This window comes from Gottfriedia luciferensis, from assembly GCF_002156865.1.
GTDB classification, from domain to species: domain Bacteria; phylum Bacillota; class Bacilli; order Bacillales; family Bacillaceae_G; genus Gottfriedia; species Gottfriedia luciferensis.
The window spans coordinates 1-111,152 of the sequence record NZ_NCTA01000008.1; the positions used below are offsets into that span (position 1 = coordinate 1).

General features: G+C 33.6%; 107 protein-coding genes. 105 read left to right on the forward strand and 2 right to left on the reverse strand.

What is annotated here, in order from left to right; genetic code table 11:
* The first annotated feature begins 143 nt into the window (after window positions 1–143).
* Window positions 144–314 carry a hypothetical protein gene (locus tag B7R67_RS22075; protein WP_158095006.1) on the forward strand — a complete coding sequence of 57 codons (171 nt, stop codon included), beginning with the start codon at window positions 144–146 and terminating at the stop codon, window positions 312–314.
* Between the two features lie 389 nt (window positions 315–703).
* On the opposite strand, the gene B7R67_RS08260 is transcribed toward B7R67_RS22075, so the two are convergent.
* Window positions 704–2,404, reverse strand: coding sequence for an Rqc2 family fibronectin-binding protein (locus B7R67_RS08260; protein WP_088069353.1), 1,701 nt, complete (start codon window positions 2,402–2,404; stop codon window positions 704–706).
* Window positions 2,405–2,846: 442 nt separating this feature from the next.
* Here B7R67_RS08260 and B7R67_RS08265 point away from each other — a divergent pair, with 442 nt between their 5' ends.
* The 16 genes from B7R67_RS08265 (at window position 2,847) to spoVM (ending at window position 20,882) form a co-directional block, all read left to right on the forward strand.
* Window positions 2,847–5,519, forward strand: coding sequence for a cation-translocating P-type ATPase (locus B7R67_RS08265; RefSeq protein WP_088069355.1), 2,673 nt, complete (start codon window positions 2,847–2,849; stop codon window positions 5,517–5,519).
* A 147-nt stretch (window positions 5,520–5,666) separates the two neighbouring features.
* Window positions 5,667–6,536, forward strand: a complete 870-nt coding sequence (locus tag B7R67_RS08270; RefSeq protein ID WP_088069357.1) for a YicC/YloC family endoribonuclease — start codon at window positions 5,667–5,669, stop codon at window positions 6,534–6,536.
* Between the two features lie 151 nt (window positions 6,537–6,687).
* Window positions 6,688–7,305, forward strand: a complete 618-nt coding sequence (gene gmk / locus B7R67_RS08275) for a guanylate kinase (RefSeq protein WP_088069359.1) — start codon at window positions 6,688–6,690, stop codon at window positions 7,303–7,305.
* Window positions 7,306–7,308: 3 nt separating this feature from the next.
* On the forward strand, window positions 7,309–7,521 hold the full coding sequence (rpoZ, locus tag B7R67_RS08280) for a DNA-directed RNA polymerase subunit omega (protein ID WP_088069361.1): 213 nt from the start codon (window positions 7,309–7,311) through the stop codon (window positions 7,519–7,521).
* 377 nt (window positions 7,522–7,898) lie between these two features.
* Window positions 7,899–9,104: a bifunctional phosphopantothenoylcysteine decarboxylase/phosphopantothenate--cysteine ligase CoaBC gene (gene coaBC / locus B7R67_RS08285; RefSeq protein ID WP_088069363.1), complete on the forward strand. Its 1,206-nt coding sequence runs from the start codon at window positions 7,899–7,901 to the stop codon at window positions 9,102–9,104.
* On the forward strand, window positions 9,101–11,500 hold the full coding sequence (gene priA, locus B7R67_RS08290) for a primosomal protein N' (protein ID WP_088069365.1): 2,400 nt from the start codon (window positions 9,101–9,103) through the stop codon (window positions 11,498–11,500). Before coaBC ends, priA begins: the two co-directional genes overlap by 4 nt.
* Window positions 11,501–11,670: 170 nt before the next feature.
* Window positions 11,671–12,144 carry a peptide deformylase gene (gene def, locus B7R67_RS08295; protein ID WP_088069367.1) on the forward strand — a complete coding sequence of 158 codons (474 nt, stop codon included), beginning with the start codon at window positions 11,671–11,673 and terminating at the stop codon, window positions 12,142–12,144.
* Between the two features lie 8 nt (window positions 12,145–12,152).
* Window positions 12,153–13,097 (forward strand): methionyl-tRNA formyltransferase, encoded by a 945-nt coding sequence (fmt, locus tag B7R67_RS08300; protein WP_088069369.1) that lies wholly within the window; start codon window positions 12,153–12,155, stop codon window positions 13,095–13,097.
* Between the two features lies 1 nt (window position 13,098).
* The gene (gene rsmB / locus B7R67_RS08305) at window positions 13,099–14,445 is read left to right on the forward strand and encodes a 16S rRNA (cytosine(967)-C(5))-methyltransferase RsmB (RefSeq protein WP_088069371.1); all 1,347 of its coding nucleotides are present in this window, start codon (window positions 13,099–13,101) and stop codon (window positions 14,443–14,445) included.
* 35 nt (window positions 14,446–14,480) lie between these two features.
* The gene (rlmN, locus tag B7R67_RS08310; RefSeq protein ID WP_407920385.1) at window positions 14,481–15,539 is read left to right on the forward strand and encodes a 23S rRNA (adenine(2503)-C(2))-methyltransferase RlmN; all 1,059 of its coding nucleotides are present in this window, start codon (window positions 14,481–14,483) and stop codon (window positions 15,537–15,539) included.
* A gap of 4 nt (window positions 15,540–15,543) precedes the next feature.
* Window positions 15,544–16,296 (forward strand): Stp1/IreP family PP2C-type Ser/Thr phosphatase, encoded by a 753-nt coding sequence (locus B7R67_RS08315; protein WP_088069375.1) that lies wholly within the window; start codon window positions 15,544–15,546, stop codon window positions 16,294–16,296.
* 8 nt (window positions 16,297–16,304) lie between these two features.
* Window positions 16,305–18,281: a Stk1 family PASTA domain-containing Ser/Thr kinase gene (gene pknB / locus B7R67_RS08320; RefSeq protein WP_088069540.1), complete on the forward strand. Its 1,977-nt coding sequence runs from the start codon at window positions 16,305–16,307 to the stop codon at window positions 18,279–18,281.
* A 20-nt stretch (window positions 18,282–18,301) separates the two neighbouring features.
* Window positions 18,302–19,183 (forward strand): ribosome small subunit-dependent GTPase A, encoded by an 882-nt coding sequence (gene rsgA, locus B7R67_RS08325; protein WP_088069378.1) that lies wholly within the window; start codon window positions 18,302–18,304, stop codon window positions 19,181–19,183.
* A 2-nt stretch (window positions 19,184–19,185) separates the two neighbouring features.
* Entirely contained in the window at window positions 19,186–19,830 is a 645-nt protein-coding gene (gene rpe, locus B7R67_RS08330) for a ribulose-phosphate 3-epimerase (protein WP_088069380.1), read from the forward strand.
* 230 nt (window positions 19,831–20,060) lie between these two features.
* Window positions 20,061–20,702 (forward strand): thiamine diphosphokinase, encoded by a 642-nt coding sequence (locus tag B7R67_RS08335; protein WP_088069382.1) that lies wholly within the window; start codon window positions 20,061–20,063, stop codon window positions 20,700–20,702.
* Between the two features lie 96 nt (window positions 20,703–20,798).
* On the forward strand, window positions 20,799–20,882 hold the full coding sequence (spoVM, locus tag B7R67_RS08340; RefSeq protein WP_088069384.1) for a stage V sporulation protein SpoVM: 84 nt from the start codon (window positions 20,799–20,801) through the stop codon (window positions 20,880–20,882).
* 106 nt (window positions 20,883–20,988) lie between these two features.
* On the opposite strand, the gene rpmB is transcribed toward spoVM, so the two are convergent.
* Window positions 20,989–21,177: a 50S ribosomal protein L28 gene (gene rpmB, locus B7R67_RS08345; RefSeq protein ID WP_088069386.1), complete on the reverse strand. Its 189-nt coding sequence runs from the start codon at window positions 21,175–21,177 to the stop codon at window positions 20,989–20,991.
* 346 nt (window positions 21,178–21,523) lie between these two features.
* Between rpmB and B7R67_RS08350 the strand changes: the two genes are divergently transcribed.
* The 88 genes from B7R67_RS08350 to B7R67_RS08785 all read left to right on the forward strand — a co-directional run bounded on the left by B7R67_RS08350 (window position 21,524) and on the right by B7R67_RS08785 (window position 110,883).
* The gene (locus B7R67_RS08350) at window positions 21,524–21,886 is read left to right on the forward strand and encodes an Asp23/Gls24 family envelope stress response protein (RefSeq protein ID WP_088069388.1); all 363 of its coding nucleotides are present in this window, start codon (window positions 21,524–21,526) and stop codon (window positions 21,884–21,886) included.
* A 22-nt stretch (window positions 21,887–21,908) separates the two neighbouring features.
* Entirely contained in the window at window positions 21,909–23,597 is a 1,689-nt protein-coding gene (locus B7R67_RS08355) for a DAK2 domain-containing protein (RefSeq protein ID WP_088069389.1), read from the forward strand.
* Between the two features lie 599 nt (window positions 23,598–24,196).
* Window positions 24,197–24,859 (forward strand): L-serine ammonia-lyase, iron-sulfur-dependent subunit beta, encoded by a 663-nt coding sequence (gene sdaAB, locus B7R67_RS08360; RefSeq protein ID WP_088069391.1) that lies wholly within the window; start codon window positions 24,197–24,199, stop codon window positions 24,857–24,859.
* 17 nt (window positions 24,860–24,876) lie between these two features.
* A complete protein-coding gene (sdaAA, locus tag B7R67_RS08365; protein ID WP_088069393.1) occupies window positions 24,877–25,758 on the forward strand; it encodes an L-serine ammonia-lyase, iron-sulfur-dependent, subunit alpha in 882 nt (293 codons plus the stop codon).
* Window positions 25,758–27,806, forward strand: a complete 2,049-nt coding sequence (recG, locus tag B7R67_RS08370) for an ATP-dependent DNA helicase RecG (protein WP_088069395.1) — start codon at window positions 25,758–25,760, stop codon at window positions 27,804–27,806. The genes sdaAA and recG overlap by 1 nt, the downstream gene beginning before the upstream one ends.
* Window positions 27,807–27,907: 101 nt before the next feature.
* Complete coding sequence (fapR, locus tag B7R67_RS08375; protein WP_088069397.1) at window positions 27,908–28,477, forward strand: transcription factor FapR; 570 nt, start codon at window positions 27,908–27,910, stop codon at window positions 28,475–28,477.
* 14 nt (window positions 28,478–28,491) lie between these two features.
* Window positions 28,492–29,490 (forward strand): phosphate acyltransferase PlsX, encoded by a 999-nt coding sequence (gene plsX / locus B7R67_RS08380; protein WP_088069399.1) that lies wholly within the window; start codon window positions 28,492–28,494, stop codon window positions 29,488–29,490.
* A gap of 13 nt (window positions 29,491–29,503) precedes the next feature.
* Window positions 29,504–30,454, forward strand: coding sequence for an ACP S-malonyltransferase (gene fabD / locus B7R67_RS08385; protein ID WP_088069401.1), 951 nt, complete (start codon window positions 29,504–29,506; stop codon window positions 30,452–30,454).
* A complete protein-coding gene (fabG, locus tag B7R67_RS08390; RefSeq protein ID WP_088069403.1) occupies window positions 30,448–31,191 on the forward strand; it encodes a 3-oxoacyl-[acyl-carrier-protein] reductase in 744 nt (247 codons plus the stop codon). The genes fabD and fabG overlap by 7 nt, the downstream gene beginning before the upstream one ends.
* A 67-nt stretch (window positions 31,192–31,258) precedes the next feature.
* Window positions 31,259–31,492 carry an acyl carrier protein gene (gene acpP / locus B7R67_RS08395; RefSeq protein WP_025568936.1) on the forward strand — a complete coding sequence of 78 codons (234 nt, stop codon included), beginning with the start codon at window positions 31,259–31,261 and terminating at the stop codon, window positions 31,490–31,492.
* Between the two features lie 94 nt (window positions 31,493–31,586).
* Window positions 31,587–32,330, forward strand: coding sequence for a ribonuclease III (gene rnc / locus B7R67_RS08400; RefSeq protein WP_088069405.1), 744 nt, complete (start codon window positions 31,587–31,589; stop codon window positions 32,328–32,330).
* A gap of 113 nt (window positions 32,331–32,443) precedes the next feature.
* Entirely contained in the window at window positions 32,444–36,016 is a 3,573-nt protein-coding gene (gene smc, locus B7R67_RS08405) for a chromosome segregation protein SMC (RefSeq protein WP_088069407.1), read from the forward strand.
* Window positions 36,017–36,030: 14 nt separating this feature from the next.
* A complete protein-coding gene (gene ftsY, locus B7R67_RS08410; protein ID WP_088069409.1) occupies window positions 36,031–37,029 on the forward strand; it encodes a signal recognition particle-docking protein FtsY in 999 nt (332 codons plus the stop codon).
* Between the two features lie 167 nt (window positions 37,030–37,196).
* Window positions 37,197–37,529: a putative DNA-binding protein gene (locus B7R67_RS08415; protein ID WP_088069542.1), complete on the forward strand. Its 333-nt coding sequence runs from the start codon at window positions 37,197–37,199 to the stop codon at window positions 37,527–37,529.
* Window positions 37,530–37,545: 16 nt separating this feature from the next.
* Window positions 37,546–38,889: a signal recognition particle protein gene (gene ffh / locus B7R67_RS08420; protein WP_088069411.1), complete on the forward strand. Its 1,344-nt coding sequence runs from the start codon at window positions 37,546–37,548 to the stop codon at window positions 38,887–38,889.
* A gap of 135 nt (window positions 38,890–39,024) precedes the next feature.
* On the forward strand, window positions 39,025–39,297 hold the full coding sequence (gene rpsP, locus B7R67_RS08425) for a 30S ribosomal protein S16 (protein WP_025569022.1): 273 nt from the start codon (window positions 39,025–39,027) through the stop codon (window positions 39,295–39,297).
* 14 nt (window positions 39,298–39,311) lie between these two features.
* Window positions 39,312–39,539, forward strand: a complete 228-nt coding sequence (locus tag B7R67_RS08430; protein WP_025569023.1) for a KH domain-containing protein — start codon at window positions 39,312–39,314, stop codon at window positions 39,537–39,539.
* Between the two features lie 115 nt (window positions 39,540–39,654).
* A complete protein-coding gene (rimM, locus tag B7R67_RS08435) occupies window positions 39,655–40,170 on the forward strand; it encodes a ribosome maturation factor RimM (RefSeq protein ID WP_088069413.1) in 516 nt (171 codons plus the stop codon).
* A complete protein-coding gene (gene trmD, locus B7R67_RS08440) occupies window positions 40,170–40,916 on the forward strand; it encodes a tRNA (guanosine(37)-N1)-methyltransferase TrmD (RefSeq protein WP_088069544.1) in 747 nt (248 codons plus the stop codon). The genes rimM and trmD overlap by 1 nt, the downstream gene beginning before the upstream one ends.
* A 130-nt stretch (window positions 40,917–41,046) precedes the next feature.
* Window positions 41,047–41,391: a 50S ribosomal protein L19 gene (gene rplS / locus B7R67_RS08445; RefSeq protein ID WP_088069415.1), complete on the forward strand. Its 345-nt coding sequence runs from the start codon at window positions 41,047–41,049 to the stop codon at window positions 41,389–41,391.
* Between the two features lie 163 nt (window positions 41,392–41,554).
* Window positions 41,555–42,109, forward strand: a complete 555-nt coding sequence (gene lepB, locus B7R67_RS08450) for a signal peptidase I (RefSeq protein WP_088069417.1) — start codon at window positions 41,555–41,557, stop codon at window positions 42,107–42,109.
* 46 nt (window positions 42,110–42,155) lie between these two features.
* Window positions 42,156–43,055, forward strand: a complete 900-nt coding sequence (ylqF, locus tag B7R67_RS08455) for a ribosome biogenesis GTPase YlqF (protein ID WP_088069419.1) — start codon at window positions 42,156–42,158, stop codon at window positions 43,053–43,055.
* An 82-nt stretch (window positions 43,056–43,137) separates the two neighbouring features.
* Entirely contained in the window at window positions 43,138–43,899 is a 762-nt protein-coding gene (locus tag B7R67_RS08460) for a ribonuclease HII (protein ID WP_088069421.1), read from the forward strand.
* A gap of 14 nt (window positions 43,900–43,913) precedes the next feature.
* Window positions 43,914–45,791: a hypothetical protein gene (locus tag B7R67_RS08465; protein ID WP_088069423.1), complete on the forward strand. Its 1,878-nt coding sequence runs from the start codon at window positions 43,914–43,916 to the stop codon at window positions 45,789–45,791.
* Window positions 45,788–46,066 (forward strand): EscU/YscU/HrcU family type III secretion system export apparatus switch protein, encoded by a 279-nt coding sequence (locus B7R67_RS08470; RefSeq protein ID WP_088069425.1) that lies wholly within the window; start codon window positions 45,788–45,790, stop codon window positions 46,064–46,066. The genes B7R67_RS08465 and B7R67_RS08470 overlap by 4 nt, the downstream gene beginning before the upstream one ends.
* 165 nt (window positions 46,067–46,231) lie before the next feature.
* Window positions 46,232–47,392, forward strand: coding sequence for an ADP-forming succinate--CoA ligase subunit beta (gene sucC / locus B7R67_RS08475; RefSeq protein WP_088069427.1), 1,161 nt, complete (start codon window positions 46,232–46,234; stop codon window positions 47,390–47,392).
* 16 nt (window positions 47,393–47,408) lie between these two features.
* Window positions 47,409–48,323: a succinate--CoA ligase subunit alpha gene (gene sucD / locus B7R67_RS08480; RefSeq protein ID WP_088069429.1), complete on the forward strand. Its 915-nt coding sequence runs from the start codon at window positions 47,409–47,411 to the stop codon at window positions 48,321–48,323.
* A 68-nt stretch (window positions 48,324–48,391) separates the two neighbouring features.
* The gene (gene dprA, locus B7R67_RS08485) at window positions 48,392–49,276 is read left to right on the forward strand and encodes a DNA-processing protein DprA (protein ID WP_088069431.1); all 885 of its coding nucleotides are present in this window, start codon (window positions 48,392–48,394) and stop codon (window positions 49,274–49,276) included.
* Between the two features lie 238 nt (window positions 49,277–49,514).
* Complete coding sequence (topA, locus tag B7R67_RS08490; RefSeq protein ID WP_088069433.1) at window positions 49,515–51,590, forward strand: type I DNA topoisomerase; 2,076 nt, start codon at window positions 49,515–49,517, stop codon at window positions 51,588–51,590.
* A 116-nt stretch (window positions 51,591–51,706) separates the two neighbouring features.
* The gene (trmFO, locus tag B7R67_RS08495; protein ID WP_088069435.1) at window positions 51,707–53,011 is read left to right on the forward strand and encodes an FADH(2)-oxidizing methylenetetrahydrofolate--tRNA-(uracil(54)-C(5))-methyltransferase TrmFO; all 1,305 of its coding nucleotides are present in this window, start codon (window positions 51,707–51,709) and stop codon (window positions 53,009–53,011) included.
* Between the two features lie 64 nt (window positions 53,012–53,075).
* Window positions 53,076–53,975, forward strand: a complete 900-nt coding sequence (gene xerC, locus B7R67_RS08500; RefSeq protein WP_088069437.1) for a tyrosine recombinase XerC — start codon at window positions 53,076–53,078, stop codon at window positions 53,973–53,975.
* Window positions 53,976–54,017: 42 nt separating this feature from the next.
* On the forward strand, window positions 54,018–54,563 hold the full coding sequence (hslV, locus tag B7R67_RS08505) for an ATP-dependent protease subunit HslV (RefSeq protein WP_088069439.1): 546 nt from the start codon (window positions 54,018–54,020) through the stop codon (window positions 54,561–54,563).
* Window positions 54,564–54,574: 11 nt separating this feature from the next.
* Entirely contained in the window at window positions 54,575–55,966 is a 1,392-nt protein-coding gene (hslU, locus tag B7R67_RS08510) for an HslU--HslV peptidase ATPase subunit (RefSeq protein WP_088069441.1), read from the forward strand.
* Window positions 55,967–56,000: 34 nt separating this feature from the next.
* Window positions 56,001–56,780, forward strand: coding sequence for a GTP-sensing pleiotropic transcriptional regulator CodY (gene codY / locus B7R67_RS08515; protein ID WP_088069443.1), 780 nt, complete (start codon window positions 56,001–56,003; stop codon window positions 56,778–56,780).
* A 581-nt stretch (window positions 56,781–57,361) separates the two neighbouring features.
* Window positions 57,362–57,757 (forward strand): flagellar basal body rod protein FlgB, encoded by a 396-nt coding sequence (gene flgB, locus B7R67_RS08520; RefSeq protein WP_088069445.1) that lies wholly within the window; start codon window positions 57,362–57,364, stop codon window positions 57,755–57,757.
* 2 nt (window positions 57,758–57,759) lie between these two features.
* Complete coding sequence (gene flgC, locus B7R67_RS08525) at window positions 57,760–58,218, forward strand: flagellar basal body rod protein FlgC (protein WP_167374908.1); 459 nt, start codon at window positions 57,760–57,762, stop codon at window positions 58,216–58,218.
* 15 nt (window positions 58,219–58,233) lie between these two features.
* Entirely contained in the window at window positions 58,234–58,536 is a 303-nt protein-coding gene (fliE, locus tag B7R67_RS08530; RefSeq protein WP_088069447.1) for a flagellar hook-basal body complex protein FliE, read from the forward strand.
* A 76-nt stretch (window positions 58,537–58,612) separates the two neighbouring features.
* On the forward strand, window positions 58,613–60,211 hold the full coding sequence (gene fliF / locus B7R67_RS08535; protein ID WP_088069449.1) for a flagellar basal-body MS-ring/collar protein FliF: 1,599 nt from the start codon (window positions 58,613–58,615) through the stop codon (window positions 60,209–60,211).
* Between the two features lie 9 nt (window positions 60,212–60,220).
* Complete coding sequence (fliG, locus tag B7R67_RS08540) at window positions 60,221–61,240, forward strand: flagellar motor switch protein FliG (RefSeq protein WP_088069452.1); 1,020 nt, start codon at window positions 60,221–60,223, stop codon at window positions 61,238–61,240.
* Window positions 61,233–62,012 carry a flagellar assembly protein FliH gene (gene fliH, locus B7R67_RS08545; RefSeq protein ID WP_158095056.1) on the forward strand — a complete coding sequence of 260 codons (780 nt, stop codon included), beginning with the start codon at window positions 61,233–61,235 and terminating at the stop codon, window positions 62,010–62,012. The genes fliG and fliH overlap by 8 nt, the downstream gene beginning before the upstream one ends.
* Window positions 61,999–63,315, forward strand: coding sequence for a flagellar protein export ATPase FliI (fliI, locus tag B7R67_RS08550; RefSeq protein WP_088069456.1), 1,317 nt, complete (start codon window positions 61,999–62,001; stop codon window positions 63,313–63,315). The genes fliH and fliI overlap by 14 nt, the downstream gene beginning before the upstream one ends.
* Window positions 63,316–63,317: 2 nt before the next feature.
* Entirely contained in the window at window positions 63,318–63,761 is a 444-nt protein-coding gene (gene fliJ, locus B7R67_RS08555; RefSeq protein ID WP_088069458.1) for a flagellar export protein FliJ, read from the forward strand.
* A gap of 12 nt (window positions 63,762–63,773) precedes the next feature.
* Entirely contained in the window at window positions 63,774–64,382 is a 609-nt protein-coding gene (locus B7R67_RS08560) for a MotE family protein (protein ID WP_088069460.1), read from the forward strand.
* 30 nt (window positions 64,383–64,412) lie between these two features.
* Complete coding sequence (locus tag B7R67_RS08565; RefSeq protein ID WP_088069462.1) at window positions 64,413–65,732, forward strand: flagellar hook-length control protein FliK; 1,320 nt, start codon at window positions 64,413–64,415, stop codon at window positions 65,730–65,732.
* A gap of 3 nt (window positions 65,733–65,735) precedes the next feature.
* On the forward strand, window positions 65,736–66,182 hold the full coding sequence (gene flgD / locus B7R67_RS08570; protein WP_088069464.1) for a flagellar hook assembly protein FlgD: 447 nt from the start codon (window positions 65,736–65,738) through the stop codon (window positions 66,180–66,182).
* A 72-nt stretch (window positions 66,183–66,254) separates the two neighbouring features.
* Window positions 66,255–67,490, forward strand: a complete 1,236-nt coding sequence (locus B7R67_RS08575) for a flagellar hook protein FlgE (RefSeq protein WP_088069466.1) — start codon at window positions 66,255–66,257, stop codon at window positions 67,488–67,490.
* Window positions 67,491–67,534: 44 nt separating this feature from the next.
* Window positions 67,535–67,738: a flagellar FlbD family protein gene (locus B7R67_RS08580; RefSeq protein WP_088069468.1), complete on the forward strand. Its 204-nt coding sequence runs from the start codon at window positions 67,535–67,537 to the stop codon at window positions 67,736–67,738.
* Between the two features lie 4 nt (window positions 67,739–67,742).
* Window positions 67,743–68,171: a flagellar basal body-associated protein FliL gene (gene fliL, locus B7R67_RS08585; RefSeq protein ID WP_088069470.1), complete on the forward strand. Its 429-nt coding sequence runs from the start codon at window positions 67,743–67,745 to the stop codon at window positions 68,169–68,171.
* A 30-nt stretch (window positions 68,172–68,201) separates the two neighbouring features.
* Window positions 68,202–69,200, forward strand: coding sequence for a flagellar motor switch protein FliM (fliM, locus tag B7R67_RS08590; RefSeq protein ID WP_088069472.1), 999 nt, complete (start codon window positions 68,202–68,204; stop codon window positions 69,198–69,200).
* Window positions 69,190–70,395 (forward strand): flagellar motor switch phosphatase FliY, encoded by a 1,206-nt coding sequence (fliY, locus tag B7R67_RS08595; protein ID WP_088069547.1) that lies wholly within the window; start codon window positions 69,190–69,192, stop codon window positions 70,393–70,395. The genes fliM and fliY overlap by 11 nt, the downstream gene beginning before the upstream one ends.
* A gap of 22 nt (window positions 70,396–70,417) precedes the next feature.
* On the forward strand, window positions 70,418–70,780 hold the full coding sequence (locus B7R67_RS08600) for a response regulator (protein WP_088069474.1): 363 nt from the start codon (window positions 70,418–70,420) through the stop codon (window positions 70,778–70,780).
* Window positions 70,781–70,809: 29 nt separating this feature from the next.
* Window positions 70,810–71,457: a flagellar biosynthetic protein FliO gene (locus tag B7R67_RS08605; protein WP_088069476.1), complete on the forward strand. Its 648-nt coding sequence runs from the start codon at window positions 70,810–70,812 to the stop codon at window positions 71,455–71,457.
* A complete protein-coding gene (gene fliP, locus B7R67_RS08610) occupies window positions 71,454–72,119 on the forward strand; it encodes a flagellar type III secretion system pore protein FliP (RefSeq protein ID WP_088069478.1) in 666 nt (221 codons plus the stop codon). Before B7R67_RS08605 ends, fliP begins: the two co-directional genes overlap by 4 nt.
* Window positions 72,120–72,132: 13 nt before the next feature.
* Entirely contained in the window at window positions 72,133–72,402 is a 270-nt protein-coding gene (gene fliQ, locus B7R67_RS08615; RefSeq protein ID WP_088069480.1) for a flagellar biosynthesis protein FliQ, read from the forward strand.
* Window positions 72,403–72,406: 4 nt separating this feature from the next.
* Entirely contained in the window at window positions 72,407–73,183 is a 777-nt protein-coding gene (gene fliR / locus B7R67_RS08620; RefSeq protein ID WP_088069482.1) for a flagellar biosynthetic protein FliR, read from the forward strand.
* A 3-nt stretch (window positions 73,184–73,186) separates the two neighbouring features.
* The gene (gene flhB / locus B7R67_RS08625; protein WP_088069484.1) at window positions 73,187–74,269 is read left to right on the forward strand and encodes a flagellar biosynthesis protein FlhB; all 1,083 of its coding nucleotides are present in this window, start codon (window positions 73,187–73,189) and stop codon (window positions 74,267–74,269) included.
* 12 nt (window positions 74,270–74,281) lie between these two features.
* Window positions 74,282–76,318, forward strand: a complete 2,037-nt coding sequence (gene flhA / locus B7R67_RS08630) for a flagellar biosynthesis protein FlhA (protein ID WP_088069485.1) — start codon at window positions 74,282–74,284, stop codon at window positions 76,316–76,318.
* Complete coding sequence (flhF, locus tag B7R67_RS08635; protein WP_088069487.1) at window positions 76,315–77,502, forward strand: flagellar biosynthesis protein FlhF; 1,188 nt, start codon at window positions 76,315–76,317, stop codon at window positions 77,500–77,502. Before flhA ends, flhF begins: the two co-directional genes overlap by 4 nt.
* Window positions 77,499–78,353, forward strand: a complete 855-nt coding sequence (locus tag B7R67_RS08640) for a P-loop NTPase (RefSeq protein WP_088069489.1) — start codon at window positions 77,499–77,501, stop codon at window positions 78,351–78,353. Before flhF ends, B7R67_RS08640 begins: the two co-directional genes overlap by 4 nt.
* Window positions 78,354–78,360: 7 nt before the next feature.
* Entirely contained in the window at window positions 78,361–79,437 is a 1,077-nt protein-coding gene (locus tag B7R67_RS08645; protein WP_088069491.1) for a protein-glutamate methylesterase/protein-glutamine glutaminase, read from the forward strand.
* Between the two features lie 15 nt (window positions 79,438–79,452).
* Window positions 79,453–81,477, forward strand: a complete 2,025-nt coding sequence (locus B7R67_RS08650; protein WP_088069493.1) for a chemotaxis protein CheA — start codon at window positions 79,453–79,455, stop codon at window positions 81,475–81,477.
* A gap of 21 nt (window positions 81,478–81,498) precedes the next feature.
* Window positions 81,499–81,960: a chemotaxis protein CheW gene (locus tag B7R67_RS08655; protein ID WP_407920386.1), complete on the forward strand. Its 462-nt coding sequence runs from the start codon at window positions 81,499–81,501 to the stop codon at window positions 81,958–81,960.
* The gene (locus B7R67_RS08660) at window positions 81,960–82,601 is read left to right on the forward strand and encodes a chemotaxis protein CheC (protein ID WP_088069497.1); all 642 of its coding nucleotides are present in this window, start codon (window positions 81,960–81,962) and stop codon (window positions 82,599–82,601) included. Before B7R67_RS08655 ends, B7R67_RS08660 begins: the two co-directional genes overlap by 1 nt.
* Window positions 82,594–83,091 (forward strand): chemotaxis protein CheD, encoded by a 498-nt coding sequence (locus B7R67_RS08665; protein ID WP_088069499.1) that lies wholly within the window; start codon window positions 82,594–82,596, stop codon window positions 83,089–83,091. The genes B7R67_RS08660 and B7R67_RS08665 overlap by 8 nt, the downstream gene beginning before the upstream one ends.
* Window positions 83,092–83,113: 22 nt before the next feature.
* Window positions 83,114–83,881 (forward strand): FliA/WhiG family RNA polymerase sigma factor, encoded by a 768-nt coding sequence (locus B7R67_RS08670; RefSeq protein ID WP_088069501.1) that lies wholly within the window; start codon window positions 83,114–83,116, stop codon window positions 83,879–83,881.
* A 38-nt stretch (window positions 83,882–83,919) separates the two neighbouring features.
* Complete coding sequence (locus tag B7R67_RS08675) at window positions 83,920–84,480, forward strand: hypothetical protein (RefSeq protein WP_088069503.1); 561 nt, start codon at window positions 83,920–83,922, stop codon at window positions 84,478–84,480.
* Window positions 84,481–84,638: 158 nt separating this feature from the next.
* A complete protein-coding gene (gene rpsB / locus B7R67_RS08680; RefSeq protein ID WP_056470859.1) occupies window positions 84,639–85,337 on the forward strand; it encodes a 30S ribosomal protein S2 in 699 nt (232 codons plus the stop codon).
* 124 nt (window positions 85,338–85,461) lie between these two features.
* Window positions 85,462–86,346, forward strand: coding sequence for a translation elongation factor Ts (gene tsf, locus B7R67_RS08685; RefSeq protein WP_088069505.1), 885 nt, complete (start codon window positions 85,462–85,464; stop codon window positions 86,344–86,346).
* Between the two features lie 90 nt (window positions 86,347–86,436).
* Window positions 86,437–87,159 (forward strand): UMP kinase, encoded by a 723-nt coding sequence (pyrH, locus tag B7R67_RS08690; RefSeq protein ID WP_088069549.1) that lies wholly within the window; start codon window positions 86,437–86,439, stop codon window positions 87,157–87,159.
* Window positions 87,160–87,161: 2 nt separating this feature from the next.
* Window positions 87,162–87,719 (forward strand): ribosome recycling factor, encoded by a 558-nt coding sequence (frr, locus tag B7R67_RS08695; protein ID WP_088069507.1) that lies wholly within the window; start codon window positions 87,162–87,164, stop codon window positions 87,717–87,719.
* Between the two features lie 190 nt (window positions 87,720–87,909).
* Window positions 87,910–88,689: an isoprenyl transferase gene (locus tag B7R67_RS08700; protein ID WP_088069509.1), complete on the forward strand. Its 780-nt coding sequence runs from the start codon at window positions 87,910–87,912 to the stop codon at window positions 88,687–88,689.
* A gap of 17 nt (window positions 88,690–88,706) precedes the next feature.
* Window positions 88,707–89,495 carry a phosphatidate cytidylyltransferase gene (locus B7R67_RS08705; protein WP_088069511.1) on the forward strand — a complete coding sequence of 263 codons (789 nt, stop codon included), beginning with the start codon at window positions 88,707–88,709 and terminating at the stop codon, window positions 89,493–89,495.
* A 33-nt stretch (window positions 89,496–89,528) separates the two neighbouring features.
* Window positions 89,529–90,680, forward strand: coding sequence for a 1-deoxy-D-xylulose-5-phosphate reductoisomerase (dxr, locus tag B7R67_RS08710; RefSeq protein WP_088069514.1), 1,152 nt, complete (start codon window positions 89,529–89,531; stop codon window positions 90,678–90,680).
* Between the two features lie 13 nt (window positions 90,681–90,693).
* On the forward strand, window positions 90,694–91,950 hold the full coding sequence (gene rseP, locus B7R67_RS08715; protein ID WP_088069516.1) for an RIP metalloprotease RseP: 1,257 nt from the start codon (window positions 90,694–90,696) through the stop codon (window positions 91,948–91,950).
* A gap of 179 nt (window positions 91,951–92,129) precedes the next feature.
* On the forward strand, window positions 92,130–93,827 hold the full coding sequence (locus tag B7R67_RS08720) for a proline--tRNA ligase (protein WP_088069518.1): 1,698 nt from the start codon (window positions 92,130–92,132) through the stop codon (window positions 93,825–93,827).
* Between the two features lie 135 nt (window positions 93,828–93,962).
* Window positions 93,963–98,270 carry a PolC-type DNA polymerase III gene (locus B7R67_RS08725; protein ID WP_235822121.1) on the forward strand — a complete coding sequence of 1,436 codons (4,308 nt, stop codon included), beginning with the start codon at window positions 93,963–93,965 and terminating at the stop codon, window positions 98,268–98,270.
* A gap of 245 nt (window positions 98,271–98,515) precedes the next feature.
* Window positions 98,516–98,989, forward strand: a complete 474-nt coding sequence (gene rimP, locus B7R67_RS08730; protein ID WP_088069522.1) for a ribosome maturation factor RimP — start codon at window positions 98,516–98,518, stop codon at window positions 98,987–98,989.
* 16 nt (window positions 98,990–99,005) lie between these two features.
* Window positions 99,006–100,130 (forward strand): transcription termination factor NusA, encoded by a 1,125-nt coding sequence (gene nusA / locus B7R67_RS08735; RefSeq protein ID WP_088069524.1) that lies wholly within the window; start codon window positions 99,006–99,008, stop codon window positions 100,128–100,130.
* Window positions 100,131–100,138: 8 nt separating this feature from the next.
* Window positions 100,139–100,408 (forward strand): RNase P modulator RnpM, encoded by a 270-nt coding sequence (gene rnpM / locus B7R67_RS08740; RefSeq protein WP_088069526.1) that lies wholly within the window; start codon window positions 100,139–100,141, stop codon window positions 100,406–100,408.
* On the forward strand, window positions 100,405–100,704 hold the full coding sequence (locus B7R67_RS08745; RefSeq protein ID WP_088069528.1) for a YlxQ family RNA-binding protein: 300 nt from the start codon (window positions 100,405–100,407) through the stop codon (window positions 100,702–100,704). The genes rnpM and B7R67_RS08745 overlap by 4 nt, the downstream gene beginning before the upstream one ends.
* Window positions 100,705–100,727: 23 nt before the next feature.
* Window positions 100,728–102,905 carry a translation initiation factor IF-2 gene (gene infB, locus B7R67_RS08750; protein ID WP_088069530.1) on the forward strand — a complete coding sequence of 726 codons (2,178 nt, stop codon included), beginning with the start codon at window positions 100,728–100,730 and terminating at the stop codon, window positions 102,903–102,905.
* Window positions 102,906–103,071: 166 nt separating this feature from the next.
* Window positions 103,072–103,419 (forward strand): 30S ribosome-binding factor RbfA, encoded by a 348-nt coding sequence (gene rbfA, locus B7R67_RS08755; RefSeq protein WP_025568543.1) that lies wholly within the window; start codon window positions 103,072–103,074, stop codon window positions 103,417–103,419.
* 108 nt (window positions 103,420–103,527) lie between these two features.
* Window positions 103,528–104,439 carry a tRNA pseudouridine(55) synthase TruB gene (gene truB / locus B7R67_RS08760; protein ID WP_088069532.1) on the forward strand — a complete coding sequence of 304 codons (912 nt, stop codon included), beginning with the start codon at window positions 103,528–103,530 and terminating at the stop codon, window positions 104,437–104,439.
* 72 nt (window positions 104,440–104,511) lie between these two features.
* Window positions 104,512–105,459, forward strand: coding sequence for a bifunctional riboflavin kinase/FAD synthetase (gene ribF, locus B7R67_RS08765; RefSeq protein ID WP_088069534.1), 948 nt, complete (start codon window positions 104,512–104,514; stop codon window positions 105,457–105,459).
* Window positions 105,460–105,589: 130 nt separating this feature from the next.
* Entirely contained in the window at window positions 105,590–105,859 is a 270-nt protein-coding gene (gene rpsO / locus B7R67_RS08770; RefSeq protein ID WP_087998503.1) for a 30S ribosomal protein S15, read from the forward strand.
* 221 nt (window positions 105,860–106,080) lie between these two features.
* Window positions 106,081–108,195, forward strand: coding sequence for a polyribonucleotide nucleotidyltransferase (pnp, locus tag B7R67_RS08775; protein ID WP_088069536.1), 2,115 nt, complete (start codon window positions 106,081–106,083; stop codon window positions 108,193–108,195).
* 370 nt (window positions 108,196–108,565) lie between these two features.
* On the forward strand, window positions 108,566–109,546 hold the full coding sequence (locus B7R67_RS08780; RefSeq protein WP_088069537.1) for a polysaccharide deacetylase family protein: 981 nt from the start codon (window positions 108,566–108,568) through the stop codon (window positions 109,544–109,546).
* 98 nt (window positions 109,547–109,644) lie between these two features.
* A complete protein-coding gene (locus tag B7R67_RS08785; protein ID WP_088069539.1) occupies window positions 109,645–110,883 on the forward strand; it encodes a M16 family metallopeptidase in 1,239 nt (412 codons plus the stop codon).
* Window positions 110,884–111,152 lie beyond the last annotated feature (269 nt).

A 111,152-nucleotide genomic window follows, 5' to 3' on the forward strand; every position in this document is an offset into this window, starting at 1 on the left:
TGAGAATATCACAAGATATTCGAGATTTAGTAAAACAGGAAGATCCTCAGATGGAATCTTTAATTGAAGAAGGTATGAAGGAAAAAGCAAATGAATTTAGAAAAACAGGTGGAGAAATCTACCAATAAGGGTGTGAGCCTTTTATGAACAGGGTAGAAGAATTAAAAACAGAAATAAAACAATTAGAAATCATAATGAATCAGTTAAAAAAAGAGCTAAAAAACCTTCAAAAGAATTGTATTCACGATTTTAAAGCGAAAGATACGATACAAGAATGTAGTAAATGCAGCTTAATTGAAAGTTTATCTTGGTAAAATATAATTTCAGAAACAAGAAACTCGATAAGAGCCAATTAGGTGAACATTATTGATGAAAAAGTTATAACTTTTGATGATCTATTATCGAATATTAAAGTTAATATGTTTTGAGGAATATTTATAACTCCATCAAACTCAAATCATTTTATGAATACTTTTATTGAAGAATAAGTTGATTGGAACGAAAGGATGCTCGACTCCTATGGGAAATGCGGAAAGGCTGAGACCCCGCAGGCTTGCCGAGGAGGCTCAGGTTTCGCCCCATGGAAAGCGAGCATCCTGTAGTGGAAATGAACATCACTCAACTTCCTTTACGAAAATTTGAAAGTTATTTGACAAGATTATTTTTCAAAAGCTTAAAGGTGCCTATTTCAGGCACCTTTTTTTTATTTTTTTAATTTTAAAACAAGCTCTTCGTCAGGTGTTACATAGACTGTATTATTTTGTTCGTATATGACAAAACCAGGTTTTGAACCATTTGGTTTTTTTACATGACGAATTTCGGTGTAATCGACAGGGACTGAACTAGATTGTCGGGCTTTACTAAAATATGCTGCGATAATTGCTGCTTCTTTAATTGCCGTTTCACTTGGATCTTTCCCTCGGATGACGACATGGGAACCTGGAATATCTTTCGTATGGAACCAAAGCTCGTCTCTACTAGCAAGTTTATTCGTTAAATAATCATTTTGTTTGTTGTTCTTACCTACTAGTAAAAGTTCACCTGTCGATGAGATATATTCATCCAATGTTACTTTTTGTTTGCTTGTTTTTTGAGCTTTCTTCAATTTTTTCTTTTTAACATAGCCCGTTTCAGCTAATTCTTCACGAATTTCTTCTAAATCACGTGGTGAAGCAGATTCAATTTGCTGGATAACGGTTTCTAAATATTCATTCTCTTCAATCGTTAACTTTATTTGTTCTTCTATATGTGCTACTGAATTTTTAAGCTTCGTATACTTAGTAAAATAGGCTTGAGCATTTTCAGAAGGTGTTTTTAATGGAGATAAAGGAATGACCATTGTGCCTCCATTTTCATCATAATAATTAACTACTTCAATTTCCTTCATCCCTTTTTTAAGAGCGAACATATTTGCTGTAATTAATTCACCTTGTAATTGAATGTAATCTGCTTTATCAGTATCCTCTAAACTTTTACGTAGCTTTTTAATTTTTTTCTTATTTTTTGATAATTCATTTTGTAACAGCTTTTCTAAATCACCGCTTTGTTGCTTTACTCGATCTCTTTCAGCTTTTCCGAAGTAATAAACATCTAATAGTTCACTTAAGCTAGGGAAGATCGTTTGTTCAGCATTCAGATGAGATAAGTTTATGAAATAAAATAATTCTTTTGATTCCAAACGGAATAGGGAAGGAGATAGGTTACCTAATTGAATATCCTTCATAATCATGTTAAATGTATCAAAAAACTGTTCTTTTCCTTTAAAGACAATTTCATTTGCTAATAAAGGAGATATTCCTGAGAACTGTTGAACAATTGCTTGTGATGCAGACTCCTCACTATGATGAATAATCTGATAAAACTCCTCTTCGGAAATCGTTTGAAAAGGGTCTAACTTTTCTTGTTTTGGAGGAGAAATATATGTAGCACCTGGTTGGACAATTCGATGACGGTTAACTGCCATTGGAACATGTTTTATGCTATCTAAAATCATTTGTCGATCTTCATCGATTAAAATGATATTACTATGTCTACCCATTAACTCGATGACTAAAGTTCGATACTGTTCATCACCAATTTCATTTCTACTACGAACTTTAATGTTAACGATTCGCTCATGATCTAACTGTGTAATACTTTCAATGATCCCACCATTTAAATGCTTTCTTAAAAGCATAGTAAACATAGATGGTTCTGAAGGAGTATCGTAGTTTTGATTTGTAAAATGGAATCTAGCGTAGCTAGGATGAGCACTTAATATTAGTTTGTAATTTGCCCCGTTTGCTCTTACGGTAAGAAGTACTTCATAGTTACTTGGTTGTACAATTTTTGAAATTCTTCCAGTTGTTAGTTTTGAAGCTACTTCATTTGTCATAGCTCCTGTAAATAGTCCATCAAAAGACATATGTATCACGTCCTACTCTTAAAACACTAATTTTATTTTTAAAACTTTTTATTTAATCTCACCTAATAGTAATAAAGGAAGAATGTTGATTTCCACTACAGGTGCTCGCTTTCCATGGGCCGTGAACTTTAGCCTCCTCGTCGCATTCGCTCCTGTGGGTCTCAGTCTTCCCGCATTTCCCATAGGAGTCGAGCACCTTTCGTTCCAATCAACTACTCGAATACTATTCAATATTGTAATTCAAATTAAAGTTCAACTAAATGATGAGATTTTTTGCAGGACCTAAAACAACTTAAAAGTATAGATAGGTATCTTCCTGCCTTTTACTACTCTTAACATTTATTTTCATCATTATATCATTTATTTGGACGAGTCTGAATATGCTTTTATGAGAGGTAAGGGGGACAACTTACCTAATGTATAATTAGGGGTGAACGCGATAATGAATTTTTATCGGATGAGAGCGGAAGAAGTCATAAATGTTACGAATACGAATGTTTCCTCCGGTTTAACTGATGAGGAGGCAAGGAGAAGGCGCGCAACGTTTGGATCAAATGAGTTAAAGGAATCGGAGAAAACTTCCAAACTTGTATTATTTTTAAACCAGTTTAATGATTTTATGGTTTTTGTATTACTAGGAGCTACAATTATTTCAATCTTTTTAAAAGAAGTAGTAGATGCAGTTGCGATTATGGCCATTGTTTTAATTAATGGGATATTAGGATATTTTCAAGAGGCGAAAGCTGAACGGTCTTTGGAAGCATTAAAAGAACTTGCTGCTCCTCAAGTAAATGTTTTACGGAATGGACAGTTCGTTAAGCTCCCATCAAAAGAGTTAGTAGTAGGAGATATTATAAAGTTTTCTAGCGGTGATCGGATTGGTGCTGATATTCGCATAATCGAAGCATCAAGTTTATACATAGAAGAATCAGCACTTACCGGTGAATCGGTTCCAGTTCAAAAAAGGTTTGAATCAATCCAATTAGATGATATTGGAATAGGCGACCAAGATAATATGGGCTTTATGGGTACACTCGTCACTCGTGGTAATGGTAAAGGTGTAGTTGTTTCTACAGGGATGAAAACTGCAATGGGACAAATTGCAAATCTTCTTCAAAATACAGATGCGATCGTTACACCATTACAAAGAAGATTAGAACAATTAGGTAAAATCTTAATTATTGTTGCATTGTTTTTAACAGCTTTAGTAGTATTTATTGGCGTTTACCAAGGAAATGAATTATATCATATGTTTTTAGCAGGGGTATCTTTAGCTGTAGCTGCGATTCCAGAAGGTCTTCCAGCAATTGTTACAGTCGCATTATCCCTTGGTGTACAACGAATGATAAAAAAGAAAGCAATTGTTCGAAAGCTACAAGCTGTTGAAACATTAGGGTGTGCTTCTGTCATTTGTTCAGATAAAACGGGAACGATGACTGAAAACAAAATGACAGTTACAAATATTTGGTCAGGTGGTACTAGTTATGAAGTTTCTGGGAACGGTTATGCCATTGATGGTGTGATTACAAATAGTGAACGAACAATTAATCCGACTTTAAACAAACAATTATTTCAAACTCTAGTATTTGGTTCGATTTGTAGTGACGCGCAATTAATTCAAAAGAAAAAAGAAATGTTTTTAGATGGTGATCCAACTGAAGGTGCAATTGTAGTTGCTGGATATAAAGCGGGTGTAGATCGAGAATATATAAAAGGTAATTTCACAAGGATTCATGAAATACCTTTCGATAGTACACGCAAAATGATGACTGTCGTTGTAAAAAATAAATCAGGTGAACAATTTGTCATTACGAAAGGTGCGCCAGATGTATTACTTTCTAGATGCAAATCAATTTTATGGCACGAAAGAGAAGAGCAATTAAATACGTTTAGACAAAATGCAGTTGAAAATATCATTGAATCCTATGCAAATAATGCATTACGTACAATTGCAATTGCTTTTAAGCCAATTTCGGCTAATTCTGTACTAGATGATCGTGAGCTTGAAAATGATTTAACGTTTATCGGTTTACAAGGTATGATTGATCCTCCAAGACCAGAAGTTGCGCAAGCTGTACAGGAGTGTAAAGAAGCTGGAATTAAAACAATTATGATCACTGGTGACCATAAATTAACAGCGTCTAGTATCGCTAGAAAGCTAGGGATATTAAGAGAGAATGGTAAAGTAGTTGAAGGGAAAGAACTAGATTCTCTAACGGTGGAGCAAATTCGAGAGTTTGTAGAAGATACGGCAGTTTTTGCTCGGGTTACACCCGAACATAAATTGAAAATAGTCAAAGCATTACAATCGAACGGTCATATCGTTGCTATGACTGGTGATGGTGTAAACGATGCACCAGCAATTAAAGCTGCGGATATAGGAATTTCCATGGGGATTACAGGGACAGATGTAGCAAAAGAAGCTTCATCTTTAGTATTACTTGATGATAATTTTGCGACGATTAAATCTGCTATCAAAGAAGGGCGCAATATTTATAGTAATATTCGTAAATTTATTCGTTATTTATTAGCTTCAAACGTAGGCGAAATTTTAGTTATGTTGTTTGCAATGTTATTAGCTTTACCATTGCCACTTGTACCAGTTCAAATTTTATGGGTAAATTTAGTCACTGATGGATTACCTGCAATGGCACTAGGAATTGATTCAGCTGAAGATGATGTGATGAAGAGAAGTCCTCGATCGTTATCAGAAGGTATTTTCGCAAGAGGATTAGGATGGAAAATTATTTCTAGAGGATTTTTAATTGGTTTTGTCACTCTATTAGCTTTCATTATTTCCTATAACCAGCATCCAGAACAGTTAGAATATGCACAAACTGTAGCTTTTTCAACTTTAGTATTAGCACAGTTAATCCATGTATTCGACTGTAGAAGTGAACGCTCCATTTTCCATCGAAATATATTTGGAAATTTATATTTAATTGGTGCTGTAATTATCTCGATGCTTTTAATGTTAGTCGTTATTTATTACCCACCATTACAACCAATTTTTAAAACAATTCCAATTGTACCTAGAGATTGGTTCTTAATCGGAGGTCTTTCTTCCATTCCAACATTTATGCTAGCTGGAGCGTTATTTACAAAGAAAAAATAATTTACGAACAAAATGGATTACCAATTTAAAATATGTTATAATTCCTTAAGGTAGTAGAGGTACGCTCTATTACCTTTTCTCTTTTACATATTGAATGAAATGTAGTAATGATATTAGAGAGAAAATTAGTGTATTGGAAGTGGAACAATGGTTGTAAGTATGACAGGGTATGGTAAAGCCATTTTGTCAAATGAACAGTACAAAATACATATTGAAATGAAAGCAGTAAATCATCGATACTTAGAGACAATCGTTCGAATGCCTAGACAATTATTAGCTTATGAGGATGCGATTAAGAAAATCGTATGTGAATATACTAGTCGCGGACGAGTTGAAGTTTTTGTTACAATTGAAGGTTTGTTACAACGTACATTACAAATAGATGAAGGCTTAATTCAACAATATAAAAAAGCAATTGAAAATCTGTCAGGTGAAGTACAAAATCAATCGATTTATAATCCAATTGATTTATTAAAGCTACCTGAAGTAACTACTGTAAGTGAAGTAGAACAGATTAATGATAATTTCGAGGAATTATTATTAGCAACTACCGAAAATGCATGTAAGCAATTTTTTAATGTTAAATGCAAAGAAGGTGGACAACTTAAAAAAGATTTACTAGAAAGATTAGCAGCGATTGAAGAATGTAAAATACAAATTGCTGATCATTCACCTCTAGTTGTGAAATCTTATCGAGAGAAACTTCAAACCAAATTAGAAGAAATTGAATTAACAACGATTGATGAGCAAAGATTATTAACTGAAATTATGATTTTTGCGGATAGATGTGACATTTCAGAAGAATTAGTTCGACTAACTAGTCATTTAGAAATGTTTAATGAAACTTTACAGTTAAATGAATCAATTGGTCGAAAATTAGATTTCATTGTTCAAGAAATGAATCGTGAGGTAAATACGATTGGTTCTAAAGCAAATTCGTTAGATATTTCAAAACAAGTGGTTGAAATTAAAAATAATCTTGAAAAAATTAGAGAGCAAGTCCAAAATATTGAATAATATAAAAGATTTGTTTATTGAGGCTAATGTCCGGTAACAATGTGATTTAGAAGAATAATTAATTTGATTAATTGACTCTAGCACAAAAATGATACAATAGATTGATCTTTAACAATTTAAACTGTTTATGATTAGAAGGGTAGGGTCATGTATGAGGCATGAAAGAGGCTTATTAATCGTACTGTCTGGACCATCAGGTGTAGGTAAAGGTACAGTGCGTAAAGCTATTTTTGAAAATAAAGATTTAGATTTACAATATAGTATTTCGATGACAACAAGAAATCCTCGTGAAGGCGAAGTAAATGGCGTTGACTATTTCTTTACTTCAAAAGAAGATTTTAAGAATAAAATTGAAGAAAATAAATTTCTTGAGTGGGCAGAATTCGTAGGGAATTACTACGGAACACCAATCGATTATGTTGAAAAAACATTAAGCGAGGGAAAAGATATTTTTCTTGAAATTGAAGTTCAAGGTGCTCTACAAGTTAAAAAGGCTTTCCCAGAAGGAATTTTTATCTTCTTAGCCCCACCTAGTATGAGTGAACTACAAAATCGAATTGTAACAAGAGGTACTGAAACAGAAGAAATCATTATGAATCGTATGAATGCAGCGAAAGAAGAAATTGAAATGATGGATGCATACGATTATGTAGTGGAAAATGACAAAGTTGAATTAGCTTGTGATCGTATTAAAGCAATTATTTTAAGTGAACATTTAAAACGTGAACGAGTTGCAAATTATTATAAAAGAATGATGGAGGCAGAATAAACTATGTTATATCCTTCGATTGACCGTTTATTAACAAAATTAGATTCAAAATACACACTAGTAACAGTTGCATCAAAACGTGCTCGAGAAATGCAAGTAACTAAAGATACCCGTGTTGAAAAACCTGTGTCTGATAAATTTGTAGGAAAAGCATTAGAAGAAATAAACGCTGGACTACTATCTTATAGAAAACTTGAAGAAATTAAAGAAGACTAATATTTAACTGTGTGAAGAGGCTGTCCCAAAACATTTGCTTTTTTTCCATATGACTGTAAGGACAACATGGTGTTTAACACCTCCTTAAAGTTTAGTGGTAATTAAGTAAAATGGGGACAGTCTTATTTTTACGTTATCGTATAAATTTGGCAAAGAGGAAGATTTATTGAAGTAGATGCCAAATCAAGAAATGAAAGTATTAGTGCAAATACGTCTCTGTCTTCGCCAATCAGGCTCGCCAGTTGGCGAGTTTTCTTTAAATGAGCCAATAACATTTATTTCAAAGCCAATTGTGGTATCTTAGAAATAGTACATCCAAAAGACCTATTTTTTGACAATTAACATAGATAGAATAAGATTTGAAAGGGTGAAGGTGAATGGAACAAAAAAAGATTCTCCTATGTGTTACTGGTGGAATTGCAGTTTATAAGGCAGCGGCACTTACAAGTAAACTAGTTCAAGCTGGATATAACGTAAAAGTAATGATGAGTCCTTCTGCAACTAAATTTGTGACACCTTTAACGTTTCAAGCTTTATCAAGAAATGATGTTTATATAGATACTTTTGATGAAAAAGATAGTTCGAAAATTGCACATATTGATTTAGGGGATTGGCCGGATTTAATTATCGTTGCTCCTGCAACTGCAAATGCAATCGGTAAGCTTGCAAATGGTTTAGGCGATGAAATGATTCAGGCAACATTACTTGCAGCAACGAAACCAGTTTGGATTGCACCTGCAATGAATGTAAACATGTATAACCATCCAATCGTACAAAAAAATATGAATACGTTAAAAGAAATTGGCCACAGATTTATTGAGCCAAATGAAGGATATTTAGCGTGCGGATATGTTGGAAAAGGTAGATTAGCTGAGCCAGAAGAGATTGTTAATGATGTGACTGAATACTTTCAAAGAGAAACAAATCTCTTAAATGGTAAAAAAATCGTTATTTCTGCTGGACCTACTGTTGAAAAAATTGATCCAGTACGTTTTGTTTCGAATCATTCAACAGGAAAAATGGGTTATAGTTTAGCAGAAGTTGCTGTTTCATTAGGTGCAGAAGTAATTTTAGTATCTGGACCAACGAATTTAACTCCACCTCAAGGATGTAAACTAATACGAACTGAGTCTGCTGAAGAAATGTTTGATGCAATCTGGGCGAATTATGATGATGCAGATGTAGTCATTAAAACAGCAGCGGTTGCAGATTATACGCCATCCATAACGTATGATCAAAAAGTAAAAAAATCAGATGGCGATCTGTCAATTTCTTTTAAACGTACTAGAGATATACTTTTGACTCTAGGACAACATAAAACTCATCAAATTCTTGTCGGGTTTGCAGCAGAAACTGACCAAATTGATGAGTATGCAAAAAGTAAATTAGTAAAGAAAAATGCTGATATGATTGTTGCCAACGATGTAACAAAAGCCGGAGCAGGGTTTGGCTCTGATACAAATATCGTGACAATTTATCAACGAAATGGTGAAGTAAAGTCTCTTCCAATCATGTCAAAAAAAGATGTAGCAAAAGAAATACTTCTTGAAGTACATCGCTTACTTAAAGAGGAAGAAAGATGACATACGCTTCCGTTATCGTTGATGTTTCAGTAAGACAAACCGATCGGCCATTTGATTATAAAATCCCAGCGAGTTGGCAGGATGCAATCCAACCAGGTATGCGTGTATTGGTCCCATTCGGTCCGAGAAAAGTTCAAGGATTCGTATTGTCAATTAAAGAAACTACTAATTTAGAGAAGGTAAGGGAAATCGAAGAAGTGCTTGATGTCATGCCAGTATTAACTGAAGAGCTTCTTCTTTTAGGGTCTTATCTTTCTGATAAAACACTTTGTTTTCTAATTTCTGCTTATCAAGCAATGCTTCCAACAGCGATAAAAGCTGTATATAAAAAACATGTTCAGATTACATCTGATGAAGCATATGAAAAGCTAGTTCCAGAATTAGCGAATCTATTCGCAATTGTTAAGAGAAGAGAATGGACAGAAGTAGAAAGTCTTGTTAGTAAAATTTCTTTAGTTCAGCGTGCAATTAAAGAAGGCTTACTTGAAATTGATTATGAAGTGAAAAATAAAGCGAATAAAAAAACTGAACGCGTCGTCTCACTTTTAAAAGTATTAGACGAAGAATTAACGAATATTTCTTCACCTCAACAAAAAGACATTATTGAGTATTTGCGAATGAATGGTCAAACGAGTGTGAAAGAGTTAAAAGAATGTCTTCGAATCACGGATTCTCCGATAAAGACATTGGAAAAAAATGAAGTAATCAGTATCGCTACGGTCGAAGTTTATCGTGATCCATATGAGGGAAGGGAGATTGAAAAATCTAAGCCATTACCTTTATTGGAAGAACAGCATGCTGCTTATGAGCAGATTGTTTCCTCATTTAAAGAAAGAAAAAATAATGTACATCTTTTACATGGGGTAACAGGTAGTGGGAAAACAGAAGTGTATTTGCAAACAATTCAAGAGGTGCTTATAGAAGGTAAGGAAGCAATTGTATTAGTACCAGAAATTTCACTTACCCCACAAATTGTAGGTCGCTTTAAAAGTAGATTTGGTAATGATGTTGCAGTTTTACATAGTGGACTATCAATTGGTGAGAAATATGATGAGTGGAGAAAAATACAAAGAAAAGAAGTAAAAGTAGTAGTAGGAGCTCGTTCAGCTATTTTTGCGCCATTTGAAAACATTGGTATTATCATAATTGATGAAGAACATGAAACAACTTATAAACAAGATGAACATCCAAGATATCATGCACGAGATATTGCCATTTGGAGAGGGAATTATCATCAATGTCCGGTTGTGTTAGGAAGTGCAACACCAACTCTTGAATCGTTTGCTAGAGCTGGAAAAGGTGTATATGAGTTAAATACGATGTCAAAAAGAGTGAATCAAGGACCTTTACCTGAAGTAGAAGTTGTTGACATGAGAGAGCAATTAAGAATTGGAAATCGTACAATGTTTTCTACAGCATTAAATGAAAAAATAATTGATCGATTAGAAAAAAAAGAACAAATCATCCTATTTTTAAACCGTCGAGGCTATTCTTCATTTGTAATGTGTAGAGATTGTGGGTACACAATCCAATGTCCCCATTGCGAAGTTTCTTTAACATATCATAAACATAACCATCATTTGAAATGTCATTATTGCGGATATGAAACCTATATGCCAAAACAATGTCCATCATGCGAAAGCGAACATATTCGTTTTTTCGGGACTGGAACACAAAAAGTAGAAGAAGCCATTACAAAAGCTTATCCTGAGGCTCGCGTAATTCGGATGGATAATGATACAACAAGTCGAAAAGGCGCTCACGAAAAGATGCTTAAGCAGTTTGGAAATGGTGAAGCAGATATTTTACTAGGTACTCAAATGATCGCAAAGGGACTAGATTTTCCGAATGTAACGTTAGTTGGTGTACTAGCAGCGGATAGTTCACTTCATTTACCAGACTTCAGAGCAAGCGAACGTACTTTTAGTTTACTAACACAAGTAAGCGGAAGAGCGGGACGTCACGAAAAACCAGGTGAAGTGGTTATACAAACATATTCTCCCGAGCATTATAGTATTGAACTAGCTAAATCTCAAAACTATGTAGCGTTTTATGAGGAAGAAATGAAAATTAGAAGATCATTTCGATACCCTCCATTTTATTACTTAGTTTTAATCTCAGTAGCGCATGTAGATTTACTAAAAACTGTTAAAGTAAGTGAACAAATTTCAAGCTATTTAAGAGAACATTTATCAGAAAGCTCAATTGTACTTGGACCAGTAGCATCACCAATCGCAAAAATAAAAGACCATTTTCGCTATCAATGTGTGATAAAATACAAATCTGAACCTGTACTATATGACGTACTAAACAGAATTCAACAATACTACCAAGACGAAACAGACAAAGGGAAACTACAACTAACAATTGACTTTCAACCTACTATGTTTATGTGATCACGAAATGTGGAGCAAGTTTGTTCAGCTCTGAAGGGAATATCTCCAGTCAGGAATATTACGGAAGAGCTAACTTGCGGAACTAGACACCATAATAAACATGCTTAAGGAATAAATAGACAAGCATACACTACAAAAAATATTTAACAATCAAGATAGGAGTTGTGAATTTGGCTTTATTAAAAATCATCGAACATCCAAATGAAGTACTTGAGACACCTTGTGAAAAAGTGACGACATTTGATAAAAACTTAGTAAAACTTTTAAATAATATGTACGAGACGATGTTAGCTGCCGATGGTGTAGGTTTAGCGGCACCACAAGTAGGTATTTTACAACAAGTTGCAGTAATCGACGTTGAGGATGAAAACGGAAGAATTGATTTAATTAATCCTATTGTAATGGAAACAAAAGGTGAACAGACTGATGTTGAGGGCTGTTTAAGTTTTCCAAACTTATATGGTGATGTTACTAGACCTAATTATGTGAAAATTAAAGCTCAAAATAAACGTGGAAAATATTTTATGATTGAAGCTCGAGGGTTTTTAGCTCGTGCTCTTTTACATGAAATTGACCATTTAAATGGAATTTTATTCACTTCTAAAGTCTCAAAATACTATGAAGAAAGTGAATTAGAAGGGTAGGCAATAGCATGACTAGAATCGTTTTTATGGGGACACCTGATTTTTCAGTGCCCGTTTTAAGAAGATTAATTGAAGATGGATACGATGTAGTAGGTATTGTAACTCAGCCTGATCGACCAGTTGGACGAAAAAGAGTTTTAACACCACCTCCAGTTAAAGTAGAGGCATTAAAACACGATATTCCAGTTTTCCAGCCTGAGAAGATAAGACTTAAGGAAGAAACAGAAAAAGTATTAGCAATGAATCCAGATTTAATCGTTACAGCTGCTTTTGGTCAAATTCTTCCTAAAGAAATATTAGAAGCACCAAAGTTTGGTTGTATCAATGTGCATGCGTCATTATTACCTGAATTAAGAGGTGGGGCACCAATTCACTATTCTATTATTCAAGGTAAGAGTGAAACTGGTGTAACAATTATGTATATGGTCGAAAAATTAGATGCTGGCGATATGTTATCAAGGGTTGTAGTACCAATTGAGGAAAAAGATCACGTTGGTACACTTCATGATAAATTAAGTATTGCAGGTGCACAATTACTTTCAGAAACGATTCCACCGTTATTAAAAGGCGAAATAACTGCCAAAAAGCAAGATGAAAGCAAAGTGAGTTTTGCGAGAAATATTAAGCGTGAGGAAGAGCAAATCGATTGGTCAAAAAACGGTGAAGAGATTTATAATCACGTAAGAGGTTTACACCCATGGCCAGTAGCTTATACTACATTAAACGGAGAAGTTTTAAAAGTTTGGTGGAGTGAGAAAATAGAGTCAAATGAAAAAACTAATCCAGGTGAAATAATTGAAGTATTAAATGATGGCATACTCGTTTCGACGGGTAATCAAACTGCTATTAAAATAACAGATTTACAACCCGCAGGTAAAAAACGTATGGATGCTAAGCAATATATTAATGGAGCAGGTTCTTTTATTAAACGTGGGATGAAGTTAGGAGAATAAGATGAGTAAAAATGTACGAGAGATTGCCTTGGAGGCCCTTCTTTCAGTTTATAAAAATCAATCGTATAGTAATTTGTTAGTAAATAACTATATTCAAAAGTACGATTTATCTTCTTCTGATTCTGGACTATTAACAGAAATAATATATGGTACGATCCAAAGAGATCAGTTATTAGATTTTTATTTACAACCATATATAAAAAATCAAAAGAAATTAGAAGAATGGGTTTATATTTTAATTAAGCTTTCATTATATCAATTACACTTTTTAGATCGAGTACCTCCACATGCAGTTTTAAATGAAGCGGTAGAGATTGCTAAGAAGCGAGGGCATAAAGGGATTGCTTCTTTAGTGAATGGGGTCTTAAGAAACATTCAAAGAAATGGGTTAAGATCAATCGATGAAATAAAGGATCCGATTGATAAACTTTCGATTGAAACGAATCACCCACACTGGCTTATAGAACAATGGGTAAAAGAATTCGGAGAGGAAGAAACGAGAAAAATATGTGAAGAAAATATTCTTCCTCCGTTCCAAACTGCAAGAGTAAATACAATGAAGGCAACTAGAGATGAAGTTCTTAAAATGTTAGAAGATGAAGGCGTACATGCCGAAAAAGGGAAATTGTCACCTTATGCAATTGAAATCCAAAAGGGAAATGTTGCTTATTCAAATGCATTTAAAGAAGGATATCTTTCTATTCAAGATGAGAGCTCAATGTTAGTAGGTCAAGCGCTTGGTGTTGAAAATGGTGATAATGTTTTAGATACTTGTGCAGCACCTGGTGGAAAATCAACTCATATCGCCGAGTTATTGGGCGGTACTGGCTCAGTTACTTCATTAGATTTACATAAACATAAGGTAAAGCTAATAAAAGAACAAGCTAATCGATTAGGTTTAGAGAATATAGAAACAATAGCTCTTGATGCTAGGAAAGCACCTGAAGAGTTTGAAGGAAGATTATTTGATCGCGTATTAGTTGATGCTCCATGTTCTGGTTTAGGTGTAATTCGTCGTAAACCGGATATTTTATTAAAAAAGAATGCGACTGATGTTACTAATTTACAGAGAGTACAGAAGTCAATTCTAGAAGAAGCATCTAAGCTAGTTAAACCTGGTGGAACGCTAGTATATAGTACTTGTACGATTGGTCATGAAGAAAATATAGATGTAGTTGAATCATTTTTAGATGATCATCACGACTATGAATTAGATCATTCATTAGTTGAGCATTTACCGGAAACATTAAATGAAAATAAATCGGTTCAAAAAGGGTATATACAACTTCTACCACATTATTTTGGAACGGATGGATTTTTTATTGCAAGATTAAGGAAGAAGGTGTAACGTTGAAATTAGAAAATACTACAAATTCAGTCAAAATAGACAAAGTTCAAAAACCATCAATTTACTCGTTAAAAGTGAGTGATTTAGAAGACTGGTTAAAGGCTCAAAAGCAGCAGGCTTTCCGTGCAAAGCAAATTTATAATTGGCTTTATATACAACGAGTTGCAAGTTTTGAGGAAATGCAAAATATTCCAAAAGATTTACGAACTTTACTTGAAGAGAATTTTACAATTACTACATTAAAAACATTAGTAAAACAAACCTCTTCAGACGGTACAATGAAATTTTTATTTGAATTATATGACGGATATTCAATTGAAACTGTTTTAATGAGACATAATTATGGCAATTCTGTATGTGTAACAACACAAGTAGGTTGTCGTATAGGATGTACATTTTGTGCCTCGACTCTTGGCGGTTTAAAACGAAATCTGGAAGCTGGTGAAATTGTTGCACAAGTATTAGAAGTGCAACGTGCAATCGATGAAGTTGAAGAGAGAGTTAGCTCTATCGTTGTAATGGGTATAGGTGAGCCGTTTGATAATTATAATGGTTTAATGGATTTCTTAAGAATTGTGAATAGTGATAAAGGACTTAACATCGGTGCAAGACATATCACTGTATCAACAAGCGGGATCATTCCAAAAATCTATAACTTTGCAGATGAAGGACTTCAAATTAATTTTGCAATTTCATTACATGCTCCAAACAGTGAGTTGCGTTCTAAACTGATGCCAATTAATAGAGCATATAAATTACCGGATTTAATGGACGCTGTTCATTATTATGTTGAAAAAACAGGTAGACGTGTAACGTTCGAATATGGCTTATTCGGTGGTGAAAATGACCAAGTTGAGCATGCACAGGAACTTTCTAAGCTCCTTAAAGGTGTAAAATGTCATGTGAATTTAATTCCAGTAAACTATGTACCTGAAAGAAATTACGTAAGAACTCCTAAGGAACAAATCTTTGCATTTGAAAAAGTACTAAAGGACAATGGAATCAATGTTACAATTCGTCGTGAGCAAGGTCATGATATAGATGCAGCTTGTGGACAGTTGCGTGCAAAGGAGCGTAAAGAGGAGACGAGGTGAAAAAATGCAGACTTTTTTTCAAACTGATACGGGGAAAGTTCGTGGGCATAATGAAGATAGCGTAGGCATTTTTACGAATGATTCAGGGATCGTATTAGCTGTAGTTGCTGACGGAATGGGTGGTCACTTAGCGGGTGAGGTTGCCAGTATGATGGCCATCAATTTCCTCGAAGCGGAATGGAAAAATACTAGTAATTTTGAAACACCAATAGAAGCAGAATCTTGGCTAAAAAATATTGTATTTCAATTAAATACAAACTTATTAGTTCACTCAGAACAAAATGAAGAATGCAAAGGGATGGGTACAACACTTGAAGCGATTATCTGTACCCCTTTGTTCTTTACTGTGGCACATGTAGGAGATAGTCGAAGTTATTTGAAGAACAGTGAAGGGTTTAAACAAATAACAGATGATCATACTTTAGTTGCTGAACTTGTAAAATTTGGACAAATTTCAAGGGAGGATGCAGAACTTCATCCTCGTAAAAATGTAATAACAAGAGCTCTTGGTACTGAGGAAACTGTTAATGTTGACATTAAAACATTGACATGGGAAGAAGATGATTTACTAATCCTATGTTCAGATGGTTTATCCAATAAAATTTCAAATGAACAATTAGATGAAAAATTTAATGAGAATCTACCATTAGAAATAATCGGAAACCAGTTAATTCAGTTAGCGAATGAACTTGGTGGAGAAGATAACATCACGCTTGCCATTATTAAGTACGAATCTAGAGATAATGAGAAGGGGTGATGATGAACGTGATGATTGGTAGACGCCTAAACGACCGATATAAAATTTTAAAATTAATTGGTACTGGCGGTATGGCGAACGTTTATTTAGCCCGTGATATGATACTAGATCGAGATGTAGCAGTAAAAATGCTGAAAGCTGATTTTTCCAGCGACCCAGACTTTTTAAGAAGATTTCAACGTGAGGCATATTCAGTTACTTCGTTATCTCATCCTAATATTGTAAGTTCATACGATGTAGGAGAAGAAGACAGTTTACAATATATTGTAATGGAATATGTGGAAGGTGAAACTTTAAAGGAATATATTCAACATCATACTCCTATAAAGCCAAGAGACGTTATAAGGATAATGGAACAGTTAGCGTCTGCTATTGCACATGCTCATCATTTTCAAATTGTTCATAGAGATATAAAACCGCAAAATATTCTAATCAATAAAGATGGAAATGTGAAAGTAACTGATTTTGGAATCGCAACAGCTTCAACAGCAGCAACAATTACCCAAACAAATTCAGTCCTTGGTTCTGTACACTACCTTTCTCCTGAACAAGCAAGAGGTGGTGTAGCAAATAAGAAGTCTGATATTTATTCTTTAGGAATTGTTATGTTTGAACTTTTAACTGGAAAATTACCTTTTTCGGGTGAAAGTGCGGTTGCAATTGCATTAAAACATTTACAAAGCGAAGTTCCACCGCCAACAAGATTTAATCCAGAAATACCGCAAAGTGTTGAGAATATCGTTTTAAAAGCAACTGCAAAAGATATTTTTTATCGATATGATTCTGCAGACGAAATGAAGCTAGATTTACAAACTGCACTAGATAGTGATCGTATAAATGAAAAACCATTCGTTATTCCAGCAAATGATGACGAAACTAAAGTGATTCCGATCATTAAGGATATCCCTATGTCCGCAAATGATGATACAGTTGTCATGCCAATAAAAAAATCAACAAAAGAGAACGAGACTACTAAAAAAGAGTCTGATAAAAAAGAACCAGATAAATTAAAACGTAAAAAGAAAAATAAATTTGCAAAATTTATTATTGGAACTTTTATTGCACTACTAATAGGTGGTTTATTGGCAATAACCTTAATTCCTGCATTATTCTTACCAGAAGATGTAGAAATACCTGATGTTAAAAATATGACATATGAAAGTGCGGTTACATTATTAGCATCAAAAGGGTTAAAAATAAGTGATCCGAAAGAAATTTTTGATGATGAAATTGATGAAGGGAAAGTAGTAAAAACTTCACCGAATATCGGAGAAACTGTCAAAGAAAACTCTTCAATCACAATTTATAAATCAAAAGGTAAAAAAAGCAATGAAATGGAAAATCTTAAAGGATTTCAATATAATTCACTAAAGACCCGTTTAGAGGATGATTATCGTTCAGTCACAACTCATTATATTGAAAGTGATGAATCTGAAGGAGAAATTATCGATCAATCTCCTAATGTTGGTGCAGAAGTTGTTCCATCTGAAACGGATTTAGATATATGGATTAGTAAAGGTTCATCGAGTGTTATTCTTCGAGATTTAACTGGTATGTCCAGAAAAGATGTTGATAATTATGCAAATGATAATAATTTGAAGCTTAACATTAAAAAGACGGAATCAGATACTGTTCCTGAAAATCATGTCATTTCACAATCTCCAGCTGCTAACAGCCAAGTTAAAGAAGGAGAAACCATTAATGTAGTTATTTCTTCAGGGAAACCAAAAGAAAAAACGAAAAAAGTAACTATTAATGTACAAGTACCTTATACACCTACTAATCCTGATTCACCTCAGTTAATTGAGGTTTTTATTAAGGATAAAAATAATAATGGTGAAAAAGCTGCAATATCAAAACAGATCAAAGAAACTAATACAATTAATATAGAAGTAACAATTGATCCTGGAGAAACTGCTTCCTATAAAATTGTGAAAGATGGTACAGTTATTGCAGAAAGAAATGTACCTTATCCATCGACTTAAAGACCTGTAGGAGTGAGTATATGCCAGAAGGCAAAATCGTAAAAGCGTTAAGTGGGTTCTATTATGTTGAAACAGATGAGACAGTTGTTGCTTGTCGAGGAAGAGGGAATTTTCGAAATAAGAAAATTACACCTTTAGTTGGAGACGAAGTAGAATACCATGTTGAAAAAAGCGGAGAAGGTTATCTACTTGAAATCAAAGAAAGAAAAAATGAACTTGTTCGACCACCTATTGCAAATGTTGATCAAGCAATTTTAGTTTTTTCTGCAGTAGAACCAGATTTTTCTCCAATCTTATTAGATCGATTTCTCGTTTTAATTGAGTTTAATGAAATTAAACCATTAATTGTCATTACAAAAATCGATTTATGTACAGAAACTCAATTACAAATAATATATGATTATGTTTCTTATTATCGCCAAATTGGATATGAAGTATGTTTAACTTCTTCAAAAACTGAAGAAGGTTTAGAAAAAGTACTTCCTCATTTACCGAATAAAATTTCAGTATTTGCAGGTCAATCTGGTGTCGGCAAGTCTACCTTGCTAAATGCAATTAATCCTGAATTAGATTTAAAAACAGGCATAATTTCAACGCATTTAGGACGAGGAAAACATACAACTAGACATGTCGAATTAATTAAAATTGGTCAAGGGTTAGTTGCTGACACGCCAGGTTTTAGTTCCTTAGAATTTATTGGAATTGATGCTGAGGATTTATCCTATTGCTTTGTTGAAATGAGAGAGAAAAGTCAAGAATGTAAGTTTAGAGGATGTACACACTTAAAAGAACCTAAATGTGCAGTAAAAGCTGCTGTTGAAAGTGGAGAAATTGCTCCAAAACGATATGATCATTATGTATCATTCATTGAAGAAATAAGAGACAGAAAGCCGAGGTATTAGTCATGGTTAAAATTGCACCATCGATCTTATCAGCTAATTTTGCTAAACTTGGAGAAGAAATCTTAGATGTAGAACGTGGAGGGGCAGATTATATTCACGTAGATGTAATGGATGGTCACTTTGTACCAAATATTACAATTGGTCCACTAATTGTTGAAGCAATCAGACCTGTGACAAAACTGCCACTAGATGTTCATTTAATGATTGAAAAACCTGATCAATATATTGAGCAATTTGTTAAAGCAGGGGCAGATATTATTACTGTCCATGTTGAAGCTTGTACTCATTTACATCGTACAATCCAAAATATTAAATCATTTGGTATTAAAGCAGGAGTTGTTTTAAATCCAGCTACTCCTGTATCAACGATTGAACACATTATTGATGATATTGATATGGTTCTGTTAATGACTGTAAATCCTGGTTTTGGTGGCCAGAAATTTATTCATTCAGTTGTGCCAAAAATCAAGCAAGTTGCTAATATGATTAAAGAACGTAATTTAACAGTTGAAATCGAAGTAGATGGTGGTGTGGATGAACACACTGCAAAACTTTGTATTGAAGCAGGTGCTACCGTTTTAGTAGCTGGTTCAGCTGTTTATAATAAAGAAAACAGAAAAGAAGCTATAGCTAGAATTAGAGGATAATGCTATCATTTTGATTTGCATTCAGTGTGTAGACATAGTCTAATTTATCTGATTTTCAGACTGATTGAAAACGTTTGTCTTTCGAGGCGCAAAGCCTGGCGAGGAGCGGAGTTACCCTTAAACGGTAATGAGCACCACAGGTGGGCGAAGCAACGAAGAAAGCGAGCGTTTGGCGGGCAGTCTGAATGCAATCATTTTGATTGCATTTTTTTTTAAAGGTGGAATGTAAGTTGGATATACATATAGTTGGTGCAGGACCTAAAACGAATACAATTTCAACGTTATCAGATGATAACAAAAATTGCATGTTGATTGGTGTGGATAATGGAGCTTATTATTTAATTGAAGAAGAGTTAATTCCAGAGGCTATTTTTGGAGATTTTGATTCATTAAGTAATGAGAATTTAGCAAAAATAAAAGCGCTCGTTCCACATGTATTTATCTATCCTCCAGAAAAAGATGAAACAGATCTAGAATTAGCTCTTCAATGGGCTATTTCACAAAAACCAAAGAATATCTTCATACATTGCGTGACTGGAAGACGTTTAGACCATGAGTTTGGCAGTATTGCTCTTTTAATCAAGTTTAAGGACTCGGGCATTCCGATTAAGATTGTGGATGAATTTAACGAAATGTATGTAATGAACTCAGGAACTCATTTAATAAGTAAAGTGGCTCATTTTAAATACATTTCATTTTTTTCTTTAGGCAATCTAATCGAGAATTTAACGCTAATCGGGTTTAAATACCCACTGACTAACCATCTATTAGAAATTGGTTCTTCTCTTTGTGTGAGCAATGAACTAGCGCAGGATGAGGGGTCTATTTCATTTAGCAGTGGCATAGCATTAGTAGTAAGGAGCAAAGATTAACAACTTCATGTCATAGTTTTCACTCATCGCAAGTAGAATGTAATAGGATTAATCTTTTCCTTAAAATATGCTAGAAAAGCTTGTAGGAGGGAAAGCATGAGATTTTATACGATTAAATTACCCAAATTTCTTGGCGGACTCGTTCGCGCTATGTTGAGTACTTTTAGGAAAGAAGGTTAGGCAAGGGGTTCTGTTTTAAAATCGTAAAAGAATTAAATGCAGGTAGGTATCATAATAAAAGTAAAAAAGCATAGCTGTAAGCTATGCTTTTTAGTACGTTAATAAATTAAACGCGCTCAATTTTACCTGATTTTAATGCTCTCGCTGATACGTAAACACGCTTTGGTTTACCGTTTACTAAAATACGAACTTTTTGAAGGTTAGCACCCCAAGTACGTTTTGAAGCATTCATAGCGTGAGAGCGAGTGTTACCAGAACGAGTTTTTCTTCCTGTAATTACACAAACACGAGCCATCTATTTCCCTCCTCACAAAACACGGAATAACATTTCAATGATTATTTTCATTAAGAAACACTACTATAATTTATCATACCGTCCTCCGTAATGCAACAGTTATTGGTAAGTTGTTCAAGAAAAAAACCTTGACATTGAATTGTATGATATACTAAATATTATAGAGGGACCTTCGACTTATTTATGTGTAATTCAAAAAATTGTATTTTCTATAATTAACCATGAATATTTTAAAATTGTCTATAATAAAACTGAGTCAATAGAATTATTTTGGAAAAAGGTATACAATATTAAGTAAGTAGTATAACTAACTATACTTGGATTATCCAATAAGGGGGACCAAAAAATGTCATTAGAAATGAAAACTCAATATGGAACAATCGAGATTGGTACAGATGTAATTGCTACAATTGCTGGTGGAGCTGCCATAGATTGCTACGGTATTGTTGGAATGGCTTCTAAGAAACAAATTAAGGATGGTCTTACTGAAATCCTAAAAAAAGAAAACTTCACAAAAGGTGTTATTGTTCGCCAAATTGGTGAAGACGTAAATATCGATATGTACATAATTGTAAGCTATGGTACAAAGATTTCTGAGGTTGCTAATAACGTACAAAATAAAGTGAAGTACACGCTTGATCAAACATTAGGGTTATCAGTTGATTCTGTAAACATCTTTGTTCAAGGTGTAAAAGTTGCAAACCTGTAAGACGCATTAAGGAGGAGAATTTGTGTCGATAAAACGTATTGACGGTAAATTATTTGCAGATATGGTGATTCAAGGGGCAAATAATTTAACGAAAAATGTAAAATTTGTAGATTCATTAAATGTATTTCCAGTGCCGGATGGTGATACTGGTACGAATATGAATCTTTCGATTACTTCTGGTTCAAAGGAAGTAAAAGAAAAACCAAATAGTCATGTAGGTAAAGTTGGACAAAGCTTTGCAAAAGGCTTATTAATGGGTGCTCGTGGAAATTCTGGTGTTATCCTGTCTCAGTTATTTAGAGGTTTTTCTAAATCAATTGAAACAAAAGAAACAATTTCAACTGCTGAATTTGCTCAAGCTCTTGAAGCTGGTGTTGAGACAGCGTATAAAGCTGTAATGAAGCCAATTGAAGGAACAATCTTAACAGTAGCAAGAGAAACAGCAAAAAAATCAGTTGCAATTGCGAAAACACATGAGGAATTTATTCCTTTTCTTGAAGAAACAATTGCTGAAGCAAAGGCATCCTTAAATCGTACACCAGATCTACTTCCTGTACTAAAGCAAGTAGGGGTAGTAGATAGTGGTGGTCAAGGACTTGTACTTGTATATGAAGGTTTCTTGGCATCATTAAAAGGTGAAGAAATTTCGTTGGAAGGTGCAGAAGCGGCACTTTCGCTTGAAGAGTTAGTAGAGGCTGAGCATCGAAATGTTCAAAGTATGCTAAATACTGAAGACATTATTTATGGATATTGTACAGAATTTATGGTGAAATTTGAACAAGATAAATTACAAAAGCACCCTTTTGACATCGATACTTTCCGTAAAGAATTAAGTGCTTGGGGAGATTCATTATTAGTTGTTGCTGATGATGAAATTGTAAAAGTTCATATTCACGCTGAATATCCAGGAGAAGTTTTCAATTTAGGTCAACGTTTCGGAAGCTTTTTAAAACTAAAAGCGGAAAATATGCGCGAACAACATTCTAACTTACTACATGAAGAGGTTTCAAATGATTCTCCTTCTAAAAATGAGTCTGTTAAAATAACTGAAAAACAAGAGTTTGGAATTGTTACAGTAGCAATGGGTTCAGGTATTAAAACATTATTTGAAAGCATCGGTGCTACTGTAGTGATCGAAGGCGGTCAAACAATGAATCCAAGTACAGAGGACATTGTAAAAGCGATTGAACAATGTAATGCAAAAAATGTCATTGTACTTCCGAACAATGGGAATATAGTAATGGCTGCTGAACAAGCTGCATCAGTTGCAGAATGTAATGTTGCTGTTGTTCCATCTAAAACTGTTCCTCAAGGAATGACTGCTTTATTATCATTTAATCCAACTGCTTCGTTAGATGAAAATAAAGAAGGAATGAAAGAGGCATTATCGACAGTAAAAACTGGACAAATAACATATGCTGTAAGAGATACTGAAATTGATGGTGTAGAAATTACAAAAAATCATTTTATGGGTATTCTAGAAAGCAAAATTATTACAACTGACGCAGATCAGCTAGAAGCTGCAAAAAAATTATTATCAAAAATGATCGATGAAGACTCAGAAATTTTAACAATCTTATACGGTCAAGACGTTTCAGAAGAAGAAATTACAACATTAGTTGAATTTGCAGAAGAAAATTTTGATCACGTTGAAGTTGAAGTTCATAATGGAAATCAACCATTATATTCATTTATATTTTCAATCGAATAATAAAAAAAAGAAGAAGTGATGATGCTTCTTCTTTTTTTATTGTATTGAAATGGGAAAAACAGAAAAGACAGGGATAATAGATAGGACAGAAGTTATATTATAATCTAAAGTCTTTTAAGATCTTTCCTTTCCTTGTTCCTGCACTTAAGGAAAGAAATTAATAATGAATTTTATATGAGTATTTTAGATGTTTAAAGAAACACTTTCATATTTAAAGAAGTTGAATGGAATGGAAGGATGCTCGACTCCTATGGGAAATGCGGGAAGGCTGAGACCCCGCAGGAACGAACGTGACGAGGAGGCTCAGCTCACGCCCCATGGAAAGCGAGTATCCTGCAATGGAACTAAACAATCACAATACTTAATTACAAACAATTTTTAACTAACAAAAAAGAAGAAGTAATGAGACTTCTTCTTTTTTGTGTTAATTATTTAGATACTATTGTAAAATATCATAGAAGTCTTATGAATTTCGTATTACACTATAAGATGGACATTGTTATGTCTTTAATTCCATTTTTTTATATAGATGTTTTGATTTAACAATAGAAAAACTATATATAATTACGCTTTTACAATAACGTAATGGGGGAAACGTGATGAAATATAAAAGTGTTTTTGACATTATTGGTCCAATTATGATTGGTCCATCAAGTTCACATACAGCGGGAGCAGCTAAAATCGGTCGTGTAGCAAGAAATCTTTACGGAAAAGAACCAAAGAAAATCGTAATTTCATTATACGGTTCATTCGCTAAAACATACCGCGGACACGGTACAGACGTTGCACTTATTGGTGGGTTATTAGATTTTGATACTTTCGATGAGCGTATTCGAGAATCATTAAACATAGCAAATCAAAAAGGAATGTCTGTCGAATTCATCGAAGAAGATGCCGTAACTGAGCATCCTAATACAGTGAAAATTTCAATTGTTGATGATGAACAACCATTCGAATTAGTCGGTATTTCAATCGGTGGCGGTAAAATTGAGATTATTGAGTTAAACGGATTTGAATTAAAACTTTCAGGCAATTACCCTGCAATCCTAGTTGTTCATAATGATCGTTTTGGATCAATTGCAGGTGTAACAAATGTTTTAATGAAATATGCAGTGAATATTGGTCACATGGAAGTTTCACGTAAAGAAGTAGGACAAATTGCATTGATGGCAATCGAAGTTGATCAAGACTTAGATGAAAAAATATTACAAGAAATTGAATCATTACCACATATTATTCGTGTTACGAAAATGGTTGATTAAGGAGAGGGGGACAAAAAATGTTTAAAAACGTAGCTGAATTAGTAGAACTAGCTGAATCGAAAAACGTTAAAATTTCAGAAATAATGATTCAACAAGAAATGCTCTTTACTGGAAGAAGCCGTGAAGAAATCATTGGGAAAATGGAACAAAATCTTGTTGTTATGGAGAAGGCAGTCGAAAGAGGTTTAGCAGGGGTGCATTCACCAACAGGATTAACAGGTGGAGACGCAGTGTTACTTCAAAACTACATTGCCAAAGGAAACTACCTTTCTGGTCATTTACTTTTAGATGCTGTAAGTAAAGCGGTTGCGACAAACGAAGTTAATGCGGCAATGGGTACTATTTGTGCAACACCAACAGCAGGTTCTGCTGGAGTAGTTCCAGGAACACTTTTTGCAGTAAAGGAAAAATTAAATCCTTCTCGTATGCAAATGATTGAGTTCCTATTTGCATCAGGAGCTTTTGGGTTTGTAGTAGCGAATAATGCATCGATTTCAGGTGCAGCTGGAGGATGTCAAGCAGAAGTTGGTTCGGCAAGTGGGATGGCTGCAGCTGCGATCGTAGAAATGGCTGGAGGAACGCCAAGTCAGAGTGCAGAAGCATTTGCCATTACTTTAAAAAATATGCTTGGATTAGTTTGTGATCCTGTTGCAGGTTTAGTAGAGGTACCATGTGTTAAACGTAATGCTATGGGTGCTGCAAATGCAATGGTTGCTGCAGATATGGCTTTAGCAGGAATTACAAGTCGTATCCCTTGTGATGAAGTAATCGATGCAATGTATCGAATTGGTCAAACAATGCCATCTGCTCTAAGAGAAACTGCTGAAGGAGGATTAGCGGCTACGCCAACTGGACGTGAATTGGAAGCAAAAATATTTGGTGTTTCGCTAAAAAAATAGTGAGTATTGAACTTGATCAAAAAATATCTATATTAAGTGGTGTAGGTGAGGAAACCGAAGCACAGTTAAATGATATGGGTATTTATACTATCAATGACTTAATTGAATATTTACCGTATCGATATGAAGACTATCGAAATAAAGATTTATCAGAAGTGAAACATGAAGAGCGCGTGACAGTCGAGGGGATTGTTCATAGCGCTCCTCTTCTTCAATATTTTGGTAAAAACAAATCACGTCTAACATTTCGAGTACTAGTCGATCGATATTTAATTACAGTTATTTGTTTTAACAGACCGTATTATAAAACGAAATTAAATTTGAATGAACAAGTGACTGTTTCAGGAAAATGGGATCAACATAAACAAACGATCACATTAACCGACCTAGTTTTTGGTACCCGTACCGATAACCATGAAATTGAACCCGTTTATTCAATAAAAGGGAAAATGTCAGTTAAAACAATGCGTAAATTTGTTGAGCAGTCTTTTAAAAAATTTGGTCATTTAATAAATGATTTAATTCCTAATGAGTTCATTCAAAAATATAAACTGTTAAATCGTGCAGAAACAATGAGGTTGTTACACCACCCAATCGATGCAAATAGTTTAAAACAAGCTAGAAGAAGCTTTGTTTATGAAGAGTTTTTTCTTTTTCAATTAAAAATGCAAGCACTTCGAAAAATTCAGCGGAATCAATCAAAAGGTATTCCAAAGGTATTAAACCAAAACAAAATACAACAACTAATCCAATCCTTACCATTTCCACTGACAAATGCTCAAAATAGAGTTGTACAAGAAATTTTCAATGACTTAGAAAGTCCACATCGAATGAACCGCTTATTACAAGGTGATGTTGGTTCAGGAAAAACCGTTGTCGCTACAATTGCCTTATACGCATGTGCTCTTGATGGTTACCAAGGTGCTCTAATGGTGCCGACAGAAATACTAGCTGAACAACATTTTGAATCTCTGGCAAAAATGTTGCTACATACAGACATTCAGGTTGAACTTCTAACTAGTTCGGTTAAAGGGAAAAAACGCCGTGAAATTTTAGAACGGTTGAAAAACGGTGATGTACATATATTAGTTGGTACTCATGCTTTGATTCAAGACGAGGTTCAATTTAATAAACTGGGTATAGTTATTACGGATGAACAGCACAGATTTGGTGTTGGCCAACGAAGAGTTTTAAGAGAAAAAGGTTATTATCCGGATGTTTTATTTATGACTGCAACACCTATTCCGAGAACATTAGCAATAACTGCGTTTGGGGAAATGGATGTTTCGATTATTGATGAATATCCTGCTGGCCGAAAGAAGATTGAAACGTATTGGGTCAAACAAGAAATGTTTGAGCGTGTTTTGGATTTTATCGGTAAAGAAATTAGGAATTGTAGACAAGCATATGTAATATGCCCGCTGATTGAAGAGTCAGAAAAACTAGACCTACAAAACGCGTTAGACTTACACAGTGTGCTATCTTTTCACTATAAAGATCAGGCGAAAGTCGGATTGATGCATGGAAAACTATCTTCTAGTGATAAAGATGATGTGATGAAGGCATTTGCCGCTAACGAGGTTCAAATATTAGTATCAACGACAGTAGTAGAGGTAGGAGTAAACGTACCAAATGCAACAGTAATGGTGATTTATGACGCCGATCGATTTGGACTATCACAATTACATCAGTTAAGAGGTCGAGTCGGACGAGGTTCTGAACAATCGTATTGTATTTTAGTTGGGGATCCAAAAAGTGAAGTAGGCAAAGAACGACTAACAATCATGACGGAAACAAATGATGGGTTTGAGCTATCCGAAAAAGATTTAGAATTAAGGGGACCGGGAGATTTCTTTGGGAAACAACAAAGTGGGGTACCTGAATTCAAAATGGCTGATATGGTACATGACTATCGTGCATTAGAGGTTGCACGGAACGATGCAACAATGCTAGTTAATTCGGATGTTTTTTGGAAAGCTAATGAATATCAAGGGTTAAGAATCTATTTAGAACGAACAGGAATATTTGATTCAGAAAAATTAGATTAGTACTAGGTATTAAAAGTTTGTAAAAAAATATTGAATTATATGGGTTTTTAATATAAACTGTATTTAATACCTGGTCACAAATTAGTATAGAGGTATGTATTATGAGAAAAAGAAATAAAAGAGATCGTCATGAATTGTTAAAAAAAATTATACAAGAAAATCCGTTTATTACAGATGAAGATTTAGCAAGTCAATTATCTGTTAGCATACAAACTATTCGTCTTGACCGTCTTGAATTATCAATTCCTGAGTTAAGAGAACGGATTAAAAATGTTGCCACTCAGCAATTAGAAGATGTAAAATCACTTCCGGTTGATGAAATAATCGGTGAAGTTATTGATATTCATTTAAACGAAAGCGCTATTTCTATATTTGATGTTAAGGAAGAGCATACTTTTAGTAGAAATGGAATTGCACGAGGACATCACTTATTTGCTCAGGCTAATTCTCTAGCAGTTGCAGTTATTCACGATGATTTAGCACTAACGGCTAAATCAAATTTTGTTTTTATTAAACCGGTAAGAACGAATGATCGAGTAATTGCCAAAGCAAAAGTATTACCGCAAACAGGAGATCCGAAACGCAAGACTGTTGATATCAATGGCTACGTTGAAAATGAACATGTATTCCATGGTCTTTTTGAAATGTATCACCGAAGTATTGAAGAATAGGAAGTGAAAAAAAGATGAAATTAGCAATCGATGCAATGGGTGGAGATCATGCACCAAAAGCAATTGTTGAAGGCGCGATGCTTGCAGTTGAGAAATTAAATGATATACAGATTACTTTAATTGGTGATGAATCTAAAATTAAACCATTCTTAACGAATGATAAAAATATAACGATTATCCATACAGACGAAGTAATTGAAGGTACCGAAGAACCAGTAAGAGCTGTTCGTAGAAAGAAGAACGCTTCGATGGTATTGATGGCAAATGAAGTAAAAGAAGGAAATGCCGATGCTTGTATTTCAGCTGGAAACACAGGTGCGTTAATGACTGCTGGTTTACTAGTTGTTGGTCGTATGGAAGGTGTTGAAAGACCAGCACTATCTCCTACTATGCCTACATTAGATGGAAAAGGATTTGTATTTCTAGATGTAGGTGCAAATGTCGATGCCAAAGCGAATCACTTATTGCAATATGCTATTATGGGATCCGTATATGCTGAAAAAGTAAGAGGAATTAAAAATCCAACGGTTGGTTTATTGAATGTTGGAACTGAAGATAAAAAAGGCAACGAATTAGCAAAACAAACATTTCAATTACTTAAAGAAAGTGATTTGAATTTTATTGGTAATGTCGAAGCAAGAGACTTAATGAACTCGGTTGCAGATGTAGTCGTTACAGATGGGTATACTGGTAACGTAGCTTTAAAAGCGATTGAAGGTACCGCTCTTGCAATGTTTTCATTAATTAAAGATGCGATGCTTACTAATTTTACATCGAAGCTTGCAGCAGCTGTTTTAAAACCGAACTTAAAAGGTGTTAAAAAGAAAATGGATTACTCAGAGTACGGTGGAGCAGCATTATTTGGCTTAAAATCACCTGTTATTAAAGCGCATGGAAGCTCTGATGCTCAAGGGATTTTTAGTGCAATTAAGCAAACACAAACGATGGTTGAACACAATGTTGTTAAACTAGTAAGTGATCACATGGAGAAAAATATCGAATCAAACGCATAAGGGGGTCACTCCATTGGGTAAAGTGGCATTTATTTTTCCTGGACAAGGATCACAAAAAGTTGGAATGGGTAAAGATTTAGCTGAAAGTTTTAAAGAGTGCGGTTCTATTTTTGAAACTGCAAATGAACAAGTTGGTTTTAACCTATCTGATATTATTTTCAATGGAAATGATGAAGAATTAACTGTTACATATCATGCTCAACCTGCAATTTTAACAACTTCAATTGCTATGCTTGAGAAAATTAAAGAAGCTGGAATTAAACCAGACTATGTTGCTGGTCATAGCTTAGGAGAATTTACTGCACTTGTTGCCGCAGAAGCTATCTCATTTGAAGATGGTGTAAAACTTGTTCATAAACGTGGACAATTAATGGAACAAGCAGTACCAGTTGGTCAAGGTGCTATGGCGGCTGTATTATTTTTTGCTCCTGAAAAAATTGAAGAAGTTATTTCTGAAGTAAATAAAAAAGGTCATTCAGTCGGTATTGCTAACTATAATTCTCCTACTCAAGTGGTAATTACTGGGGATGCAGAAGGTGTTCAAATCGCTTCTGGTTTAATTAAAGAAGCTGGTGCGAAACGCGTATTACCTTTAAAAGTAAGTGGACCTTTCCATTCTTCATTAATGCAACCTGCAAGTGAAGAATTCCAAAATGAACTAAATAAAATTAATGTGAATGATTGTGCTACTCCATTAATCTCTAATGTAACTGCAAATGTAATAACAGATGCAAATGATATTAAGGAATTATTAGTTAAACAATTATTCTCTCCGGTAAAATGGAATCAATCGATACAAGAACTTGTTGAGCTTGGTGTTGACACATTTGTTGAAATTGGTCCTGGTAAAGTATTAACAGGATTAGTAAAAGCAATCTCTCCTTCAGCGAAATTAGTAAATGTTTATGATGTAGAAACATTAAACCAATTTTTAAATGAATGGGAGGAAATGAAAACATGTTAAATGGTAAAGTTGCTTTAGTAACAGGTGGATCTAGAGGGATTGGAAAAGCAATCGCTTTATCCCTAGCGAAGAACGGTGCAAATGTAGTTGTAAACTATTCAGGAAATGAAGCAGCAGCTCAGCAAGTGGTGGAAGAAATTACTGCACTTGGCGTTAAAGCAATTGCATATAAAGCAAATGTTTCAAATAGTGAAGAAGTTGCAACGTTAGTAAAAAATACTGTTGATGAATTTGGTAGTATTGATATACTAGTAAACAATGCAGGTATTACAAGAGACGGTCTATTATTACGTATGAAAGATTCAGATTGGGACGATGTAATTGATACGAATTTAAAAGGCGTATTCAATTGTATCAAAGCCGCAGCTAAGTTCATGTCTCGTCAACGTAACGGTCGTATTATTAACATTAGTTCAGTTGTAGGACAAATTGGTAATCCTGGACAAATGAATTATGTTGCAGCAAAAGCTGGTGTATTAGGTTTAACGAAAACAGCTGCAAAAGAATTGGCATCTAGAAATATTACAGTCAATGCAATTGCACCTGGATTTATTGAAACTGATATGACAAATGAATTAAATGAGCAAATTAGAAACCAAATGTTAGCTAATATACCATTACAATCTTTTGGACAACCAGAAGACATTGCACATGCAGTAGTATTTTTAGCAATGGATGCTAGTCGTTACATTACAGGTCAAACAATTAATGTTGACGGTGGTCTTGTGATGATTTAGTTTGGCGTTTGCCACATTTTTATGTATAATGCATAAGTAGACTATCTTTGGGGGGAGGTGAATAATAATGCAAGACGTATTAGAGCGTGTATCAAAGATTATTGTTGACCGTTTAGGTGTCGAAGAATCTGAGATCCAAATTACAAGCCGTTTCAAAGAAGATTTAGACGCAGACTCATTAGATGTTGTTGAGTTAGTAATGCAATTAGAAGATGAGTTTGAATTAGAAATTTCTGACGAAGATGCTGAAAAAATCGTCACAGTTGGTGATGTTGTGAACTACATAGAGAGCAACATGTAATGAGAAAAGTCCCGTATTTTGTACGGGACTTCTCATCATTTTCTTGACTAGTAGGTTTAGCAGCATATCAAACTGCTTTTAGTAGGAGGTAAATATGCCGCATTCAAGAAGAGTAAGAGAATTTAAACTATCAGATATTGAAAAAGAAAAATTTGTAAAATTACAAAAGCAAATAAATAGTAAGTTTAATGATGAAAGTTTGCTTATTCAGGCATTTACACATTCATCCTATGTGAATGAGCATCGAAAAAAACCATATGAAGATAACGAAAGACTAGAATATTTAGGAGATGCAGTTTTAGAATTAACTGTTTCGCAATATTTATTTCAAAAATATAGTACGATGAGCGAAGGCGAGCTGACAAAATTACGTGCTGCAATCGTTTGTGAACCATCACTTGTGAAATTTGCAAATGAATTGAATTTTGGTCAATATATTTTATTAGGCCGCGGAGAAGAAATGACAGGCGGTAGAACTCGACCTGCACTTCTTGCAGACGTTTTTGAAGCATTCATCGGATCATTATATTTAGATCAAGGACTTCAAACAGTTATAAACTTCTTATCTCTACATATTTTTCCAAAAATAAATGATGGTGCTTTTTCGCATGTGATGGATTTTAAAAGTCAATTACAAGAATTTGTACAAAGAGATTCTACTGGCTCGATTGAGTATAAGATCCTTCAAGAAAAAGGACCAGCTCATAACCGTGAATTTGTTTCGAAAGTATTATTAAACGGTGAAACTTTAGGAATCGGTAGTGGAAGATCAAAAAAGGAAGCTGAGCAACACGCAGCTAAAGAAGCTTTATTAAAACTTAGAGAGTCAAGTAAGTAGATTTTAAGATGAATCTAGTAGAAACTTGTCGTATAATCAATTAAAATGACGAATTCCCCCTTTTAAGGGGGAGTTTTTGTGTATATAATTAAATCAAAAAAGGGGGAATTCAGTTGTTCCTCAAACGACTAGATATAATTGGATTTAAATCATTCGCTCAGCGAGTTTCAATAGATTTTGTAAAAGGCGTTACAGCAGTTGTAGGACCAAATGGAAGCGGTAAAAGTAATATAACAGATGCCATCAGATGGGTTTTAGGTGAACAATCAGCAAAATCATTACGTGGAGCAAAAATGGAAGATATCATTTTTGCTGGTAGTGAAGGAAGAAAGCCATTAAATTATGCAGAAGTTACGCTTACATTAGATAATGGGGATCAGCAACTACCTTTAGAATTTAGTGAAGTAAGTGTGACGAGGCGTGTGTATCGTTCCGGTGATAGTGATTTTTATATAAATAAACAATCATGCCGATTAAAAGATATTGTTGATTTATTTATGGATTCTGGACTTGGACGAGAAGCATTCTCTATTATTTCACAAGGGAAAGTAGAAGAAATCTTAAGTAGCAAGCCTGAAGAACGAAGAGGTATATTTGAAGAAGCTGCAGGTGTATTAAAATATAAAAACCGAAAGAAAAAAGCTGAAGCGAAATTAAATGAGACGCAAGAAAACTTAAATCGAGTGGATGATATTTTATTTGAATTAGGTGCTCAAATTGAACCATTAAAAATCCAGGCGTCTATTGCAAAAGAATACATAGAACATAGAGATGAATTAGAAAAAGTTGAAGCAGCCCTTTTAGTATATGAAATTGAATCACTTCATCAAAAGTGGGAACAGTTAAAACAAGAAATTGCTCAAAATTCTGATTTAGAAATTGCATTATCTACTGAAATTGCAACAGAAGAATCAAAGCAACACGAATTACAAGAAAAATTAAATGCTTTAGATGAATCAATTGATCAATTACAACAAGTACTATTAACAGTTACAAAGAACTTGGAAAAATACGAAGGTCAGAAAGAACTAATGAAGGAACGTAAAAAAAATACGTCCAATCAATCTGAACAATTAAGAAAACAAGTCGATGAAGTGACTGAGCAAATAAATGAACTAGAAAAATTAATTGCAGTTGAAAAAGAGGAAAAAAATTCGACAAGTCAAAGTGTGAACAAGACTAAAAAAGAAATCATCCAAGTCCAAGATGAAATTACTTCTTTTGAAGGTGACATTGAAGAACAAATTGAAATGATCAAATCGGACTATATTGAACTGTTAAATAATCAGGCTTCAATTAATAATGAAAAAACAATGCTTGAAAAGCAACTTGAACAATTTTCAGTAAAATCAAGTCGATTAGACCAAGAAAATGAAAAATATATCCGTCAAAGAGAGCAATTACATCTAAAAAAATCAAATTTACTTGAAGAAAAAAATAAATTTGATAGAAAGCTACAAGAGTTAAATGCTAAATATGATGAATTGACTCATAAACTAGAGGGAATTACAGCATCTTTAAAAGAAAAAGAGGAACTCTTATATAAAGCATATCAATTTATTCAACAAACTAAATCTCGTAAAGAAACGCTAGAGGAGCTTCAAGAAGATTTTGCAGGCTTTAATCAAGGTGTTAAAGAAATTTTGAAAGCTCGAGGAACAAAGCTTGAAGGGATTAAAGGTGCAATTGCTGAACTTATTACAACAAACAAAGAATATGAAACTGCAATTGAAATCGCACTTGGAGCTGCAACTCAACAGATTGTCGTTCAAAATGACGAACATGCTAGAAGAGCAATTCAATTTTTAAAACAGCAACGTTTAGGACGAGCTACTTTTTTACCTATGAATATTGTTAAAGCACGTACAATTCCAGCAAATGTAGTTGATGGTTTGAAAAGAAATCCATCTTTCATAGGAATCGCATCTACATTAGTAAGCTATTCGAATGAATTTGAACAAGTAATTCAAAATCTACTTGGTACTGTATTAATAGCACAAGACTTAAAAAGTGCAAATGAGCTTGCGAAGCTTGTGGGACATCGCTATCGATTCGTTACGCTAGATGGAGATGTAGTAAATCCAGGCGGTGCGATGACTGGTGGAGCAGTCCGTACTACAAACGCATCACTTATCGGTAGACAAAGAGAACTAGAAGAAATAACGATCAAACTAAAAGATATGCAAGAAAAGACTAGTTCAGTAGAACGTGAAGTTCAAACACTTAAAACAGCTAAACAAGAAAAATCACTAGAGTCTCAAAAGTTAAATGATGAAATTCAAAACGATAAACAATTATTTGTTTCAATAATGGAACAGTTAAAAAGTATTGAATTTGAAGAAAGAAATATAAATGACGCTTTAGCAATTTATGATTTAGAAATGGGTAGTTCAGCAAGTGATCAATTGAGAGTTAAAGATCGACTTGAAGAGTTAATTTCATTAAACACGCAAGTGAAAAGTGAAATTATGACGAAAGAACAGAAGATCAATGAACTGACTGAGCGTAAAAATAATCAAAAAGAAATTAAAGATAAATTACAATCGAAATTAACAACTCTTAAAATTTCTTTAGCTCAGGAAGAGCAAAAACTAAATTATAGTAATGAGAGAATTCGTCAATTTGAAGAAAATTCGATAAAACAAAAGCAGCTTCTAGAAGAAACGAAAGAAAAAATAATATTCTTGTCTAGTGAACTAATGACAAATGAAAATGGTAAGGAAGAACTTGAAAAAATGATTTCAAGTACGCGCCTTGAATTTTCGAAAACAACTGAAATTATTTCTAAACGTCGAGAAGAACGTATTGCTTTTCAAACAGAGCTAGAAGATTATGCTCAGTCTTTACGCGAAAAACAACGCCAATATAAGTCTCTTTCTGATTTATTGAAACAACAAGAAGTTAATAGTAATCGTTTAGATGTTGAACTAGAAAATCGTTTAGAACAGTTAAACATTGCGTATATGACTACTTATGAAGCGGCAAAAATGAAATATGTGTTAGAAATGAGCGTTGAAGATGCAAGAAAACGAGTGAAACTGTTAAAACGTTCGATCGAAGAGTTGGGAACTGTAAATATTGGAGCAATTGAAGAATATGATCGAGTTTCAGAACGACATGATTTCCTACAAGAACAAAGAACAGATTTAAATGAAGCAAAAATCACACTTTATAATGTGATTAGTGAAATGGATGAAGAAATGACGAAACGCTTTGAAACGAGCTTTAGAGCAATTCGTGAAAAATTCCAAGTCGTCTTTACACAGTTATTTGGTGGAGGGCGTGCTGATTTAGTTCTTACGGATGAAGATAATTTATTATTAACTGGTGTCGACATTGTTGCACAGCCTCCAGGTAAAAAGCTTCAAAACCTTGGATTACTATCAGGAGGAGAAAGAGCGCTTACTGCAATTGCGTTACTATTTGCCATTTTACAAGTACGTCCTGTTCCATTCTGTGTACTTGATGAAGTGGAAGCTGCATTAGATGAAGCGAATGTAGCTCGTTTTGCAAAGTTCTTAAAATATTTTAGTGAAGAAACACAGTTTATTGTTATTACTCACCGTAAAGGAACAATGGAAGAAAGTGATGTACTATATGGTGTTACGATGCAAGAATATGGTGTATCAACACTAGTATCCGTTCGATTAGATGAGGGTGAAGCACTACTTGCGAATGAAAAATAGAAAGGTTGGATGACATGAGCTTTTTTAAGAAGTTAAAAGAAACGATCTCAAAGCAAACTGAGACAGTTACTCAAAAATTTAAAAGTGGATTAGAGAAATCAAGAAGTAATTTAACTGAAGGATTAAATGAATTATTTGCTAAATACCGTAAAGTGGATGAGGATTTCTTCGAAGAACTAGAAGAAATTCTGATTATGGCGGACGTTGGTGTCAACACGGTAATGGAATTAGTAGAAGAATTAAAATTAGAAGTAAAAAGAAAAAACATTCAAGATCCTAAAGAAGTTCAAGAAGTTATTTCTGAAAAATTAGTTGAATTATATAAAGGTGACGATCGATCAGACGATTCATTTGAATTAAATATGAATCCTGACGGTCTAACGGTTGTATTATTCGTAGGTGTTAATGGTGTAGGTAAGACAACTTCGATTGGTAAAATTGCTCATAAATTAAAATCGGATGGAAAGAAAGTGCTACTTGCAGCTGGAGATACATTTAGAGCTGGTGCAATTGAGCAACTAGAGGTCTGGGGAGAGCGTGTAGGAGTTGAAACGATTAAACAAGGTGAAGGTTCAGATCCAGCAGCAGTAATGTATGATGCAGTACAAGCTGCAAAGGCACGTAAAGTAGATGTATTACTTTGTGACACAGCGGGACGTTTACAAAATAAAGTAAACTTAATGAAAGAGTTAGAAAAAGTACGTAATGTGATTGCAAGAGAAGTACCTGGTGCACCACATGAAGTTTTACTAGTAATTGATGCAACTACAGGACAAAACGGTCTAGTTCAAGCAAAAACATTCTCAGAAGCAACGAATGTGTCTGGAATCGTATTAACAAAATTAGATGGAACTGCTAAAGGTGGAATTGTTTTAGCAATCCGAAATGAACTAAAAGTTCCAGTAAAGTTCGTAGGGCTTGGTGAAAAAATGGACGATCTACAACCATTCCAAGCAGAACAATTTGTATATGGACTTTTTGGAGACATGATGAAAGAGCAGGAAGGCCAGTAATTGTAGGAAGGGCAGAGAGCAATAACTAATTCTCTGCAATCCTTTTATATTCTTGCTTTTAGTCCCTTAAAGCAAAATTGCTTGACAGGGTAAAATGTTTTAGGTAAACTAGCATATGTAAAGGCAATTCACTTAACAAGGGAGTGATAGTTTTGGCAGATCATACGATGTTAGATAAGACGATGAGAATTAACTATCTATATGATTTTTATCAATCTCTTTTAACTCCTAAACAACAAAGCTATATGTCATTATATTATTTGGATGATTATTCTTTAGGTGAGATTGCGGAAGAGTTTAGCATTAGTAGACAAGCGGTTTATGACAATATAAAACGTACAGAAGCTATGCTAGAAGAGTATGAAGAGAAATTATTACTTCTAAAAAAATTTCAACAACGAAATGAACTTTTAAATGAATTGAAATCTTTTTCCGAAAAGGGTAAAGTTGTAGATGACGAGTTCCTTCGAGTAATCGATGCGTTAGAGAAATTAGAATAATAAGGAGGACGGTTTTATGGCATTTGAAGGATTAGCCGACCGACTTCAAAAGACATTACAAAAGGTTCGAGGCAAGGGTAAAGTATCGGAATCTGATGTTAAAGAAATGATGAGAGAAGTACGTCTTGCTTTACTTGAAGCGGATGTTAACTTTAAAGTTGTTAAAGATTTTGTGAAACGTGTTTCTGAACGTGCTGTTGGTCAAGAGGTATTACAAAGCTTAACACCTGGTCAGCATGTTGTTAAAGTAGTTCAAGAAGAGCTTACGGCATTAATGGGTGGAGAACAAAGCAAAATTGCTGTTGCGAATCGCCCACCGACTGTTATTATGATGGTTGGTTTACAAGGTGCTGGTAAAACAACAACGACCGGTAAATTAGCTAATTTATTACGTAAAAAGTATAATCGTAAGCCACTATTAGTTGCAGCAGATATTTATCGCCCTGCAGCGATTAAACAGCTTCAAACTTTAGGTAAACAATTAGATTTGCCAGTATTTTCATTAGGTGATCAAGTAAGTCCGGTTGAAATTGCGAAACAAGCAATTCAACACGCAAAGGATGAGCATCTTGACTACGTTCTAATTGATACAGCAGGTCGTTTACATATTGACGAAGGTCTAATGGAAGAGCTAGACCAAATTAAAGAGCTAGCAAAACCAGAAGAAATCTTCCTTGTCGTTGATGCAATGACAGGACAAGATGCAGTCAATGTGGCACAAAGCTTTAATGATCAACTAGGATTAACTGGAGTCGTACTAACGAAGCTTGACGGCGACACTCGAGGCGGTGCAGCTTTATCGATTCGTGCAGTTACAAATACTCCAATTAAATTTGTTGGTCTTGGTGAAAAACTAGATGCAATTGAGCCGTTCCATCCAGAACGAATGGCATCACGTATTCTAGGTATGGGTGATGTGCTTACTTTAATTGAAAAAGCACAAGAATCTGTAGACCAAGAAAAAGCAAAAGAAATGGAACAAAAATTAAGAAATGCATCTTTCACTTTAGATGATTTCTTAGATCAACTTTCACAAGTTAAAAAAATGGGACCACTTGGTGATATTTTAAAAATGATGCCAGGTGCTAACAAAATTAAAGGATTGAATGATCTGCAAATTGACGATAAACAAATCGCTCATGTAGAGGCAATTATTCAATCGATGACAAAACAGGAAAAGCTTACACCAGACATTATTAACTCTAGTCGTAGAAAACGTATTGCTAAAGGTTCTGGGCGTCCTGTTCAAGAAATAAACCGTTTGTTAAAACAGTTTGAAGAGATGAAAAAAATGATGAAAATGATGGGCGGCATGCAAAAAGGGAAGAAGAAAGGCTTTAAGTTTCCGGGCTTATTCTAAAATTTTTGTATAAATTTCCAGCATTTTAACATCATTTAATAAAAAATGATGCTGTTAAGAAATTTTACTTTACAAACAGTATTGGTTTTTGATAATATATAAAACGTTGTAAATATTTTCGGAGGTGCTTTAAAAATGGCAGTTAAAATTCGTTTAAAACGTATGGGAGCTAAAAAATCTCCTTTTTATCGTGTAGTAGTAGCAGATGCTCGTTCTCCTCGTGATGGACGTTTCATCGAGGAAATTGGAACTTACAATCCAGTTGCTCAACCAGCTGAAATCAAAATTAACGAAGAAGCAGCATTAAAATGGTTAGGAACAGGTGCTAAACCATCTGATACAGTTCGTAACTTATTCTCTAAAGCTGGTATCTTAGAGAAATTCCACAACGCTCGCAACGGCAAGTAATGATGGAAAAAAAGATGAATACACTCATTAATGCAATTGTTTCAAGTCTTGTAGATCATCCAGAAGATATTTCACTTCAAGTTAAAGAAGATGAGAACAATCTATTCTTTCATTTGCAGGTTAATCCTGAAGATGCAGGCAGAGTGATTGGCAAACATGGTAAAATTGCTAAAGCGATTCGTACAGTTGTCTATGCAGCAAGTAATGAACACGCAAAACGTATTCACTTAGATATTCAGTAATGTTAGACGGTCCTTGGCTATTGCTAAGGGCCGTTTTCAACATTACTAGACATATATACACATTGAATGGCTAAACTAAAAGTACGGTATAAATATCATATATTGAGGTAATCAAATGAAGAATTATTTAAATGTCGGAAAAGTTGTAAATACACATGGTGTTCGAGGAGAGGTTCGTGTTATTTCAAGAACTGATTTTCCAGAAAAACGTTATGCGAAAGGGAATACACTTTATTTATTTAAACAAAACGATGACAAGCCGATCGAATTAAAAGTAACAAGTCACCGTGTACATAAAAACTTTGATTTACTTACTTTTGAAGGTTTTGACTCTTTAAACGAAGTAGAACCATTTAAAAATGGAATATTAAAAATTACGGACGATCAATTGCATGAATTAGATAAAAATGAGTTCTATTATCATGAAGTTATCGGATGTGTTGTTGAAACAATCGATGGAGAAGAAATCGGAAAAATTAAAGAAATCTTATCTCCAGGTGCAAATGATGTTTGGGTCATTCAAAGAAAAGGGCAGAAAGATGCTTTAATTCCTTATATAGAGCAAGTTGTTAAGGAAGTAGATGTAGAGAATAAAAAAGTTAAAATTGAGCTAATGGAAGGTCTTTTATGATGAAATTAGACTTTTTAACACTTTTCCCTGAAATGTTTGAAGGGGTATTACATTCATCCATTTTGAAAAAAGCACAGGAGAAGGAAGCAGTTCAATTTCGTTGTGTGAATTTTAGAGACTATTCAACGAATAAGCATTCAAATGTTGATGATTATCCTTATGGTGGTGGTGCAGGCATGGTACTTGCTCCTCAGCCGATTTTTGATGCAGTAGATGATTTAGTTTCAAAAAGCGAAAATAAGCCAAGAGTCATCCTTCTATGTCCTCAAGGAGAACGTTTTAGTCAACGTAAAGCTGAGGAGCTTGCAAAAGAAGAACACCTTATTTTCATTTGTGGGCACTATGAAGGATATGATGAAAGAATTCGAGAGCATGTAGTAACGGATGAAATTTCAATTGGTGATTATGTATTAACAGGCGGTGAGCTTGGTGCAATGGTAATTGCAGATAGCGTTGTTCGACTTCTTCCAGGTGTACTTGGTAATACTACATCAAAAATTGAAGATTCATTTAGTACAGGTTTGTTAGAACATCCTCATTATACGAGACCAGCAGATTTTAGAGGTCATAAAGTACCTGATGTTTTATTATCTGGAAATCATGCCCTTATCGAAGAATGGCGTACGAAACAATCTTATAAGCGCACATTAATGCGCCGTCCAGATCTACTAGAAGATTATACTTTATCTAAAAAAGAAGAGAAATGGATGGAGCAGGTAAAGGAAGAATTAAATAAAGAAAACTAGTTGCATGCATTAATAAAATATGTTAATATAACTTGTGGCTTGAGTAAATACTTAAGCCTTTATTCTCGGTGTTCCGCTGCGAGTAGATAAATCTTGTAAGAGCATCGGTTGGAAAAGGAGAGCATACATTATGCAAAATTTAATTAACGAAATTACAAAAGAACAACTAAGAACTGACTTACCGTCTTTCCGTCCTGGAGATACTGTAAAAGTACACGTTAAAGTTGTTGAGGGTACTCGTGAGCGTATCCAATTATTCGAAGGTGTAGTTATTAAACGTCGTGGTGGCGGAATTAGCGAAACTTTCACAGTTCGTAAAATTTCTTACGGAGTTGGTGTTGAACGTACGTTCCCAATTCACACTCCAAAAATTGCTAAATTAGACGTTGTTCGTCGCGGTAAAGTACGTCGTGCTAAACTTTACTACCTACGTGCACTTACTGGTAAAAAAGCAAGAATTAAAGAACTTCGATAGTCTTTTGAAAGGAGCTTGTATAAAACAAGCTCCTTTTTTTCCAATTTATGTAGAATATGGATATAATAAAAAGTAAAATAGAATACATAAATAAAGGTATTACCCTATTACATAATTTAGGATTGATACTGCAAAACGTATGGTTATTAATGGAGGGATTAGGTTGAAAGAAAGCAATAGTGGTGGAATTTGGGAATTAGTGAAAACAATTTTTATTGCGCTTGTACTTGCACTTGGAATTCGAACATTCCTTTTTACGCCAGTTCTAGTTGACGGTATCTCAATGATGCCAACATTACAGGATCAAAGTAGAATGATTGTAAATAAAATTGTTTACAAACTACACGAACCAAGACGTTTTGATATTGTTGTTTTTCATGCTACAAAAGAGAAAGACTATATTAAGCGTGTAATTGGCTTACCAGGTGATACTGTAGAATATAAAAATGATGTATTATATGTTAACGGTAAAGCTTATAAAGAACCATATTTAAATAAATACAAAAAAGAAACAACAGATGGTCCTTTAACTGAAGACTTTAAGTTAGAAGATATCACAGGAAGAAAAACTGTACCAAAAGGACAAATATTTGTTTTAGGAGATAATCGTCGCCTAAGTAAAGATAGTCGTATTATCGGGACAGTCAGTCAAAAAGAAATTTTAGGTCGAGCAAGTTTTGTATTCTGGCCTGTATCGGAGATTAAAGTGGCGAAATAAATGCCATATTAATCTTGATTATTTTAAAGTATAAGAAGGTGGCAACATGACAATTCAATGGTTTCCTGGCCATATGGCAAAAGCTAGAAGACAAGTTACCGAGAAGCTATCAGTAATAGATGTCGTTATTGAATTAGCGGATGCTAGGGTACCAGCTGCTTCTAGAAATCCAATGATCGATGAAATTATTTCAAATAAACCAAGATTACTTTTGTTAAACAAAGCTGATTTAGCCGATCCTAGAGTCACACAGCAATGGTTAGCTCATTATGAAAAACAAGGAGTAATGGCAATTGCCATAGATGCTGCATCTGGACAAGGTCTAAAAGCAATTATTACATCATGTGAAATTCTCGTAAAAGAGAAATTTGATAAAATGAGAGCAAAAGGAATTAAGCCAAGAGCGATACGTGCATTAATTGTTGGTATCCCTAATGTTGGTAAATCAACTTTAATCAACAAACTAGCACGAAAAAATATCGCAAAAACTGGAGATCGTCCAGGTGTAACACAAGCTCAGCAATGGATTAAAGTAGGAAAAGAAATCGAATTATTAGATACACCAGGTATTTTATGGCCAAAATTTGAAGATCAATTAGTTGGTCTACGATTGGCTACAACTGGTGCGATAAAAGATAGTATTATAAACCTACAAGAAGTAATGATCTATGCAATAAAGTATTTAAGAGAATATTACCCAAATGTATTAAGAGATCGTTACGACATGAATGACGAAATTCTTTATTCTGAAGAAGTAGTAGATATTTTTGATCATATTGGAAAAAAACGCGGATTATTAATGTCCGGTGGAATCATTGATTATGATAAAACATCCGACATGTTTTTACGTGAACTAAGAGCAGGTAAATTAGGAAGATTATCTTTTGAAAATCCATCGATGCATGAAGCGTCTGATGAAATAGTAGAAGAAAGTGCGCAAGATTGAGCGTACTTTCTTCTTTTTTAATGAAAATTTATGTTAAATGAACCGATAAAGTGAATATGGGGATACAAGGAGTTTCAAATTTATGTCACGGAAAATAGATGAAATAAAAAATATACTAAATGAGCTAACAGATTCTAGCAGTGAACTTTTCATTGAATTTAAAAATGATCAACGTGTTGGAGTTCAAAAGTTAATCGCTAAATGGTATAGAGACCAAGAAAAAAGAGAGTTAGCTCGAAATAAATTTCTTAAAATGATGGAATATGAACAGAATCTTTATAAACAAAATATTAAACTGATTGCAGGAGTCGACGAAGTTGGCAGAGGACCATTAGCAGGTCCTGTTGTAGCAGCAGCGGTGATTTTGGCAGAAGAAACAGAGTTTATTGGATTAGACGATTCGAAAAAATTATCAAAAGAAAAGCGCCAATATTTTGTTCAGCGTATAAAGAATGAAGCTGTATCATATGGAATTGGCATGGCGAGTTCAACTGAAATTGACGAAATCAATATTTATGAAGCGACAAAATTAGCTATGAAACGTGCAATCGAGCAACTTAATCATACTCCAGAGCATTTGTTAATTGATGCGATGAAACTTCCAATAGATATCTCACAAACATCGATCATAAAAGGAGATGCTACAAGTATTAGTATTGCTGCAGCTTCAGTTCTTGCGAAAGAAACAAGGGATGAGTTAATGGTCGAACTTAGTTTGAAACATCCAAACTATGGATTTGAAAAGCACATGGGATATGGTACGAAAGAACATCTCCAAGCAATCGAAAATTATGGAATAATCGATGAACATCGAAAATCATTTGCTCCTATAAAGGGAAAGTAAAGGGTTGATAAAACATGCAAAATGCAGGGATTTCATCTGTATTGGCGTCAAATGCAAAATTTCTGATGCCAAACACTGAATTAAAAGAAGGTCAAATTGTAATTGGAAAAGTAAATGAATTATCGGAAGACGGAACTGCAAGGATTATTATTAATGGAAAAATCATAACAGCAACTGTCGTTGAAGAAACACTATCTAAAGGTAAGTTTTATTTTCAAGTGCAAGATTTTAAAGACAATCAGCTAGAGTTAAAGGTTATTTCAGAAATTAAACAAAATGATCAAAAAAATGCACTTCAAATTTTAAATGAATTAGATATACCTTATACAAAAGAAGCTGAATCTGTAATTAAGTTATTTTTACAAAGTGAACACCCGATTAATAAGAGTGAAATAATAACTGCAATCAATCAGTTACCTAATTCACAAAATAAACAGTTAGTTTTAGATACTTTATCATTTTTATTAAATAAAAATTACCCTATAACTGAGAAATTAATCGATACATTAATGAACGGAACTGAAAGTCAGCTAACTAGTTTACTAGCAAATATTGAAGAATTACAAATTGAACCTACAATGAACGCCAATTTGAAACAATTACAATCAATGGTTGGATTAATAAAAAATAATCATATCATCTCAAATTTTCAAACTGAACAATATCATTTAGCAAATCGATTATTAACGTCAAACGACGAATCTTTTCTAAATGAATGGAATAACCAATTTTCATCAAAAGGTATTAACAATACTTCAAATTTTAAGCAAGAAGTGTTCAATAACTTAGTAAAGGTATCAGAAAATTCGCCAAGCATTGCAAAAGCATTTTTAACTAGCTTAAGTGAATTACCTGAATTTCAGTTAGAGAAAACAGATTTAATGAGAATTCCTTTAAATCTATCAAATCAGCTTTTTTCAGATCTAGATGAACAGATAAACCCTAATCTTCAAAAAACAAATGAAATTGAATTAAATCAGCAGTTTGTAAAAAATATTCAAGACAAAATTTCTGGATTTTTATCAACAAACTCTGATAATCATTCGTTAAAAAATTCAATTTTAACCAATGTACTGGCTAATTTAAATGATGATAAAAATATGGATAGTATGACGAAATTATATTTGCAAAATCAAATTTTAGATGGTTCGAATACTTCCAGTGATGAATCAATGAATAAATTGTTTGAGCAAATCAGTAAGTTCAATCGTTCAAATAATTCAACGCTGGATATACATACTGAGCAGTTAACAAAGCAGTTAATGAAGCATAATGAATTAATTGGATTAAACTTAGAAAATAAATTGAGTCATCTAACGAATCTAAATAAATCAGTAATCAGTGAGCAATTTCCAACATTAAAAGAAATTGCATTAAGAGCATTAAATAGTCCTATTCCTGAAGCGTTTAAAGAACCAATTGAGCAGTTAATCACTAAAATCACTGCTCAACAAATTACGTCCATCCATCAGAATGGACCACAATATCATTTATCTACATCTATTCCAATCAATTTAAATAATTGGTCAACAGATCTTCTTATTCAATGGTCCGGCAAGGAAGATCAGTCTAATCAAAATCAAATTCAATCAAACTATTGTCATGTCTTATTTTTTTTAGAGCTAGAAACACTAAAAGAAACAATGGTTGATGTATCAATTCAAAATCGTGTAGTAAACGTTACGATATTCAACAATAAAGAAGGTTTAAACGATATCGTATCAAACGCTCAACAAATCATTAAAGATGGCCTTGCGAAGCATGATTACTATTTATCATCTCTTAAATGTTTACCGTTTCAAAATGAACAAAAACAAAGAGTAAAAGAGATACAGTTTAATAATAGTTTATTATCAAATAAAGAGTATGCAGGGGTCGATTTGTTAGTATGAAAAATAGCAATGAAAAAAGAAAAGATGTAATTGCATTAAAATACAATACTGAATCTGATGTTGCGCCTAAAGTAATAGCAAAAGGAAAAGGTTTAATAGCAGATGAAATTATTTCAAAGGCAAAGGATTTTGGCGTACCAATCCAAGAAGATCCATCTTTAGTTGAAGTATTAAGTAAATTAGAGATTAATCAATCTATCCCAGAGGATTTATACAGTGTAGTTGCAGAATTATTCGCATTTATTTATCGAGCAGATAAACAAATGGGAAAATAATATTGTAATATGATAAACTCTTTCATCATTGTTGATGAAAGGGTTTTCTTTATAAAATCAGAGAATATTTATTTCTTTTCTACTAAAGTATTTACAGTATATTCTGTAAGAGATACAATAGGGATGTGTTTTAATTTGTCTTGTTCTAAAAGGGGAGGATGGATCATGAATATCCATGAGTATCAAGGGAAAGAAATCCTAAGAAGCTATGGCGTAAAAGTTCCTAATGGAAAAGTTGCATTCACAGTTGAAGAAGCAGTAGAAGCAGCAAAAGAACTAGGTACAGCTGTATGCGTAGTAAAAGCTCAAATTCACGCTGGTGGCCGCGGTAAAGCGGGTGGCGTTAAAGTAGCGAAAAATTTAGATGAAGTAAATACATATGCTAGTGAAATACTAGGTAAAGTATTAGTTACTCATCAAACTGGACCAGAAGGTAAGGAAGTTAAGCGCTTACTTATCGAAGAAGGCTGCGATATCAAAAAAGAATATTATGTTGGTTTAGTTTTAGACCGCGCTACTTCACAAGTTGTTTTAATGGCTTCTGAAGAAGGTGGAACTGAAATTGAAGAAGTTGCAGAAAAAACACCTGAAAAAATCTTTAAAGAGTATATTGATCCAGCAGTAGGTCTACAAGGCTTCCAAGCTCGTCGTATTGCTTTCAATATCAATATCCCAAGCAATTTAGTTAACAAAGCTGTTAAGTTCATGATGGGCTTATACAAAGCGTTTATCGAAAAAGATTGCTCTATCGCTGAAATTAATCCACTAGTTGTAACTGGTGATGGTGAAGTAATGGCATTAGATGCGAAGTTAAACTTTGACTCAAATGCTTTATATCGTCATGCTGACATCTTAGCTTACCGTGATTTAGAAGAAGAAGATGCAAAAGAAATCGAAGCTTCTAAATATGACTTAAACTATATTTCTTTATACGGAAATATCGGATGTATGGTTAACGGTGCAGGTTTAGCAATGGCTACAATGGATATCATTAAACACTACGGTGGAGATCCGGCTAACTTCCTTGATGTAGGGGGCGGTGCTACTGCTGAGAAAGTTACAGAAGCATTCAAAATCATCCTTTCTGACCAAAATGTTAAAGGGATTTTCGTTAATATCTTCGGTGGCATCATGAAGTGTGATGTTATTGCTGAAGGTGTTATCGAAGCAACTAAACAAGTTGGTTTACACTTACCATTAGTAGTTCGTTTAGAAGGAACGAATGTTGAATTAGGTAAGAAGATTCTTAATGAGTCAGGCTTAAACATTGTTGCAGCAGATTCAATGGCTGATGGCGCTGAAAAAATCGTTGCACTTGTAGGCTAAGAAAGGGAGGATAAAAATGAGCGTATTTATTAATAAAGATACAAAAGTCATTGTACAAGGTATTACTGGTTCACAAGGCTTATTCCATACTACTCAAATGTTAGAGTATGGTACTAAAATCGTTGGTGGTGTAACTCCTGGTAAAGGCGGAACTGACATTGCTGGCGTACCTGTATTCAATACAGTTAAAGATGCAGTTGAAGCTACTGGTGCTAATGCATCTGTAATCTATGTACCACCTGCATTTGCTGCTGATGCAATCATGGAAGCAGTTGATGCTGAATTAGATATCGCAATTTGTATTACTGAAGGTATTCCAGTACTTGATATGGTAAACGTTAAAAAGTACATGGAAGGCAAAAAGACTAGATTAGTTGGTCCTAACTGTCCTGGTGTAATTACTCCTGATGAGTGTAAAATTGGTATCATGCCTGGTTACATTCATAAAAAAGGTCATGTAGGTATCGTATCACGTTCTGGTACGTTAACATATGAGGCTGTTCATCAATTAACTCAAGCTGGTATTGGTCAATCTACAGCTGTAGGTATTGGTGGAGATCCTGTAAATGGAACAAACTTCATCGATGTATTAAAAGCATTCAATGAAGATCCAGAAACTTATGCAGTTATTATGATTGGTGAAATCGGTGGAACTGCAGAAGAAGAAGCTGCTGAGTGGGTACAAGCTAACATGACAAAACCAGTAGTAGGATTCATCGGTGGTCAAACAGCTCCAGAAGGTAAACGTATGGGTCATGCTGGTGCGATCATTGCAGGCGGTAAAGGTACTGCTAAAGAAAAAATGGCGACAATGGAAAATTGTGGCATTAAAGTTGCACTTACTCCTGCAGTAATGGGCGAAACTTTAATTGGTGTATTAAAAGAGCGTGGCTTATATGAACAATGTAAGACACACGAAGCTTTAGTATAAGAAATGACAAAAGTAACCTCCTTTTGGAGGTTACTTCTTTTATAAACTTAAATAGAAAGGATAATGTTATGGATAAGAAACTAAGATTAATACATTTACATCATTTTTTGTTTGAAAACTATCAAACAATGAAAGAGATTCTTCAAATCGATCCCAATCTAAAAAACCTCTATCATTATTCATCTTCAAACTTTCAAACTACTTTTAAAATGACCTCTTTTACTGCAGAAAAATTATATTCTCAACTTCATTCAACTTCCGTTTTTGATATTTTAAAAGAAAATGATAAAAAAAATATTAAAATTATTACAATTTATGATGATTTATACCCAGATTTGTTAAAGGAAATTTACGACCCTCCGTTTATTTTATATGTAAAAGGTAATGAAAATATCTTAAGTAGTCATATGATGATTAGTATAATTGGCGCAAGAAAACCATCTTTATTTGCGAATATTATTTGTGAATCTTTTATAAAAGACCTGATAAGTGAGAATTGGACAATCGTAAGTGGAATGGCAAGTGGATGTGATTCAATCGCGCATAAATTAACGATCTTCAACAAAGGAACTACGATTGCAGTAGTAGGAAGTGGGTTAGACTATATTTATCCAAAAGAGAATCGTGAGTTATTTCAAGAGATAGCATTAAACCATTTAATACTAAGTGAGTATCCATACTATATTAGGCCAGAAAAAAGGTATTTTCCTAGAAGAAACAGAATAATTGCCGGACTAACGAAAGGATTAGTTGTATTGGAGGCAAAGGAGAAAAGTGGTACGATGATAACGGCGAATTTTGCAATTCAAAATGGTAGAGAAGTATTTGCAGTACCTGGACCGATTATAATGGAAGAATATAGAGGAAACCATCGGTTAATTCAAGATGGTGCGAAGCTAATTACGTGCTCAAATGATATTTTGGAGGAATTTAAGGAATATACTAAAAAATAAAAAAATATGTTTATATTACAAAAAATTGACAATACTAATGCGACTTGTGTTATTTTATATCTAAATAAATTTGACTAATGTATAGAATTAACTATACAATTTGAAATTGTATGAAGGAAAAATAAAAATATAATTGAACTCTTCTTATAATGAATCTATTTAATCTACATAATAGTTAGAATGAAAGAAACAGGAATACAGAGAGTAATGAATAGTAAACTCTCAGGAGGCTTAAAAAATGGCAGAAAATTTAGTGATAGTGGAGTCCCCTTCAAAGGCTAAAACAATTGAAAAATACCTAGGTAAGAAATTTAAAGTAATTGCATCTATGGGACATGTAAGAGACTTACCTAAAAGCCAGATGGGGATTGAAATAGAAAACGATTACAACCCAAAGTACATAACAATCCGCGGTAAGGGTCCAGTTTTAAAGGATTTAAGATCAGCTGCCAAAAAAGCAAAAAAAATCTATCTAGCAGCCGATCCAGATCGTGAAGGAGAAGCAATTGCTTGGCATATTGCTAATACGTTAAATATCGATGTAAGTTCAGATTGTCGTGTAGTATTTAATGAAATAACAAAAGATGCTATTAAAGAATCTTTTAAAAAACCAAGACCGATTAATATGAATTTAGTAGATGCACAGCAAGCAAGACGTGTACTAGATCGTTTAGTAGGATACAACATTAGTCCTTTATTATGGAAAAAAGTAAAAAAAGGATTAAGTGCAGGTCGAGTTCAATCAGTCGCTTTAAGATTAATTTTAGAACGTGAAAAAGAGATTACAGTTTTCCAACCTGAAGAATATTGGACGATTAAAAGTAAAGCTATTACAAAAAAGGAAACGTTTGATACATTTTTTTACGGGATAAATGGTAAAAAAGTAGATTTAGGTTCTGAATCTGATGTAAATAATGTTCTATCACAAATTCAAGGTGAAAGCTTTACAGTCCAAAGCGTAACTAAAAAAGAAAGAAAACGTAATCCTGCCTCTGCTTTTACAACTTCTTTATTACAACAAGAAGCAGCAAGGAAATTAAATATGCGTGCAAAGAAAACGATGATGATTGCACAACAGTTATATGAAGGGATTTCATTAGGTAGCGGCGGACAAGTCGGATTAATAACTTATATGAGAACAGATTCAACTCGAATTTCCGATGTTGCTGCAACTGAAGCGAAAGATTTCATAAAAGAAACTTATGGCGCTAATTATATTGCTGAAAATAAAAAGAATGAAAAGAAATCAGACAAAGTACAAGATGCTCATGAAGCAATACGACCAACGTCAACTTTACGTACACCTGATACGATTAAAGCTCACGTTAGTAGAGATCAATATCGCCTGTATAAATTAATATGGGAAAGATTCATTGCTAGCCAAATGGCACCTGCAGTACTTGATACCGTTAAAGTAGATTTAATCAATAATGATGTAATATTTAGAGCAAATGGTTCCGTTGTTAAGTTTCCAGGATTTATGAAGGTTTACATTGAGAGTAATGATGAGGGTGTTGAAGAGAAAGACCGTATTCTACCTCCTTTAACAGAAGGAGAAAGCGTGAAATTAGAAGAAATCTTGCCAGAGCAACACTTTACTCAGCCACCTCCACGTTATACGGAGGCAAGATTAGTAAAAACATTGGAAGAGCTTGGAATAGGTAGACCTTCAACATATGTACCTACTTTAGAAACAATTCAAAAGCGTGGTTATGTTTCGTTAGATAATAAACGTTTTGTACCAACAGAACTTGGTCAGATTGTATATGATTTAGTGCTTGAATTTTTCCCTGAAATCATTAATATTGAATTTACCGTTCAAATGGAAGGTGACCTAGATAAAATTGAAGAAGGTAATGTGAATTGGATTCATATAATCGATCAATTTTATAAAGGATTTGAAAAGCACTTAGAAATTGCCGAGAAAGAAATGCAAAAGGTTGAAATACGGGATGAACCTGCTGGTGAAGATTGTGAAGTCTGCGGAAGTCCTATGGTATTCAAGATGGGTCGATATGGCAAATTTATGGCATGTTCGAACTTCCCTGATTGTAGAAATACAAAAGCCATCGTAAAAGAAATAGGAGTAAAATGTCCAACTTGTAAAGAAGGAAATATTATAGAACGTAAGTCTAAAAAGAATCGAATTTTTTATGGATGTACAAATTATCCAGAATGCGAATTCTTATCTTGGGATAAACCGATTTCTAGACCTTGTCCAAAATGTGACAGTTTACTAGTCGAGAAGAAGATGAAAAAGGGTATTCAAGTTCAATGTGTTTCATGTGATTACAAAGAGGACCAACAAGTGTGAGCAATTAGTTTGCTCACTTTTCCTTTTCATATAAACCATTTATTAAGAAATTTTAACTAATTTAACAAAAAAATAAAAACGTAATTTAATATTTTTCAGCGTAGAAGGAGTTAGCAATGTCAGAACAATTTATTAATGTAATTGGAGCGGGATTAGCTGGAAGTGAAGCCGCTTATCAGATCGCAAAAAGAGGTATTAAAGTACATTTATACGAAATGAGACCTGTTAGACAAACACCGGCTCATCATACTGATAAATTTGCTGAGTTAGTATGTAGCAACTCACTTAGAGCAAATACTTTAACAAATGCAGTAGGTGTTTTAAAAGAAGAAATGAGAAGATTAGATTCAGTTATTATCCGATCTGCTGATGAGTGCGCAGTGCCGGCTGGAGGTGCACTAGCTGTTGATCGTCATGAATTTGCAAGCAAAGTAACTGAATATGTGAAAAATCATCCAAATGTTGTTGTGCATAATGAGGAAATGACTAAGATTCCTGAAGGGCCAACTGTTATCGCAACTGGACCATTAACTTCACCTGAACTTTCACAACAACTAAAAGAATTAACTGGTGAAGATTATTTCTACTTTTATGATGCAGCAGCACCAATTGTAGAAAAAGAAAGTATCGATTTAAATAAAGTATATTTAAAATCTAGATATGATAAAGGGGAAGCAGCATATCTAAATTGCCCTATGACAGAAGAGGAATTTGATCGATTCTATGAAGCGCTTATATCAGCTGAAACAGTTCCTTTAAAGGAATTTGAAAAAGAGATTTTCTTTGAAGGTTGTATGCCTGTAGAAGTAATGGCTAAACGAGGTAAGCAAACTTTATTATTCGGTCCAATGAAACCAGTTGGATTAGAAGATCCTAAAACTGGAAAAACACCTCACGCAGTCGTGCAATTACGTCAAGATGATAGTGCTGGAACTTTATATAATATAGTAGGTTTCCAAACTCATTTAAAATGGGGACCACAAAAGGAAGTTCTTCAATTAATACCTGGTCTAGAAAACGCAGAAATCGTTCGTTATGGTGTAATGCATCGAAACACATTCATCAATTCTCCAAAACTTTTAGAACCGACTTACAGATTTAAAGGTCGCAATGACTTATTCTTTGCAGGTCAAATGACAGGTGTTGAAGGTTACGTAGAATCTGCAGCTTCTGGTTTAGTGGCTGGGATTAATGCAGCAAGATTTGTAATGGAGAAAGAATTAGTCGTTTTCCCAGCTGAAACAGCGATTGGAAGTATGTCTAACTATATAACTACAACTAGCGAAAAACACTTCCAACCAATGAATGCAAATTTCGGTTTATTCCCTAGACTTGACGTTAAAATTAAACGAAAACAAGAGCGTTATGAAGCGTACGCAAACAGAGCATTAGAATCAATTATGAATTTTGTAGAATGTTAAGAAAATAAATTGCAAATAGCTACTTAATATGTTAGTATGAGGTGGCTTGTGAGGAGAAATTACCTTGAATATTAAAATATTGTGTCAATTATTCATTCAGTATTTACAATTAGAGAAAAACTCTTCACAATACACATTAAATAGTTATAAAAAAATTATTGAACAATTTCTAGTTTTTATGGAGCAACAATCCATTATTTCATTTTCTTCGGTAACTTATTCTGATGTTCGTCTCTATTTAACAACTTTGCATGACAAACAGCTATCTAGACGTACAGTCTCAAAACATATTTCTTGTTTAAGAAGTTTCTATCGTTTTCTAATGAGAGAAAATGAAGTAAAAGAGAATCCTTTTGTTTTAGCTTCACTTCCTAAAAAAGATAATATGATACCTCGATTTTTATATAAGGAAGAACTTGAAAAACTATTTGAAATTAGCGACCTAAATACGGAACTTGGACAACGAAATCAAGCCCTTTTAGAATTGCTATATGCTACTGGTATCCGAGTTAGCGAATGCTGTAGTTTGAAATTAAAAGACATAGATTTTCAAATTGGGACTATTTTAGTAACAGGCAAAGGGAATAAACAGAGGTATATTCCCTTTGGTAGTTATGCAGAAAAAGCTCTTCATACATATATAGAAGATGGTCGAAATAGACTGTTAGTAGCTAACAAGCAAATAAATGATGACCTTTTTCTAAATCACCGTGGTACAAAACTCACGGCAAGAGGTGTACGTGGTATTTTAGAAAAAATGATCAAAGATACTTCGTTGACTAATAAGATCTATCCTCATATGATTAGGCATACTTTTGCTACTCATATGCTAGATAGTGGTGCGGATATCCGAAGTGTTCAAGAATTGCTTGGACATGAGAATTTATCGTCTACACAAATCTATACACATGTAACGAAGGAAAGATTACAAAAAGTATACAATTTACATCATCCTAGAGCATAATAACGCTCAATTTTAGAAATTACATTTCTAAGGAGGATTTATATGTCCAATTTTCACGCTACAACGATTTTCGCAATCAGGCACGATGGAAAGAGTGCTATGGCTGGTGATGGCCAAGTTACTTTTGGAAATGCTGTTGTAATGAAGCATACTGCAAGAAAAGTAAGGAAGCTTTTTAATGGAAAAGTTTTAGCTGGATTTGCAGGATCTGTTGCAGATGCGTTTACTTTATTTGAACTTTTTGAAGGTAAGTTAGTTGAATACAATGGTAATATTCAACGAGCTGCTGTTGAATTAGCAAAAAAGTGGAGAACAGATCGAGTATTACATAAACTTGAAGCACTGCTTATTGTAATGGACCATAATTCATTATTATTAATTTCCGGTACTGGAGAAGTGATTGAACCTGATGATGGAATTCTAGCAATTGGCTCAGGTGGGAATTACGCTCTTGCTGCAGGCCGCGCATTGAAGGAAAATGCAGGTGACAGTCTTTCTGCGAAACAAATAGCATATGCGAGTTTAAAGACTGCTAGTGATATTTGTGTATATACTAACGGAAATATAATTTTAGAAGAATTAGAATAGGAGAGTGTATTATGAGTACTTCTTTCACGCCTCGTCAAATTGTTGAAAAACTAGATCAATACATTGTTGGACAGCATCAAGCGAAAAAAGCAGTAGCAATTGCACTCAGAAATCGATATCGTAGAAGTTTACTTGAAGAGTCTTTCCGTGAAGAAATATCACCGAAAAATATATTAATGATTGGACCAACAGGTGTTGGGAAAACTGAAATCGCTAGAAGAATGGCAAAGCTTGTTGGAGCTCCTTTCATTAAAGTTGAAGCTACTAAATTTACAGAAGTTGGTTATGTTGGTAGAGATGTAGAATCAATGGTTCGCGATCTAATCCAAACTTCCATACGAATTGTAAAAGAAGAGCGTATGAATAAAGTGAAAGAACAAGCTGAAAAAAATGCTAACCAAAAATTAGTAAAACTTCTAGTTCCAAGTATAAAAAAACAAGCTTCATTTAAAAATCCACTTGAGATGCTTTTTAATCAAGATTCACAGAACTCTAATGCTGAGCAAGAAGAGAATGATACAGAATTAACATCAAAAAGAAGAAACATAGAATTTCAACTATTATCAGGAAAACTAGAAGAAGAACTTGTATCGATTGAAGTAGAGCAACAACAAGCTCCTATGTTAGATTTTATGCAAGGTTCTGGTATGGAACAAATGGGAATGAATTTTCAAGAATCGTTAGGTAGTTTATTTCCAAAGAAAACTAAAAAAAGAAATCTTACGGTTAAAGAAGCCCGTAAGATTTTGACAAATGAAGAAGCTCAGAAATTAATTGATATGGATGAAGTTACTCAAGAGGCTGTCTATAGAGCGGAACAATTAGGAATTATTTTCATAGATGAAATAGATAAGATTGCTAGTAAGCAAAATTCTACTCAAGATGTTTCTCGAGAAGGAGTACAAAGAGATATTTTACCAATTGTTGAAGGAAGTACAGTGGTAACAAAATATGGACCTGTTAAAACAGATCATATTCTTTTTATCGCTGCTGGAGCGTTCCATATTTCGAAGCCTTCTGATTTAATACCGGAATTACAAGGTCGCTTCCCGATTCGTGTGGAATTAGGCAAATTGTCTGTTGATGATTTTGTTCGTATATTAGTTGAGCCTGATTTTTCAATTATTAAACAATATAAAGCTTTATTGTCTACAGAAGGTATACAAATCGAATTTTCTGACGATGCTATACGTAGAATCGCAGAAATAGCATTCGAAGTAAATCAATCTACTGACAATATAGGTGCAAGAAGACTGCATACAATCATGGAGAAACTTCTTGAGGATCTATCTTTTGAAGCTTCAGAAATTCAAATGGGTACGATAAAGATCACACCACAATATGTGAATGAAAAACTCGCAAATATTGCAAAAGATAAAGATATAAGTCAATTTATATTATAGGAAACGTACAATTAAATAGGAGGCATTTAGAAAGATGCAATTATTAGAAAAAACAAGAAAGATTAATAAGTTATTACAACAATCAGCAGGAAAGCCAGTAAACTTTAAAGAAATGGCTGATACATTAGAAGAAGTAATTGAATCAAATGTATTTATTTTAAGTCGTAAAGGGAAGCTATTAGGTTACGGACTTCACCAAAAAATCGAAAATGAACGTATGCAAAAAATGTTCAGTGACCGTCAATTTCCTGAAGAATACACTCAAAATTTATTCAATATCAATGAAACTTCTTCAAATATTGATATTAACAGTGAATATACTGCTTTCCCGGTTGAAAATAAAGACTTATTTTCTGGTGGTTTAACAACGATTGTACCAATTATCGGTGGTGGTGAGCGCTTAGGTACACTTGTATTAGCACGAATTAATCAAGATTTTGAAAACGATGATTTAATTCTGGCAGAATACGGTGCTACTGTAGTAGGTATGGAAATTCTTCGTGAAAAAGCTGAAGAAATTGAAGAAGAAGCTAGAAGCAAAGCTGTTGTACAAATGGCTATTTCATCACTTTCATACAGTGAATTAGAAGCAATCGAACATATTTTTGAAGAATTAAATGGTTATGAAGGACTATTAGTAGCAAGTAAAATTGCTGACCGTGTAGGTATTACGAGATCAGTTATCGTAAATGCGCTACGTAAATTAGAAAGTGCTGGTGTAATCGAATCAAGATCATTAGGTATGAAAGGTACTTATATTAAAGTACTAAATGATAAATTCTTATTAGAATTAGAAAAACTTAAATCAAACTAATGGATTAAAAGTCTTATCCCAAATACGGATAAGACTTTTTTGTATAGGAAGAAAATATAAAATTGCAATGGAAAGAAAACTCAATGTAGTTGCCATTGTTACATATTAGTATAAGTGCAACTAAGCCTCTGACTTCACCTAAAAACTCGCTACTCGGCGAGTTTTTTATTTGTTTTGTTTAATATATCGAATTCTTTCATAAAAATACATACTTTTGTAAAAAATCAATTAAGATTTTTAGACAAAATTCTAAATTAATTGTGAATTGCGTATCAAAATTTGTCTATTCTTGGTAATATATAGTAGTATTATTACCGTAATGTTTCAATTATGAAAAGAAAAGTAATATTTAGTAGAAAATATTTCATAGTTTTTATGAATGTAACTTTAAATCGTATACTATTTTAGTCCTATATACCTAATTGTAATATGTGAAAATATACAGTATCATTGAACCCCTTTCAAAGATATAATTTGAATGTAGTAGTTTGTAATATATTGTCTAATTTTCATTACAGCAAGAAAATAATTTAGGTTTTTTGTAATAATTTGACGTTCGATATAGTTTATAGGAGGAACACATGAATTTATTTTCAAGTACTATTACATCGTTAGAAAACGGGCTTAATTATTCTGTTCAAAAACAAAAAGCAATTTCACAAAATATAGCAAATGCTGATACACCAAATTACAAAGCGAAGGATGTTTCATTTAAATCGATTCTTGATCAAGAGATGCAACATAGTATGACTGCATTCAAAACAGATAGTAGACAATTAGATTTTAAAAATTCGAGTGACACTAGCTTCACAATAGTTGATCGAAATGACACTTCTTATTCACATAGTGGGAATAACGTTGATTTAGATACGGAAATGTCGTTATTAGCAGAAAACCAAATATATAATCAAGCGCTAGTAGATAGACTGAACGGTCAATTTAATACATTAAAAAGCGTTATTAGAGGAGGTAAATAAAAATGAGTATATTCCATAGTATGAATATCTCAGCTTCTGCTCTGAATATGCAGAGATTACGATTAGACGTAGTTTCATCTAATATGGCAAATTCAGAAACAACTAGAGGGAAATTGGTAAATGGTGTTTGGCAGCCGTATCGTAGAAAAATGGTAGAAATTGCATCAAGTAATTCTAATTCGAGTTTTGCCAATATTTTTAATGATTCGATTAGTGCGAATGGTGAAATTGGGGATGGTGTAAAAGTTACAAAAATAAAGGAGGATCAAACTCCATTTAAACTAGTTTACAGCCCTGATCATCCAGATGCAGATAAGAATGGATATGTTAAGATGCCAAATGTTGATCCATTAAAAGAAATGGTTGATTTAATGGGGGCGTCAAGATCATATGAAGCGAATGTAACTGTTCTTAATGCTTCAAAAGGTTTACTAATGAAGGCGTTAGAAATTGGAAAATAGAGGTAGGGAAAATAAATGACTCAAATCAGTCAAATTCAATCGATTAATATGCAACCATTAAATACAGGAAATAGTATTAAATCGACTGGTGACGTACAGTCCAAATTTGCTAATTTTTTAAAAGATTCAATAAATCAAGTAAATGAAGCAGGTATTGAATCAAACGATATGACGAATAAGCTTGTAAAAGGTGAAAACGTTGATTTACATAATGTTATGATTGCAGCTGAAAAATCGAACATAATGCTACAAACGACGATGGAAATTCGAAACAAAGTGATTGATGCTTACCAAGAAATGATGAGAATGCAAATTTAATCTTAAAAAACCAGTAGAAAAAATTAAAAACAAAGTAATGTTTTTCATAGTTTGAATAAACATCTGGGGGATTGGAATGAACGAAAAGATAAAAGGAGGTCTAGGTCGTGTAAAGAATTTTTGGTTTAGTCGAACATCTAAACAAAAATCTTTACTTGTTGGTCTACCCGTCCTGTTAGTTTTAATAATTGGAATTAGTACTTATTTTTTAACAAAAGAAAATTTAGTTCCGTTATATAGTAATCTATCTCCTTCTGAGACTGGTCAAATTAAAGAGACTTTAGATTCTAAGGGAGTTACGAATGAAATAAAAGATAACGGTAAAACAATTTATGTTCCTGATAATGTTGTAGATGAGCTAAAGGTTGATTTAGCTTCGAAAGGAATTCCTAATTCAGGAACAATTGATTATGAATTCTTTGGTAAAAATAGCAATTTTAGTATGACGGATAATGAATTTAATGTCGTTAAATTAGAGGCCATGCAAAATGAACTTGCTAATTTAATGAAAGAGATTGATGGTATTAATAATGCGAAGGTAATGATTAATCTACCTCAGGATAGTGTGTGGGTGACTGATCAAGCTTCTGAGGCATCTGCATCAATCGTATTAGAAACTAAACCTGGATATAAATTTACACAGGATCAAGTTACAGCACTTTATCACCTTGTTTCAAAAAGTGTACCGAACTTACCAACATCTAATATCGTGATCACGGATCAATTTTTTGATAGTTTCGATTTGAAAAACAATGATAATGATTCATCAGATGAAGATCCAACAGACTTTGCTTCACAACAACGTATTAAGAAATCAGTTGAAAGAGACATCCAACTACAAGTTCAACAGCTTCTAGGTAAAATGATGGGTGCAGACAAAGTAGCAGTTGGTGTAACAGCAGATATCGATTTTACACAAAAGAAAAGTAAAGAAGAACTTGTCGAACCTGTAGACAAAGAGAATATGCAAGGAATTGCAATTAGCTCAGAAAAAATTAAAGAAACATTCGCTGGTTCAAAACCAAGTAATGGTGGTGTAGCTGGTACTGGCCAAAATGATATTTCGAATTATCAAGCAGATTCTTCATCAAATAATGGAGATTATTCGAAAGAAGAAGACCGAATTAATTATGATGTAAACAAAATAAAAAATGAAATCGTAGCTAGTCCTTATCGTATTCGTGATTTAAGTATTCAACTTGCTGTTGAACCACCAAATCCGAAAGATGTTAATTCTTTACCACAGCAAACAATTGATGAAATTAAGCAAATGCTTGGAACAATTGTAAAAACATCGATTGATAAAGGATATAATCCAAATGGTCAAGAGTTAAGCCAAGATCAAGTTAATCAAAAAGTTGCAGTCTCAGTTGCACAGTTTAAAGGTAAAGACTTATCAACTGCTTCAACAAAAACAACAATTCCTTTATGGATGTATATTGCAGGTGCTGCGCTATTAATCATTATTATCGTATTAATCATCCTTTTATTACGTAAACGTAATGAAGAAGAAGTACTTGTCGAAGATTTAAGTCAGCCAATTATAGATGTTCCAGATATAAATGATGAAACTGAAACGGATGGAACAGTAAGAAGAAAACAATTGGAAAAAATGGCGAAAGAAAAACCTGAAGAATTCGCTAAATTATTACGAAGCTGGATTACTGAAGACTAGGAGGAGAACATGGCTAAAAAGGATAAATCAAATGAGCTTACTGGAAAACAAAAGGCTGCTATTCTTCTAATCTCACTAGGTCCGGATGTTTCAGCTCAAGTATATAAGCATTTATCGGAGGAAGAAATAGAGAGACTAACACTAGAAATATCAGGTGTTCGTAAAGTTGAATCGAAAGAAAAAGAAAACATAATAGAAGAATTTCACCAAATCGCATTAGCGCAAGAGTATATTACTCAAGGTGGAATTGGATACGCAAAAACAATACTTGAAAAAGCACTAGGCGGAGATCAGGCTCAAACGATTATTAATCGATTAACATCATCATTGCATGTTAAACCATTCGATTTTGCTAGAAAAGCAGATCCTTCGCAAATACTAAACTTTATACAAAATGAACATCCGCAAACTATTGCATTGATCTTATCTTATCTTGATTCAATCCAAGCCGGCCAGATTCTATCAGAATTGCCACAAGAAATGCAAGCGGATATTGCGAAAAGAATAGCATTAATGGATAGCACATCACCTGAAATCATTAATGAAGTTGAACAGCTTTTAGAAAGAAAGCTTTCAACAAGTGTGACACAAGATTACACACAAACTGGTGGTATTGAATCTGTTGTCGATGTATTAAATGGTGTAGATCGTAGTACAGAAAGAACAATTCTTGAAGCTTTAGAAGTGCAGGATCCTGAACTTGCGGAAGAAATTAAAAAGAGAATGTTTGTATTTGAAGATATTGTTACCCTGGATAATCGTTCGATTCAACGTGTTATTAGAGATGTTGAAAATGAAGATCTTATGCTTGCACTTAAAGTGGCAAGCGAGGAAGTTAAGAATGTCATCTTTAAAAATATGTCAAATCGTATGGCAGAAACATTTATGGAAGAAATGGAATTCCTTGGACCAGTTCGATTACGCGATGTAGAAGAAGCTCAAACTAGAATCGTAACAACAATACGTAGATTAGAAGAGACAGGCATTATCGTAATTGCAAGAGGTGGGGGAGAGGATATTATTGTCTAACTTAATCAAAAGTCAACATGTAAAAACTGATTCTACTCCATTTAAAACAATAGGAATTCAACGTTTATTTGTTAAAGCAGAAGAAATAGAAGAAATGAAAATAGAGGCTGATCAACTTAAGTTTGTGAAAGATGAAATTCTCACTTATGAGAAACAATTGGTTCAACTGAAAGAACAGATTCAAACGATGAGAAGTGAAGCTCTAACAGAAATTGAAAATATGAAACAGAATTGGTTTGATGAGAAAAGGGATTTAATCGAATTAGCAAAGGAAGAAGGCATCCTTCAAGGGAAAGAAGAAGGCCGTCAAATTGCAGTTCAAGAGTATGAAAGTCTAATAATGGAAGCAAAAGAAGTAGTGAAGGCTTCAAAAGTAGATTACCTTAATCGAATCGAAGAAAGTGAAGAAGCGATCTTAAAACTTGGTTTAGCTGTTTCAAGACATATACTATTGCATGAAATCGAACTAAATCAGGAACTGATGATTCCAATCATAAAAAAAGTTTTACAAGAAGTAAAAGAAGAAAATGATATACGTATTTCAGTTCATCCAGGTCAATATGATTTAGTTGTCAAACAAAGAGTTGAATTAGAAAAAATTCTACTAAATGATATAAAACTTTACGTGTATCCAGATGAATCATTAACATTAGGAAGCTGCATCATCGATTCGTCATTCGGTAGAATTGATGCCAGTGTCGACGTTCAATTAAGTGAAATTTCTAGGCATCTTATTCAGTTAAGTCAGGAGGAAGAGGATGGAGCTAAGTAAAGTATTACAACATCTTCCTTCAATTGACTCATACAGAAGATATGGAAAAGTCCTTCGAGTAATCGGGTTAATGATTGAGTCAAAAGGTCCAAAAGCTTCCATTGGTGACCTATGTTATATCTATCTTGATAAAAATAAACAAAAAAAGGTTTATGCCGAAATAGTAGGATTTAATGATGAAAATGTCCTGCTAATGCCTTTTACAAATGTGCATGAGATTTCTCCAGGTTGTATTGTTGAAACAACCGGAAATCCTTTACAAGTAAAAGTAGGAAACTCACTAATTGGACAAGTCGTAAATGCAATAGGTGAACCACTAGATGAATCTAGTTTGCCAAAAGGATTAAGACCTGTTGATACAGAAAATGATCCACCAAATCCAATGAAGAGACCACCAATTTCAGAGCAAATTGAAGTAGGAGTAAAAATAATTGATGGTTTGCTAAGTGTTGGAAATGGTCAAAGGATTGGAATATTTGCAGGTAGTGGGGTTGGGAAAAGCACATTAATGGGAATGATTGCTCGTAATGCAAATGCTGATCTAAATGTCATTGCATTAATTGGTGAACGAGGCAGAGAGGTTAGAGAGTTTATTGAACGCGACCTTGGCCCAGACGGTTTAAAAAAATCGATTGTAGTTGTAGCAACCTCCGACCAACCTGCTTTAATGAGGTTAAAAGGGGCGATGACTGCTACTGCAATTGCTGAATACTTTAGAGACCGTGGTTTAAATGTCATGTTAATGATGGATAGTGTTACACGGGTTGCTATGGCTCAACGTGAAATAGGACTTGCAACTGGTGAACCTCCAACTACAAAAGGGTATACACCTTCAGTATTTGCAATCTTGCCAAAATTACTTGAAAGAACAGGAACTAGTGAGCATGGGACGATCAGTGCGTTCTACACTGTATTAGTAGATGGTGACGACTTAAATGAGCCAATATCTGATACCGTTCGAGGAATATTAGATGGACATATTGTACTAGATCGTGAATTAGCGAATAAAGGTCAATTTCCAGCTATTAATGTGTTAAAGAGTGTAAGTAGGGTAATGCCTGCAATCGTTCCTAGTGAACATATGAAACTAGCAGATCGAATACGAACTTTATTAGCTACTTATTTAAATTCAGAAGATCTAATCAATATTGGTGCTTATAAGCGTGGTACTAGTACTGAAATAGATGAAGCAATTTATTATTACCCTAAAATTATTGATTTTTTTAAGCAGTCTGTGCATGAAAATTTTTCAACTGAAGAAACAGTGGAAATGTTGACTTCAATTGTTAGTAAGGGTGACTAAAGATGGCGATACCATTTCGATTTGAAAAAATTTTAACGATTAAGCAAAAGGAAAAAGAGCAAGTACAAATAAATTATGAAGCTGCTGTTAAATCCTTTGAAAAAGAAGCTACAAAATTATACGAGTTATTAAGAAAAAAAGAAATGCTTGATGAGCATACTGAGCTCGAATTAAATAATGGTTTTTCAATCATTGGTATTAAACAACACCAGCTATTTCGAGATTCGCTTGAAAAGGATATTTCGAAAGCTCAATACGAAGTAATGAGAACAAGAAATATAATGAGCCAAAAGCAAGAAGAATTACTTGATCAAAATGTCGAAGTAAAAAAATTCGAAAAGATGAAGGAAAAAGCTTTTAAACTCCATCACAAAAATTTAGTAAAAATGGATTCAAAATTAATGGATGATTTATCACTTCAACAATTTGTGAATCGAAATTTATAGGTGATCTCAATAATGCAGAATGAAACGAAAGAAAAAGAATATAGTACTTTTCAATACTTTATTTTCGTCTTTTTAATTCCACTAATTTTCACACTTACAGCTGCCTTTGTTATTTTAAAAGTAGCTGGTGTAGATATGTCCAAAGAGACGAAAAAAATAGCAAGTCACATTCCTTATGTTAATTCACTCGTTAAAGAAGATTCTCCTTTATCAGAGAAAGAACAACTGAAGAATAAAGTGGTTAAGCTATCTGAAGCGAATAAAGAAACGCAGCAAGAATTGTCAAGATTAAAAAGCCAGTCAGATGAAAAGGATCAACGTATTACGAATTTAAGAATCGAAGCAGAAAAATTAAGGCAACAAATTAAGGATCAACAAGAACAAAATAACGCGAATATCGATTCGATTGCTGAAAAGAAAGCACTATCGAAAAAAATATTTTCTAGTTATGAAGAAATGCAACCAAAACATGCAGCACAAATCATATCAAATTTATCTGATGAAGAAGCTTTTTATATTCTTTCAAATATAAATAAGGAAGCAGTCACAAACATCCTTTCAAATATGGACGTGGGAAAAGCTGCTAAGTTTACTTCAATGATGACAGCTAAATCTCGATAACCGACATAGGATTGGAAGGAGGTGAACAGTATGAATGGGATTGACATCAAAAATTTAAGTCATATCGCACAACCGTTGAAATCGAAATCTTCTTATCTTCAAGCAAATAAACAATCTTTTGAAAAAGTAATGAAGAATTCACAATCTCTTCAAACAGTTCAGCCGAAAGATAAAAATCAAATTGCTAAATTATCTAATGGAAATTCAAATCTTTCAAAGCTAGAAGCAGTAATTGAAAAGTTGAACGAGAAATTAGATGAAATGGATGAATCGAATAAAGATGATTTGAATGGGGTAATCGACTTATTATCAATGCTGCAATCCATGATTCAACAACAATTAGAAGCATTTACACAAAGTCCAGATAATAATCGTGAATCAACTGATAACGCTGCTTTAACGATTCCTGAAAGTGTACTGTTAACGGATTCAAAATCGTTTATGGATACAATTTTATCAGCAATAAATCCGAATCAAAATGGATTGAATTTAGAATCAAAAAACAGTGGAGAAGAATTATCTGCTTTACTATCAAATATCTTATCGAAAATGAAAGATGTGTTAAAAGTCGATCGAAATGATGAGGAAGCTCCAAAAATAACAATTTCCAAAGATGATATGAATAAGTTTTTAAATGTACTTAGTCAATTTTTAGAAGACAAAGGATTAAATAAAAACCAAATACAACATCTTACAGAAAATATGACAAAGCTTGTTTCAAAAATTCCGATGAATGGTGAAAGTAAAACAGATGTTCAATCTAGTTTGAAACCAAGTTCAGAAAACGAGATTGAATCAATACCAACGATTAAATTAAATTCAACTGAAACGGATCAGCAAACAGCCTTTTCTAATCAAGCTTTTGCTGGCGATACGATAAAACAATATGCACTTTTTGTAGGGAAAACGACTAATAAAGCAACAGCAAATCAGTTTGTTAGGGATTTTCAAAATATTATACAAAAAAGTAATTTTACGAATGAAATGGGACAACAAAAGATATTTATCAAACTTTTCCCGGAAAATTTAGGACGAATTTCGATTGAACTTGTAAAAAATGAGCATGGGATGATGGCAACAATTATTGCATCTTCTGCGAAAGCAAAAGAGCTATTGCAATCCAATATGGATAGCTTAAAGCAATCATTTCAAATGAATAATTTACAAGTTGAAAAGATTGATTTATACCAATCATTACAGGCTGATCGATCTAATTCTTATTTAAATCAAGAACGTGAGGATCAGAAGCATCAGCAACAACAAAGTAAAAATCAATCAAAACAACAATCGAATAGTGATGAGGAATTTAGCTCTTCGTTTTTAGATGAAATGATGAAAGTGAGCCTATAAAAAATGAGTACAAGCACAATTTTAGATGCACTAAAGTCAATTAATCAATCAGATTCAAAATCTTCTAAAAAAGTAGGTAATGATTTAGGAAAAGACGATTTTTTAAAATTGTTAATGGCCCAAATGAAAAATCAGGATCCGTTAAGTCCGATGCAAGATAAAGACTATATTGCACAACTAGCAACATTTTCATCTTTAGAACAAATGACCAATATGAACACATCATTGAATAACTTCTTAGATAGTATGTCAACAAACTTGCTGCAATTTAGTGAGCTAATTGGAAAGAAAGTATCTTATGTCGTTTTGTCACAAGACGGAACTTCTTCTACAGTTGAAGAAAGTGTTGTGAAATCAGTAGAAAGAAATAGTAAAGGTTTTCTAGTTCACTTAGCCAACGGCAAAGATACATATACCCAATTTATATCAAAAATTAGTGATAATACTTAAGTAGTGACATCAATATAAAGTAAATTATTTCAAAGTTTGCGAGTAAGAGCTTGCAAGAGGAGGATAACTTTAATGCTTCGTTCAATGTATTCAGGTATTGGTGGAATGAGAAACTTCCAAACTAAACTAGACGTAATCGGTAATAATATCGCAAACGTAAACACATATGGCTTTAAAAAAGGTCGTGTAACATTTAAGGATATTGCAAGTCAAACGATGTCTGGTGCAAGTAGTGCTCAAAATAACCGTGGTGGTACAAATGCTAAACAAATCGGTTTAGGTTCTGCTTTAGGTTCAATCGATACAATTATGACAAATTCAAGTCTTCAAACAACTGGAAGATTACTAGATTTAGGTGTAGATGGAGATGGATTCTTTGTTGTAAAGAATGGTAGCCAACAATATTATACACGTGCTGGTAACTTTGATATTGATAGTGTAGGTAACTTAGTTAACTCTGATGGTTTGAAAGTTCAAGGGTATGCGATGGATCCAGTAACTGGTAAACCGAATACTAGTAAATTAATTGATTTAACGATTGATAAGAATGCAACGATTTTACCTCAGGCTACAACTTATGCAAAATTTGCAGGGAATCTTGATAGTAACGCAGCAAGTGGAACTGTTTATTCAATGGATATGACAGTTCGTGATTCGTTAGGAAATGAAGTTCCACTAACTTTACAAATGACTAAAAGTGCTGCACCAAATACTTGGACTGCTACGTTTTTAGATAAAAATGGTACATCTGTAAGTGGAGGTGGTGGGACATTAACCTTTAAACCAGATGGAACATTGAATACAGGAGCATCTACTATACCAAATATAAATATTAACCCAAATACAGGTGCTAATACAATTAGTATTCCTGCAACTAAAATAGATTTGTCTGGAGTAAATCAAACTGGCGCAGCTTCATCAGTATCAGTAAAAGATAAAGACGGATCAGCTGGTGGAACTCTAACAAGCTTTACATTTGGTCAATCTGGGGAAATTACAGGTGTTTTCTCGAATGGACAAGTTAAAACACTTGGTCAATTAGCGTTAGCAACTTTCTCGAATCCAGGCGGTCTGTTAAAAGCTGGAGGAAACACATTCCAAGAGAGTAATAACTCGGGTATACCGAATGTGTCAACACCAGGTAATTCACGTGGAGTTGTACAAGCTGGAACGCTAGAAATGTCAAATGTTGATTTATCAGAAGAATTTACAGATATGATCGTGGCACAACGTGGATTCCAAGCAAACTCACGTATTATTACAACATCTGATCAAATCTTAGAGGAACTTGTAAACTTAAAACGTTAAGGTAGGTGAATGAGGATTAAGCTCATCTTAGTCCTCTACTTTAAATGATTTGTTTAACAAAACTTAATGGAAATAAATTCACTTTAAATGCAGTTTACATTGAGGAAATACAGTCCTTCCCAGATACGACAATCACACTAACAAATGGTCATAAATTTTTTGTTAAAGAATCTGAGTTAGAGGTTTCGAAATTGGTAACTGCATTTTATCAATCAATTAATCTATTAGGTAAAAAAATGGAGGCGTAGTCCATTGTTTAAAAATAAGTTAGTAAATATTATGATTGTCCTTTTGTTAGCGATTGCGCTTATCGGTACAGTTACTGTCATTATTATTAATAAAGTAAACGTAAAAGCAACAAATGGAAAGCCATCAATTGATGAAATAGTAAAATACTCATCTGAAATTCCAGAAATTACAACGAATTTACGTAATGGTGATTTCATTAAAATCTCTTATATGATTCAAACTTCAAATAAGGATGCGAAAGAAGAGCTTGATAAACGAGATTTTCAAGTGAAGAACTTAATCATTCAGCAGCTTGCTCAAATGGATAGTGAGCAACTAAAACAAAAAGATAGTATTACGTTATTAGAAAATACTTTAAAAGATAAATTAAATGGAATAATGCAGGATGGAAAAGTTGTTAGAGTATACACCACCTCATTCATCCTACAATAGTGAAGCTACATGTAAGAGGAGGTGGATTTCTTGTCAGGAGAAGTTTTATCACAAAATGAAATAGATGCTCTTCTCTCAGCTATTTCAACAGGTGAAATGGATGCCGAAGAACTTAAAAAGGAAGAAAGTGAACGAAAAGTTAAGGTTTATGACTTTAAACGTGCACTGCGTTTTTCGAAGGATCATATCCGAAGTTTAACAAGAATTCACGAAAATTTTGCGAGATTGTTAACAATTTACTTTTCAGCACAACTTCGAACATATGTTCAAATTAGTGTTGCATCAACTGATCAAATACCATATGAGGAATTTATTCGTTCAATTCCAAAAATGACAATTTTAAATGTTTTTGAGGTTCCTCCTTTAGATGGAAGAATCATATTTGAGATTAATCCACACATTGCATATGCAATGTTAGACCGTGTGCTTGGTGGTCAAGGTCATAGTATGAATAAGGTTGAGAACTTAACGGAAATTGAAACTAGAATTATGACACAGTTATTTGAGAGAGCTGTTGAGAATCTTCGTGAAGCTTGGAGTACAATTGCCGATATTGAAACAGTAATAACAGATTTCGAAGTCAATCCACAATTTTTACAAACAGTTTCTCCAAATGAGACTGTAGTCGTGATTTCTTTTAACACCGTTATTGGAGACACAACTGGGATGATCAATATTTGTATTCCTCATGTTGTTCTTGAACCTATGATTCCTAAGCTATCAGTACGTTATTGGATGCAACCAAATACGAAACCAAAAAGTATTGAGGAAACTCAGTTTATTACAAAACGCATTAATAAGACAGATATGGAAATTGTCGCAGAACTTGGAGAGACAACCATTACGATTAATGAATTATTGAATATGGATGTCGGTGATGTGATCGTATTAAACAAAAACACAAATGATGCACTAGATTTAAAAATAGGTGAAAGTTATAAATTTACAGCTCAGCCAGGTAATGTGGGTAAAAGAGTTGCGATCCAAATTTTAGATGAGGTGAAAGGGGGAGAAATTGCTGATGAGTGATAAAATCCTATCTCAAGAAGAAATCGAACTATTATTAAGTGGTGGATCTTTAAATGAAGAACCAGAAGAAGCGGCTAAAAATGAAACATTACCCCCTTTAGAGGAATTATTATCTTCAATTGAAATGGATACATTGGGGGAAATAGGAAATATTTCATTTGGTAGTTCAGCAACTGCACTATCAACATTATTAAATCAAAAAGTAGAAATTACGACGCCAAGTATATCGGTACTACACCGACAAAGTTTAGAAAATGAGTTTAAATCTCCTTATGTAGCAGTGCAGGTTGCTTACACTGTTGGATTTGAAGGAGCGAACTTATTTGTCATCGAAACGAGAGATGCATCAATCATAGCTAATTTAATGCTTGGTGGTGATGGAAATGTTGAAGATACTGAGTTAGATGAAATCCATTTAAGTGCAGTTCAAGAAGCAATGAATCAAATGATGGGTTCAGCAGCAACTTCAATGAGCACAATCTTTAAGAAAAAAGTAGATATTTCACCTCCTACAATTGGTTTAATTGATTTTCAAATCGGTGAAGGAACAAATAAGGTTCCTGAAGATGAATATTTAATTAAAGTATCCTTTAGATTAAAAGTTGGTGAACTGATTGATTCAAGTATTATGCAGCTTTTACCTTATGATTTTGGTAAGGAATTAGTGAATGAATTATTTAGATTAAATCAACCAGTTGAAGTAAAAGAAACGAATGCTGAGAAAACTGTAGTGAATCAACAACAAGCAACACCAGTACAACAACAGTCAAACCAAATTGAAAAAGTCGAACAAAAACAGGAAAGTTACATTATGCCAACAAGTTCAAATCCGATTGGAAATCAAATGATAGGCACTTCACAGTCATTAAGTAATCAACCAGTTCAGCCAGTAGCTTTCTCACAGCTTCAACCTGTGTCTATTACAGAAAATGAAGCAAGAAATTTAAATATGTTATTCGATATACCTTTAAATGTAACAGTTGAATTAGGTAGAACAAAACGATCTGTAAAAGAAATTCTTGAATTAACGACTGGATCTATTTTGGAATTAGATAAGCTTGCAGGTGAACCGGTTGAAATTTTAATTAATAGTAAATTGATTGCAAAAGGTGAAGTCGTTGTAATCGATGAGAATTTTGGTGTACGTGTTACAGATATTGTTAGTAAAAGTGATCGTTTAAATAATTTAAAATAAAGTACTTTGGAGGAATTTTATAATGGCAAATAACATTCTTATCGTTGATGACGCAGCATTTATGCGAATGATGATTAAAGATATTTTAGTGAAAAATGGTTTTAATGTAGTAGCCGAGGCTGCAGACGGGGCTCAAGCAGTTGAAAAATATAAAGAGCTTCAACCTGATCTTGTAACGATGGATATTACAATGCCAGAAATGGATGGAATTGCTGCATTAAAAGAAATTAAAAAAATTAATCCAAATGCAAAAGTAATTATGTGTTCAGCAATGGGTCAACAAGCAATGGTAATTGATGCGATTCAAGCTGGAGCTAGAGATTTTATTGTTAAGCCTTTCCAAGCAGATCGTGTAATTGAAGCGATTTCTAAAACTTTAGCTTAAATAATGGATTGAAAGTTAGGTGACAACGAATGAAAAGGATTCTTTTTTTAACGTTGTTGTCATTAGCCATAGTATTTGCGCCGTTTAAACAGACTACTAGTTTAGCGGCGCAATCAAATCCGTCTATACAAGATTGTATAGATAAACCGAAATTATGTGATGACAATACAAAAAAGGACAAACAGCAAGAGATACCAGCACTTAAGTCTTCTAAATTAACATTTTTTGATTATGTAAAAATGATTTTTTCTTTCGCGATCGTAATCGGGTTATTATATTTGGTACTTAATTGGATTAAACGAAATGGAACGACTTTTAATAAAAATAGTTTGGTTACTTCTCTTGGTGGTACATCAGTCGGATCGAATAAGTCTGTTCAGTTAATCAAAATTGGGAGCTCAGTCTACGTAGTTGGTGTAGGAGAAAATGTTACTTTACTAAAAGAGATAGATAATCCCGAAGAAATTCAAACAATTGATGAAAAAGTAGAACAAAGAAACCAAGTCGATATGAAGGTTTCAAAGTTATTTGGAAAAGCAATAAAAATCGAAAGAAATCAATTTGATTCACCGAAAGACTCGTTTAAAAATTTGTTTCAACAACAAATACAGTCAATAAAAGGAAAGAAAAATTCAATACTTACTAGAATGGATGAGGAAGGGAATCGACAAGAATGAATGATGTAGTTCAATACTTAAATTCTAGTAATCCAGAAACGGTTACAACATCTGTAAAACTACTTTTATTATTAACAGTACTTTCAATTGCGCCTGGAATCGTAATTCTTACAACATGTTTTACAAGAATCATTATTGTACTGTCATTTGTAAGAACTTCAATTGGTACACAAGGGGTTCCACCAAACCAGGTTTTACTTGGACTTGCAATGTTTCTAACATTTTTTATCATGGCACCTACTTTTCAAGAAGTAAACAAACAAGCTTTAACTCCACTTTTTGATAATAAAATTACGTTAGAGCAAGCATATGATCGGGCTTCTATTCCAGTAAAAGAATATATGGGTAAGCATACAAGGCAAAAGGATTTAGAACTTTTTATGGGCTATTCAGGAATGAAAAAACCGAAAAGTATAAAGGAAATTCCTTTAACAACTTTAGTTCCTGCTTATGCGATTAGTGAATTAAAATCAGCATTTCAAATGGGATTTATGATTTTTATACCATTCTTAGTCATAGATATGGTTGTCGCCAGTGTTTTAATGTCAATGGGGATGATGATGTTACCTCCAGTTATGATTTCATTACCATTTAAAATACTATTATTTATTATGGTGGATGGATGGTATTTAATTGTTAAATCATTACTCGAGAGCTTCTAGAGGTGAACTATAAATGAGTCAAGAATTTGTCATATCAATAGCTCAAAAAGCAATATATACACTATTTGTTGTAAGTGGTCCATTATTGGTCATCGCTTTAGTAATAGGATTGATTGTAAGTATTTTTCAAGCAACAACACAAATTCAAGAGCAAACGCTAGCATTCATACCAAAAATAGTTGCAGTTTTAGTCGCTTTAATTTTTTTTGGACCATGGATGTTGACTAAATTAGTTGAATTTACATTTGCAATTTTTAGTAATTTGACTAATTTCGTAGGTTAATCAAATGGATACATTATATCAAAGCATACCTGCGTTTTTATTAATATTTGTTCGGATAACTAGTTTTATGGTATCAGTACCAATCTTTTCAAATCGTTCGATTCCAACAAGTCATAAAGTAGGATTTTCATTTTTTACTAGTTATATTGTTTTTTTTCTTGTTGATCAACAACCATTATTAAATATCGATAATTACATATTTTTACTAATGAAGGAAGCAATGATTGGTTTAGCTTTAGGGTTAATTGCATTTATTATCATGTCAGCGATTCAAATTGCTGGAGGATTGATTGACTTTCAAGTTGGATTTTCAATCGCAAGTATTTATGATCCGCAAACAGGTATGCAAAACCCAATTACAGCACAATTTTTAAATGTTGTTACGATTTTATTTTTATTATCGGTAAATGCACATCATCTTTTAATTCAAGGGATTATTAATAGTTTTAAAATTATTCCTGTTGATTCGATCGGAATTGGTTTTGGACATAAAGAGATTATGTTAGAAATCGTAAAGATATTTTCATCAATGTTTGTAATTGCTTTTCAAATGGCATTACCGATTATCACTTCATTATTTTTAGTCGACATTGCGTTAGGTATTTTGACTAGAATTGTTCCACAATTAAATATTTTCGTAGTTGGAATGCCTTTAAAAATCATTATTGCATTTGCAATACTTATTATTGGTCTACCTACAATGATGGTTTCAGTTCAGCATATTTTTGAACTAGTTGTTCAATCAACAAATTCCCTCATCCGACTAATTGGAGGAATTTAATTAATGGCACTAATTAAACTTAATCTACAACTTTTTTCTGGGGAACGGACTGAGAAAGCAACCCCAAAAAAGAGGGAAGAAACGAAGAAGAAAGGGCAGGTAGCAAAAAGCGTAGAGATTAATACAGCTGTGATTTTACTATCAATGTTTCTCTTTTTACTATTTGGTCGACAGTTTCTTTTTGACCAATTTGTGCATGTGATGAAAGAATATCTACAACATTATTTGCTAAAAGATTTATCAACTCAAAATGCTGGATCATTGTTATCTGGCGTTTACATGCAAATATTGAAGTTAATTGGTCCTTTTTTAGGCGTTGCTTTTATTGCTGCGATTGTAGCGAATGTGTCCCAAGTAGGCTTCATGTTTTCAACCGAATCAATTTCTTTAAAGTTTGATCGGTTAAATCCAATACAAGGATTTAAAAAGATCTATTCCCTAAGAGCAATTGTTGAATTAGTAAAATCTCTACTAAAAATTACGATTGTTGGTGCTGCTACATTTTATGTGATTTGGCAAAGTAAACAAGAAATTTTAAATTTGCCCTATATTGGCATAAGACAAGTTGCCGAAACAATTTATAATTTAGTTGTTAAAAGTGGGCTATTTGCTTCTTGTTCTTTACTAGCAATGGCAATACTTGATCTGTTTTACCAAAGGTTTGATTTTGAAAAAAACATTAGGATGTCAAAACAAGATATAAAAGATGAGTATAAGAAATCAGAAGGGGACCCTCATATCAAAGCTAAAATTAAGCAGAAACAAAGAGAAATTGCAATGAGGCGAATGATGCAAGAGATTCCTAACGCTGATGTTATTATTACAAATCCAACTCATTATGCAGTTGCGCTTAAATATGATGAAAATAAAAGGGATGCACCTTTTGTGGTTGCAAAAGGGGTAGATTTCCTCGCTTTAAAGATAAGAGAAATCGCCAAAGCTCATGATATTGTAACGATTGAAAACCGTCCACTTGCAAGAGCATTGTATGCTCAGACTGAAATTGGCGATGAAGTTCCAGAAGAATTTTTTAAAGCAGTTGCTGAAATTTTGGCATATGTTTATAAGTTGAAAAGAAAGATCTAAGGGGAGAAACGAATGTCAGCAAAAAACTTAGCTGTGCTAATCAGTGTAATATTTATCGTTGTCATGTTAGTTATTCCTTTACCGACAGGGTTTATTAGTTTCCTAATCATGATAAATATGTCCGTAGCACTTATCGTTCTACTACTTTCAATGAATGTAAAAGAACCACTAGAATTTTCAGTGTTTCCTTCTCTATTACTACTTTTAACCTTATTTAGAATTGGTCTTAATGTATCGACAACAAGAGCAATTTTGACAACAGGTCATGCGGGTAATGTTGTAGAAACATTTGGTAGTTTTGTAACAAGTGGAAATGCGATTGTTGGATTTGTAGTATTTTTAATTCTAATTATTATTCAGTTTATCGTTATTACGAAAGGTTCGGAACGTGTTTCTGAAGTAGCTGCTAGGTTTACACTTGATGCAATGCCTGGTAAGCAAATGAGTATCGATGCTGATTTGAATGCAGGGATGATTACTGAGGCCCAAGCGAGGGAAAGACGTACAAAAGTTTCAAGAGAAGCGGATTTTTACGGCTCAATGGATGGAGCGAGTAAATTCGTTAAAGGTGATGCGATTGCAACAATTATTATCGTTATCATCAATATATTAGTTGGGATGATTATCGGGGTAATGCAGCTTGATTTAACTTTTGCAGAAGCAGCGAAACAATTTACTACATTAACAGTAGGGGATGGAATTGTAAGCCAAATACCTGCACTACTTATTTCAACTGCAACAGGTATTATGGTAACGCGTTCTGGATCAGAAGATAATCTAGCTTCGGACTTAACGAATCAGTTACTTGCTTATCCAACTCTATTATATATTGCAGCTGGTGCGATTACATTATTAGGTTTAGTAACGCCTCTAAATGATCTTGTAACATTGCCAATTGGAGCTATACTGGCGTATGCAGCGTACACTTTATCTAAAAAACCAGTTGTAGATGAAACGTTAATAGAGGAACAACAAGAGGAAATCGTTACAAATGACTTGAAAGCGCCGGAAAATGTCGTAAAGTTACTTCAAGTTGACCCAATTGAATTCGAATTTGGTTATGGTTTAATACCTTTGGCTGATACAAATCAAGGTGGCGACTTATTAGACCGAATTGTAATGATACGAAGACAACTCGCAATTGAACTTGGACTTGTTATTCCGGTTGTTCGAATTCGAGACAATATTCAACTACAACCAAATGAATATGTTTTAAAAATCAAAGGGAATGAAGTAGCACATGGCGAGCTTTTATTAGATCATTATTTAGCACTAAGCCCTGGTTATGAAGAGCCTTCGGTAGTAGGAATTGATACATTTGAGCCATCATTTGGACTTCCTGCAAAATGGATTTCTGAAGAAATGAAAGAAAGAGCAGAAATGTTTAATTATACAGTAGTAGATCCACCTTCAGTTGTATCAACACATATAACTGAAGTGATCAAAAACTTTGCTCATGAATTAATCGGTCGTCAAGAAACGAAAAACTTAATAGATCATTTAAAAGAAAACTATGCAATCTTAGTTGATGAAGTAACACCTAGCCCGCTTTCAATAGGTGATATACAAAAGGTATTAAGTAAACTATTAAAAGAAAAAGTTTCGATCCGAAATTTACCAGTGATTTTTGAAGCGTTAGCTGATTATGGAAGATTTACGACAGACCCTGAAGTATTAACTGAATATGTTCGTCAATCTTTAGCTAGACAAATTACTGGTCAATATAGTCAAGCGAATGAATCGCTTAAGGTGATAACACTATCTGGAAAAGCAGAAAAAATTATTGCAGATTCGATTAATCAATCAGAGCATGGTTCGTATTTATCAATTGATCCTGATGCATCTCAAGAGTTTTTAAAAGCAGTAAATAAAGAAGTTGAAGAGATGTCAATGCAGCAACAGCAGCCTATCTTATTATGTTCTCCTGCAGTAAGAATGTACGTAAAACAGTTGGTTGAAAGATTTATGCCAACACTACCTGTCCTTTCATATAACGAATTGGATGCCGACTTAGAAGTTCAAAGTGTAGGAGTTGTTAGAATAGGATGAGAGTAAAAAAAATCACTGCACCAACAATGTCTGAAGCGATGAAAAAAGTAACAGAAGAACTTGGACAAAATGCTGTTATTTTAAATACTAGAGTGATACAAGAGGGAGGAATCTTTGGATTCTTCTCTAGGAAAAAAATAGAATTAATCGCGGCACTTGATCAAAATCAACCCGAAAAGAAACCGATTAAAACAGATGATTTTCAAGAAGGAAGAAAATTTCAAAATCAAATTGATGAACTTCTCCCTGAAATGATGAAAACATATGAAACTAGTATTCAACCGAAAGAAAAATCTACAACTGAGTTAGAGAATGAAAGTTTATTAAAAGAAATGAAGCAATTGAAATCAATGATTTCAAAGTTAGGTAGTGGAGAGGCAAATGAAGAAATACTCCATCCTTTCTTAGATGAATTAAAATCTAATTTATTAAATCAGGATATTCTAGAAGAATTGATCGAAGAAATTATAAAAGAGATAAAACCAAGAATGGCATTACAATCGAACCAAGTTACAACGGAGCAAATAAATGAATGGTTAAGTTCGTTTATACTTTCGAAAATTAATGGTTTTAAATATGGACATCAACATGATGCTGTACGTTTTGTAAATGTAGTTGGTCCAACTGGTGTGGGTAAAACAACAACACTGGCAAAAATTGCTGCAGAAGCTGTCTTGAAGTACCGTAAAAAAGTTGCCTTTATTACGACGGATACTTATCGAATTGCAGCAATCGATCAATTAAAGACGTATGCGAATATTTTAGGAGTTCCGATAGAAGTTTGTTATAACTTAGAAGATTTCAAACTAGCAAAAGAGAAATTCGAACAATATGATTTAGTATTAATTGATACTTCTGGGCGAAATTTCCGAGATGAAAAATACGTAACAGAATTAAAAAAAATAGTAGACTTTAATGAATTAGAAACTTATCTAGTACTAGCATTAACATCTAAATATAAAGATATGAAAAAAATATTTGAGCAATTTCATTCAATACCTATTGAAAAAGTCATTTTTTCAAAAGTTGATGAAACAGAATCCTATGGATCAATTTTAAATTTTATCATCGAAAAACAAGTCGGTGTTGCCTATTTAACAAATGGTCAAAATGTACCAGATGATATTGTAGAAGGAAGTCCAAATAAAATCTATTCGATTTTAGCAAAGGAAGTTCAATTATGAGTGACCAAGCTACTAAATTAAGAGAACAATTGCTCAAATTAAACAAGCCAGGCAATAAAGTAATTGGAATCGTTAGTGGAAAAGGGGGAGTAGGGAAGTCAAATTTTAGTTTGAACTTTGCTATTTCCCTCTCTCAAAAAAAGAAAAAAGTATTATTACTTGATTTAGATATCGGAATGGGTAATATCGATGTACTATTAGGAACCGTGACTAATTTATCAATTATTGACATTTTTGGTAAAAATTTGACGATTCGTGATATTATGAATATAGGCCCTTATGGTTTGAACTATATTTCTGGGGGCTCAGGCTTATCGACAATTTTTGCGATGAGTGAAGCTAATTTATCACATTTTCTTAACGAATTGGAAGATGCAATGGATGAATTTGATTATATAATTTTTGATATGGGTGCAGGTGTTAGTGAACAAACGATTAAATTACTTTCAGCAATGCATGAGGTGATAGTTATGACAACACCAGAACCAACGGCAGTGATGGATGCGTATGCAATGATTAAGCATATGGTACTAAACCAAGTCGAAGCAAAACTTTCAATTGTTATTAATCGAATTAGTTCTCAGAAAGAAGGAGAATCCGTTCATTTAAGATTAGAAAAAGCTGTAGCTCATTTTATGAATGTTGAAGTAAATTTACTTGGAATGATATTTGATGATTCAATTGTAAGAAAAGCAGTAATTTCACAAAAACCTTTTATCTTACAAGCTCCTTCTAGTCTTCCATCAAGAAATATAGATTTAATATGTAATAAATACTTAAATGAGGAGAATAAAGGGGCAACATCACATTCCTTTATACATCGTATGAAAACTCTATTTTTAAAAAGGTAGTGGTTTTGTGAAAAAGATCAATGTTCTTGTCGTAGATGATTCGGCATTCATGAGGAAGATGATCAGTAATATATTAACTTCTGATGAAGAGATAAATGTAATAAGTACAGCAAAAAATGGTAAAGAAGCAATTGAAAAAATAATTCAATTAAAACCTGATGTTGTAACTCTTGATATAGAAATGCCGCTGTTAAATGGACTTGAGGCATTAAAAGTCATAATGAAAGATTGCCCAGTTCCAATCATAATGTTATCGAGCTTAACTAGTGAAGGTGCATCGAGTACGATTACAGCATTAGAATATGGCGCTGTAGATTTTATTCCTAAACCATCTGGTTCCATCTCACTAGATATTGATACAATTTCTGAACAATTAATTAAAAAGGTGAAAATTGCGGTTACTGTCAATTTGAAAAAAGTTAACCCGCCATTGAAAACAAGGCATTTTTCGATTAGTAAAGAAGAGGATCTGCCTATTAAGAAAGAAATAAATACAATGGCTAATCATTTTAAGAAAATTGTCTGTATTGGTACATCAACTGGTGGGCCAAGAGCACTTCAGGAAGTATTAACAAATTTTCCAGAAGATTTTATGCCACCAATATTTATCGTACAACATATGCCAGCAGGTTTTACAAACTCGTTAGCAGTACGATTAAATAAGCTTTCAAAAATCCATGTGAAGGAAGCTGAAAATGGTGAGTACGTTGCAAATTCAACAGCGTATATTGCACCTGGTGGTTATCACATGAAAGTAATCGCTAATCATAATCATAATTTGATAATAGAACTAACAGAAGAACCGGCTCAAAATGGACATCGACCATCCGTAGATGTATTGTTTGAATCCATTAGCAAACTAGTTAACTACGAAGTTACTTCAGCAATACTAACAGGTATGGGATCAGATGGTGCAAAAGGTATGAAGCTAATTAAACAACATTGTAAAGGCACGACGATTGCAGAATCAGAAGAAACATCAGTTGTTTTTGGAATGCCAAAAGCAGCAGTTTTAATAAATACAGTAGATGAAATAGTTCCAATCGGACAAGTAGCTGACACCATAATTAAACATTCCAAATAATAAGGGAGTAAGACTATGGAAATGAATCAATATTTAGATTTATTTATAGATGAAAGCAGAGAGCATTTACAAAATATAAATGAGAATTTGTTAGAACTAGAGAAAAACCCTACTAATTTAGCAATTGTAAATGAAATCTTTCGAAGTGCTCATACTTTAAAAGGTATGTCTGCAACAATGGGGTATGAAGATTTAGCAAGTTTAACACACCAAATGGAAAATGTATTAGATGCCATAAGAAATAAAAAAATAGAAGTTAGTTCTTCAATTCTAGATGTTGTTTTTCAATCAATTGACGATCTAGAAGCAATGGTTGAATCAATTAGTACTGGTGGAGATGGCAAACGAAATGTAAGTGAGGTAGTTCGTAAGCTAGAAGCAATTGAAAAAGGTACTGACATAGTAGTAGAAGAAACGAATGGACAAGAAAATCAATCAGATCAGTTAACCCTTCAATATGACGACTATGATTATGCTGTTATTGAACAGGTTAAAGAACAAGGATTTAACGTTTATGAAATTAAAGTTGAATTATCTCCATCTTGTATCTTAAAAGCAGCAAGATCATTTATGGTTTTTGAAGTCTTAGAACAACATGGTGAAATTTTAAAAAGTAATCCATCCGTTGATAAATTAGAAACTGAGCAGTTTAATTATGCATTTAATGTTACATTTATTACAAAAGTCGATGTTGGAAATGTAAAAAATGCAATACTGAAAATTTCAGAAATTCAAAATGTAGAAATGACTAGTCTAGATCTAAACAAAATAAATCAAGAAAACGAACAAAAAGAAGCGATGAAAGAAATTGAAGCTGCAAAACAAGAAGTAGCAGCTACTGCTACACCTGCTGCTCAAGAACAAAATAATAAAGCTGCAGCTCAATCGAATAGTAAAACGATTCGTGTAAATATTGAACGATTAGATATCTTAATGAATTTATTTGAAGAACTTGTTATTGATCGTGGTAGACTTGAACAAATTTCAAGAGATTTAAGCCATAGTGAACTTCAAGAAACGGTTGAAAGAATGACTCGTGTATCAAGTGACTTACAAAGTATTATTTTAAATATGCGCATGGTTCCAATTGATACAGTATTTAATCGTTTCCCTCGTATGGTACGCCAACTTTCAAAGGAATTAAATAAAAAAATCGAATTACAGATTTTCGGTGCAGAAACTGAACTTGATCGAACAGTAATAGATGAAATCGGAGATCCGTTAGTTCACTTAATTCGAAATGCGCTTGATCATGGAATCGAAAAACCTGATGTTCGTCTTGCTAAAGGGAAACCTGAAACAGGAACTGTGGAGCTGAAAGCATATCATAGTGGAAATCATGTATTTATCGAAGTAAAAGAAGATGGTGCTGGAATTAACCGTGATAAAGTACTAGAAAAAGCACTGAAAAACAAAATCATAACTGAACAACAGGCTGCTATTTTAACAGATAAGCAAGTTTATGAATTAATATTTGCTTCTGGATTTTCTACTGCTGAAGTTTTATCAGATATTTCTGGTCGTGGTGTTGGATTAGATGTCGTAAAAAGTAAAATTGAATCGTTAGGTGGTACAGTATCGGTTGATTCGATTTTCGGACATGGTACAACTTTTTCAGTACAACTTCCACTAACTTTATCGATTATTTCAGTCATGTTAGTCGAGCTGCAAAAAGAAAAATATGCAATTCCATTATCATCAATTATTGAAACAGCGTTTATCAAAAAGACAGAAATTATGAGTGCACACAATCAAAAAGTCATCGATTTCCGTGGGAAAGTAGTACCACTTTTATACTTAAACGATTTATTTAATGTACCAGTTGAAATGGATGATCAAACGGATGGTATATCGGTTGTCATCGTAAGAAAAGGTGACAAACTTGCAGCATTAGTAGTTGATTCATTTATTGGACAACAAGAAATTGTATTAAAATCACTTGGAAATTACTTAACGAATGTCTTTGCCATTTCAGGAGCAACTATTTTAGGTGATGGTCAAGTAGCACTTATTTTAGATTGTAATGCATTAATAAAATAATTGTTAGGAGATAAACGAATGATGTCTCAATTAGAAAAAGTAATCGTTTTTGATTTAAATAATGAGGAATACGGTATTCCTGTTAAACACGTCAAATCGATTGAAAAAATTCAATTTATCACACGAGTACCAAAGGTAAACGATTATGTAAAAGGTGTAATTAATTTACGAGGAGTAGTTACTCCGATTATCGATTTACGATTACGATTTAATTTTGCAGAAAAAGAGTATGGTGATCGAACTAGGATTATCATTGTATCTTTCGAAGATAAAGAAGTAGGTTTTATTGTTGATTCAGCAAATGATGTAATCGATATCGATCGTGAAAGTATTGAGACTGCACCCGAAGTTGTTGGTGAACAAGAACATGATTATATTGAAGGAATCGCAAAAATAGATAAGAGATTGTTAATTCTACTAAACCTAGAAAAAGTCTTAGAAATGAGTCTTGAAGTTGAACCAAATGCTGTTGAGGTAAAATAATGACATCACAAGAAAAACTAAAATCTTTACAGCTTGATATATTAAAAGAGATTGGAAACATTGGAGCAGGACATGCCGCTACTGCTCTTTCCAAACTCTTAAATACAAAGATTGATATGAAGGTACCGAATGTCAAAATTATGCCCTTTAATGAAATGATGGAGCTTGTAGGTGGAGCAGAAAATGTAGTAGCTTCGGTTTATTTTCGAATTGAAGGAGATGCTCCTGGGAGTATGTATTTTATTACAAGCCTGGAACAAGCAACAAAAATTATTATGCAGCTAACGAATAATCCAGAATTTCAAATAGAAGATCTTGAAAATAACGAGCTAGCTGCATCAGTATTACAAGAAGTTGGGAATATTTTAATTGGTTCTTATTTATCGTCATTTTCAGATTTTACTAGTCTATCAATCTATCCAACAGTACCAGCTCTTGCGATTGATATGTTTGGTGCAATTATTTCATACGGTTTAATCGAAATAGGACAAGTTAGTGATGAAGGGATTGTAATCGACACGATTTTCTTTGCAGATGAAGATAGTGGAAATGAACAATTATCTGGACATTTCTTTTTATTACCTGACCCTCCTAGCTTTCAAAAAATATTTAATTCACTAGGAATAGGGACAAATGAGTAATCTTAAGCAAATTATGAAAATTGGAATAGCTGAAATGGGAATTGTTAAAGGTTCTGAAGTCATTAGAACGTCTGGATTAGGTTCGTGTGTAGGTGTAGTTGTTTATGATGAAGAAAAACGAATTGCTGGGATGGTCCACGTTATGCTTCCAGATTCCGGACTTGCAAAAGATGGGCAATTAAATAAAGCTAAATTTGCAGATACCGCAATAAAAGAGCTTATTGATCAAATCGTTAGAAATGGTGGAAGAAGACAATATTTAAAAGCAAAACTAGCTGGTGGATCGCAAATGTTTCAATTCAATTCAACGAATGAAATGATGAGAATCGGTCCCAGAAACGTAGAAGCGGTATTACAACAATTAGATAAACTTCAAATTCGAGTGCTGGGTTCAGATGTAGGTGGTAATAAAGGCCGAACGATTGAATTTTCACCAGAAAACTCACTATTGAACATAAAAATTGTAAATCAAGGTGTAATCATAATTTAGTAAGTAGCTGAGGTGAAAGACTGTGTCGCAAGTTCAAAAAATTGATTCACATAGTTATTGGAAAAAGTGGATAGAAGATCGCGATATTCATGCTGGTGATGCTCTAATTCGGATCTATATGCCATTAGTTCATTTTCAAGTAAATCGTATATCTCAAAGCTTACCTTCTAATGTAAGTAGGGATGATTTACGAAGTTTTGCCATGATGGGTCTATATGACGCTTTAGAAAAATTTGATCCTAATAGAGATTTAAAGTTTGAAACATATGCATCTATTAGAATTAGAGGGAATATTATGGACGGTCTTCGTAAAGAAGACTGGCTACCAAGAACTACACGTGATAAAGCGAAAAAAATTGATTATGCGATTGAAGCGATTGAACAAAATCTTCAACGTAAGGCTACTCCAGAAGAAATTGCACAGTATACAGGCTATTCTTCTAGTGAAGTTGTTAATGTGATAAATGATGTATTCTTTTCGAATATGTTATCTGTTGATGAGCAAATCAAAGATGATGGAGATGGACAAGTAAATTTCATCCAAACGTTAAGAGACAACGGAACATTAACACCTGAAGAGATGTTACTAAAAGATGAGCAAATTAAGCAACTTGCAGAAACAATCATTACTGAATTAAATGAGAAAGAACAAATCGTTATTAGTCTGTTTTATCACGAAGAATTGACTTTTACTGAAATAGGAACAATTTTAAAACTATCGACTTCTAGAGTTTCACAAATCCATGCAAAGGCAATTTATAAACTCAGAGATTTTTTAAGTAAAATTTAATCAACACAAAATATTAACATCTTTGGGAAGTGGAAAAATTGTCAATTTTAGTTTTCTTATGTTTTGTATTATTTCTTATAGTATGTGTTTGGAATATTTATTTAACAATGCAATTATCAAAATATAAAGAAATTGAGCGCTCATTAGTTAGTATTAAACAAGAAACAGAAGACGTATTCTATTCATTTATTGAAGAATGGAAAGAAGAAAATGATCAATTTTTGAATAAATTATCCCAAAATTCCAATACTAATAAAGCTGCTTTAAAATCGAATATGCCTGAAAAATTAAAGCCTGAAAAGAAAATCGAAGAAATTGCGAATAATGTTGTCAATCGATTTGATTTTATTGAACAAGAAGCAGAAATAGATTATGGAGATTTATTAAATCAAAATCTCCCAACTGAAAAAATAGAAAACACACAAAATCCAAATTTTTTAGATGATAAACCAATTCCGTTTGTTGACAGAAAACCATCAAGTTCACTTGTCGATCAAATATTATCACTTAAAAAAAATGGACTTTCAATTGACGAGATTGCAAAAAAGCTAGATAAGGGTAAGACAGAAATTGATTTAATGTTGAAACTTCGACAATAAATTCTCGTTTTCTCTTGATAAAAAATTTAGCTTATGCTATAGTAGTCCATGGTGTTATTACACACGCTTGCCGATTTTCTTATTGGTGCTACCCAGCATGGGAGTGATAGGAGAAGATGACGTGAGCGGAGGAAAAAGAACCATTAGGAGGAAGAAAAATGTCAGTAATTTCTATGAAACAATTATTAGAAGCTGGTGTTCACTTCGGTCACCAAACTCGCCGTTGGAACCCAAAAATGAAACGTTACATCTTCACAGAGCGTAACGGTATCTACATCATCGACCTACAAAAAACAGTTAAAAAGGTTGAAGAATGTTACAATGTAATGAAAGGTATCGCTGCTGAAGGTGGAAACATCCTTTTCGTTGGTACTAAAAAACAAGCTCAAGAAGCTATTAAAGATGAAGCAATCCGTTCTGGTATGTACTTCATTAACCAACGTTGGTTAGGTGGAACTTTAACAAACTTCCAAACAATCCAAAAACGTGTTAAACGTTTAAAAGATATCGAAAGAATGCAAGAAGATGGCACTTTTGAAGTGTTACCTAAAAAAGAAGTTATTCAACTTAAAAAAGAATTAGAACGTCTTGAAAAATTCTTAGGCGGAATCAAAGACATGAAGCAACTTCCTGATGCATTATTCGTTGTTGATCCTCGTAAAGAGCGTATCGCTGTTGCTGAAGCTCGTAAGTTAAACATTCCTATCATCGGTATTGTTGATACTAACTGTGATCCAGATGAAATCGATCACGTTATCCCAGCAAACGACGATGCTATTAGAGCTGTAAAACTTCTTACATCAAAAATGGCAGATGCGATTCTTGAAGCGAAACAAGGCGAAGAAACAACTGCTTAATGAAGTGAAAGGTGATAAGAGGGTTTAGCCTTTTATCACCTTTTTTTAAGGTTAAAATAATCGAAAAATGTTTACCTTATAAAACGATTGAATAAAATAAGCTTACATATAGGAGATGAATATCATGGCAATTACAGCACAAATGGTAAAAGAATTACGTGAAAAAACTGGCGCTGGTATGATGGACTGCAAAAAAGCGTTAACTGAAACTGAAGGTAACATGGACAAAGCAATCGACTACCTTCGTGAAAAAGGGATCGCTAAAGCTGCTAAAAAAGGTGACCGTATCGCTGCTGAAGGTTTAACTTTCGTTGAAGTAGTAGGAAACGATGCAGTACTTATCGAAGTAAACTCAGAAACTGATTTCGTTGCGAAAAACGAAGGTTTCAAAGAATTAGGTGCTACACTTGCAAAACACATCGTTGCTAACAAACCTGCAACTGTTGAAGAAGCTTTAGCTCAAACTATGGAAAATGGTGAAACTGTTGAAACTTTCATCAACCATGCGATTGCTAAAATCGGAGAAAAAATCTCTTTACGTCGTTTTGAAGTAGTTACTAAATCAGATGCTGATGCATTTGGTCCTTACTTACACGGTGGTGGCCGTATCGGTGTTCTTTCAGTTATTGAAGGAACTACTAAAGAAGACGTTGCTAAAGATGTATCTATGCACATCGCTGCAATCAACCCTAAATACATCTCTCGTGATGCTGTTTCTCAAGAAGAAGTTGAACATGAGCGTCAAATTTTAACTCAACAAGCATTAAACGAAGGTAAACCAGAAAACATCGTTGCTAAAATGGTTGAAGGCCGTATTGGTAAATACTTTGAAGAAATCTGCTTATTAGATCAATCTTTCGTTAAAAACCCAGACGTTAAAGTAGGTCAATTCGTTAAATCTGCTGGCGGAACTGTAAAATCATTCATCCGCTACGAGGTTGGAGAAGGCTTAGAAAAACGTGAAGACAACTTTGCTGAAGAAGTAATGAATCAAGTAAAAGGTAACTAATCCGTTACTTTGAATGAAAATAGGGGACACTATGTGTTCCCTATTTTTTAAAGCAAGAGAATACATAGGTGGACGTAAATGGAGGGTATTATGAGTAAAGCAAAGTATAATCGCGTAGTATTAAAACTTAGTGGAGAAGCACTAGCTGGTGGACAAGGATTTGGTATAAATCCAGCAGTTATTAAATCGATTGCAGAACAAGTTAAAGAAATAGCAGAATTAGATGTAGAAGTTGCAGTTGTTGTAGGTGCTGGAAACATTTGGCGTGGGAAAACAGGTAGCGAAATGGGAATGGACCGAGCTACAGCTGACTACATGGGTATGTTAGGAACTGTTATGAATTCATTAGCACTTCAAGATAGTCTTGAAACACTAGGTGTACAATCTCGTGTACAATCATCTATTGAAATGCGACAAGTTGCAGAACCATATATCCGTCGTAAAGCAATTCGTCACTTAGAAAAGAAACGTGTAGTAATTTTTGCTGCAGGTACCGGTAACCCATACTTCTCAACAGACACAACAGCTGCCCTACGTGCTGCGGAAATTGAAGCAGATGTTATTTTAATGGCAAAAAATAATGTTGATGGTGTATATACTGCTGATCCATCAATTGATAAAAATGCTGTCAAATATGAAACACTTACATATTTAGATGTATTAAAAGAAGGTCTAGGTGTAATGGATTCAACAGCATCTTCTTTATGTATGGATAATGATATTCCATTAATTGTATTCTCAATTATGGAAGAAGGTAATATTAAACGTGCCGTACTTGGCGAAAATATTGGAACAATAGTAAAGGGGAAATAATGATGTCAAATCAAATCATCTCTACAGCAAAAGAAAAAATGACAAAAGCAGTTTCTGCATTGTCTAGAGAATTAGCAACTGTACGTGCTGGTCGTGCAAATCCAGCTATTTTAGATAAAGTTTTAGTTGAATACTACGGAGCACCAACGCCAATTAATCAAATGGCTAATATTTCAGTGCCTGAAGCAAGATTATTATTAATTACTCCATATGATAAAACGGTTATTAATGATATGGATAAAGCAATTCAAAAAGCTGATTTAGGCTTAAATCCTTCAAATGATGGAACTGTAATCAGAATTACTTTCCCACCATTAACTGAAGAACGTCGTCGTGATTTAGTTAAAGTAGTGAAGAAAACTGGCGAAGATGCGAAAGTAGCTGTACGTAATATCCGCCGTGATGCAAATGACGATTTAAAGAAAGCAGAAAAAAATGGTGAAATTACTGAAGACGAATTACGTGGTCTTGTAGAAGATATTCAAAAGCAAACAGATTCTCATATCGAAAAAATCGATGGTATCACTAAAGAAAAAGAAAAAGAGATAATGGAAGTTTAATACTGCATTGCAAGGTATATCTTACTAGCGCTTAGAAAATTAATGAATATTTCATTTGATAAGTATTTAATATTTTCATTATTACTTTATAATTAAATTAACTAAGCGCTTTGAGTAAAAAGACCCTCTGTTTAAGGGGGTTTTTTTACTCAATGATGTTATAAGATGTACTTAAACGGAGGATTTTAAGATGTTTAAATTAATTTCTTTTTTTAAAAGAAATAAGCAGGAAAAAGATGTACCTCCAAATTCACAATTAGTTGGGATCGATGGAGTAATTCCAGAGCATGTTGCAATCATAATGGATGGTAATGGTAGATGGGCACAAAAAAGGAAATTACCGAGGGTTAAAGGTCACTATGAAGGAATGAAAGTCGTTCGAAAAATTGCTAGAACGGCAAGTAAACTTGGAGTGAAAACTTTAACACTTTATGCTTTTTCAACAGAGAATTGGAAAAGACCTAAAACTGAGGTTGATTTCTTAATGAAGTTACCACAAGAATTTCTAGGTACTTTTTTGCCTGAACTGATTGAAGAAAACGTGCAGGTTAGATTAACTGGAAATAAAGAACAATTACCAAGTTATACAACAGAAGCAGTATTAAAAGCAGTAGAAGAAACAAAAAATAATACAGGCATGGTTTTGAACTTTGCATTAAATTATGGTTCACGAGATGAAATCATATCAGCTGTTAAAAAGATTTCTTCCGATGTATTGGATAATAAAATAAGAAAAGAAGAAATTAATGATGAATTATTTAATAGCTATTTAATGACAAGTGACTTTAAAGATCCTGATTTATTAATCAGAACAAGTGGAGAATTACGAATTAGTAATTTTATGCTTTGGCAGATTGCGTATTCTGAATTATATTTCACAGATGTATTATGGCCTGATTTCACTGAAGAGTGCTTTATAGAAGCAGTGAAAGAGTATCAAAGTCGTGCAAGAAGATACGGTGGTATTTAAGAAAGCGGTGAACAAATTTGAAACAGCGTATTATAACAGGTGTTATAGCTGGGGCATTATTTTTAGGGTTAGTAATATTCGGTCAATGGCCTTTTGGACTTTTAGTCTTTGCATTAGGAACAATCGGTTATTTTGAATTAATTAAAATGAAAAAGTTTAACCTATTTAATGCGCCAACCGTTCTTGGATTAGTTTTAACATGGGTAGCAATTACTCCAAATGATTTATCAAACAAGATTTTTCCAGTTGAAATAGGAAAAACTGAAATTTCAATCGTACTAATCCTATTACTTTTATCATATACGGTAATTACAAAGAATACATTTACTTTTGAAGATGCTTCATTTGTAGTTTTAAGTAGTTTATATGTAGGATTTGGTTTTCATTATATGTACGAAATGAGAAATATGGGTATTTCATACTTTTTCTTCCCGCTATTTGTAATTTGGGCAACTGATTCTGGGGCATATTTTATTGGTAAAGCAACTGGTAAAACAAAGCTTTGGCCAGATATTAGTCCAAATAAAACGATTGAGGGATCAATTGGCGGTATAATTTGTGCTGTTGTAGTTGCAGTAATTTTGTCGATTATGTTAACTTTAAATTATTCAATACTATATTTAGTTTTAGTTGCAGTACTTGTATCTATTTTTGGTCAACTAGGTGATCTTGTCCAATCTGCATATAAAAGACACTATGGTGTAAAAGATTCGGGTAACCTACTTCCCGGACATGGTGGGATTTTAGACAGATTTGATAGCATTATTTTTACGTTGCCAATCGTCTATTTACTATTTGTAATATAGTATTAGTTTTATGTATTTAAGGAGACAATCGAAATGAAGAAAATCAGCTTACTTGGAGCAACTGGTTCAATTGGTATTCAAACACTTGATATTATAAGAAACCAATCAGATGATTTTGAATTAGTCGCGTGCTCTGCTGGGAGAAATATTGAAGAATTATATAAAATAATCTTAGAATTTAAACCAAAACTAGTTTCAGTTGCAGGCAAAGTAGAAGCTGAAAAACTAACAAGCCTAGGTGTTCCTTCATCAACTAAGATTCTATATGGTGAAGATGGTCTAATCGAAGTTGCAGTTCATGAAGACAGTACAATACTTGTTAATGCAGTCGTTGGTAGCGTAGGCTTAGTCCCAACTATGAAAGCAATTCAAAGTGGGAAAACAATCGCATTAGCAAATAAAGAGACGTTAGTTACAGCAGGTCACATTGTAATGGCTGAAGCAGAGAAATATGGTGTTTCAATTTTACCAGTAGATAGTGAGCATTCAGCAATCTTTCAATGCTTAAATGGTGAAAACCCTAACGAAATACATAAATTAATTATTACTGCTTCAGGTGGTAGTTTTAGAGATAAGACTCGAGATCAACTGCAGAATGTTACAATCGAGGATGCTTTAAATCATCCTAACTGGTCAATGGGTGCAAAAATTACAATTGATTCAGCAACGATGATGAATAAAGGCTTAGAAGTAATTGAAGCTCATTGGTTATTTAATATGCCTTATGAAAAAATTGATGTGCTACTTCATAGAGAAAGTGTTATTCATTCGATGATTGAATTTGAAGACGGTAGTGTAATGGCACAATTAGGTACGCCTGATATGAGAGTACCAATTGCATATGCATTAAATTACCCATCTAGAAAACCAATTAAAAATCATAAGCCACTTGATTTAATTAAATTTGGAACACTTCACTTTGAGGAAATGGATTTTAACAGATTTAAATGTTTAGATTTTGCTTTTCAAGCTGGAAAAGTTGGAGGAAGTCTTCCAACTGTTTTAAATGCTGCCAATGAAGAGGCGGTTGCTGCTTTTTTACAGAAAAAAATATCATTCTTACAAATTGAGAATTTAATAGAAGTCGCTCTTGAGAAACACAATGTAATAAGTAAACCTTCATTAGAAGAAATTCGTAGCATTGATGACCAAACAAGACAATTCGTTTCATCACTAATAAAGTAAGGGTGGTAATTACATGAATACAGTCATAGCGTTTATTGTTATTTTCGGCGCACTTGTATTTTTTCATGAACTAGGACATCTATATTTTGCAAAACGTGCAGGTATATTATGTAGAGAATTTGCAATTGGTTTCGGACCAAAAGTTTTCTCGTTTTATCGTAATGAAACTACTTATACAATAAGATTATTACCACTCGGAGGATACGTTCGCTACGCTGGTGAAGACCCTGAAATGGTACAAGTAAAGCCTGGTTCACATATTGGTTTACAATTTAATTCAAATGGTGAAGCAACAAAAATCGTTGTTGATCAATTTGATCGATTCCAAGATTTACGTTTTGTTGAAGTAGATTCAATCGATTTAGAACATAAATTAGAAATTATTGGGATCGAAGAAGGTTCAGAAGAATTATCTAAATTCAATGTAAATGAAAAAGCTTTCGTTTATAGTGAGGGACAAGGTCATCAAATTGCACCATATGATCGACAATTTAACAGTAAATCAGTTGGAAAAAGAGCCATTGCGATTTTCGCCGGCCCAATGATGAACTTTGTTTTAGCGTTAGTAATCTTCATTTTGCTGGGGTTACTACAAGGAACACCTGTAAATGATGCTAAAATAGGTGAGTTACTTCCAAATGGAGCTGCACATTCTGCTGGTCTTAAAAAAGGAGATAAAGTATTATCGATTGATAATACAGATGTTTCGAAGTGGGCAGAAGTTGTTAAGATTGTAAGAGAAAGTCCCGATAAAGAATTATTATTTAAAGTGAAACGTGATAACAAAGTTATTTCAATACCAATCACTCCAAAAGCAGAAAAAATCGATAACAAAGTTAATGGTTTAATTGGGGTTTACGCACCTGTTGAAAAGAATGTATTTTCATCTATCAAATACGGTGTAACAGAAACAATGGGATGGACAAAAGAAATTGTTTTAGCAGTTGGCCATTTAGTAACTGGTAAATTCTCAATCAATAATCTATCAGGGCCAGTTGGTATTTATCAGGTAACAGATCAAGCAGCACAATCAGGAATTTACTATTTAATGAAATGGGCTGCGTTTTTAAGTATTAACTTAGGAATAATGAATTTATTACCTTTACCAGCTTTAGATGGTGGAAGACTTACGTTTTTTGCGATTGAAGCATTGAGAGGTAGACCAATTGATCGCCAAAAAGAAGGGGTCGTTCACTTTATCGGATTTGCATTATTGATGTTATTAATGATAATCGTAACTTGGAACGATATTAAAAGATTATTTTTATAAGAAACTCTAATTTCTGGTTAATAGGTGAGAGTTAGTTATGAAAATAGCCTAAAAAGTTGAATTTTAGGTTGTTCATTGATAGAATCCGTGACACTTCCTTTAAAAAGTGAGCGGATTCTCTTTGTTATTAACAATGTAGTTAAACTTAAGAAAAGATAAAAATGTTGAGGTGGGTTCCTTTGAAACAAAGTATTGTATATAGTCCAACATTACGTGAAGTTCCATCTGATGCGGATATTAAAAGTCATCAGTTATTACTGAGAGCTGGATTTATCAGACAAAATGCATCTGGTATATATAGTTTTTTACCATTAGGTAATAAAGTTCTTCAAAAAGTAGCAAATATTGTACGTGAAGAAATGAATAATGCCGGTGCGATGGAAATGTTAATGCCATCGATGCAGGCACAAGAATTGTGGGAAGAATCTGGGCGTTGGGAAAACTTTGGTCCAGAATTAATGCGTTTACGTGACCGTCACGGTAGAGGCTTTGCACTAGGTGCGACTCATGAAGAAGTTGTTACGTCAATTATTCGTGACGAATTAAAGTCATATAAAAAATTACCGATCACACTTTACCAAGTTCAATCTAAGTTCCGTGATGAAAAACGTCCTCGTTTTGGATTACTTCGTGGTCGTGAATTTTTAATGAAAGATGCATACTCTTTCCATGCTTCACAAGAAAGCTTAGATGAAGTGTATGATCGTTTATTTACAGCATATAGTAACATCTTTACACGTTGTGGATTGAACTTTAGAGCGGTAGTTGCTGATTCAGGTGCAATGGGTGGTAAAGATACTCATGAATTCATGGTTTTATCTGATATCGGTGAAGATACAATTGCGTTCTCGAATGAATCAAACTATGCAGCAAATATTGAAATGGCACCAGTTATCACTACTTATGAACCTTCTGACGAAAAATTAGAAGATGTTAAAAAAGTAGAGACTCCAAATCAAAAAACAATTGATGAAGTAATCGAATTCTTGAATTTACCGATTGAAAAGAGTATTAAATCAATTATTTTTAAAGCAGATGAAGAGTTTGTTCTAGTTCTTGCGCGTGGTGACCACGAAATTAATGATATTAAGTTAAAAAACTATTTAGGTGCACATTCAGTAGAATTAGCATCTAAAGAAGAAGTAAAAGAATTAATGAATTGTGAAATTGGTTCATTAGGGCCAATCGGTGTTAAATCTGATTTATTAGTTTTAGCTGATCATGCAATTAAAGGAATTGTAAATGGTTGCTGTGGAGCAAATGAAGAAGGTTATCACTTCATTAACGTAACTGTAAATAGAGATTATCATGTAAAAGATTTTGTAGATTTAAGATTTATACAAGAGGGAGACCTATCACCAGACGGTAAAGGAACAATTTCTTTTGCAAAAGGGATCGAAGTAGGTCATGTATTTAAACTAGGAACAAAGTATTCTGAGTCAATGAATGCAACATTCCTAGATGAAAACGGTAAATCTAACCCTATTATTATGGGTTGCTATGGAATCGGCGTGTCTCGTACATTAGCAGCAATCGTAGAACAATATAATGATGAAAAAGGTATTTTATGGCCAAAAAACCTAGCTCCTTTCGATGTGCATATCATCACTGTTAATACGAAAAGCGAAGAGCAAGTAAACTTGGCTGATGACATCTACAAAACGCTAAAAGAAGTAGGTCAAGATGTTTTAATTGATGACCGAAACGAACGTGTAGGAGTTAAATTTGCTGATGCTGATTTATTTGGAATTCCAGTACGAGTAGTAGTTGGAAAACGTGCTGCTGAAGGAATTGTAGAATTAAAAACTAGAGATGGACAAGTTAGTAAAGAAGTAGAAATTTCTAACCTTCTAAATGAAATAAATATGTTAAAATAAAATAGGAAAGTTAAAGCGACTCCTCAAGCAGGTAGGCGGTTTTAACAAAACACTAAAAAGTACCTCTAAGTAAGAGGTACTTTCTGTGTTATGTTTGGCATTTTCGTTGCAATTTTTTTTAAGGTTGGTGAAAAAATGGGACAAACTCGTCAGGAGCGTTTTCAACTATTATTAGATCAGCTTCAATTTCCAGCTGAAATGCGAGAAATGTATTTTAATAATGGAGAAATCGTAAATCTTGAAGTAAATAAAAGCGAAAGAAAATGGCAATTTACATTTAAAGTTGAAAATGTTTTACCATTCGCAACGTTTCAAGTATTTGTTACAAGTTTATTGAGAACTTTTAACCATATAGCAGATGTATCTGTTTTAATTAAAACAGATAATCCAAATGTTGATGAACAAAAAGTGGTAGATTACTGGTCGTTTATGGTTCAATCAGTTGAGTCAAAATCACCAATTCTACAACATATAGAAGAAGCTGTGCCAGCTGTTGAAAAAAATAAAGTTAATATCGCTTTAAATAGCATTATTGAAGAAAATACATTTAATAGTAGATATGTTCCACAGCTTCAAGAATTATATCAAAACGTAGGCTTTCCAAAGCTGTTTTTTGAAAATACGATTAAAGATAATGTCGAGATTAAAGCTGAGTTTTTAGAGAAAAAAGCTGAAGAAGATCGTAAAAGAGCAATGGAAGTCTTAGTCGAATTAGATAAGAGAGAGGCAGAAGACGCTGAAGGTGAAGAACCACAAGGACCTCTTGTTGTCGGTTATTATATTAAAGAAACTGAAATAAATACAATTTCTTCTATTATTGAAGAAGAAAAACGTGTCGTACTACAAGGTTTTGTTTTTGATTCTGAAATACGTGAATTAAAGAGTGGACGTGTATTAATTACATTTAAAATAACGGATTATACAAGTTCGATTTTAGTAAAAATGTTCTCTCGTGATAAAGAAGACATCCCGATGTTAAATAAAATTAAAAAGGGTATGTGGGTAAAAGTAAGAGGATCAGTTCAAAATGATACATTCGTTCGCGATTTAGTCATGATTGCAAATGATATAAATGAAATTACTCCAGATGAACGTAAAGATGAAGCCAAAGAAGGCGAACGTAGAATTGAGCTACATGCACATACTCATATGAGTCAAATGGATTCAGTTGTGTCAGCAGGTGACTTAGTTAAACAAGCAAGTAAATTTGGACATGAAGCCGTTGCGATTACAGATCATGCAGTTGTACAAGCTTTTCCAGAAGCATTTGGCGCAGGTAAAAAACATGGCGTAAAAATATTATACGGTGTTGAAATAAATCTTGTTAATGATGGTGTACCGACTGCATATAATCCTTCTCATATTTCTTTAGAAGATGCAACATATGTTGTATTTGACGTAGAAACAACGGGTCTTTCTGCAGTATACGACACGATCATTGAATTAGCCGCTGTTAAAATTCATAAGGGTGAAATAATCGATCGATTTGAACGATTTGCAAACCCGCACCATCCTTTATCTGCAACGACAATTGAGCTGACGGGTATTACAGATGAAATGGTCAAGGATGCTCCTAATGTGGACGTCGTACTTCGAGAATTTAAAGAGTGGATGGAAGATGGAATATTAGTTGCTCACAATGCTTCATTTGATATGGGCTTTATTCAAATGGGATTTAAAAAATACGAAATAGGGATTACAAATAATGGAGTAATTGATACGCTTGAGCTTGCTAGAACCCTTTATCCAGACTTTAAAAACTATCGATTAAATACACTTTGTAAAAAGTTCGATATTAATTTAACACAACATCACCGTGCAATCTATGACGCTGAAGCGACAGGATTCCTGTTAATTAAAATGCTTAAAGATGCAGCTGAGCAGGATATGAATTACCATGATGAGTTAAATAACAATATGGGTAAAGGTGATGCATATAAACGTGCTAGACCATCACACGCAACGCTATTAGCAACAAATGAGGTTGGACTAAAAAACTTATTTAAAATTGTTTCTTATTCTCATATTCATTACCATCACAGAGTTCCTAGAGTACCTAGATCATTATTAGTTAAGCATCGTGAAGGGTTATTGGTTGGATCTGCATGTGATAAAGGGGAAGTTTTTGAAGCGAGTGTTCAAAAGTCTCCTGAAGAAGCTGAAAAGCTAATGGAATTTTATGATTATATCGAAGTAATGCCACCAGAAACATTACTACATTTAGTAGAATTAGAAATTGTTCGTAATGAACAACATTTAAGAGAAGTTATTTCCAAACTTGTAAAAATGGCTGAAAAAGTAGAAAAAACAGTAGTAGCTACAGGGAATGTTCATCATTTACAAAAAGAAGATCAAATCTATCGTAAAATTTTAGTCGGTTCCCAAGGTGGAGCAAATCCATTAAATCGACATCGTTTACCAGATGTCCATTTTAGAACAACTACTGAAATGTTATCTGCTTTTGCCTTTTTAGGTGAAGAAAAAGCGAAAGAAATTGTCGTAACCAATACACAAAAAATCTCAAGTTTAATTGAGGATATTAAACCAATTAAGGATGACTTATATACGCCAAAAATTGAAGGTGCAGAAGATGAAGTTCGTGAAATGAGCTATCAAATGGCACGATCGATTTATGGTGAGCAATTACCTGAAATTGTGGAAGCTCGTCTCGAAAAAGAATTAAAAAGTATTATCGGTCATGGATTTGCCGTAATTTACTTAATTTCGCATAAGCTAGTAAAAAAATCACTTGATGATGGATACCTAGTTGGTTCAAGGGGATCTGTAGGTTCATCATTAGTAGCTACTATGACAGAAATTACTGAAGTAAATCCACTTCCACCGCATTATGTTTGTCCAAATTGTAAGCATTCAGAGTTTTTTAATGATGGTTCTGTCGGTTCTGGTTTTGATTTACCGAATAAAGATTGTCCTGAATGTGGAACTGCCTATAAAAAAGATGGTCATGATATCCCATTCGAAACGTTCCTTGGATTTAAAGGGGATAAAGTTCCCGATATCGATTTGAACTTTAGTGGTGAATATCAGCCAACTGCACATAATTATACGAAAGTACTTTTTGGTGAGGACTATGTATATCGTGCTGGTACGATTGGTACTGTTGCGGATAAAACGGCATACGGTTATGTGAGAGGTTATGCGAATGATCATAACTTAATGTTAAGAGGAGCAGAATTTGATCGTTTGGCAATGGGATGTACTGGTGTAAAAAGAACGACTGGGCAACACCCTGGTGGAATTATCGTAGTTCCAGATTATATGGACATATATGATTTTTCTCCAATTCAATTCCCAGCTGACGATGTAAAATCAGAATGGAAAACGACACATTTTGATTTCCATTCAATTCACGATAATTTATTAAAACTTGATATTCTAGGACACGATGATCCAACCGTTATCCGTATGCTACAAGACTTAAGTGGAATTGATCCTAAGACAATACCTACAGATGATCCGGAAGTAATGAAAATATTTGCAGGTCCTGAACCATTAGGTGTTTCTGAAGAACAAATAGGATGTAAAACAGGAACTTATGGCATTCCTGAATTTGGTACGAAATTCGTTCGTCAAATGTTAGAAGATACAAAACCTTCTACATTCTCAGAGCTAGTTCAAATTTCTGGATTATCGCATGGTACAGATGTATGGTTAGGTAATGCGTCAGAATTAATTAACAGCGGTACATGTACTCTATCAGAAGTAATTGGTTGTCGTGATGACATTATGGTTTACTTAATTTATCAAGGATTAGAACCTTCGTTAGCGTTTAAAATAATGGAATCAGTACGTAAAGGGAAAGGTGTACCTCCTGAGTGGGAAGAAGAAATGAGAAATAATAAAGTTCCTGCATGGTATATTGATTCTTGTAAAAAAATTAAGTATATGTTCCCGAAAGCACACGCCGCTGCTTACGTTTTAATGGCGGTACGTATTGCCTATTTCAAAGTTCATCATCCAATTCTTTATTATGCAGCATACTTCACAGTCCGTGCCGAAGATTTTGATATTGAAGCGATGGTAGCAGGTCCAAGTACAATCAAAGTCAAAATTGATGAAATTGCCATAAAAGGTCTAGACGCATCTGTAAAAGAAAGAAACTTAATGACTGTATTAGAGTTAGCACTAGAAATGTGCGAAAGAGGTTTTTCATTCGAAAAAATCGATTTGTACCGCTCGAGTGCAGATGAATTTTTAGTAAATGGTAATAAACTAATTCCTCCATTTAACTCAATACCTGGTTTAGGTACAAATGCTGCTAAAAATATTGTTACAGCTAGAGAAGACGGTGAGTTCCTTTCTAAGGAAGACTTACAACAAAGAAGTAAAATCTCAAAAACAGTATTAGAGTACCTAGATAAGCAAGGGTGTTTACAAAATTTACCTGATCAAAATCAATTATCCTTATTCGATGGTTTTTAAGAGTTTGCAAAACTTGGGAATTATGATATAGTTAATACAGATGTAATTTAGCACGGGATTTTTTTTGAAGAGCAGGGGCAACCTGCTCTTTCTTATTACCCTTATGACCCAATTCATCTCTTACGGATTGTTCGTAACCTAAAATTTACGTTACGATTATTGCGTAAATTGGAAATACTAAAGATAATTTCCCTGCTAAGTAGCAGGGAATTTTCATCTTGCAATGTTTGGAAGGAGGATACTTCTTGAGTAAGAAGGTCACAGAGGTTGTAACAGAATTAGCGCAACCAATAATTGAACAACTTGGATTAGAATTAGTCGATGTAGAATACGTAAAAGAAGGAAAAGATTGGTTCCTTCGAGTATTTATAGATAGTGAGTCTGGAATTGATTTGGAGCAATGTGCTGCAGTGAGTGAAAAACTAAGTGAAATCTTAGACGAAAAAGATCCTATCGAAAATCTTTATTTTTTAGATGTTTCATCACCTGGTGCAGAACGTCCATTAAAGAAAGAACAAGACTTTATTAAAGCGATTGGAAAGCAAGTTTTTATTAAAACATATGAACCAATCTTAGATGAAAAGAAATTTGAAGGAAAATTATTAGCTTATTCTTCTGAGGAAGTTCAATTAGAGCTAACAATTAAAACAAGAAAAAAAATCATTTCAATTCCAACACCAAAAATCGCAAGTGCAAGACTTGCTGTTACGTTTTTTTAAGTAGGGGGTACTTTTAATGAGTTCGGAGTTATTAACAGCATTAGAAATAATTGAAAGAGAAAAAGGAATTAGTAAAGATGTAGTAATTGAAGCGATCGAAGCAGCTTTAATTTCGGCTTATAAACGTAATTTTAATCAAGCACAAAACGTCCGAGTTGATTTTAACCTACATAATGGTTCAATTCGTGTCTTTGCTAGAAAAGAAGTTGTAAGCAATGTGTTTGATACTCGTTTAGAAATTACTGTTGAAGAAGCGCAACAACATAATCCTAACTTCATGGTTGGAGATATCATTGAGTTAGAAGTTACACCAAAAGACTTTGGGCGAGTTGCTGCAACTACTGCTAAACAAGTAGTTACTCAAAGAGTTCGTGAAGCAGAACGCGGTGTTATTTATTCTGAATACATTGACCGCCAAGAAGATATGATGACTGGAACTGTTCAACGTATCGATTCACGTGCAATTTATGTAAACTTAGGTAAAATAGAAGCTGTACTTCCTGTAACAGAACAGATCCCAACAGAGAAATACAAAATCCATGATCGCATTAAAGTATTTGTTACAAAAGTTGAAAAAACATCTAAAGGTCCACAAATTTTTGTATCACGTACACACCCTGGATTATTAAAGCGTTTATTTGAAACAGAAGTACCTGAAATTTATGATGGAATTGTTGAAATTCGTTCAGTTGCTCGTGAAGCAGGCGACCGTTCTAAAATCTCAGTTTATACAAGTAATCCTGATTTAGATCCAGTTGGTGCATGTGTTGGTCAAAAAGGACAACGCGTTCAATCAATTGTAAATGAATTAAAAGGTGAAAAAATCGATATTGTTAAATGGTCTGCAGATCCAGTTGAATTCGTTGCAAATGCATTAAGTCCTTCTCAAGTCATTCGAGTATTAGTAAATGAAGAGGAAAAAGCTACTACTGTAGTTGTACCTGATCACCAACTTTCACTTGCAATTGGAAAAAGAGGTCAAAATGCTCGTTTAGCTGCTCGTTTAACAGGTTGGAAAATTGATATTAAATCACAATCTGATGCAGATAAAATTGGGATTGACTATTCAGCACCGGCACAAGAATTAACAATCAAAAACGATGATTTTGATGCTTACGCAGACGACTTTAATGAGGAGTGAGTAAACTCATGAATCGAAAAATACCATTACGTAAGTGTGTTGTTACACAAGAAATGAAACCAAAAAAAGAGTTAATTCGAATTGTTCGTTCGAAAGAAGGAGAAGTATCAATCGATCCGACAGGGAAAAAGTCAGGCCGTGGTGCTTATCTTACAAAATCTGCGGAAGTTGTAAAACTTGCTCAGCAGAAAAATACTTTAGAACAGCAATTGAACGCTAAAATTGATTCTAATCTATACGCAGAACTTTTAGCATTTATCGAAAAGGAAAAGGCATGACTGATAAAGGATTGTCATTATTAGGACTAGCAGCTAGAGCTCGTAAAGTGGTTTCAGGCGAAGAGTTAGTTGTAAAAGAAGTTCAGCAAAAAAGAGCAAAACTAGTTATTTTATCAAAGGATGCTTCTGATTTAACTGCAAAGAAGATTAAAGATAAAACAACTTTTTATAAAACACCAATTTGTTATGTTGAAAGTCGATATGAATTAGGGCACGCTATTGGGAAAGACGCACGCGTGGTCGTTGCAATAACTGATCAAGGATTTGCAACAAAACTTCAGACATTATTAAATTAATGGACTAATCTGGGGGTGAACGTATGACGAAAATAAGAATTTACGAGTATGCTAAAAAGCAAAATGTTTCAAGTAAGGAAATTATTGAAAGACTCAAGGATTTAAAAATCGAAGTAAAGAATCATATGGCCACAATTGCAGAGGATATTGTTGAAAAATTAAATAAGAGCTTTCAACCAAAGTCTGTAGAGATAAAACAACCCCAAAAAGATGTATCCAAACCTTCTGTAAAGGTAATCCCTGCATTTAGTGTTGAAGCAAGTGATGAACTTGATTTCGAAGTAGACTACCAACTAGAAGATACAAAAGTAAAAAGTAAAAAAAATAGTAATAAAAAGAAAAAGACTGACAGCCAAAAGCAAAGCAGTCAAAATGAAGATCGACAAACGAATGGGAATAAGAAAGGCAATCAAAATATGAATCATAAAAACAACTCAACTGAGAACACTTCTAATAAAATTATTTTCTCAGGTTCTTTAAAAGTATCTGAGCTTGCAAAAAAATTAGGTAAAGAACCATCAGAATTAATTAAAAAATTATTTATGTTAGGCATTATGGCAACAATTAACCAAGACCTTGATAAAGACACAATTGAATTACTAGCAGCTGATTACGGGGTTGAAGTTGAAGAAGAAGTAATTGTTGACGAAAATGAATTCGAAAGCTTCATTGATGAAGAAGATGACGAAGCAAATTTAAAAGAACGTCCACCAGTTGTAACAATTATGGGTCACGTTGACCATGGTAAAACTACATTACTTGACTATATTCGTAAATCGAAAGTTACTGCGGGAGAAGCAGGTGGGATCACTCAACATATTGGTGCATACCAAGTTGATATCGATGGAAAGAAAATTACTTTCTTAGATACACCTGGTCACGCAGCATTTACAACAATGCGTGCTCGTGGAGCTCAAGTTACTGATATTACAATTATAGTAGTAGCGGCTGATGACGGAGTAATGCCTCAAACAGTAGAAGCGATTAACCACGCTAAAGCAGCTGAGGTACCGATTATCATTGCTGTGAATAAAATGGATAAAGAATCTGCAAATCCTGACCGTGTTATGCAAGAATTAACTGAGCATGGTATCGTGTCAGAAGCATGGGGTGGAGATACAATCTTTGTTCCAATTTCAGCATTAAATGGTAACGGTGTTGACCAGTTACTTGAAATGATTCTTTTAGTAAGTGAAGTAGAAGAGTATAAAGCAAATCCTTCACGTAAAGCATTAGGAACTGTTATCGAAGCTGAATTAGATAAAGGTAAAGGTGCAGTTGCTACTTTACTAGTTCAAAATGGTACATTAAAAGTTGGGGATCCAATTGTAGTTGGTACTTCATTTGGTCGTGTACGTGCGATGGTAAATGATCTAGGCCGCCGAATTAAAGAAGCGGGTCCTTCAACACCAGTAGAAATCACTGGTTTAAATGAAGTTCCTCAAGCTGGTGACCGCTTTATGGTATTTGCTGACGAGAAACGTGCTCGTCAAGTTGGGGAAGCACGTGCTTCAAAAGCAGTACTTCAACAACGTAGCGAAAGCTCAAAATTATCTCTTGAAGATTTATTTGCTCAAATTCAAGAAGGTAATGTGAAAGAAATTAATCTGATCGTTAAAGCAGACGTACAAGGGTCTGTAGAAGCGATGGCAGCTTCATTACAAAAAATTGAAGTTGAAGGCGTAAAAGTTAAAATTATTCACACTGGTGCTGGTGCAATTACAGAATCAGACGTAATTTTAGCTTCTGCATCAAATGCAATTATAATCGGATTTAATGTACGTCCTGATGTAAATGCAAAACGTACGGCTGATTTAGAAAATGTAGATATTCGTTTACATCGTATTATTTACAAAGCAATTGAAGAAATTGAAGCTGCGATGAAAGGTATGTTAGACCCAGAATTCGAAGAAAAAGTAATCGGTCAGGCAGAAGTTCGTCAAGTATTCAAAGTATCAAAAGTTGGTACAATTGCTGGTTGTTATGTAATTGATGGAAAAATCACTCGCGACAGCGGAGTTCGTTTAATTCGTGACGGAATCGTTGTATTCGAAGGACAATTAGATACATTAAAACGTTTTAAAGATGACGTAAAAGAAGTTGCAACAAACTACGAATGTGGTATTACAATTGAAAAATACAATGACATCAAAGAAGGCGACATTATTGAAGCTTACGTGATGGAAGAAATTAAGCGATAAATAGAAATGTGCAAGGTGTTCACTAACGCCTGAAACGAAACTGTTTATAAAATCAGACGTTACTAATTAATGGATACGTCTAGGATTATAAATAATTAAGAATACAATTAGTTAAACTACTTGTATAGCACGAATTGTTTTGCTTTGTAAGATAGAGGTGAAAATAATGAAAGTAAGAGCACATCGTGTTGGGGAACAAATGAAGAAAGAGCTTGGTGAAATAATAGGCAGAAAAATTAAGGATCCAAGAATCGGCTTCGTAACTGTAACTGATGTTCAAGTAACAGGAGACCTTCAACAAGCTAAAGTCTATATTTCAGTATTAGGTGACGATGAACAACGTCAAAATACATTAATTGGATTAGCGAAAGCAAAAGGATTTATTCGTTCTGAAATTGGTCAACGTATTCGATTACGTAAGACTCCAGAATTAATTTTTGAATTTGATGAATCAGTCGATTATGGTAATCGTATTGAAACATTGCTAACTCAAATTAATAAAGAGAATAACTGATAATGAATGGATAGGCGATTGATTCGTCTATCCATTTTTCATCATAAAATGACTGTTTTATATCAACAATTTTTCAACTATGCAAAAAAATAATTAATAGGTGATAAGATGAATGGTGTTATAGCACTAAATAAACCGGCAGGTCTGACCTCTCATGATTGTGTTTTTAAAATTAGAAAGATTTTAAAGACAAAAAAAGTAGGGCATACAGGCACATTAGATCCAGAAGTAACAGGAGTTTTACCAATTTGCGTAGGTGAAGCTACAAAGCTAATTCCTTATTTAACAGATGATCGAAAAAAGTATATAGGTGAAATTACACTAGGTTTTTCTACAACAACTGAAGACGCACACGGTGAAATAATTGATCAAAAGAAAGTTAATCGAATCATTACTCGTGAAGAAGTATTAAAAGTTTTAAATCAATTGACAGGCGAAATCCAACAAACACCTCCTATGTACTCAGCTGTAAAAGTGAATGGAAAAAAGTTATATGAATATGCAAGAGCTGGTCTTGAAGTTGAACGTCCAACTAGAACAGTTACAATTTTTGAGATTACTTTATTAGATGATCGGGAAATATTTGAAGGGGATACAATCTCGTTTAAGTTTGAAGTTTTCTGTAGTAAAGGTACATATATAAGAACTTTGGCAGTTCAAATTGGAGAGATTTTAGGTTTTCCAGCCCATATGTCTTACTTAACTAGAACAAAAGCAGGCGCATTTTCCATTGATGATTGTGTAACATTCGAAGAATTAGAAGAGCATACTTCTACAGATACAATTAATAACGTAATGTTATCGATGGAGCAGGCACTAAGTGAATATCCACGCTTGGATGTTAATCCTGAAGAGGAAGTAAAAGTATTTAATGGTGGTTTCTTTCCAAATAATATGAATTGTAAAGAAGGAGAATTCATTGCCGTATACAATGATAACAACAAAATCATAGCAATGTATACTCCTAATCCTAAAAATAATAAAGTAATTAAACCAACAAGAGTGTTTCATAATCAATAGAAAAAACTATATAAATTTTATTCATTGTTCTATAATGGGAAAAGAGAATTGATTATAGAAAAGGTGATAAAAATGACAAGAATAATAAAAATCACCCATCCTCATTCAATAAAAAAAGAAGATTACAAAGAAACAGTCTTAGCACTTGGCTTTTTTGATGGTGTTCATAAGGGACATCAACAAGTCATTAAAACTGCCAAGGAACTTGCTGACGAAAAAGGGTTATTATTATCAGTAATGACATTTGACCCGCACCCTTCAGCAATTCTTGGAAATCGAGATGAATCGATTTCTTATTTGACGCCTTTGGAACTAAAAGTGAAGTGGATGGAGAAACTTGGTGTAGACCAATTATTTATTGTTGAATTTTCAGAGGAATTTGCTAGTCTCCTACCACAAGAATTTGTGGATCAATATATTATTTCTTTAAATGCCAAGCATGTTGTTGCTGGTTTCGATTTTTCATTTGGTAAATTTGGGAAGGGTACAATGGAATCAATGCCTTTTCATTCGAGAGATGAATTTACGCAAACAACAGTTTCAAAATACGTTTTGGACGATGAAAAAGTTAGTTCAACTCGTATAAGAGGAGCGATTAAGGCTGGAGAAATGGAAGAAGCTGCTCATCTACTTGGTAGACATTATCAAATCAAAGGAATAGTAGTTGACGGTGACAAACGTGGTAGAACAATCGGCTTTCCAACGGCTAATATTTCAGTTTCCGTTCCATACGCTTTACCATCACTAGGTGTATACGCGGTAAAATGTATTGTAAACGGTGAGATGTATGAAGGCATGTGTAATATCGGATACAAACCGACTTTTTATCATGAATTCCAAAAACAAACAATTGAAGTAAATATTTTTGATTTTAATGAGGATATTTACGGTAAAGAAGTTGAAATTTTTTGGTATGCAAGAATTCGTGATGAAAAGAAATTTAATGGTATAAATGAACTAATCGATCAATTACAAAAAGATCGTGAAACAGTTAAAAGTTATTTTAGAGAACTAAACTAGAATACTTGCTTTTATGATGAAAACATTGTAGAATTAAGAACGTATTTGAAAAACCGTTGCTTGGCAAATCGACTCACCGACGACTGCTAGGTGATAGGTGTTCAACAATAATATTATGAGGTGAAAAAACATGGCTTTAACTCAAGAACGTAAAAACGAAATTATCAGCACTTATAAAACTCATGCAAACGATACTGGTTCTCCAGAAGTTCAAATTGCAGTTTTAACTGAAAACATCAACTCTTTAAATGGGCACTTACGTACTCACAAAAAAGATCACCACTCTCGTCGTGGTTTATTAAAAATGGTTGGTAAGCGTCGTAACTTACTTAACTACTTACGTAACAAAGACATTACTCGTTACCGTGAATTAATTACAAAATTAGGTTTACGTCGTTAATTTCGAGTATTAATTTGATACTTTTAGGAAAAGCGGGATTCTTCCCGCTTTTTCTTATACATATCGACATAAAATAATGTTAAAATTTATAAAAATTTACGTCTCTTTTTCTCGTTAGTTGATTTCTTTGCTTAACATAGGAGATAATAGAGAATATATGATAATTTTTACATAATTAATTAAACAATGAATTGTAATGTAGAGAGGGGTATTTATACCATATGGAACAACAAAAGCACGTTTTTTCCACGGAGCTTGCTGGTAAAACTCTTACTGTAGAAGTAGGACAATTAGCGAAGCAAGCAAATGGAGCAGTTTTAGTAAGATACGAAGACACTGTCGTTCTATCAACAGCAACTGCTTCAAAAGAACCTAAAAAAGTAAGCTTTTTCCCTTTAACTGTTAACTACGAAGAGCGTTTATATGCAGTAGGTAAAATTCCTGGAGGCTTTATTAAGCGTGAAGGTAGACCAAGTGAGAAAGCAATCTTAGCGAGCCGTTTAATTGACCGCCCAATACGTCCATTATTTGCAGATGGATTCCGTAATGAAGTTCAAGTAATCAGTATGGTAATGAGCGTTGATCAAGATTGTTCTTCAGAAATGGCAGCGATGTTTGGTAGTTCATTAGCTCTATGTGTATCAGATATTCCTTTTAACGGCCCGATTGCTGGTGTTGTAGTGGGACGTATAAACGGTGAATTCTTTATTAATCCATCTGTTGAGCAAGCTGAAAACAGTGACATTCACTTAACAGTTGCTGGTACGAAAGATGCAATTAACATGGTTGAAGCTGGGGCTAACGAAGTACCAGAAGAAGTAATGTTAGAAGCAATTATGTTTGGTCATGAAGAAATTAAAAAATTAATTGCATTCCAAGAAGAAATCGTAGCAAAAATTGGAAAAGAAAAAATGGAAGTTAAGCTTCATGAACTTGATGCGGATTTAGAAAAACAAATCCGTGAAATTTGTGAAGAAGAATTAAACGCAGCAATTCAAGTACATGAAAAACATGCTCGTGAAGCTGCGATAAATGAAGTGAAAGAACGCGTTGTTCTTCAGTTCGAAGAAAATGAAGCAGACGAAGAAACAATTGGACAAGTTAAAGAAATCCTTTCAATGCTTGTAAAAGAGGAAGTTCGTCGATTAATTACAGTTGATAAAGTTCGTCCTGATGGAAGAAAGTTAGATGAAATTCGTCCATTATCATCGCAAGTTGGTTTACTACCACGTACGCACGGATCTGGATTATTCACTCGTGGACAAACCCAAGCATTAAGTATTTGTACACTAGGTGCTTTAGGAGACGTTCAAATTCTTGATGGTTTAGGTATTGAAGAATCAAAACGATTTATGCATCATTACAATTTCCCACAATTTAGTGTTGGGGAAACAGGACCAATTCGTGGACCAGGTCGTCGTGAAATTGGACATGGAGCACTAGGTGAAAGAGCTCTTGAACCAAGTATTCCAGATCAAAAAGACTTCCCATATACAATCCGTCTAGTTTCTGAAGTTCTTGAATCAAATGGTTCAACATCACAAGCAAGTATTTGTGCAAGTACGTTAGCAATGATGGATGCAGGTGTACCAATTAAAGCACCAGTTGCAGGTATTGCGATGGGATTAATCAAATCTGGTGAGCACTATTCAGTTCTTACAGATATTCAAGGTATGGAAGATCATTTAGGTGATATGGACTTTAAAGTTGCAGGTACTGCAAAAGGTGTAACTGCACTTCAAATGGACATTAAAATTGAAGGTTTATCTGAACAAATTTTAAAAGAAGCATTAGAACAAGCTAAAATTGGACGTATGCAAATACTTGATTCAATGCTGGCAACAATTAGTGAACCAAGAACAGCATTATCTGAATTTGCTCCAAAAATCTTAATGATGACAATCAACCCAGATAAAATTAAAGATGTTATCGGACCAGGTGGTAAACAAATCAATAAAATTATTGAAGAAACTGGCGTAAAAATTGACATCGAACAAGACGGAACAGTATTTATCTCTTCAGTAGATCAACCGATGAATGAACGTGCAAAACAAATTATTGAAGACCTAGTTCGTGAAGTTGAAGTTGGACAACTATACATGGGTAAAGTAAAACGAATTGAAAAATTCGGTGCTTTCGTTGAAATCTTTGCAGGAAAAGATGGCTTAGTACACATTTCTGAACTTGCAGAAGAACGCGTTGCAAAAGTTGAAGACGTACTTTCAATCGGCGACGAAATCCTTGTAAAAGTAACTGAAATCGATAAACAAGGCCGTGTTAACTTATCACGCAAAGCTGTATTAAAAGAGCAAAGAGAAAAAGCTGAGCAACAATAAAAAACGGAGGCTTCTGTTAAGCCCTGACAATCGTAAGACCGGAAACTGTAAAGGTTATATACCTTTACAGTTTTTTAGTTTATGACTTCGAAAGGCTAAAATAGTAAAAAGCGCTTTTCAACAGCAAAACAGGCATATAATTTGTGCCTGTTTTTTTATTTTTTCATACTTATCCTTCAAACAATCTTATTTCTATTTTTTTCTATTCTTAACGTGTGGCTAAAATATTTTTGGTTACAATAAGAAAAATGGAACTAGAGTAGTACTAATAAATTTGTTTTAAAAATTATTTCTGTCCAACAATTTAGTAGAAAGCTTGTTCTATTTTATAAAAAAAATCATATTCCTTCTAGTAGGAGGGTGTCAGGAAATGAGTAGAAGTCGGTTAAAAGTCTTAGCTTTAATTGTTGCATTATTTCTTTCTATTTTAGTCGTAAATAATCAATTTACAAATCACTATGTTGGGAAGTTAACTTCGAAGTCGTCGATTGTGACAGCTAAAACAAATGCATTATATGAAGAAATAAAGTCAAAAGCGCCTTCTTATGAAATCGCTCCAAAGGATGCCTACGTTGACTCAGTTTGGAAGGCAATTCCCGGTTATAACGGATTAAAGGTAGATATTAACGCATCCTATGCAAAAATGAAGAAGCTAAAAAAGTTTGATAAGAATAAATTAGTACTTAAAGAAGTTTCTCCAAAAATTCACTTAAGTGATTTACCTCCATCACCGGTATATAAAGGCAATCCTGATAAACCATTAGTAGCATTTACGATTAATGTTGCATGGGGCAATGAATATATACCAAAAATGTTAGAAGTATTAAAGAAGCATAATGCAAAAGCAACATTTTTTTTAGAAGGTAGATGGGTAAAAAATAACCCTACGCTCGCACAACTAATAACTGCTGCGAATCAAGAAGTAGGAAATCACTCATATACACATCCTGATATGGCAAGATTAGGAAGTCAAGAAATTAAAAATGAAATAGTAGAAACAAATTCAGTTATATTAGCTACTACTGATCAAAAAGTTGTATGGTTTGCCCCTCCAAGCGGTAGCTATCGTGACGAAGTCGTAAAGATTGCTTCAAACTTAGGTTTAAGTACAATCATGTGGACTGCTGATACAATAGATTGGCAGAAACCACCAAAAGAGGTCATTATTTATCGTGTAATGAAAAAAGTAGAGAATGGAACCATTGTTCTTATGCATCCAACTAAACCGACAGCTGATGCACTTGATGAACTATTAACAAAAATAGAAGCATCAGGACGAAAAGTTGTAAATATTTCAACTTTATTAGATGAAAAACGGTACGATACAATTAAAAAAGTCGAAAACAAATGACAATTGATTTCAGCTTTGTTAAGATGATTGTAAAATAAAGTAAATTTTTCAATCTTATTACAATTGTAAATAGATGGTGTATACATAGGAGGCATTACATGATTGTTCGACATACTTGTAAAAATGGAGTAAGGGTAGTAATAGAAAATATTCCAACTGTTCGCTCAGTGGCTCTTGGTGTTTGGATTAAAACAGGTTCAAGTAATGAAACACAAGAATTAAATGGGGTTTCACATTTTCTTGAGCATATGTTTTTTAAAGGTACAAAAACTCGTAATGCAAAAGAAATTGCCGAAAGCTTTGATTCAATCGGTGGTCAAGTAAATGCATTTACTTCAAAGGAATATACTTGTTATTACGCAAAAGTATTAGATACTCACGCGGATTATGCTTTAGATGTTTTAGGAGATATGTTTTTTAATTCGACTTTCGATGAGGGTGAATTAGAAAAAGAAAAAAATGTAGTATTAGAAGAAATTAAAATGTATGATGATACGCCAGATGATTTAGTTCATGACTTATTAACGAAAGTTATATACGAAACGCATCCTCTTGGTTATCCAATTTTAGGCACAGAGGAAACACTAAAATCATTTAATGGCGATACTTTACGTCAATATATGAAGGATTTTTATACGCCAGATCAAGTCGTTATTTCGGTTGCTGGAAATATTGAAGAATCATTTATTCAACGTATTGAAGAAATATTTGGTCATTACGAAGGCAAAAAGAAAGAAATTAGCTTTGGAATTCCAACGATTCACCATGGTCAGATCTCACGTAAGAAAGAAACAGAGCAAGCACATTTATGTGTAGGATATAGAGGACTTGAACTAGGTCATGAGGATCTGTATTCGTTAATTGCTTTAAATAATATACTTGGTGGAAGTATGAGCAGTCGTTTATTCCAAGATGTTCGAGAACAAAAAGGTCTAGCATATTCGGTATTCTCATACCATTCAGCTTATCAAGATAGTGGAATGGTAGCAATCTATGCTGGTACTGGAAAAAGCCAAGTAAATCAATTATTTGAAACAATTCAAGACACTTTAAAAATATTAAAGGCAGATGGAATTACAGAAAAAGAATTAAACAACTGTAAAGAGCAATTAAAAGGTAATCTAATGTTAGGATTAGAAAGTACAAATAGTAGAATGAGCCGTAACGGTAAAAATGAATTAATGCTTGGACAACATCGTTCATTAGATGAAATTATTCAATTAATTGATGTTGTAACAATTGACAAAGTAAATGATATTGCAAATTTTGTTTTTACTGATGACTATGCAGTTTCATTAGTTAGCCCAGACGGAGTAATACCATCAAATATAAAATAAAATGATGAAAGAGGATTCTTCATTTGAGGAATCCTCTTAGTGTGTAGACAAAGTCTCAAAAATCAGAGTATGCTCCGATTAGAAGTTGAAAATATTCAATACTAATTTTTTAGAAAGATGAATTCAAATCTTAAAAAGAGATGCTTTTTTTGAATTTGTCGTTCAAACTGATTTTGTTCTAACTAAAGGATACTTAAATCGTTTTTTATGAATACTTTTATTGCAGTATAAGTTTATTGGAACGAAAGGATGCTCGACTCCTATGGGAA

What these genes read in the sequence shown, in the direction of transcription:
- B7R67_RS22075 (WP_158095006.1), top strand. Translation starts at nt 144, where the DNA reads ATGAACAGGGTAGAAGAATTAAAAACAGAAATAAAACAATTAGAAATC.
- B7R67_RS08260 (WP_088069353.1), bottom strand. Translation starts at nt 2,404, where the DNA reads ATGTCTTTTGATGGACTATTTACAGGAGCTATGACAAATGAAGTAGCT.
- B7R67_RS08265 (WP_088069355.1), top strand. Translation starts at nt 2,847, where the DNA reads ATGAATTTTTATCGGATGAGAGCGGAAGAAGTCATAAATGTTACGAAT.
- B7R67_RS08270 (WP_088069357.1), top strand. Translation starts at nt 5,667, where the DNA reads ATGGTTGTAAGTATGACAGGGTATGGTAAAGCCATTTTGTCAAATGAA.
- gmk (WP_088069359.1), top strand. Translation starts at nt 6,688, where the DNA reads ATGAGGCATGAAAGAGGCTTATTAATCGTACTGTCTGGACCATCAGGT.
- rpoZ (WP_088069361.1), top strand. Translation starts at nt 7,309, where the DNA reads ATGTTATATCCTTCGATTGACCGTTTATTAACAAAATTAGATTCAAAA.
- coaBC (WP_088069363.1), top strand. Translation starts at nt 7,899, where the DNA reads ATGGAACAAAAAAAGATTCTCCTATGTGTTACTGGTGGAATTGCAGTT.
- priA (WP_088069365.1), top strand. Translation starts at nt 9,101, where the DNA reads ATGACATACGCTTCCGTTATCGTTGATGTTTCAGTAAGACAAACCGAT.
- fmt (WP_088069369.1), top strand. Translation starts at nt 12,153, where the DNA reads ATGACTAGAATCGTTTTTATGGGGACACCTGATTTTTCAGTGCCCGTT.
- rsmB (WP_088069371.1), top strand. Translation starts at nt 13,099, where the DNA reads ATGAGTAAAAATGTACGAGAGATTGCCTTGGAGGCCCTTCTTTCAGTT.
- B7R67_RS08315 (WP_088069375.1), top strand. Translation starts at nt 15,544, where the DNA reads ATGCAGACTTTTTTTCAAACTGATACGGGGAAAGTTCGTGGGCATAAT.
- rsgA (WP_088069378.1), top strand. Translation starts at nt 18,302, where the DNA reads ATGCCAGAAGGCAAAATCGTAAAAGCGTTAAGTGGGTTCTATTATGTT.
- rpe (WP_088069380.1), top strand. Translation starts at nt 19,186, where the DNA reads ATGGTTAAAATTGCACCATCGATCTTATCAGCTAATTTTGCTAAACTT.
- spoVM (WP_088069384.1), top strand. Translation starts at nt 20,799, where the DNA reads ATGAGATTTTATACGATTAAATTACCCAAATTTCTTGGCGGACTCGTT.
- rpmB (WP_088069386.1), bottom strand. Translation starts at nt 21,177, where the DNA reads ATGGCTCGTGTTTGTGTAATTACAGGAAGAAAAACTCGTTCTGGTAAC.
- B7R67_RS08350 (WP_088069388.1), top strand. Translation starts at nt 21,524, where the DNA reads ATGTCATTAGAAATGAAAACTCAATATGGAACAATCGAGATTGGTACA.
- sdaAB (WP_088069391.1), top strand. Translation starts at nt 24,197, where the DNA reads ATGAAATATAAAAGTGTTTTTGACATTATTGGTCCAATTATGATTGGT.
- sdaAA (WP_088069393.1), top strand. Translation starts at nt 24,877, where the DNA reads ATGTTTAAAAACGTAGCTGAATTAGTAGAACTAGCTGAATCGAAAAAC.
- fapR (WP_088069397.1), top strand. Translation starts at nt 27,908, where the DNA reads ATGAGAAAAAGAAATAAAAGAGATCGTCATGAATTGTTAAAAAAAATT.
- plsX (WP_088069399.1), top strand. Translation starts at nt 28,492, where the DNA reads ATGAAATTAGCAATCGATGCAATGGGTGGAGATCATGCACCAAAAGCA.
- fabG (WP_088069403.1), top strand. Translation starts at nt 30,448, where the DNA reads ATGTTAAATGGTAAAGTTGCTTTAGTAACAGGTGGATCTAGAGGGATT.
- acpP (WP_025568936.1), top strand. Translation starts at nt 31,259, where the DNA reads ATGCAAGACGTATTAGAGCGTGTATCAAAGATTATTGTTGACCGTTTA.
- rnc (WP_088069405.1), top strand. Translation starts at nt 31,587, where the DNA reads ATGCCGCATTCAAGAAGAGTAAGAGAATTTAAACTATCAGATATTGAA.
- ftsY (WP_088069409.1), top strand. Translation starts at nt 36,031, where the DNA reads ATGAGCTTTTTTAAGAAGTTAAAAGAAACGATCTCAAAGCAAACTGAG.
- B7R67_RS08415 (WP_088069542.1), top strand. Translation starts at nt 37,197, where the DNA reads ATGTTAGATAAGACGATGAGAATTAACTATCTATATGATTTTTATCAA.
- ffh (WP_088069411.1), top strand. Translation starts at nt 37,546, where the DNA reads ATGGCATTTGAAGGATTAGCCGACCGACTTCAAAAGACATTACAAAAG.
- rpsP (WP_025569022.1), top strand. Translation starts at nt 39,025, where the DNA reads ATGGCAGTTAAAATTCGTTTAAAACGTATGGGAGCTAAAAAATCTCCT.
- B7R67_RS08430 (WP_025569023.1), top strand. Translation starts at nt 39,312, where the DNA reads ATGAATACACTCATTAATGCAATTGTTTCAAGTCTTGTAGATCATCCA.
- rimM (WP_088069413.1), top strand. Translation starts at nt 39,655, where the DNA reads ATGAAGAATTATTTAAATGTCGGAAAAGTTGTAAATACACATGGTGTT.
- trmD (WP_088069544.1), top strand. Translation starts at nt 40,170, where the DNA reads ATGAAATTAGACTTTTTAACACTTTTCCCTGAAATGTTTGAAGGGGTA.
- rplS (WP_088069415.1), top strand. Translation starts at nt 41,047, where the DNA reads ATGCAAAATTTAATTAACGAAATTACAAAAGAACAACTAAGAACTGAC.
- ylqF (WP_088069419.1), top strand. Translation starts at nt 42,156, where the DNA reads ATGACAATTCAATGGTTTCCTGGCCATATGGCAAAAGCTAGAAGACAA.
- B7R67_RS08460 (WP_088069421.1), top strand. Translation starts at nt 43,138, where the DNA reads ATGTCACGGAAAATAGATGAAATAAAAAATATACTAAATGAGCTAACA.
- B7R67_RS08465 (WP_088069423.1), top strand. Translation starts at nt 43,914, where the DNA reads ATGCAAAATGCAGGGATTTCATCTGTATTGGCGTCAAATGCAAAATTT.
- B7R67_RS08470 (WP_088069425.1), top strand. Translation starts at nt 45,788, where the DNA reads ATGAAAAATAGCAATGAAAAAAGAAAAGATGTAATTGCATTAAAATAC.
- sucC (WP_088069427.1), top strand. Translation starts at nt 46,232, where the DNA reads ATGAATATCCATGAGTATCAAGGGAAAGAAATCCTAAGAAGCTATGGC.
- sucD (WP_088069429.1), top strand. Translation starts at nt 47,409, where the DNA reads ATGAGCGTATTTATTAATAAAGATACAAAAGTCATTGTACAAGGTATT.
- dprA (WP_088069431.1), top strand. Translation starts at nt 48,392, where the DNA reads ATGGATAAGAAACTAAGATTAATACATTTACATCATTTTTTGTTTGAA.
- topA (WP_088069433.1), top strand. Translation starts at nt 49,515, where the DNA reads ATGGCAGAAAATTTAGTGATAGTGGAGTCCCCTTCAAAGGCTAAAACA.
- trmFO (WP_088069435.1), top strand. Translation starts at nt 51,707, where the DNA reads ATGTCAGAACAATTTATTAATGTAATTGGAGCGGGATTAGCTGGAAGT.
- hslV (WP_088069439.1), top strand. Translation starts at nt 54,018, where the DNA reads ATGTCCAATTTTCACGCTACAACGATTTTCGCAATCAGGCACGATGGA.
- hslU (WP_088069441.1), top strand. Translation starts at nt 54,575, where the DNA reads ATGAGTACTTCTTTCACGCCTCGTCAAATTGTTGAAAAACTAGATCAA.
- codY (WP_088069443.1), top strand. Translation starts at nt 56,001, where the DNA reads ATGCAATTATTAGAAAAAACAAGAAAGATTAATAAGTTATTACAACAA.
- flgB (WP_088069445.1), top strand. Translation starts at nt 57,362, where the DNA reads ATGAATTTATTTTCAAGTACTATTACATCGTTAGAAAACGGGCTTAAT.
- flgC (WP_167374908.1), top strand. Translation starts at nt 57,760, where the DNA reads ATGAGTATATTCCATAGTATGAATATCTCAGCTTCTGCTCTGAATATG.
- fliE (WP_088069447.1), top strand. Translation starts at nt 58,234, where the DNA reads ATGACTCAAATCAGTCAAATTCAATCGATTAATATGCAACCATTAAAT.
- fliF (WP_088069449.1), top strand. Translation starts at nt 58,613, where the DNA reads ATGAACGAAAAGATAAAAGGAGGTCTAGGTCGTGTAAAGAATTTTTGG.
- fliG (WP_088069452.1), top strand. Translation starts at nt 60,221, where the DNA reads ATGGCTAAAAAGGATAAATCAAATGAGCTTACTGGAAAACAAAAGGCT.
- fliI (WP_088069456.1), top strand. Translation starts at nt 61,999, where the DNA reads ATGGAGCTAAGTAAAGTATTACAACATCTTCCTTCAATTGACTCATAC.
- fliJ (WP_088069458.1), top strand. Translation starts at nt 63,318, where the DNA reads ATGGCGATACCATTTCGATTTGAAAAAATTTTAACGATTAAGCAAAAG.
- B7R67_RS08560 (WP_088069460.1), top strand. Translation starts at nt 63,774, where the DNA reads ATGCAGAATGAAACGAAAGAAAAAGAATATAGTACTTTTCAATACTTT.
- B7R67_RS08565 (WP_088069462.1), top strand. Translation starts at nt 64,413, where the DNA reads ATGAATGGGATTGACATCAAAAATTTAAGTCATATCGCACAACCGTTG.
- flgD (WP_088069464.1), top strand. Translation starts at nt 65,736, where the DNA reads ATGAGTACAAGCACAATTTTAGATGCACTAAAGTCAATTAATCAATCA.
- B7R67_RS08575 (WP_088069466.1), top strand. Translation starts at nt 66,255, where the DNA reads ATGCTTCGTTCAATGTATTCAGGTATTGGTGGAATGAGAAACTTCCAA.
- B7R67_RS08580 (WP_088069468.1), top strand. Translation starts at nt 67,535, where the DNA reads ATGATTTGTTTAACAAAACTTAATGGAAATAAATTCACTTTAAATGCA.
- B7R67_RS08600 (WP_088069474.1), top strand. Translation starts at nt 70,418, where the DNA reads ATGGCAAATAACATTCTTATCGTTGATGACGCAGCATTTATGCGAATG.
- B7R67_RS08605 (WP_088069476.1), top strand. Translation starts at nt 70,810, where the DNA reads ATGAAAAGGATTCTTTTTTTAACGTTGTTGTCATTAGCCATAGTATTT.
- fliP (WP_088069478.1), top strand. Translation starts at nt 71,454, where the DNA reads ATGAATGATGTAGTTCAATACTTAAATTCTAGTAATCCAGAAACGGTT.
- fliQ (WP_088069480.1), top strand. Translation starts at nt 72,133, where the DNA reads ATGAGTCAAGAATTTGTCATATCAATAGCTCAAAAAGCAATATATACA.
- fliR (WP_088069482.1), top strand. Translation starts at nt 72,407, where the DNA reads ATGGATACATTATATCAAAGCATACCTGCGTTTTTATTAATATTTGTT.
- flhB (WP_088069484.1), top strand. Translation starts at nt 73,187, where the DNA reads ATGGCACTAATTAAACTTAATCTACAACTTTTTTCTGGGGAACGGACT.
- flhA (WP_088069485.1), top strand. Translation starts at nt 74,282, where the DNA reads ATGTCAGCAAAAAACTTAGCTGTGCTAATCAGTGTAATATTTATCGTT.
- flhF (WP_088069487.1), top strand. Translation starts at nt 76,315, where the DNA reads ATGAGAGTAAAAAAAATCACTGCACCAACAATGTCTGAAGCGATGAAA.
- B7R67_RS08640 (WP_088069489.1), top strand. Translation starts at nt 77,499, where the DNA reads ATGAGTGACCAAGCTACTAAATTAAGAGAACAATTGCTCAAATTAAAC.
- B7R67_RS08650 (WP_088069493.1), top strand. Translation starts at nt 79,453, where the DNA reads ATGGAAATGAATCAATATTTAGATTTATTTATAGATGAAAGCAGAGAG.
- B7R67_RS08655 (WP_407920386.1), top strand. Translation starts at nt 81,499, where the DNA reads ATGTCTCAATTAGAAAAAGTAATCGTTTTTGATTTAAATAATGAGGAA.
- B7R67_RS08660 (WP_088069497.1), top strand. Translation starts at nt 81,960, where the DNA reads ATGACATCACAAGAAAAACTAAAATCTTTACAGCTTGATATATTAAAA.
- B7R67_RS08665 (WP_088069499.1), top strand. Translation starts at nt 82,594, where the DNA reads ATGAGTAATCTTAAGCAAATTATGAAAATTGGAATAGCTGAAATGGGA.
- rpsB (WP_056470859.1), top strand. Translation starts at nt 84,639, where the DNA reads ATGTCAGTAATTTCTATGAAACAATTATTAGAAGCTGGTGTTCACTTC.
- tsf (WP_088069505.1), top strand. Translation starts at nt 85,462, where the DNA reads ATGGCAATTACAGCACAAATGGTAAAAGAATTACGTGAAAAAACTGGC.
- pyrH (WP_088069549.1), top strand. Translation starts at nt 86,437, where the DNA reads ATGAGTAAAGCAAAGTATAATCGCGTAGTATTAAAACTTAGTGGAGAA.
- frr (WP_088069507.1), top strand. Translation starts at nt 87,162, where the DNA reads ATGTCAAATCAAATCATCTCTACAGCAAAAGAAAAAATGACAAAAGCA.
- B7R67_RS08700 (WP_088069509.1), top strand. Translation starts at nt 87,910, where the DNA reads ATGTTTAAATTAATTTCTTTTTTTAAAAGAAATAAGCAGGAAAAAGAT.
- dxr (WP_088069514.1), top strand. Translation starts at nt 89,529, where the DNA reads ATGAAGAAAATCAGCTTACTTGGAGCAACTGGTTCAATTGGTATTCAA.
- rseP (WP_088069516.1), top strand. Translation starts at nt 90,694, where the DNA reads ATGAATACAGTCATAGCGTTTATTGTTATTTTCGGCGCACTTGTATTT.
- B7R67_RS08725 (WP_235822121.1), top strand. Translation starts at nt 93,963, where the DNA reads ATGGGACAAACTCGTCAGGAGCGTTTTCAACTATTATTAGATCAGCTT.
- nusA (WP_088069524.1), top strand. Translation starts at nt 99,006, where the DNA reads ATGAGTTCGGAGTTATTAACAGCATTAGAAATAATTGAAAGAGAAAAA.
- rnpM (WP_088069526.1), top strand. Translation starts at nt 100,139, where the DNA reads ATGAATCGAAAAATACCATTACGTAAGTGTGTTGTTACACAAGAAATG.
- B7R67_RS08745 (WP_088069528.1), top strand. Translation starts at nt 100,405, where the DNA reads ATGACTGATAAAGGATTGTCATTATTAGGACTAGCAGCTAGAGCTCGT.
- infB (WP_088069530.1), top strand. Translation starts at nt 100,728, where the DNA reads ATGACGAAAATAAGAATTTACGAGTATGCTAAAAAGCAAAATGTTTCA.
- rbfA (WP_025568543.1), top strand. Translation starts at nt 103,072, where the DNA reads ATGAAAGTAAGAGCACATCGTGTTGGGGAACAAATGAAGAAAGAGCTT.
- truB (WP_088069532.1), top strand. Translation starts at nt 103,528, where the DNA reads ATGAATGGTGTTATAGCACTAAATAAACCGGCAGGTCTGACCTCTCAT.
- ribF (WP_088069534.1), top strand. Translation starts at nt 104,512, where the DNA reads ATGACAAGAATAATAAAAATCACCCATCCTCATTCAATAAAAAAAGAA.
- rpsO (WP_087998503.1), top strand. Translation starts at nt 105,590, where the DNA reads ATGGCTTTAACTCAAGAACGTAAAAACGAAATTATCAGCACTTATAAA.
- pnp (WP_088069536.1), top strand. Translation starts at nt 106,081, where the DNA reads ATGGAACAACAAAAGCACGTTTTTTCCACGGAGCTTGCTGGTAAAACT.
- B7R67_RS08780 (WP_088069537.1), top strand. Translation starts at nt 108,566, where the DNA reads ATGAGTAGAAGTCGGTTAAAAGTCTTAGCTTTAATTGTTGCATTATTT.
- B7R67_RS08785 (WP_088069539.1), top strand. Translation starts at nt 109,645, where the DNA reads ATGATTGTTCGACATACTTGTAAAAATGGAGTAAGGGTAGTAATAGAA.